Source organism: Palleronia pelagia (genome assembly GCF_900110115.1).
In the GTDB taxonomy this organism is placed as follows: domain Bacteria; phylum Pseudomonadota; class Alphaproteobacteria; order Rhodobacterales; family Rhodobacteraceae; genus Palleronia; species Palleronia pelagia.
Window position 1 is genome coordinate 222,374 of the sequence record NZ_FOCM01000004.1, and the last position, 111,289, is coordinate 333,662.

Consider the following 111,289-nt stretch of genomic DNA (forward strand, 5'->3'; position numbering starts at 1 on the left):
ATATAAGACTTGCCCTCCACCCGCATCTTGCCGGCGTCCTTCGCGCCCGCCTCGCCGCCAAGCGATACGTAATCGTCGTAGGCCGTCGTCTCGGCCCGGATGAAGCCGCGCTCGAAATCGCCGTGGATGACGCCGGCGGCCTTGGGGGCGGTGGTGCCGTTGGGGATGGTCCAGGCACGGGCCTCCTTGGGACCGACGGTGAAATAGGTTTGAAGCCCCAGCAGCTGGTAGCCCGCCTGGATCAGCCGGTCGAGCCCGGCCTGCTCGAGCCCCAGTTCTTCCAGGAATTCGCGCGCCTCGTCGGCGTCAAGCTGGGCGATCTCTTCCTCGATCTGGGCCGAGATCACCACGGTGCCCGCGCCCTGCTTCGCCGCCATGTCGGCCACGGCCTGGGAATGGGCGTTGCCGGTGGCGGCCTCGGCCTCGGACACGTTGCAGACGAACAGGATCGGCTTGGCGGTCAGCAGTTGCAGCATGCGCCACGCCTTGGCGTCGTCCTCGGCCACCTCGACGGTGCGGGCCGGGCGGCCATCCTCCAACGCGGCCTGCGCCTGCTTCAGCAGGCGTTCCTGCTGCACGGCCTCCTTGTCGCCGCCGCGCACCTTGCGCGACAGGCCCGCGATGCGCTTTTCAACCGATTCCAGGTCGGCGAGCATCAGCTCGGTCTCGATCGTGTCGGCATCGGCGACCGGGTCCACGCGGCCATCCACGTGGGTCACGTCGTCATCCTCGAAGCAGCGCAGCACGTGGGCGATGGCGTCGCATTCGCGGATATTGGCCAGGAACTGGTTGCCCAGCCCCTCGCCCCGGCTGGCGCCCTTCACCAATCCCGCGATGTCCACGAAGGTCATGCGCGCCGGGATGATCTGTTTGGACTTGGCGATGCCCGCCAGCGTGTCGAGCCGCGCGTCGGGGACGGCGACCTCGCCCACGTTGGGCTCGATGGTGCAGAACGGAAAGTTCGCCGCCTGCGCCGCGGCGGTCTTGGTCAGCGCGTTGAACAGGGTCGATTTGCCCACGTTCGGCAGACCGACGATCCCCATCTTGAAGCCCATGACGCATCCCTTCGCTTGGCTGAAACCGCGCCCCATCTAGGGCGCGCGGCGCAGGCGTGCAAGGTCAGGCGCGGTCGCGGCGGTCGGCGTGGGACTGGTAGATCAAAATCCAGGCCAGAAGGATGAACATCGGGTGGGTCAGACCGCCCGAGATCAGGATGGCCGGCACCCAGATCAGGAAGGTGACGATGGCCGTGAAGATCCGGCCCAGAAGCAGGATCGACAGCGGCGGCAGGAAAAGGGCAAGCACGTAGTTCATGAGGGATAGATAGGAGCGCATCTGCCATTGAACAACGGCGCGCCGCGCGGATATGCAGGGGCGGATCGGAAAAGGGGACGACATGGGCCGCATCGCAGAGTGTTTCGCCAGATTGCGCACGGAAAACCGCAAGGCCTTCGTCAGCTACATCATGGGCGGCGATCCGGACGTGGAGACCTCGCTCGAAATCATGCGCGGCCTACCCGGCGCCGGCGTCGACATCATCGAACTGGGCCTGCCCTTTACCGATCCCATGGCCGACGGCGAGACGATCCAGTTGGCCGGGCAGCGGGCGCTGGAAGGCGGGATGACGCTCAACCGGCTGCTCGAGATGGTGCGCGTCTTTCGCAAGGACGACGACACCACGCCCATCGTGGTCATGGGCTACTACAACCCGATCTACTCCCACGGTGTCGATCGGTTCCTGGACGATGCCAAGGCCGCCGGGATCGACGGGCTGATCGTGGTGGACCTCCCGCCCGAGGAGGACGACGAGCTCTGCCTGCCGGCGCTGGCCAAAGGCATCGACTTCATTCGCCTCGCCACGCCCACCACCGACGACGCGCGACTGCCCAAGGTGCTGCAGAACACCAGCGGTTTCGTCTACTACGTTTCGATCACCGGCATCACCGGCGCGGCCGCGGCCCAGTCGACCGAGGTTGGCCCCGAGGTCGCGCGAATCAAGGCCAAAACCGACCTTCCCGTCATCGTGGGCTTCGGCATCCGCACGCCCGACGCGGCCGCCGAAATCGCGTCGGTGGCCGATGGCTGCGTGGTGGGCTCGGCCATCGTGGGCGAGCTGGGGAAGGGCCGCCCGGTGGACGAGGTGCTCGAATTCGTGTCGGGGCTCGCCGGCGGCGCCCACCGCGCCTGAGCCCGGCAGGAAAGGCGCGCGCCCGCCCCATCACTGGTCCCAAAATACTCACGGCCCGCGGCCTGCCGCCGGCGCACCCTTTCGTGGCAAGCTCCGGTGGCCCGCCCCCCCCCTTGCATCACTGGTCCTCGAATACCCGCACTGCGCGGCACGCGCGGCCACGCCCAACGGGAGAAGGCCCGGCACGGGCCGACGACGGGCGGGAGCGACGGGGCATTTGGATTACCCGCGCCATCGGCTAGGTCTGTAGGGGACAACTCCAACGGCAGGCGGGGGGCGGCATGTCCGAACGCAAGACACAGATCGTCGTGGTGGGCGGCGGCGCGGCGGGGCTGGGCCTCGTGCGCAAGCTCGGCAAGCGCTACGGGCGCGACCGGCACGACATCATCCTGATCGACCGCAACCGCACCCATGTCTGGAAGCCGCTCCTGCACGAGGTCGCGGCGGGATCGCTCGATCCGAATCTCGACGAGGTCGGCTATGGCGGCCACGCGGCGCGCTGGGGCTACCGATTTTTCAACGCGGGCCTCGAACGGATCGACCGCGAGAAGCGGATGGTCACCACCGCGCCGCTTCTGGACGAGGAAGGCAGCGTCATCATCGACCGCCACGAGATCCGCTATGACTACCTCGTGCTGGCCATGGGCGGGGTCAGCAACGATTTCGGGATCGAGGGCGTGCGCGAGAACGCGATGTTCCTCGAGGATCGCAAGCAAGCCGACCGGTTCCGGCAGGTCCTTCTGAACGCCTGCCTGCGCGTGAATCAGGCCCGTGCGCGGGGCGAGACGGCGAAGCTGCCGATCTGCATCGTTGGCGGTGGCGCCACGGGGGTCGAGCTGTCGGCCGAACTGGTTAACTCGGCCAAGGCGCTGCGCAGCTACGGGCTGGAAGTCTTCGACGACAGCGCGATCGAGTTGACCCTGCTCGAGGCCGGGCCGCGCCTGCTGCCCGCGCTGGACGAGAAGATCTCGGACAATGTGCGGTCCGAGCTGACATCGCTGGGGGTCGACGTGCGCACCGAGGCCATGGTCAGCCGGATCGAGCCGGGCCGCGTGCATATCAAGGGCGCTGACGCGCCGCTGGACGCCAAGATGATCCTGTGGGCCGCCGGCGTGCGCGGCGACGAGGCGGTGAAGGGGATGAGCGACCTGGAACTCAACAAGCTGGACCAGATCGTCGTGAAACCCACGCTGCAGACCACCGTGGACGACCGCATCTTCGCCATCGGCGACTGCGCCTTTTGCCACCTGCCCGGCGACGCGCGGCCGATCCCACCGCGCGCGCAAAGCGCCCAGCAGATGGCCGATTGCGTCTACGACAACCTCGAACGCGCCCAGCGCGGGCAGAGCCTGAAGGATTTCGTCTACAACGACCGGGGATCGCTGGTGTCGCTGTCCCGCTTCGCCACCATCGGCAGCCTGATGGGCAACCTCGTGGGCGGCAAGATGGCGATCGAGGGGCGCATCGCCCGCGCCGCCTACATGTCGCTCTACCGGATGCATATCCTGAACGTGCACGGCTGGTTCCGCGGCACGGCGCAGATCGTCGTGTCGAAGGTCAACCAGGTGGTCCGCCCGGCGCTGAAGCTGCACTAGCGCGCGGGCCTACCCCATGCCGCTGCGGGTGCCGCGCACGCGGACGCGGGCCCGGTCGGTGAGCAGGCTGACAAGGGCCGCACAGCCCCACAGCAGGCAATAGGCGACGCCCATCGCCAGCACGGCCTGCCCCGGCAGCGGCCCGATCGCCGCCCGCTCGACGAGCTGGGCGGCATCCGTCATCGGCTCGGGATGCACCACCAGCTTGCCCACGTAGGCCGCGCTCTGGATCAGCAGGATCCAGAAGTAATTGCGCCGGATGCGCCGGCCCAGCGCCACCCAGAGCGACACGTGGTAGCGTGGATGCATGTAGTCCTGCGCCAGCGTCTGCTGCCAGCCATGGTCCATGTGGTGGTCGCCGTCGTGCAGCATCGGTGCGTAGAAATGCGTTTCGATCCAGCGGCAGCGCGCGCGCCAGACGTTGAAATAGCGATAGCGCCGCGCCTCGAGCCACAGGAAGAAGAAGATCAGCACGCCCACGAGGATCAGCGGCAAGGGCGAGGCCTGCGGCGCCGCGAACGAGATCGACAGCGCGATCCCCAGCGTCACCACCGCCCAGTTCGTCGTGGTGTCGAGCCGCGTGCGCCAGATGGTCGAGCGATAGACCTCGCCACGATAGAGATGCGCGACGGCGCCGATCTCGGCCGCATCGAGCGGCTTCTGTGCGGCCCCGGTCTCGTCCATGGCCCCTCCCGCGCTCAGTGTCGCACGGAGAGCGGGGTATCGCGAAGGAAATTCGGCAGGGATTGGCGTGAGGGCTTCGCCAGTCAGCGGGACATCAGCCGTCGCGGGCCGAATCCATGACCTTGCGCAGGCGCGTCAGGAACGGCAGCGCGGCGGCGACCTCGTCGGTCGGGATCTCAGCCGCCAGCCCCTCGATATCGGCCTCGAGCGCGGCCACCGCGTCGTCCCGGAATGCGCGCCCCGCCTCGGTCAGCCAGACCTGCTTGGACCGCCCGTCCTTCGGATGGGGCCGCAGCGCGACGAGCCCCGCCTTCTCCAGACCCGCGAGCGTGTGGGTCATCGACGCCTTGGGCACCTGGAAGGCCCGCGACAGTTCCAGCGGCGTGCGCCCATCCGACACCCGGATCAGGTGGTTCAGCACCGAGAAATGCGAGCGCAGCATGCCTTTGGGCAGCTGCGCTTCGAGCAGGGTCGAGCTGAGCTGGTTCACGATGCCGATTTCGTTGAACAGCGTGAACCAGGTCGCGATGGGGTCTTCAGCCAATCAGTTTCGCCTCGAGCGGCCAGCGCGGGGTGCGCGGGGTCAACGGACCGTAGCCCAGCAGCCCCAGCATTTGAACCGTCCCGCCGCCCGGCGCCTCGCGCGCGTGGATGTCGGCGTGGATCTCGGCCATCTCGGGGTACTCCTGCAGGGCCTGGCTGACCGGCCGCAGCCCCAGACCGGCGCCGGTGCTGGCCAGGTTCAGCCGCATCCACCGACGGCCGGTTTCGATCTGGTCCCGCCGCGTGTTGGTCTGGGTCGTCATCACCACGAAGGCCGGCGCGCCGGCGATGGCCTGCGTCGTCTCGTCGATGGCCGCGCGCACGTTCGGGTCATTGCGGTCCCCCGCCCCTTCGCGGGTGAGCAGGCCCAGCGCGTGCAGGCTGTCCATCATCGGGCCGCCCAGGTCGATGCCGTCGGGGTTCGCGTTGATCTGCGCCTTGCCGATCCGCAGCAGGTCGACGCTTTCCTGCCAGGCGTCGTCGGTCGCAGCCTCGCGGTGCCAGGCATCGATGGCGATGCGGCGCAGCGCCTCGGCCCTCGGGCCGGGCAGCACGACGTCGGCGAAGGGCGCGAAATCGCGGGCGTAGCGGCCCGGCACCGGGCGCGCGTCGAAGCCGATCTTGTGGCTGCGGCGGTCCATGACATGCGCAAACAGCGGGTCCGGTGCCCCCGCGCCGGGCAAGAAGCGGCTGCGCGCGACCGGGCTGTCCGCGGTCTCACCCTCTGGGAACAGCGTCGTCTCGACCGCGAAGCCCCCCTCGGCGGCCGCCATCTCCATCAGCTCGATGAAGCAGCCCATGCCGATGGTCAGCTGCCGCCCGAACGGGTCCGTCACCGGCAGGTCACGCGCGGGGTCGCGCCAGAGCGTCACGGTATCGTCTCCGTCGAGCCGGGCCAGCCACGGCTGCCGGTTATGCGGGTTGGGCGCCAGCAGTGCGAAGCTGAGGGCGCGGGCGCGCGGGTCGGTGGGTGTGCCGGCCGCGTCCCAGGGCGCCAGCGCCCGGTCGGGGCGGCGCGTGACGGCGAAGGCCCCGGCCCCACCGGCCACAGCCGTGATTGCACCGCCGCCCACGAGGGCGATCATCTTGCGTCTGGTCAGGGTCATCTCGTGTCTCCTTCGGGCGACTCATTTAGTTCGATATGAAATTATTATCGTTCCATATCGAACTAAGTCAAGATGAATCGGTCGTAGCAGATTGCTCCGCGACGAGAGGGACGGTAGGAGTTCGGGCGAAGAAGGAGGCACGCATGGCCACACCGATTACCGAGATCGAAGACCTCAAGCGCATCTACAAAAGGCGCGTGCCGAAGATGTTCTACGATTACTGCGAAAGCGGGTCGTGGACCGAGCAGACCTTCCGCGAGAACACCACCGATTTCGACAAGATCCGCCTGCGCCAGCGCGTGGCCGTGGACATGGACGACCGCTCGACCGCGACCAAGATGATCGGCGAGGACGTGACCATGCCCGTGGGGCTGGCCCCCGTCGGCATGACCGGGATGCAGCACGCCGATGGCGAGATCCTGGCCGCCCAGGCCGCCGAGGAATTCTGCGTGCCCTTCACCCTGTCGACCATGTCGATCTGCTCGATCGAGGACGTGGCCAAGCACACCAAGAAGCCGTTCTGGTTCCAGCTCTACGTGATGCGCGACGAGGACTTCCTGGAAAACGTCATCCGCCGCGCGACCGAGGCCGGGTGTAGCGCCATGGTGCTGACGTTGGACCTGCAGATCCTCGGGCAGCGCCACAAGGACATCAAGAACGGCCTGTCGGCCCCGCCCAAGCCCACGCTGAAGAACATGCTGAACCTCAGCACCAAGTGGGGCTGGGGCATGGACATGCTGAAAACCCAGCGGCGAAGCTTCGGCAACATCGTGGGCCACGCCAAGGGCGTCGGCGACATGTCGTCCCTGTCGTCCTGGACGGCCGAGCAGTTCGACCCGCGGCTGGACTGGGAAAAGGTCAAAAAGATCCGCGACATGTGGGGCGGCAAGCTGATCCTGAAAGGGATCCTCGACGCGGACGATGCGCGCGCCGCGCTGGACGTGGGCGCCGATGCCATCATCGTCAGCAACCACGGCGGGCGGCAGCTGGACGGCGCGCTGAGCGCCATCCGCGTCCTGCCCGAGATCGTGGACGCCGTGGGCGGCCAGACCGAGATCCACATGGACAGCGGCATCCGGTCGGGACAGGATGTGCTGAAGGCGATGGCCCTGGGCGCAGACGGGACCTATATCGGGCGCGCGTTCATCTACGGCCTCGGGGCGAAGGGCAAGCAGGGCGTCACCGACGCGCTGAACGTCATCCACAAGGAGCTCGACACCACCATGGCGCTTTGCGGGCATCGCAAGCTGACCGAGGTGGGCCGCGACATCCTGCTGCTGGATGACGAGTTCAACCGCTACCGCCGGAACATCTGAGCCGATCCCGCCCGGGAGGGGTGACCATGCCGAAGTTCAAGTCGCGGGCGACGCCCGCGGGCACGGCCAAGCACACGAAGGCCAAGATCCCCACGGTCAAGGCCAGCGTCACCGACGACGCGCTGTTCGACATGCGCTGGCAACGGGCCGAGCGCGAGATCCGCACGCCGCTGAACCGGCTTTACGGTCGCGCGATGCCCATCGACCAGCTGATGGCACGGCTGCGAGAGGTTCTGGCCAGACGCTGGGCCGCCCGGCCCGCCGACCTGCGCCTGCTGGACCTGAAGCGTGACCTGGACCCGCACTGGTTCCAGAGCAGCGACATGGCGGCCTACGTCTTTTACGTGGACCGCTTCGCCGGCGACATGAAGGGCGTCGGGCGCAAGATCCCCTACCTGCGCGACCTGGGCATCACCTACGCCCATTTCATGCCCTGCCTCATGCCGCGCCCCGGCGACAGCGACGGCGGCTACGCGGTGATGGATTACACCCGGATCGACCCGCGACTGGGCAGCATGGCCGATTTCAAGCGCGTGACGCAGAAGATGCGCGCGGCCGGGATCAGCCCGTGCATCGACATGGTCCTGAACCACACCGCAAAGGAACACGCCTGGGCCGACAGGGCCCGCGCGGGCGACCCGTTCTACCAGAAGTTCTATCGCCTCTACGACGACCCGGCCGAGCCGCTGGAGTTCGAGAAGACCCTGCAGGAGGTCTTTCCCAACCAGGCGCCCGGCAATTTCACCTTCGACGAGACGATGGGGAAATGGGTCTGGACGACCTTCAACACCTTCCAGTGGGACCTGAACTGGGAAAACCCCGAGGTCTTCCTGGCGATCCTGGACATCATCCTGAACCTGGCCAACGCGGGGGCCGAGGTGCTGCGCCTGGACGCGGTCGCCTTCATGTGGAAGCGAATGGGCACCGATTGCCAGAACCTGCCCGAGGTGCACGACATCCTGCAGGCCATCAACCAGGCCGCGTCGGTGGCCGCGCCCGCCACGATCTTCAAGGCCGAGGCCATCGTCGGGCCGCACCAGCTGGTCCCTTATCTCGGCGCCGGTCGGCACGCGGGCAAGGTCTGCAACCTGGCCTATCACAACAGCCTGATGGTGCAGTTCTGGTCCGCGCTGGCCAGCCGCGAGACGTCGCTGATGACGGACGTGCTGGCGCGTCACTTCCCCGACCGGTTCACCAATGCCGAGTGGGGCACCTATATCCGCTGCCACGACGATATCGGCTGGGCCATCACCGAGGACGACGCCGAGCGGGCGGGCGTCACCGGACCGGGGCACCGCCGCTTCCTGGCCGATTTCTACGCCGGTCGCTTCGACGGCAGCTTTGCCCGCGGCGCCGACTTCCAGGTCAACGAGGTGACGGGCGACAAGCGCACCAATGGCAGCTTCGCCTCGCTCGCCGGGCTCGAGTCGGCGCTGGAGTCCGGCGACGCGCGGCTGATCGACGACGCGGTGGCCCGCATCAACCTGGGCCACGCGCTGATCGCGGGGTTCGGCGGTGTGCCGTTGATTTACATGGGCGACGAGATCGGGCTGATGAACGACCACGCCTGGCGCGAGGATCCCGACCGGGCGGGCGACGGGCGCTGGATGCAACGGCCCGCCATGGACTGGAACCGCGCGGCCGACGCGCCGACCAGCGATGCGCCCCATGGCCGGATCTACCGCGCGTTGCGCCACATCCTGAAAGTGCGCGCCGCCTGCGCCGAGCTGGGCGGCGATACCCCGTCGCGCGTGCTGCGCACCGGGCATGACCGCCTCTTCAGCGTGCTCAGGCCCGGAACCGAGGCGACGACCTGGGTCATTGCCAACTTCTCGGAAGAGCCGCAGCGCATCCATCGCGACGCGCTTCAGATGGATCCGGGGCCCTGGCCGAAGGATACGTTGACCGACCAGCTGCCGGACGTTGACGGCGACACCATAGTGGTGCCGCCGCTGGCCTGCCTCTGGCTACGCCGCCAGATCTGGTAGCGCGCTCAGGCGGCCCGCACCGGCCCCACGCCGTTGCGCACGACGATCAGGCCGAACAGCGCCATGGTCGCCAGCGCCAGGATCGATCCGATCTGGCTGAGCACCGGGCTGCCGCCGGGGATGGCGATGGCGATACCGGGCACCAGAAACACGACCGTGGCGACCGCCAGCAGGAAGTGGAGCGTCGCCATCCGCCCCATCGCCGCGGGGGTCAGCGCGTAGTAGGTGCCGAAGACCGCCATGGCGACGAAGCCCAGCAGGTTCAGGTGGCCGTGGGCCGGTGACAGCGTGTGGTCGTGGCTGGCGGCCATCTGGATGCCCCAGACCATGCCGATCAGGGCGAAGAGCGCGGCACTGGCGAAAAACAGGGTGGGAAGGGATTTCATGATGCGTCCTCCTCGGCGCCGAGCGGCGGGCCGGTAAAGCTGAGTTGATGTCGTTTGGCGCTTTCCTCGATCTGCGCCATGTCCTCGGGGATGCGGAAGGCGCCCCGCGCCATGTCGGCGAAGAACCCTTCGAACCCGCCCGGGGTCAGGATGATGAGATGGCGCGAGGGCTTTTCGCCCACGATCCGGAAGGTGTGCTCCCTGCCACGCGGGATGAAGGCCGTCTGGCCCGGTCCGCGGAGGAAGCTTTCGCCCTCGAGCCAGAATTCCACGTCGCCGGTCAGGACCACGAAGGCCTCGTCCGCGTCGTGGTGGATGTGCCGGGGCGGCCCCGAGGCCGGTGGCGAGACGCTGTCGGTGATCGACATGGCGCCATCGGTTTCGGCGGTGGTGAGAATCGGCAGATACTGGGTCCCGAGCCATTCGACGGCATCGGGTCCGAGGGTCAGGTCCTTCATCGTTTCCTCCCTACAAGGTGTTGGAAACGAAAGCGCTTTCTATGGACTAGGCGTATCACGCGGCCCGTGATACGAAAAATCGATTGTTCTTATGATCGGTATTCGTTTGGCGAATTTATCCAGTTTCGACCTGAACCTGCTCCGGGTGCTGGACGCGCTGTTGCGCGAGACGTCGACGGTCCGCGCCGGGGAACGGCTGGGCCTGTCGCAACCGGCGGTCTCGGCCGCGCTCGGGCGGCTGCGCGCGGCGCTGGGGGACGAGCTGTTCTTTCGGCGCGGACAGGGGCTGGAGCCCACGGCCTATGCCCTGTCGCTGGAGGCGCCCCTGCGCGAGGTCCTGGACCTGACCGAGACCCTGCTGCGCGGCGCCGACCGGTTCGACCCGCTGACCAGCACCGACCGGTTCAAGATCTCGGGCAGCGACTTCTTCGCCGAGATGCTGATGCCGTCGCTGGCCGACCGGCTGACCCGCGCGGCGCCGGGCATGAAGGTCCACCTGGTCGACCTCGTGCCCGACAGCTACGTGGACACGCTCGAACGCTATGACGTGGACATGGCGCTGCTGCCCGCGATGGACCTGCCCGACTGGGTGCAAAGCCGCCCCGTCTTCCGGTCGTCCTTTGTGGTCGTGGCCCGGCGCGATCACCCGCGTCTGGCGCGGGCCGGCATCGCGCCGGGCGGCGTGATCCCGGTCGACCTGTTCTGCGACCTCGGGCACGTGCTGTTCTCGCCCGAGGGCAAGCTGCAGGCCATGGGCGATGCAGCGCTGGCCCGGCTGGGACGCGAACGGCAAGTGGTGATGACCATGCCGGTCTTCTCGGGCGTCTACCGCGCGGTGGCGGGGTCGGACCTGATCGCGCTCTTGCCCGTGCAACTGGCCCGGCACGTGGCGCCCGCGGCCGGGCTGGACGTCTATGCCGCGCCGATGTCGGTGCCGGTGGCGCAGATCGTCATGGTCTGGCACCGACGCTTCGCCGCCAGCGCCGCCCATGGCTGGCTGCGCGACCAGATCGCCGACCTTCTGGCCCCGCTGGATTGCACCGCCTAGGCAAGCCGGGCCGTTTTCGCCGCGATCGGGCAGACGGGGCCTTCCCATCCGGGGCAAGCTGCCCTATACGCCCGCATCGCATCCCGCGTGCACACCCTTGGAGGCGGCGGGAGGCGCGATGAATTGAAACTCTAGGAGACTTCTCATGGCAGGCGAAACACCTGACATCATCGCCATGGAGCGGACGGGGACAGGCAAGGGGGCCGCCCGTCAGGCCCGGCGCGAAAACCTCGTGCCCGGTGTCGTCTATGGCGGCGGATCCGATCCGCTTCCCATCAACATCCCCTACAACGCGCTGATCAAGCGGCTGAAGGCCGGCCGCTTCCTGTCGACGCTGTTCAACCTGAAGGTCGAAGGCCACGACGACGTGCGCGTCATCTGCCGCGGCGTCCAGCGCGACATCGTCAAGGATTTCCCGACCCACGTGGATTTCATGCGCCTGCGCCGCACCAGCCGCGTGTCGCTGTTCATCCCGGTGGAAATCGTGGACGAGGATCAGGCCCCCGGCCTGAAGACCGGCGTGCTGACCATGGTCCGCTCGGAAGTCGAGCTGCGCTGCACCGCCGGCGAGATCCCCGAGAAGATCGTCGCGTCGGTCGCGGGGATGGAGATCGGCGACACGCTGACCATCTCGCAGGTCGACCTGCCCGAGGGCACGCGCCCGACCATCGACCGCGATTTCGTCATCGCCAACATCCAGCCGCCCTCCGGCCTGGCCAGCCAGTCCGAGGATGACGAGGACGAGGATGTCGCCGCCGACGAGGTGCCCACCACCGAGATGGGCCCGCCCGATGGCGAGGAAGGCACCGAGGACGACGAAAGCTGATCGTCCGATCCGATGAAAGTCACCAGAACGGGCGCGGCGCAAAAGGCCGCGCCCGTTTTTCGTTCGCGGCCCCGCCCGGCTGGCCAATCGGCCCGGCACGCGGCATAAGGACCGCGAGCTGACACAGGGGCGCTGCGCCATGCGACTGTTCGTGGGCCTGGGCAATCCGGGCGACAAATATGCCAACAACCGGCACAATATCGGCTTCATGGCCGTGGACCGCATCGCCGGGGATCACGACTTCACGCCGTTTCGCGCCAAGTTCCAGGGCCTCGTCTCGGAAGGCCGGCTGGGCCACGAAAAGGTCCTGCTGCTGAAGCCCACGACCTACATGAACAATTCGGGCCAGTCGGTGGGCGAGGCCATGCGCTTTCACAAGATCGACGTGGGCGACGTGGTGATCTTCCACGACGAGATCGACCTCGCCCCCGGCAAGCTGAAGGCCAAGACCGGCGGCGGCCATGCGGGCCACAACGGGCTGCGGTCGCTGCACGCCCATATCGGCCCCGACTACCAGCGCGTGCGCATGGGCGTGGGCCATCCGGGCCACAAGGACGCGGTGCCCGGCCACGTCCTGCGCGATTTTCCCAAGGCGGATGCCGAGTGGCTGGACGACATGCTGCGCGGCGTGTCGGACGGCGCCGCGCACCTGGCCGAGGGCGACACGCCGAAGTTCCTGAACGCGGTGGCGCAACGGCTGAGCCCGCAGCGCGCCAGCACCGGCACCAAGCGGCCGGGCGGCGACACGGGCGAGGACAAGGGCAGCAAGGCCGCGCCCCCTGCCCCGCCAAAGGCAGTGGAGACCGGGACGGCCCAGCCCGACGACCGCTCGCCCCTGCAGAAACTGGTGGACCGGTTCAAGTAGCCGCACGTCGCCCGCTTTACCCCGCGCGCCGACGGCCCTAGCTTCGGGGACATGGAAAAAGAGACATCTCTCAACGTGCTCGGCACCGATCTGGCGCCCTGCTCCGTCGACCCCGTCACCGGGTTCTTCCGGGACGGCCATTGCAACACCTGCGCCGCCGACGAAGGCGCCCACACCGTCTGCGCGGTGATGACGGCCGAATTCCTAGCCTTCTCGAAATACCTGGGCAACGACCTCAGCACGCCGCGGCCCGAGTTCAACTTTCCCGGCCTGAAGCCCGGCGACCGGTGGTGCCTGTGCGCCAGCCGTTTCCTGCAGGCGGTCGAGGAGAATTGCGGCCCGAAGGTGCATCTGAACGCCACCCATGTGCGCACGCTGGATATCGTGTCGCTGCAAGTGCTGACCGAGCATGCTGCGCGCTAGCCTTCTGGCGCTGTCGCTGCTGGCCGTCGCGCCCGCCTGGGCCGCACCGCAGATCCGGGCGGCCGATGCCGACCGGCTGGCGCGATTCGAAGAGGCGGCGGGCCGGGCGCTGCTGGTGGCGCTGTCCGAAGGCGACGCGGCCGATATCGATGTGCTGACCCGCGCGCTGTCGGGCCGCCCGCTGGCCCCCGCCCCGAACGGCGACTGGAACTGCCGCACGATCAAGCTGGGCGGGCTGTCCGGGCTGGTGGCCTATACCGATTTCCGCTGCCGCATCACGCAGGTCGGCCCCACCGAATGGCGATTCGAGAAACTCACCGGATCGCAGCGGACCGTGGGCACGATCAGCATGATCGAAGGGCGGCTCATCTACCTGGGCGCGGGCCACACCGGCGAAGCGCCCGCAACCGATTACGCGGGCCTGCCCGATACCCAGACGGCGGTCGAGCCGAACCAGACGATCCCGCAGGTCGCCGTGTTCGAGCAGACATCCGGGACATCGGCGCGGCTGATGTTCCCCTACCCGCTGCTCGAGTCGGAGTTCGACCTGCTGTATCTCACCCGTTAGGCGCGGACCTCAGCCCGGGGCCTTCATCTCGAAGCCCAGAGCCTTGGCGACGGTGAAGATATCCTTGTCGCCCCGGCCGCACATGTTCATGCAGATGATGTGATCCTTGGGCAGGTCGGGCGCGATCTTCATAACGTGGGCCAGGGCGTGGCTGGGCTCGAGCGCGGGGATGATCCCCTCGGATTCGCAGCAGAGCTGGAACGCCTCCAGCGCCTCGGCATCGGTGATCGCGACGTATTGCGCGCGGCCGATATCGTGCAGCCACGAATGCTCGGGGCCGATGCCGGGATAGTCGAGCCCGGCCGAGATGCTGAACCCTTCCAGGATCTGGCCGTCGTCGTCCTGAAGCAGGTAGGTGCGGTTGCCGTGCAGCACGCCCGGCCGTCCGCCGGTCAGGGACGCGCAATGCTCCATCTTCTCATTCACGCCCTTGCCGCCGGCCTCGACCCCGATGATCGAAACCTCCTTGTCGTCAAGGAAGGGGTAGAACAGGCCCATGGCGTTCGAGCCGCCACCGATCGCGGCGATGATCGTGTCGGGCAGACGCCCCTCGGCCGCCTGCATCTGTTCCTTGGCTTCCTTGCCGATGATCGCCTGGAAATCACGGACCATGGCCGGATAGGGGTGCGGCCCAGCCACCGTCCCGATGCAGTAGAATGTGTCGCGCACGTTGGTCACCCAGTCGCGCAGCGCGTCGTTCATGGCGTCCTTCAGCGTGCCACGACCGCTGGTCACCGGGATCACCTCGGCGCCCAGGAGCTTCATCCGGAACACGTTGGGGGCCTGACGCTCGACATCGTGGGCGCCCATGTAGACCACGCATTTCAGACCGAACTTGGCGCAGACGGTGGCGGTGGCGACGCCGTGCTGGCCCGCACCGGTCTCGGCGATGATGCGGGTCTTGCCCATGCGGCGGGCCAGGATGATCTGGCCCAGCACGTTGTTGATCTTGTGCGCGCCGGTGTGGTTCAGCTCGTCGCGCTTCATGTAGATCTTGGCGCCGCCCAGACGCTCGGTCAGGCGCTCGCAGTAATACAGCGGGCTGGGGCGGCCGACATAGTGGGTCCAGAGATCGTGCATCTCGGCCCAGAAGCTGTCGTCGGTCTTGGCGCGTTCGTATTCCTGTTCCAGCTGCAGGATCAGCGGCATCAGCGTTTCCGACACGAAGCGGCCGCCGAACTTGCCGAACCGGCCCTTTTCGTCGGGCCCGGTCATGAAGGAATTGAACAGATCGTTGGCCATCGCGCACCCTTTCGATTGAGGCGCGATCATATCAGCGGGCGCGGCAGGGTAAAGCGGCGCAGGGCCCTCAGGCGGCCCGGAATCGCGCGGCGAGCCGGCGCAGGCGCCGCCGCCCGCAGACCATCGCGGCCGCCACCACCGGGCGCAGCGGGGGCACGTCCAGCGACAGCAGCAGCAGGCCCAGCGGCAGCATCCACAGCCCCAGCATCGGCAGGATCGACGCGACCCCGCCCAGGATCAGCAGAAGCGCCACGGGCACCCGCAGCCAGCGGTGGCGCGGGCGGGTCAACGGGGCGATCACGCGGCCGGCGGGGGGCGCCGTCCGTTCGATGGCCGCGATCTGGCGGCGGATCCTGGCGAGGGCACGATTGGACATGGGAACTTGGAAACCGGAAGGCGGACGGCATCCTGCCGCGCCTGTCTGCATATGGGGATCAAGGCGGCGGATTGGAATGGCCGCGCTGGGTGGATCAGGCGGTGACGTCGCCCCGCGCGGCGGCGACGAAATCGCGCATGCGCTCGCCGTCCTTCATCCCCGGCGCCGACTCGACGCCCGAGCTCACGTCAACCTGCGTGGCGCCCGTCAGGCGGATCGCCTCGGCCACGTTGCCCGCGTGCAGGCCGCCCGCCAGCATCCAGGGCTGCGACCAGTCACGCTCGGCGATCAGCCGCCAGTCGAAGGCCAGGCCGTTGCCGCCGGGCAGCTCGGCCCCCTTGGGCGGCTTGGCATCGACGAGGATCTGGTCGGCGACATCGGCGTAGCGGTCGAGCGCGGGAAGGTCGCCCGCATCGGCCACGCCCACCGCCTTCATCACCGGCAGGCCGTGGCGCGCGCGGATGGCCGCCACCCGCTCGGGCGTTTCGGATCCGTGAAGCTGCAACATGTCCAGCGGCACCTCGCCCACGATCCGGTCGAGCGTGGCGTCATCGGCATCCACGGTCAGCGCCACGCGGGTAATGCCCTCGGGCACCGAGCCGGCCATGAAGGCCGCGGCATCCAGTTCCAGGTGGCGGGGGGACTTGGGAAAGAACACGAAACCGACATAGGACGCGCCCGCCAGCAGGGCGGCGGCCACGTCGGCGGTTTCGGTCAGCCCGCAGATCTTCACACGCGTGTCGGTCATGGGGGGCGCGTCTAGCGCGGAACACTGCCGTCTTCCAGCAGCGCCAGCACGTCGTCCCCGCCGCGCCCGGTGGTGCGGCCGCGGCTGCGCAGGTTCTCGTTCTCCCGCTGCAGCTCGTCCTTCTCGCGCCGCGCTTCGCGGGCGGCGGCGCGGTGCTTGTGCTCGCGCAGGTATTCCCAGAAGAACCCGATCGCCAGGCCGACGACGATCGCGCCCAGGATCACGATGAACATGGGCAGCGTGATTTCCCACGACAGGCCCAGGAAGCCGGCCATCGCCTCGGGCAGGACGCGCAAGGTCACCAGCGCGGAGTTGGCCAGGGCTACGATGATCAGGATCACGGCCAGGACAGCCAGAAAGATGTATTTCACCAGACGCATGGGGGGTCTTATCCTTCGTTCAAACGGTCACGGAGAAGCTTGCCGGTCTTGAAGAACGGAACATGCTTGGCCTCGACTTGAACGGCCTCTCCGGTGCGGGGGTTCCGTCCCATACGAGCATCGCGCTTCTTGACCGAGAATGCGCCGAAACCGCGCAGCTCGACCCGGTCGCCGCGGGCCAGGGCATCGATGATCTGATCGAAGACGGTTCCGACGATACGCTCGACGTCGCGCTGGGTCAGGTGCGGGTTCTCGTCGGCGATCTTCTGAATCAATTCGGATCGAATCATCGTCAGTCTCCCCCGCTGAATGGGCGCGTTTGTCGCGCCTCGATAGAACCACGACTATAGCCGGATTTTCCCGTTACGAAAGCGATCTTAGCCCGAACAGGCCCTCCGACAGCGGGACCGCCCCGAAATTCTCCAAAGATTTCAATCTTGCGCCGCGTCGGACGCCGTGACCGGGGCAACGGCGCCCCGTCGCCCGGGCGACGATTCGGGTGCCGTGAAACGCGAACGGCCCCGCGCCACTGGGACGCGGGGCCGTATTGTCGCGCGCGGACGGGGCCGCACGCGCCTTTTCTCAGATCACTCGTCGCCCTTCAGCGCGGCGCCAAGGATATCGCCCAGCGAGGCGCCCGAGTCCGAGCTGCCATACTGTTCGACGGCCTCTTTCTCTTCGGCGATCTCGCGCGCCTTGATCGACAGGCCAAGGCGGCGGGTCTTCTGGTCGACATTGGTGACGCGGACGTCGACCTTGTCACCGACCTGGAAGCGCTCGGGGCGCTGCTCGGAACGGTCGCGCGACAGGTCCGAGCGGCGGATGAAGGACTTGGCGCCTTCGTATTCCACCTCGATCCCGCCATCCTCGATCGCCGTCACCTCGACGGTGATGATCGAGCCGCGCTTCACGCCCTCGGTCGCACCCGAGAAGCTGTCGTCCAGGGCCTTGATCGACAGGCTGATACGCTCTTTCTCGACATCCACCTCGGTGACGACGGCCTGAACGGTGTCGCCCTTCTGGTAGTTCTGGATGGCTTCCTCGCCGCGCTGGTCCCAGCTGATGTCGCTGAGGTGGACCATGCCGTCGATGTCGCCGTCCAGGCCCACGAAGAGACCGAACTCGGTGATGTTCTTGACGTCGCCTTCCACGTGCGTGCCCTCGGGGTGGGTCTCGGCGAAGACCTCCCACGGGTTGCGCATGGTCTGCTTGAGGCCAAGGCTCACGCGGCGCTTCTGGGTGTCGATCTCCAGCACCATGACTTCCACTTCCTGCGAGGTGGAGACGATCTTGCCGGGGTGCACGTTCTTCTTGGTCCAGGACATTTCCGACACGTGGACCAGGCCCTCGACGCCCGGCTCGAGCTCGACGAACGCACCGTAGTCGGTGATGTTGGTCACGCGGCCGGTATGGGTGCTGTCCAGCGGGAACTTGGCTTCGACGGTATCCCACGGATCGTCCTGCAGCTGCTTCATGCCCAGGCTGATACGATGGGTTTCCTTGTTGATCTTGATGACCTGCACCTTGATCGTCTCGCCGATGGTGACGATCTCGGACGGGTGGTTGACCCGGCGCCACGCCATGTCGGTGACGTGCAGCAGGCCGTCGACGCCGCCCAGGTCCACGAAGGCACCGTATTCGGTGATGTTCTTCACCACACCGTCCACGGCCTGACCTTCCGCCAGGTTGCCGATAACCTCGGCGCGCTGCTCGGCACGGCTTTCTTCCAGGATGGCGCGGCGCGACACCACGATGTTGCCGCGGCGGCGGTCCATCTTGAGGATCTGGAACGGCTGCTTGAGACCCATCAGCGGGCCGGCATCGCGCACGGGGCGCACGTCGACCTGCGAGCCGGGCAGGAACGCCACGGCGCCGCCGAGGTCGACGGTGAAGCCACCCTTGACGCGGCCGAAGATCGCGCCTTCGACGCGGTTCTCGTCGGCATAGGCTTTTTCCAGGCGGTCCCAGGCGGCTTCGCGACGGGCCATCTCGTGGCTGATCACGGCTTCGCCACGGGCGTTCTCGACCTGGCGCAGGTAAACCTCGACTTCGTCGCCCACGTGGATCTCGGGGGCTTCGCCGGGCTGTGCGAATTCTTTCAGATCGACGCGGCCTTCCATCTTGTAGCCGACGTCGATGATGGCCTGGCCCGCCTCGATGGCGAGGACCTTGCCCTTGACGACAGACCCTTCGTCGGGCGTGTCGATTTCGAAGCTTTCGTTCAGGAGGGCTTCGAATTCCTCCATGGATGCGTTCTGAGCCATGTGGCCTATGAGTTCCTTTTTTACGGTCTATACGGGCCGCGCGGTTGTCTCCGCCGGTCTTTCGATTGGCCTTGCTGACGGGTCCCGGGATGACAAAAAGGGCCGGCGTTGACCGACCCTGCTCACGCCCGGGGCTGTCCCGCCCCTTCGACGCCCGCCTGATAGGCCAAAGCTTTCCGTCGCGCAAGCCCCGGCAGCGGCCCTAGACCGCGCCGTACCGGGCGGAAACGGCCTCGACCGCGCGGGCCACCGCCGCGTCGATGTCGAGCTCGGTGGTGTCGATGACCACTGCGTCCTCGGCCGCGCGCATGGGGGCGTCGGCCCGGCCCGCGTCGCGGTCATCGCGGGCGCGCACATCGGCCAGCACCGTTTCAAAGTCGGTGTCGTCGCCATCGGCGCGCAGCTCGTCGAACCGGCGCCGCGCGCGAATCTCGGGGCTGGCGGTGACGAACAGCTTCACCTCCGCCTCGGGGCAGACGACGGTGCCGATGTCGCGCCCGTCCAGCACCGCGCCCGCGCCCAGCCGCGCGAACTGCCGCTGGAACGCCAGAAGCGCCGCGCGCACCTCGGGGATGGCCGCGACCTTGCTGGCCGCGTCGGCCACGGCGGCGGTGCGCAGGCCCTGGCGGTCCAGGTCCTCGGGGACCAGCGCCTGCGCCGCGGCCAGCGGTTCTTCGCCCGCGATCACCCGCGCCCCGGTGGCGCGGTAGAGCAACCCTGTATCCAGGTGGCGAAAGCCGAAATGCGCGGCCACGGCGCGCGAGATCGTTCCCTTGCCGGCCGCCGCCGGCCCGTCGATGGCCACGGTGAACGGCATCGGGCTTCACCTTTCTTCAAGTTCTCGGTCGCGACGGTCGGGCCGCCGCGGGGATCATTCGGGCTTGGGCGGGCCGTCATCGGCGCCGGGATACTGCTTCAGCCCATCGGCGATCTCGTAATAGTCGCCCTTGTCGGCGCAATGGATGTGCCACGCGGTCGTCAGGCCGGTGGGCTTGTCCAGCGAGCCCGCGAAGATCGACAGCATGTCGCCGCCCCCGTCCCAGAACAGGGTGCTGCCGCATTCGGGGCAGAAGCCGCGGCGCGCGCCTTCCGAGCTCTGGTACCAGCGCACTTCGCCTTCGATCTCGACCCCGTCCTTGGACGCGGCGGTGGCGGCGGTGAAATGGCCGGACATGCGGCGGCATTGCTGGCAGTGGCAGGCGACCACGGGCCGCAGGGGACCGCGCACGCGGAACGAGACCTCGTTGCACAGACAGCCGCCCATGACCGGCAGGCCGTCACTATCGTCGCTGAACATCAGCCGTTCCCCCTTACGATCTCGGCGCCGAGGGCCTTCATCAGGTCCTCGAAGATGGGAAACGACGTAGCGATGGGCTGGGCGTCGTCCACCGTCACCGGCGCTTTCGCTGCCATTCCGAGGCACAGGAACGACATGGCGATGCGATGGTCGAGCCGCGCGGCCACTGTCGCACCGCCGGGGACGCCCCCCGGGCCACGTCCGGTGACCTGCCACCAGTCCGGCCCGTCCTCGACCTCGACCCCGTTGGCGCGCAGGCCTTGCGCCATGGCATCGATGCGGTCCGATTCCTTCACGCGCAGCTCGGCCACGCCGGGCATCTCGGTCACGCCGGCCGCATTGGCGGCCACCACCGACAACACCGGGTATTCGTCGATCATCGAGGCCGCGCGTTCCGACGGGACGCGGATGCCCTTCATGTCGGGCGAGAACCGGGCGCGCATGTCGGCCACCGGCTCGCCCCCCTCCTCGCGGCGGTTCTCGAAGGCCAGGTCGGCGCCCATCTCGACCAGCGTGTCGAACAGGCCCGCCCGCGTGGGGTTCAGGCCGATATTGGGCACCAGCACGTCGGACCCCTCGGTGATCAGCGCGGCGCAGACCGGGAAGGCGGCGCTGGACGGGTCCCGCGGCACGGCGATGGTTTGCGGGCGCAGCTCGGGGCGGCCGGTCAGCGTGATCTCGAAGCCCTCGTCGGTGCGCCTGGTCTCGATCTCGGCGCCGAAGCCCGCCAGCATCCGCTCGGAATGGTCGCGGGTCGCCTCGCGCTCGACCACCACGGTCCGGCCCGGCGCGTTCAACCCCGCCAGCAGCACTGCCGACTTCACCTGTGCCGAGGCCACCGGCGTGGCATAGCGGACCGGCACCGGCTCGGCCGCACCCACGAGGGTCAGCGGCAGCCGCCCCCCCGCACGCCCCACGGCCCGCGCCCCGAACAGCGACAGCGGGTCGGTCACGCGGCCCATGGGACGCCCGTTCAGCGACGCGTCACCGGTGAAGGTCACGGCCATGTCATGGGTGGCCACCGCGCCCATGATGAGCCGCACGCCAGTGCCCGAGTTGCCGCAGTCGATCACCTGCTCGGGCTCGGCGAAGCCGCCGACACCCACGCCATGCACCGACCAGTCGCCGGGGCCGTGGCGGATCACCTCGGCGCCCAGCGCGGCCATGGCGCGGCCGGTATCCAGCACGTCCTGCCCTTCGAGAAGGCCGCTCACGCGGGTTTCGCCCACCGCCATGGCGCCGAGGATCAGCGACCGGTGTGAGATGGACTTGTCGCCGGGCACATCGGCCGTGCCGGTCAGGGCATGGCCGCCGCGGGCGGTCATCGGGATCGGGTCACCGTGGGCGGACATGAAGGGCCTTTCCTGCGCGGCATGAAAATCCGCGCGACCCTACAACCTGCGCCCCGGCGCGCAAGGCCTCGAAAGATCAGAAAAGGGCGGCCAGCGGGATCACCAGGAACAGGAAGATCGGGAAGGCCAGGAGCTTGGGAGAGAATTTCATCGGTCTGTCCAAAATCGCATAATCAATACGTTGAATATGCCACCGATATGAATTTTCACCTAGCGCCGCATTTCGCGCTCGGCCAAACCCCGCCTATCCCCGCCGCCGGAACGTAAGGTAGTGCGGCACGCGCTCCTCGCGCAGCGCCTTCTGCTCGTAGCGGGTTGAGATCCAGTCGTCCCAGGGCGTACCGCCCTCGTCCAGCAGGTCGAACCCCGCGCCCGGCACTTCCTCGTGGGTCTGGCGCACATAGTCGGGAATGTCGGTCGCTACCCGGAAGATCGCACCCGGCGCCGTGACACGGGCCAGCGGCTCCAGGTGTTCGGGCGTGACGAAGCGGCGGCGGTGATGCCGCGCCTTTGGCCACGGATCGGGATAGAGCAGGAAGGCCCGCTCGATGCTGCCATCGGGCAGCACGTCGAACAGGTCGCGCACGTCGCCGGGATGGACCGCCAGGTTGCCCACGCCCGCCGCGCGGATCTTGCCCAGCAGCATGGCGACGCCGTTGATATAGGGTTCGGCCCCGATGATGCCCACATCGGGGTTGCGGCTCGCCTGATGCACCAGGTGCTCGCCCCCGCCGAAGCCGATCTCGAGCCAGACGGGCTTGCCGCCGAACAGCGCTTTGAGGTCCAGCGGCGTGCGCTCGGGGTTCGCGTCCCAGTCCACGGGCCCCGGCGACAGCTTGTCCAGGTCCTCGGCCAGGTAGGCCTCCTGGCTGTCGCGCAGGTTGTGGCCCTTGCGGCGGCCGTAGAAGTTGCGCCAGGGCGCGTTGGGGGGCTTGTCGCTCATGCGCGGCGGCTTAGGCCAACGGGCCGCACGGGTCCAGCCCCGGCAGGCCTAGTCGCCGGTCAGACGATGCAGCGTCTCGCGCCCGCGGGCCAGGAACAGCCACGACAGCGGCACCAGCCACAGAAGCGTCCCCGCCACCGCGATCTTCTCGAGCAGGCCGTCGAAGCTGTTCGACGCCAGCTTGAACGCGACGGCGAAGACCAGCCAGACCGCCGCGGCGGACAGGAACAGGGGCTTGTAGCTCCGGTGCACGCCTTTCGCGCCCTCGGCCATGGCGAGCGGGCCGGCCAGGTAGAGCGGCCCGAGGAAAAAGGTCAGCTGCGTGTGCACCGACATGTCCGGGGTCTGCTGGCCGAACTCGTCCCAGACGCCCAGCAGGACCTCGACCAGCGCAAGGAACGACAGGCAGAACAGCCCGAGCGTCCATCCCGCGCGGCCCAGATGCGCGTGCGCCGCCGCGATGGCCAGCGCCAGCAAACCGCCCGCGTTGAAATAGAACCCCACGTCCATGATCCACTTGCGCTCGCCCCGGGCGAGGTCGCTGATCGTGTCGGCGACGAAATCGTGCTGGGTCAGCAGGGTGCCGGCGGTAATGGCCACCAGCGGCATCACGTTGCCGACGATCCCCGCGATGCCGCAGAAGACCAGAAGCTCGGGCCGTTCGCGGGCCACGATCTCGTGTTTCTCGTGGCGGGCCTTGGTTCCGGTCGACATGGGTGCGTCCCTCCTGCGCGGTCCAACGTCGCCGCGCCGCGCGGCGTTCCGCGCCGAATGCAACGCGGTGCCCCTTGCCCCGGGCGGCCGGATCGGGTTTTACCCCGGCCCATGACCACCTGGATCACCATCTGCGACACCTGCAAGCGCGACGACTGGGACGCCGCGCGCGAGACCGAGACCCATGGCGCGGCGCTGGCCCGGCTGGTCGAGGCCGCGGCCGACGGCGGCGCGGTGCGGACCCGCCGCGTGTCGTGCCTGATGGGCTGCGCGCAAGGCTGCAACGTGGCGATCCAGGCGGCGGGCAAGCTGAGTTACACGCTGGGCCGCTTCGCTCCCGAGGCCGAGGATGCCGAAGCGATCGTCGCCTATGCCCGGCTCCATGCCGAAAGCGCCAGCGGCCAGGTGCCCTATCGCCAGTGGCCGCAGGGGGTGAAGGGGCACTTCGTCACGCGCCACCCGCCGTTGCCCGGCGACGATGGCTGAGACGCGCGACCACGGCGGCGGGATCGACGCCGCCATCGCCCGCTGGGGCGGCACGCGCGCGGACTGGCTGGACCTGTCCACCGGCATCAACCCGGTCCCCTACCCCATTCCCGATTTCGCGGCGTCGGACTGGACCGCCCTGCCCGACCGTGCGGCCGAGGCCGCCCTGGTCTCCGCCGCGCGCCGCTTCTGGGAGGTGCCCGAGGGCACCATGGTGCTGCCCGCGCCCGGGGCCTCGGCGCTGATCGCCGCGCTGCCGATGCTGGCGCCCGGCGGGTCGGTCCACATCCCCGGGCCGACCTATAACGAGCACGCCGCCGCTTTCCAGGCGCACGGCATCGCCATCGGGGACGCGACGGCGGACACCCACGTCACGGTGCACCCGAACAATCCCGACGGATGCCTCTTCGCGCCCGAGGGCGACCCGGCCTTGCGGATCATCGACGAAAGCTTCTGCGACGTGATGCCCGAGGCGTCCGAGGTGGCGCGCTGCGCCCGGCCGGGCACGGTGGTGCTGAAGAGCTTCGGCAAGTTCTGGGGGCTGGCCGGGCTGCGACTGGGCTTCGCCATCGGCCACCCCGGTACGCTGGCACCGCTGGCCGCCCGGATGGGGCCCTGGGCGGTGTCGGGGCCTGCGCTGCGGGTGGGGGCGATGGCGATATCGGACCACGATTGGGCCGGGCGAACGCGCGCGCGGCTGGTCCGGGACGCGGCGCGGCTGGACGGCCTGATGGCGCAGGTCGGGGCCGAGGTGGTGGGCGGCACGACCCTGTTCCGCCTCTACGATGTGGATGCCGCCGCGTGGCATGACCGGCTGGGCCGCGCGCGGATCCTGTCGCGGGTCTTTCCCTACTCGGACCGGTGGCTGCGGCTGGGCCTGCCGCAGCCGGACGCGTTCGACCGGCTGGCCGTCGCATTGACGGACGGCGCCGCGTGACGCTGTTCGCGGCCTTGCTGCTGGATGCCCTGCTGGGCGAGCCGCGCTGGCTGTGGGACCGGGCGCCGCACCCGGCGGTCCTGATGGGCCGCGCGGTGGGCTGGTCCGACCGGCGGTTCAACCGCCCGCCCGCCCGGGCCATGGGTGTGCTGTGCGTGGCAGGGCTGGTCATCGGCGCGGGCCTGCTGGGCCTGTTCATCGCGGCGCTGCCGGGCGGCGCACTGTGGTCCACGCTGATCGCCGCCATCCTGCTGGCCCAGCGCAGCCTGGCCGACCACGTGGGCCGGGTCGCCTCGGCGCTGGGACGCTCGCTGCCCGAGGGGCGGCACGCCGTGGCGCAGATCGTGGGTCGTGACACCGCTGCCATGGACGGGGCCGCCGTCGCCCGCGCCGCAATCGAATCCGCCGCCGAGAACCTGGGCGACGGGGTTGTGGCACCCGCCTTCTGGTTCGCGGTGGCCGGCCTGCCGGGCATCCTGATCTACAAGATCGTCAACACTGCCGACAGCATGGTGGGCTATCGCACGCCCCGGCACGAGGCGTTCGGCTGGGCGGCGGCGCGGCTGGACGACGTGCTGAACTGGATTCCCGCGCGGCTGACGGCGGGCCTGATCGCGCTGGCGCATCTGCGGGCCGACGCCTGGCGGGTGATCCTTCGCGATGCGGGGCTGCACCGCTCGCCCAACGCGGGCTGGCCCGAGGCGGCCATGGCGGTGTGCCTGGACGTCAGCCTCAGCGGCCCGCGCGCCTATGACGGGCGGATGCAGGATTTTCCCTGGGTGTTCCCCGAGGGCCGCCGTGACCCGGGCGCCGCCGAGATCCGGGCCGCCGTCACCGCGCTGTGGCGGACCTGGGCGCTGATGGCGGCTCTCGTCGCGCTCACGATGGCGTGGTGAGCTTTTGCGCCCGGCGCACGGGGCTGCTAGATCGCGTCGAACGCCAACATGCCCGCACCGGAGACCCCATGCGCCAGACCCTCGCCGCCCTTGCCCTGATCCCCCTCGCCACCGCGGCCGCCGCGCAGGACTGCGGCGGCAGCTTTGCCGATTTCAAGCAGCGGATGGAGTCCGAGGCCGTGGCGCGCGGCGCCGATCCGGCCACCGCGCGCGCCTTCTTCGACGGGGTGCGGCAGGACCAGGAAACGCTGGCGGCCGACCGGCGGCAGGGCGTGTTCACCCTGCCCTTCACCGATTTCGCCCGTCGCCTGATCAGCGCCGACCGGATCAACCGCGGACAGGCCAACGCCCGCCAATACGCCGACACCTTCGACCGGATCGAGGCCGAGTACGGGGTCAGCCGGGGCGTGCTGCTGGCCTTCTGGGCGTTCGAGACCGATTACGGCGCGTTCCAGGGCGACTTCAACACGGTCAACTCGCTGGTCACGCTGGCCCATGACTGCCGCCGCCCCGACCTGTTCCGCCCGCAGGTCTTCGCGGCGCTGGAGCTGTTCGCGCAGGGCGGCCTGGACCCCGACACCACCACCGGCGCCTGGGCGGGCGAGATCGGGATGGTGCAGATGCTGCCCGAGGACATCCTGGAGAACGGCGTGGACGCCGACGGGAATGGCACCGTGGACCTCAAAACCTCGCCGCGCGACGCGCTGATGTCGGGGGCGAAGATGCTGCAATCGCTGGGCTGGCGCGCGAACGAGCCGTGGCTGGAAGAGGTCGACGTGCCCGCGTCGATGGACTGGTCGCAGGCGGCGCTCGAGATCAGGAAATCGCCCGCCGAATGGGAGGCGCTTGGCGTCGCCCCGCGCGACGGCGACTGGGATGCCGACCTGCCCGCGTCGCTGCTGCTGCCGCAGGGGCACGAGGGGCCGGCCTTCGTCGCCTACCCGAATTTCGACGTCTATTTCGAGTGGAACCAGTCCTTCACCTACGTCCTCACCGCCGCCTATTTCGCCACGCGGCTCGAAGGGGCGCCGGTCTTCGACGCGGGCAACCCCGCGCCGGGCCTGTCGGACGCGCAGATGAAGTCGCTGCAGCAGAAGCTGGCCGCGCGCGGCCATGACGTGGGCGATATCGACGGCATCCTCGGCGCCGGCACGCGCGCGGCCGTGCGGGCCGAGCAGCAACGGCTGGGCCTGCCCGCCGACGCCTGGCCCACGACCCAGCTTCTGAACGCGCTGTAAGAAGCCCGGCGGCGCGGCGTCAGTGCCGCGTCGCGCCCTGCGGCACCGGCTCGGCCCGCCCGGCGCGGGCAAGTGCCAGGAAGGCCGGCGCCAGGTCCTCGGCCTGGAGGACCGCCTCGTGCGCTGCCGGTCCCACGACCAGCGTGGCGGCGAACAAGAGCGCCTCGTCCCGGTCGCGGCCGGCGGTGGCGGCGATCATCTGGGCGAAGGCCGATTCGTGCCCGCCGTAGCAGGCGCAATCCAGGTGATGGTGCATGATCGGGCTGCGGGCCTGCGCCAGCACCAGGCGTATGAGCGTCGCGAAACGCTGCTCGGCCAGCAGCGCATCGCGCGGGTTCAGGACGCTGTGCAGGTCGCGGCGGATCATCTGCCGTTCGCCCGCGTCCCCGCACCACGCCCGCAGGAAGACGATGGCCGCCAGCTCCATCTCGGGCAACTCGTGCATGCGGCCCACGGGCGCGCCGCCGCGCTGGGGCTGGGGCGCCGGTTGGGCTTCGGCGAAAATCTCACGTCTCATGCTGGCATCCCTTGTGACTGCCAGCCCATTTCCGACTCTTTCACTCGGAAAGTCAATCCCGATTGTTTTGGTCGGGTTGAAAATAGTCGCTCCACGAGAAAGGCCGCCCGGAAACCGGGCGGCCCTGTCGGTCGAACCGGTGCTGTCGGCTCAGTGCTTCACGTCGAACCGGTCGAGCATCATGACCTTGTTCCAGGCGGCCACGAAGTCGCGGACGAACTTCTCGTTCGCGTCCGACCCGGCATAGAACTCGGTCACCTGGCGCAGTTGCGCGTTGTGGCCGAAGATCAGGTCGGCGCGGGTGCCGGTCCAGACCACGGCCGAGTCGCCACCGCGTTTGCGCGCCTCGAAGAGCTGTTCGTCCGCGTCCACCGGCAACCACTCGAGGCTGAAATCGGTGAGATTGACGAAGAAGTCGTTGCTCAGCGTGCCGGGCCGGTCGGTCAGCATACCGTCGCTACCACCGTCCCAGTTGGCGCCCAGCACGCGCAGGCCACCGACCAGGGCGGTCAGCTCGGGCGCGCTGAGCGTCAGAAGCTCGGCCCGGTCCAGCAGCATCTGCTCGGGCGTGACGCGGCTGAACTTGTTCAGCTGGTAGTTGCGGAAGCCGTCGGCGACCGGACGCAGCCACTCGAAGCTTTCGGCGTCCGTGTCCTCGTCGCTGGCGTCCATCCGGCCCGGCGTGAACGGCACGGCGATGTCGATGCCGCCTTCCTTGGCCGCCTTTTCCACCGCGGCGCAGCCTGCCAGCACGATCAGGTCGGCCAGCGACACGCGCTTGCCGCCCGATGCGCCGTCGTTGAATTCGGACTGGATGCCTTCCAGCGCCGACAGCACCCTGGACAGGCTCTCGGGGTTGTTGACTTCCCAGTCCTTCTGCGGTGCCAGCCGCACCCGCGCGCCATTGGCCCCGCCGCGGTTGTCGGAGTGCCGGAAGGTCGAGGCCGAGGCCCAGGCCGCCCCGACCAGCGCGTCGACGCCGAGGCCGGTGGCCAGGATCTTCGACTTCAGCGACGCGATGTCGCCGTCGTCGATCACCGGGTGGTCGCAATCCGGGATCGGATCCTGGAACATGCGCGGCTCGGACGGGACTTCCTTGCCGATCAGACGGTTGATCGGGCCCATGTCGCGGTGGGTCAGCTTGTACCACGCCTCGGCGAAGGCCTTGTTGAAGGTCTCGGGCTGGTCGATGAACTTCTCGACGATCTTGCGATAGGCCGGGTCCTGCTTCAGCGCGATGTCCGAGGTCATCATCATCAGCGGGTGCTCGACACCCTCGCGGTGGGCGTCTGGCGTCTTGATCGCGTCGGGATCCTTCGGCTTCCACTGCTGGGCGCCGGTCGTGTCGTTCACGATCAGCTCCCAGTCGTATTTCATCAGGCTGTGCAGGTACTCGTGATCCCACTTGATGGGGTTGGACACCCACGACCCCTCGATGCCGTTGGTCATCGTGTGCTCGGCGAAGCCCTTGCCCGAGCTGTTCATCCAGCCAAGGCTTTGCGCGTGGATCGGCGCGGCCTCGGGCGCGGGGCCGACGCCGTCGGGGTCCGACCCGCCATGGGATTTACCGAAGGCGTGGCCGCCCGCGATCAGCGCGACGGTTTCCTCGTCGTTCATGGCCATGCGGGCGAAGGTCTCGCGGATCTCGCGCGCGGACTCCATCGGGTCGGCGCTGCCGCCGGGGCCCTCGGGGTTCACGTAGATCAGCATCATCTCGGACGCGCCGACCGGGTTTTCCAGGTCGTAATGCTCGCCCGACGGATCACCTTCCCAGCGGTCGCGGCCCTGGATCTCGGTCTCGGGACCCCAGTACGTCGCGTCGTCGGCCACCCAGGCATCCTCGCGTCCGCCGCCGAAGCCCACGGTCTCGAAGCCCATGCTTTCCAGCGCGACATTGCCCGTCAGGATCATCAGGTCGGCCCAGCTGAGCGCGGCGCCGTATTTCTGCTTGATCGGCCACAGCAGGCGGCGCGACTTGTCGGTGTTGCCGTTATCGGCCCACGAGCTGACGGGCGCGAAGCGCTGCATGGCCGTCGCCGCGCCGCCACGGCCGTCGGCGATACGGTAAGTGCCCGCGGCGTGCCAGGCCATGCGGATCATCTGCGGGCCGTAATGGCCGTAGTCGGCCGGCCAAAAGTTGTCCTGGCTGTCGGTCATCAGCGCGCGGATGTCGGCCTTGATGGCGTCCAGGTCCAGCTTGGCGAAGGCCTCGGCATAGTTGAAGTCGGGATCCTGCGGGTTCGCCTCGGCGGAGTGCAGGTGCAGAAGCTCGGTCCGCAGGCGGGCCGGATACCAATCCTGAAGGGTCGGCTTGCTGCCCTGCGCCCCGCCGATACGGGTGCCGCGGAAGGGGCAGGTGCCCGGCGTCTCGACGCTGTCTTTCATCACGGATGTCCTTTCAATGGGTCTGGCGAGCGGTCCCGCCGGGACAGTCGCGCACAAGGACCAGCGGCCCGGCACGATCAGTTGGCCGACGAGGTGGCGCGAAGCCGGCGGAAGGCAAGGCGCCTGGTGGCACATCCCCCACCCGGCCTTTCGCGATGTCGTGAAGGTGCCTGCAAAGGCCCGCGCGGCGTCACCTCAGCCGGCGCAGCCCCGCGATCAGCCGCGTCACGATCTCGTCCGGAGCCTGGTCGATATCGGCCGAGACGTGCGGCTCGTCTTCGGATGGCGGCTCGAGCGTGGCAAGCTGGCTGTCCAGCAGCGTGCCGGGCATGAAATGGCCCTCGCGCTCGTCCATGCGGGCCATCAGCGTTTCGCGCCGCCCGTGCAGGAACAGAAACACCACGGATCCGCCCGACCGCTCACGGATGCGATCGCGATAGGCGCGCTTCAGCGCCGAGCAGGCGATCACCGTGCCGGGCCGCAGGGCGTCGCCCACGAGGTCGAGCCACGGCAGCCGGTCCTCGTCCTCCAACGGCGCCCCGCGGGCCATCTTCTCGATATTCGCCTGGGGGTGCAGGCTGTCGCCGTCCACGAAACCCAGCCCTTCCGCCTCGGCCAGGGCCCTGCCGATGGTGCTTTTGCCGCAGCCCGACACGCCCATGACGACCAGCCGCGGCGCCGCTTCGGTCACAGCGAGGCCGTGATGCCGCCATCGACGAAGACGGTCGTGCCGTTGACGAAGCTGGACGCCTCGGAGGTCAGGAAGATGCAGGTGCCCACCAGCTCTTCCACTTTTCCCCAGCGTCCGGCCGGCGTGCGCTTGCACAGCCAGGCGGTGAAGTCGGGATCGTCGACCAGCGCCTGGTTCAACGGCGTCTCGAAATAGCCGGGGGCCAGCGCGTTGCATTGCAGCCCGTGCTTGGCCCAGTCGGTGGCCATGCCCTTGGTCAGGTTCGCGACCGCCCCCTTGGTCGCGGTGTAGGGCGCGATGCCGGGCCGGGCCAGCGCCGTCTGCACCGACGCGATGTTGACGATCTTGCCGCGCCCGCGTGCGATCATGTGCCGCGCGGCGGCCTGCGCCGCGTTGAAGACGCCGGTGACGTTGATGCGCAGCAGGCGTTCGAAATCCTCGGGCGGGAAATCCTCCAGCGGCGCGCGATGCTGCACGCCGGCGTTGTTCACAAGGATGTCGATGGGGCCGGTCGCCTCTTCGAAGCCGTCGATGGCGGCGCGCACGGCCCCCGCATCGGTCACGTCGAAGGCCAGCGTATGGACGGTGGCGCCCCGGTCGCGCAGATCGGCGGCCGCCTTATCCAGCTTGGCCGCGTCGCGCCCGTTCAGCACGATCTCGGCCCCGGCATCGGCCAGCCCCCGTGCCAGCGCATGGCCGATCCCCTGGCTCGACCCGGTGATCAGCGCGCGTTTCCCCGTCAGATCGAACAGTGACAGGCTCATCCATGCCCTCCCTTCAAGCGGTCTGCTTTTTCATTTGGCGGTTCCGCGCAATGGTATACCAAAGGGCAGTCATTGCCACCGTCCCGCGCCGAGGTTCCCATGAAAAGCATCGTCATCCACGCCGCCCGGGACCTGAGGATCGAGGATCAGCCGGTGCCCGCGCCCGGCCCCGGCGAGGTGCTGGTCGACATGGCGGTGGGCGGCATCTGCGGCTCGGACCTGCATTATTTCAACCACGGCGGCTTCGGCGACGTGCGCCTGCGCGAACCCATGGTGCTGGGCCACGAGGTGTCGGGGCATATCGCCGCGCTGGGTCCCGGGGTGACGGGCCTCGCGGTGGGACAGCTGGTGGCCGTGTCGCCGTCGCGCCCGTGCGGCGATTGCCGGTTCTGCAACGAGGCCATGTTCAACCAGTGTCTGAACATGCGGTTCTACGGCTCGGCCATGCCCTTCCCGCACATACAGGGCGCGTTCCGCCAGCAACTGGTCGCCCTGGCGGCGCAATGCGCACCCGCCGACGGGCTGAGCCCCGGCGCCGCCGCCATGGCCGAGCCCCTGGCCGTGGCGCTGCACGCGACGAACCGCCTGGGCCCGCTGCTGGGCAAGTCGGTCCTGGTGACGGGCTGCGGGCCCATCGGCATCCTTTCGATCCTCGCCGCCCGGCGCGCGGGGGCCGACCTGGTGGTCGCCACGGACCTTGGGCCCTTCCCGCTGCACATGGCGCGGCGCGCGGGCGCGGACGTGACGCTGGACATGGCGGCCGACCCCGACGGGCTCAGGCCCTACCGCGGCGAGAAGGGGATGTTCGATGCGCTCTACGAATGCTCCGGCGCCGCAGTGGCCCTGTCCGCCGCCGTGCCGGCGCTGCGCCCCGGCGCGACCATCGTGCAGCTGGGCCTTGGCGGCGACATGACGCTGCCGCTCCAGGCCATGACCGCGAAAGAGCTGCGCTGGGCCGGCTCGTTCCGCTTCCACGAGGAGTTTTTCACCGGCGTCAGCCTGATGCAGAAGGGCCTGATCGACGTGGAGCCCTTCATCACGCAAAGCTTCGCGCTGGACGACGCGGTCGCGGCCTTCGAGACCGCGGGCGACCGCAGCCAGGCGATCAAGGCGCAGATCCGGCTGGGCGACGCGGGCTGAGCGCGCGGCCGTGGGGGGCCAGCCCCCCACGCCCCCCGAGGTATTTCGGGAAAGATGAAGCACGTGCACGCGCGGGCTGTTCCAGCCCGGCCGACCACGCGTTGGGCGCAGGGTTCAGGGGGTCGATGCCTGCAGGCGGCCGCCGTCGCGGATCATGGCCACCCGGGTGGCGAGGCCGGTCTTGTCGTCGGTTTCCACGAGCACGCCCGACAGGGTCGCGTCGCCCTTGGCGGGCTCGAACCGGCCCTTGGGCATCCCGGTGATGAAACGGTTGAGCGGCTCGGACTTCTCCATGCCGATGACGCTGTCGTAATCGCCGCACATGCCCGCGTCGGTCAGGTAGGCCGTGCCGCGGTTCAGGATCTGCGCATCGGCGGTGGGCACGTGGGTGTGGGTGCCCACGACGAGGCTGGCGCGGCCGTCGCAGAAATGGCCCATGGCCATCTTCTCGGACGTCGCCTCGCAATGCATGTCGACCAGCGCGGCCTGCACCGCGCCGCCGAGCCGCGCGTTCTTCAGCACCGGCTCGATCGCCGAGAACGGGTCGTCGAAGGGGCGCTTCATGAAGACCTGGCCCAGCACCTGCGCCACCAGAACCCGGCGGCCGCCCGGCGCCTCGAACACCCGCGCGCCCTTGCCCGGTGCGGCCTTGGAGTAGTTCAGCGGCCGCACGATCCGCGGCTCGGTCTCGCAGAACTGCATCATGTCGCGCTGGTCGAAAGCGTGATCGCCCAGCGTGATCGCGTCGGCCCCGGCGTCGAGGATGAGCTGGGCGTGCGCCGCGCTCAGCCCCGCGCCATTGGTCGCGTTCTCGCCGTTGACCACGGCGAAATCCACGCGCCATTCGCTGCGCAGGCGCGGCAGGCGCTCGGAAATGGCACTGCGGCCGGCGCGGCCCATGACGTCGCCAAGGAACAGAAGTCTCATGGCGACTGGCTTACTGCGGCGCGCGCCGCGGCGAAAGGCCAAAGCGGGGTGGCTTGGCGCGGTTCGGTCGGGACTGTATTGCCGAGGGATGTTCCCCGATCGCCCCCTCACCGCGCTTTTGCTGGCCCTGCTTCTGGCGCTGCCCCTCGCGGGCGGCGGCGTCGCGCGGATGTTCGGGGCCGAGACGGTCACGCTGTGCCTGGCGGGCAAGCTGACGACCGTCAGCATCGACGTCAGCGGCACGCCGCGGCCGGTCGATGGTGCCCAGCCGGACTGCCCGCTGGTCGGCGTCGACCTGCCCGCGCCACCTGCCGGGCCGGTCCTTGTGCGGAACGTCGGGTTCACGGCGCAGCAGGATGTGCCGTCACGCCTGATCGTGGTGGCGCCGGCGCGGCGAGATCACCACGTCCGCGCGCCGCCAGACCGTCCAGCGCAGACCCGTACGTGACCTTTTTCCTGACCAGCCGGACGACATACCCATGTTCAAATTCATGCCTAACGCGGCCCTCATGGGCGCGCTTTTTTGCCTGCCCGCTTGGGCGCAGGCCCAGGACCTGAGCTTCGACACCCCGTTCATCATCCAGGCCTCGCCCATGTCGGGCACCGCGGGCGGCTTCATCGCGATCACCAACACCGGCGAAACGTCCGACCGGCTGGTCGCTGTCGCGCGCGACGGGGCGACCGTCGAACTGCACGAGAGCCTGCAGGACGCAGATGGCGTCGCGCGGATGGAGCCACGGCCCTACGGCTTCCCCATCGCCCCGGGCGAGACCTTGCGCCTGGCGCGCGGCGGCAAGCACATCATGTTCTTGGATCTCGACGCGCCGTTCCGACCCGGGGACGAGGTCGACGTGACGCTGGTCTTCGAGACGGCCGGCGAGATTCCCGTCGCCTTCGCGGTGTCGACTCCGTCCGGCATGGGCGGAACCACGGATCACGCCAGCATGGGCGGCGACGCCCACGGCGACCACAGAATGTCGGATAAGTGATATTCTAGCCCGCTTCGAGGCGCCAGATGGCCCCCTGATTATCGGGAATCGTAAAGAACGCGCCGTTCGGTCACGACCAGGTCGAGCGGCGCGTCGGTGGGCTCGAGCGGCAGGTCGTCCGCCTCCTGCGCGCCGAAGGCGAAGCCGATGGCGACGGCTTCGCCGCCTTGGCGCAACTGCGCCAGCGTCCGGTCGTAGAACCCGCCGCCGTAGCCCAGCCGCCCCCCCTGCCGGTCGAAGGCGAGCAGCGGCACGATCAGGACCTCGGGCACCAACCACTGCCCATCGGCGGGCACCGCAGCGCCGAAGGGACCGGTGACCATCGTGCAGCCGGGATGCCAGGCACGGAAGCGTAGGGGCTGCCCCTCGCCCGTGACCACCGGCAGCGCCACGGGGCCCTGGTGGGCGGCCATGGCGGGGGTCGGGTCGATCTCGGTCCGGATGGGGGCGTAGCCCGACAGAGTGCGCCCGGCATAGGCCCGCAGGACAGTGCGAAGCGGGCCTGTCTGGTCGCCCGAAGCGTTCGCGAAGGCCGCCTTGCGCCGGTTCATCGCGGCACGACGTGCCGTCTGCTTGGTGTCGGCCAGGCTCACAGCAGAAGGATTCCGGCCAGGCCCAGGAACGCAAAGAAGCCCACCACGTCCGTGACGGTGGTGACGAATGTGCCGGAGGCCAGCGCCGGGTCCACGCCGATCTTTTCCAGCACCAGCGGCACCAATACACCGGCCAGCCCGGCGACGACGAGGTTGATGACCATGGCGAGGCCCAGCACCACGCCCAGCATCAGCGTGCCGAACCAGACCCAGCCGATGACGCCCATGATGACGGCGAAGAGAAGCCCGTTCAGCAGGCCCGCCCCGACCTCGCGCCGGATGACGCGGAACGCGTTCGACCCGGTCAGGTCGCGCGTGGCCAGCGCGCGCACGGCCACGGTCATCGACTGCGTGCCGGCATTGCCGCCCATGGACGCCACGATGGGCATGAGCACGGCCAGGGCCACGATGGCCTGCAGCGTCGATTCGAACTGGGCGATGACCAGCGAGGCCAGGATCGCGGTGGCGAGGTTGGCCAGCAGCCACGGGAACCGCTGCCGCACGATCTGCAGCGTGCGGTCGGCGATGGATTCGTCGCCCACGCCGGCGAGCAGCAGAAGGTCTTCCTCGTTCTCTTCCGACAGCACGATCATGGCGTCGTCGATGGTGATGACGCCCACGAGCCGCCCGTCCTCGTCCACCACCGGGGCCGAGATCAGGTGATACTGGTTGAAGGCGTAGGCGACGTCTTCCTCGTCCTGCTCGGCGGGGATGGTGCGGAAGCTGGGCTCCTGCAGGTCGATCAGCGGCGTCACCCGGTCCGACGACATCACCTTGCCCAGGGTCACGTGGCCCACGGGGCGGTGACGCGGATCGACCAGCACGATGTGGTAGAACTGCTCGGGCAGGTCCAGCCGCGCGCGCATGAAGTCGATGGCGTCGCCCACCGTCCAGTGCTGCGGCGCGGTCACGACCTCGCGCTGCATGAGACGCCCGGCCGATCCCTCGGGGAAGCTCAGGGCGCGCTGCACCGCTACCCGTTCGGGCCGGTCCAGCGCCTCGAGGATGGCGTCCTGCTGCTCGGGTTCGAGGTCTTCCAGCAGGTCGACCACGTCGTCCGACTCGAGCATCCGGACCGCTTCGGACAGGACCTCGGGCGGCAGCGAGGCGATCACGTCCTCGCGGATGGACTCGTCCAGTTCCGACAGGATCTCGCCGTCGAACTCGGTCCCGTAGAGCGCGATCAGCCGCTGGCGCGGCCCCGGCTCCATCTGTTCCAGAAGGTCGGCGATGTCGGCGGGGTGGAGCGGCTCAAGCGCCGCGACCAGCGCCTCGCGATCCTCGGACTCGACCGCGTCGCGGATGGTGCGGATCACGTCGTCGCGCAGGGCGTAGGCGTCATCCTCGTCGTCGCGCTCGGGCAGGACGGGCGTCTGGTCAGGCTCGGCCATGGGGTGTCCCTCGCGCTTGTGGGTCGATCGGTCGCGCGGAACCTAGGTCAATTCCGTGGGGCCTGCCAGTGGGCGCCCGGATGTGGTTAGAAGGCGGCACGGACAAAGGAGAGCGCGCATGGCAGAGCTGATTTGCGGACAGGTGCTGGACATCGCGAGCGACCCGTTCGCCGGCCCGCCCGAGGAGGCCGCGACGGTGCACGGTGCGATCCTGGTCGAGGACGGCCGCATCGCGGCGCTGGGCACCGCGGCGGACCTGCGCGCGGCCCACCCGCAGGCGCGCGTCACCGACATGGGGCGCGCGGTGATCCTGCCGGGCTTCGTCGATGCGCACATGCACTATCCGCAGACCGGCATGATCGCCAGCTGGGGCAAGCGGCTGATCGACTGGCTGAACACCTATACCTTCCCCGAGGAGATGAAATTCGGCGATCCGGCCTATGCCTGCGCGCAGGCCGACCTGACGCTGGACCTGGCGCTGGCCAACGGCACGACGACGCTGGCATCCTTCTGCACCATCCATCCCGAAAGCGTCGACGCGGTCTTCGCGGCGGCCGCGGCGCGGGGCATGGCCATGGTCGCGGGCAAGACCTGCATGGACCGCAACGCGCCCGCGGGCCTGCGCGACACGGCGCAATCCGCCCATGACGACAGCAAACGCCTGCTGGAGGCGTGGCACGGCCGAGGCCGCGCGCGCTATGCGATCACGCCGCGCTTCTCGCCCACCTCGACGCCCGAACAGCTGGAGGCGCTGGGGGCGCTCTGGGCCGCGCATCCCGACTGCCCCATGCAGACCCACCTGAGCGAGCAGCGGGACGAGGTGGCCTGGGTGGCCGAGCTTTTCCCAGACGCGCGCGATTACCTGGACACCTACGAAACCCACGGCCTGCTTGGCGCGGGCGGGCTCTACGGGCACGCCATCCACCTGACCGCGCGCGAGCGGGACCGCCTGCGCGAGGTCGGCGGCGCGTTGATCCACTGCCCGACCTCGAACACCTTCATAGGGTCGGGCCTGTTCGACATGGGCGCGCGAGTGGCCGAGGGACAGTTGGTCGGCCTGGCCACCGATACCGGCGGGGGGTCGTCCTTTTCCATGCTGCGGGTGATGGCCGCGACCTACGAGATCGGGCAGCTGACCGGCACGCCGCTACATCCCGCGCAACTGCTGTGGCTGGCCACGACCGGCTCGGCGCGGTCGCTGCGGATGGCGGACGAGATCGGCACGCTGGCCGTGGGGTCGGTCGCGGACCTGGTGGCGCTGGACCCGGCCTCGACCACCGCCATCGCGCAGCGGTCGGAGCGCGCGGACGATCTATGGGAGGCGCTGTTCCCCACGATCATGATGGGCGATGAACGGGCCGTCGCCGGCGTCTGGGTGGCTGGCGACCGGGTGACGGGCAGCTAGGCGTCTTCGGCCAGCCCGATGGCAAGGCGGCGCTGATCCTCCAGCACGCGCGGCAGGTCGATGGTGGTCAGCTGGCCGTCACGCACGACTTGCCGGCCTTCGACGAACAGGTGGCGCACCTGGCTGGGGCCCGCCAGCAAAAGCGCGGCGTCGTCCCAGCTGCCGGCCGAGGCGGCACCGCGCAGGTCCCACACCGCGATATCGGCTCGCATTCCAACGGAGATCGCGCCGCAATCATCGCGCCCCAGAACCTCTGCGCCGCCGCGTGTCGCGATCCGCAGGGCGTCGCGCGCCGACATGGCGTCGCCGCCCTGCGCGACCCGTTGCAGCAGCATCGCCTGCCGCGCCTCGGCCACCAGGTTGCCGCTGTCGTTGCTGGCCGAGCCGTCGACACCCAGGCCCACCGGCACGCCCGCCGCGAGCATCGCCGCCACCGGCGCGATGCCCGAGCCCAGGCGGCAGTTCGAGCAGGGACAATGCGCCACCCCCGTCCCGCTGGCCGCGAAAAGCGGCAGATCCCGCGGCTCGAGCTTCACGCAATGGGCGTGCCAGACGTCGGGGCCGGTCCAGTCCAGGTCCTCGGCGTACTGGGCGGGGCGGCAGCCGAAGCGGTCCAACGAATAACGGACGTCCTCGTCGTTCTCGGCCAGGTGGGTGTGCAGGCGCACGCCCTTGTCGCGGGCCAGCCGGGCCGCATCCCGCATCAATTCGCGGCTGACCGAGAAGGGTGAACAGGGCGCGACACCGATCCGCAGCATCGCGCCCGGTGCCGGGTCGTGGAACGCGTCGATGACCCGGATCGTGTCTTTCAGGATATCGTCGGGATCCTCGACCAGGCTGTCAGGCGGCAGGCCGCCCGCGCTGCGCCCGATGGACATGGCGCCGCGCGTGGGATGAAACCGCAGCCCCACGGCGCTGGCGGCGTCGATGGTATCGTCCAGCCGCGCGCCGTTCGGAAACAGGTACTGGTGATCCGAGGTCATGGTGCAGCCCGACAGCGCCAGCTCGGCCAGGCCAGTCATGGCGGCCACGCGCATGTGATCGGGCCCCATCCGCGCCCAGATCGGGTAGAGCGTCGTCAACCAGCCGAACAGCGGGGCGTCCTGCGCGCCGGGCACGGCGCGGGTCATGGATTGGTAAAGGTGGTGATGCGTGTTGATCAGGCCGGGCGTCACCAAGCAACCGGACAGGTCGTGGATCTCGGCACCCTCGGGCGCCAGCCCCTGCCCCATCTCCGCGATGACCCCGTCCCGCAGGCGGATGTCGGTGTCGGACCACTCGGTATCGGTGTCGTCCATGGACAGGACCCGCCGGGCGCCGCGCAGCAGGTGGTGGCTCACGCGCCGTCCCCGAGCAGGTCCAGGGCGGCGGCGTGCAGCTCCGGCGTGGCGGCGGCGATGACCTGCCCGCCCTCGTGAGCCGGGCCGCCGCGCCAGTCGGTGACGATGCCCCCTGCCCCGCGCACCACGGCCAGTGGTCCCTGGATGTCGTAGGACTGCAACCCGGCCTCGATCACCAGGTCGATCTGGCCCATGGCCAGCAACGCGTAGGCGTAACAGTCAAGCCCGTAGCGCGTGAGCCGAACGCGGTCGCGTACCCGCTCGAAGGCCGCACGCTCGGACGCGGATCCGATCTCGGGGAAGGTGGTGAACAGGATGGCGTCCGACAGATCCGTGCGGGTGCCCGCGCGCAGCGGACGATGCCCCGACCGGTCGGTCAGCGTGGTCCCGTCCGGACCGCCCAGGAACCGCTCACCCGTGAACGGCTGGTCGATCAGGCCTAGGATCGGACCATCGGCATCGGAGACGGCCACGAGAACGCCCCAGCTGGGCGTGCCCGACAAATAGGCGCGCGTCCCATCGATGGGATCCAGCACCCAGGTCAGGCCGGTGGTGCCATGGCTCTGGCCGAATTCCTCGCCCAGAATGCCGTCATCGGGCCTTGACCGGGCCAGAACGTCGCGCATGGCACGCTCGGCCGCCCGGTCGCCTTCGGTGACCGGGTCGAACCCGGTGGCATCCTTGTTCGCCGCACCGAGGCTCGCGCTGCGGAAATGACGCAGGGTCTCGGGGCGTGCCGCATCGGCCAATGCGTTCGCCACGGCCAGCAATTCAGCAATAAGATCAGGGGAGCGAGAGGGCATGGTGGGTCATTCTGACCCATCCTCGGCCGGTGTGCCAGTGCCCGTGGCGTCGGCCGGGTGCTTTCAAGCCGCTTCGCTGAGGACCCGCGCCAGTTCGAAAAGGCGGCGGCGCTGGTTTTCCGGGATCGCGTAGTAGGACCGCACCAGTTCCAGTGCTTCCTTGTCGGTGAGCAGGTCCATCATCGGCGCGTCCTGGTTCGCAGGGCGGTCCGCCGCGCCTTCTTCCATCCCCTCGAAGAAGAAGCCGACCGAGACTTCAAGGGCCTCCGCGATGTCCCATAGACGGGATGCGCTGACCCGGTTCATGCCGGTTTCGTATTTCTGAATCTGCTGAAACTTGATACCGACCTTCTCGGCCAGCTGCTGCTGCGTCATGCCCAAGGTCCACCGGCGATGACGAACGCGCTTGCCGACATGGATGTCAACTGGATGCTTCATAACAACCCTTCCTTCACACTCTGGTTGAATGCAATGCGCGACAAACAGCCAATCCGACAACCTGTCTTTATAGTCAGGGTCACTCCGAAGCGGATTTTTCGTAATTAAATACAGTAACTTAAATGCGCGGTTGCGCCATGACAGAAAGGGATCGCCGGATGCGTGCGCTTCAAATCTCGGACCATACCGATCAACCGAAAGTGGTTGACGTACCGCGTCCGGACCCGGGCGAAAATCAGATCAGGGTGAGAATTCACGCCTGCGGTTTGAACTTTGCCGACCTGCTTATCGCCAACGGAACCTACCAGGATATCCCGCCCCTGCCCGCCACGCTGGGCATGGAGATCGCGGGCGTGGTGGACGCCGTGGGGCCCGGCTGCGAATCACTTTCCGAGGGGGACCGCGTGGCCGTCTTTGCCGGTCACGGCGGCCTTGCCGACTACGGCGTGTTCGATGCCGACCGTGCCAAGCGGCTGCCGGATGCCATGCCCTTCGACCATGCCGCGGCCTTCATGGTGGCCTATGGCACATCGCACCTCGCGCTGGAGCACCGGGCGAGACTGCGGAAGGGCGAACGGCTGGTCGTTCTCGGCGCGTCCGGCGGCGTGGGGCTGACGGCGGTCGAGCTCGGGCGGCTCATGGGGGCCGAGGTGGTCGCCGTCGCGCGCGGAGCCGACAAGCTGGAGGTCGCCCGGCAGGCGGGCGCGCATCACCTGATCGACAGCGAAACTGCGGACCTGCGCGGCGCGCTGAAGGAACTGGGCGGCGCCGACGTGATCTACGACCCGGTGGGGGGACAACTGCTGCAGGACGCCATGCGCGCGGTGAACCCCGAGGCGCGCGTGCTGGTCATCGGGTTTGCCAGCGGCGAGGTGCCGCAGTTCAAGGCCAATCACCTTTTGGTCAAGAATGTCAGCGTGTTGGGATACTATTGGGGCGGCTACATGACGTTCCGGCCCGATCTTCTGACCGGATCCCTGGAAACCCTTCTGGGATGGTATGGCGAGGGCCGGATCAAGCCCCATATCAGCCATCACCTGCCGCTGGAGCGCGCCACCGAGGGGCTGGCCCTGCTGCGGGACCGGAAGTCGACCGGCAAGGTCGTGGTAACGATGGATTGAGTGATGGATATGATCTTGCTGGATGGCGGCATGGGCCAGGAACTGGTGGCCCGGGCCGGTCGCGCCACGTCGCTTTGGGCGGTGCAGGCGCTGCTGGACGACCCCGGGCTAGTGCGCGCGGTGCACGACGATTTCTTCGCCGCGGGCGCCGACGTGGCCACCACCAACACCTATTCGATCCTGCCCGACCGGCTCGAGGCGCACGGGATGGAGGATCAGCTGGGCGCGCTGACCGCGTCGGCCCTCAGCATCGCCGCCAATGCGCGCGACGCATGGGGCAGCGGTCTCGTCGCCGGCGCGCTGGGGCCCATCGGGTTCTCGTACCAGCCGCGCAACGCGCCGCCGTCGGACGTGGCGGCCGAGATCTATGCCCCGATCGTGCGCCAACACGCCGAAGTCGTGGATGTGCACCTGCTGGAAACCATGTCCTCGGTCGATCAGGCCCGCGGCGCTGTCATGGCGGCCGAGCTGACCGGCAAGCCGATCTGGCTGGCGCTGTCCGTCGATGACGATGACGGCACGATGCTGCGCTCGGGCGAACCGCTGGCCGAGATCCGGACACTTCTGGCGGCCCATCGCATCGACCGGCTGGTCCTGAACTGCTCGGTCCCCGAGGCGATCGAGCAGGGCCTGGCGGTGCTGCGCGAGTTGGGCCTGCCCTTCGGCGCCTATGCCAACGGCTTCACCGAGATCTCGCAGGATTTCAACAAGATAGGAGCAACAACTGATCTTCTGAAAGCCCGCCAGGACCTGGGCCCCGATGCCTATGCCGATCACACCGACCGGTGGCGCGAGATGGGCGCCACGCTGATCGGCGGCTGTTGCGAGATCTCGCCCGCCCACATCGCCGAGATCGCCCGGCGCTGGGGCCGCCGGCTCTGATCTACTCGGCCGCCAACCGCACGGTGTTGGCCAGGCGCGCGTAGTTGTCGCGCAGCAGGCGTGCCAGGTCCTCGGATACCGAGGCGGGCAGCGTGTTCGAGCGATACAGGTTGATGTTCTGCATGGGCAGGTCCGGCAACCCGGCATTGGCGGGTAGCTTCGACACGCCGACCGGCAGGGTCTGGTCCAGGATCACGTAGACCGCGAGGTCGGCCATCACGGCGACCTCGGCCGCGCGGTCCGACGGCGAATCCACGACCGAGTGCCATTCGATCCCCGCCCGGTCCAGCGCCGCGCGGGCCAAGGGGCTGAAGATGCAGTTGCGGCAGAAGGCGAAGTTCAGCGGCCGGTCGCGATGGGCCGTGCCGCCCGTGGCGCCCGCCCAGACCAGCGGCAGAGACAGCAGAGTCTCGCCCCCCTCGCCCGTGGTCTCCTCGGTGGTCAGGATCGCGTCGCATTCGCCGCGCGCGTACATGTCCTTCAGGGTCCGCGTCGGCAGCGACAGCAGCCGCACCTTCAGCCGCGGGTAGGTATGCGCGAACGCCGCCAGGAAGGTGGGGATCGCCGGATACAGGATGTCGTGGGGCACACCCAGCACGATCTCGCCTTCGAACCCGTCATCTGTCATCCGCGCGATCGCCTCGTCGTTGAGGGTCAGCATCCGCCTTGCATAGGACAGCAGCTGTTCACCCGTGGGCGTCAGCGTGACCGTGCGCGCCGACCGGTCGATCAGCGACAGGCCCAGGGAATCCTCAAGCCTTTTCAACTGCATGGACACGGCGGACTGGGTCAGGTGCAGGTGGCCCGCGGCGCGGGTCACGCCGCCCACTTCGGCCACGGTCACGAAGGAGCGCAGGGCGGTCAGGTCCAGGTTCCGGGGCATATCATCATCCTTGATGGAGGCCGTCAAAATCATTCGTTTCCATTATGCGATATGCAGGTCCATATGATCAAGCACGTTGATGGAAAACTCCCCAATCATCACGAAAGGAACTTCAGATGTCCAGTCTTTCCCATCCCGCAACGGGTCTGAGCCACCGGGCCCCGCACCTCTCGCGCCAACGATCGTCCGGCCCCTTCTCTCGTCTGGTGGCCTGGGCCGCACTTATGCGGCAGCGCACCGACCTCGCGCAGCTCGACGAGCACCTGCGCGACGATCTCGGCCTCACCCGCCAGGACGTGGCCGACGAGTTGTCCCGCCCCTCGTGGGATGCGCCGAGCCATTGGCGCGGCTGACAAGTCACGATCCACGACAGGCGAAGTGATAACGCTGTCGTGGGTCGTGCCGAATGTCGCATGCCACCGTCTTGAAAACGTGCCATAGTCTGCAAATATACCAAGAGCGATCCGCGCGAGCGGTCTCGATATTCACGTTTGGAGGCAATAAATGGCTCAACAGCAGACGATCCGTTCCGGCGCCGGCGTTCGGTCAGCCGAAATCGATCAGGGACTTCGCGCCCACATGAACAGCGTCTACGGCATCATGTCCGTGGGCATGGTGATCACCGGCGCCGCCGCCTGGGCCATCTCGGGCCTGGCGGTCAACGACCAGGGTCAGCTGACGCAGCTTGGCACCGCGATCTACGCGTCGCCGCTGAAATGGCTGATCATGTTCGCACCTCTCATCATGGTCTTCGCCTTCGGCGCGCTGATCAACCGCATCTCGGCCGCCGGCGCGCAGGTGTTCTTCTATACCTTCGCCGCGCTGATGGGTCTGTCGATCAGCTCGATCTTCCTGGTCTTCACTGGCTTCTCGATCGTCCAGACCTTCTTGGTCACCGCCGTGGCCTTCGCGGGCCTGTCGCTTTGGGGCTACACCACAAAGAAGGACATTTCCGGCTGGGGCAGCTTCCTGATCATGGGCGTGATCGGCCTGATCGTGGCGTCGATCGTCAACATCTTCCTGGGCTCGCCCGCGATCATGTTCGCGATCTCGATCCTCGGCGTGCTGATCTTCGCGGGCCTGACCGCGTATGACACGCAGAAGATCAAGACCGACTACATCCAGCACGCGCAGGCGATGGATCGGGAATGGCTTCAGAAGTCCGCCATCATGGGCGCGCTGAACCTGTATCTCGACTTCATCAACATGTTCATGTTCCTGCTGAGCCTGATGGGCAACCGCGAGTAACACGCTCGCCCAGCTCACGCTTCGGGACCGCTGAAACGCAACCGCCCGGCCAAATGGCCGGGCGGTTTTCTTTTGCCTGATGTCGATGGGCGCGGCAGATCAGCCCGGGTCGCGCCAACGGTTCACGATGGGATAGCGGCGGTCCAGCCAGAAGGCCCGCGGGGTCAGACGCGCGCCCGGCGCCGACTGGAAACGCTTGTATTCGCTGATGTAGATCAGATGCTCGACCTTCTTCACGATCTCGGGGTCGTGGCCCCGCCCCACCACCTCGGGTACGCTGGCCTCGAAATCGATGAGTTGCTCGAGGATGTCGTCCAGCACCTCGTAGGGCGGGAGCGAATCCTCGTCCTTCTGGTCGGCGCGCAGCTCGGCCGTGGGGGGCTTGTCGATCACCCGCGGCGGGATCACCGTGCCCTTCGGCCCCATCATCCAGTCGCGGTGGTTGTCGTTGCGCCAGCGGCAGGTCTGGAACACCCGCGTCTTATACATGTCCTTGATCGGGTTGTAGCCGCCCGACATGTCGCCGTAGATCGTGGCGTATCCCACCGCGACCTCGGACTTGTTGCCGGTCGTCAGAAGCATCTCGCCGAACTTGTTCGACAGCGCCATGAGCGACAGGCCCCGCAGGCGCGACTGGATGTTCTCTTCGGTCAGGTCAGGGTCGCGCCCCTCGAAGAGATGCGCCAGCGCCTCGGTCACCGCCGCGCGCGGCCCCTCGATATCGATCCGGTCCAGCTTGACGCCCAGCAACCGCGCCACCTCGGCGGCGTCGTCCAGCGAGGCCTGGCTGGTGTATTCCGACGGCAGCATGACGCAGCGCACGTTCTCGGGACCCAGCGCATCGACGGCAATGGAGGCGACGATGGCGCTGTCGATACCGCCGGACAGCCCCAGCAGCACCTTGCCGAACCCGGTCTTGCGGCAATAGTCGCGCAGCGCCGTGACCATGACGCGGTAGTCCTGCTCCCACTCGTCCGGATGCACGGCGCGCGGGCCCTCGACGGCGTGCCAGCCGTCTTCGCCCCGCTCGAAATCCTGGTGATGGATGACCTCGTCGAAGGCGGGCAGCGACGCGGCGAGCGTGCCGTGCGGGTTCAGCACGAAGCTGGCGCCGTCGAAGGTCTGGTCGTCCTGCGCGCCCACCATGTTCAGGTAGACCAGCGGCAGGCCCGTCTCGACGGTGCGGGCCACCATGTGGGCCACGCGACGGTCGAACTTGCCGCGGTAATAGGGCGAGCCGTTGGGAACCAGCAGGATCTCGGCGCCCGACTCCTGCAGGGCCTCGGCCACGTCAGGATGCCACGCGTCCTCGCAGATCGGCGTGCCCACCCGCAGCGGTCCCACGGTGTAAGGTCCCGAGATCGGGCCTTCGTCGTACAGCCGCTTTTCGTCGAACACCGTCTCGTTCGGCAGCTTGTGCTTGAGGATGCGCGCCTTCACCGCGCCGCCCTCGAGCACCCAGTAGGCGTTATAGAGCCGGTCGCCATAGGCGTAGGGCCCGCCGATGCCCAGCGCCGGGCCGTCGGCGCAGTCCCGCGCCAGGGTCTCGATCAGGTCCGTGGCGTGGTTCACGAAAGCGGGCTTCAGTACCAGGTCCTGCACCTGGTAGCCGGTGATGAACATCTCGGGCAGCGCGACCATCTGCGCGCCCGCCGCGCGGCCCTGCTCCCACGCGTCGCGCGCGAGGGCCGCGTTGCCCGACAAATCCCCCACGGTGGGGTTCAACTGCGCCAGCGTCAGGCGAAATCTGTCGGCCATGGGTCGTCACCTCCGACCGCCCATCTAGCAGAACGCCGCCGAATGGGAAGCGGCCCGGGGGCGAAAAGCGTTGCGGCAGCAAGGGCCTGTCGATAGTTTCGGCACAAATCCAAGGGGCTGGGCCGCCGACGCGGCAAACCGCCCCGCAGACCGGCCGGCGCAGGCCGCGGACCGATCCGGCCCGCCGCGCGACCAAGGGGGAAACCGTCGATGCCCACCAGACCGCTGATCCTGACCAGCCTTGCCGCGATTCTGGCCGCGGGTCCCGCGCTCGCGCAGTCCGACGACGGCACGGTGATGACCAAGCAGTACGAGGATGGCGGCGTCTACGAGGGCACGTTCTCGGGCGGCCGCCAGGACGGCACGGGGACCTATCGCCTGCCCAACGGCTATGAATACAGCGGCGACTGGGTCGACGGCGAGATCCGCGGCCAGGGCATCGCGCGTTTCCCCAACGGCAGCGTCTACGAGGGCGAGTTCGCCGCCGGCAAGCCCGAGGGACAGGGCAAGATCTTCTTCGCCGATGGCGGCACCTACGAGGGCGAGTGGCAGGACGGCACCATCAACGGCCAGGGCGTCGCCGTCTACGCCAACGGCGTGCGCTACGAGGGCGGGTTCCGCAACGCCCGCCACCACGGCATCGGCCGCATGGAAAGCCCCTCGGGCTATGTCTACGAGGGCGACTGGGTCGACGGCGAGAAATCGGGCGATGGCACCATCACCTATGCCGACGGCGCGGTCTATTCCGGGCAGATGGAGGCTGACCAGCGCCACGGCACCGGCAGCCTGACCATGCCCTCGGGCCTGACCTACGAAGGCGACTGGCAGGAAGGCCAGATCACCGGCACCGGCACCCTGACCCAGCCGAACGGCGACGTCTACACGGGCGAGCTGGTGAACGGCGAGCGCCAGGGCGAGGGCCGCGTGGAATACGCCAATGGCGACACCTACGAGGGCGGCTTCGTCGCCGACCGGCGCGAGGGCACGGGCACCTTCACCCGTCCCGACGGCTACAGCTACACCGGGGAATGGGTCGCCGGCCGGATCGAGGGAGAGGGCAGCGTCGTCTATCCCGATGGCGCGGTCTACGAGGGGCAATTCCGCGACGACCTGCCCGACGGCACCGGCAAGATCACCTATCCCGACGGAAACACCTACGAGGGCCAGTGGGCGAACGGCGTGATCGAGGGCGAGGGCGTGGCGACCTACGTGAACGGCTCAGTCTACGAGGGCGAGTTCCGCGATGCCCGCAACCACGGCCAGGGCACGATGACCTTCCCCGACGGCTATGTCTACGAAGGGCAATGGGTTGATGGCCAAAGGGCGGGGCAAGGCACCGCCACCTATCCCGACGGCACGGTCTACGTGGGCGGCTTCGTCGACGGTCTGCGCGAGGGCGAAGGCAAGATCACCTATCCCGATGGCGCCACCTACGAGGGCGACTGGGTCGCGGGCCGCATCGATGGGCAAGGCACGGCCACCTACCCCAATGGCGACGTCTATTCCGGCAGCTTCGAGGACGGCGAGCGCCAGGGCCAGGGCACGATCAGCTACGCCAGCGGCGAAGAGGCCAGCGGCGAGTGGCTGAACGGCGCCCTGACGGTCCCCGCCTCGGAGGACGGCGCGGCGACCGAGTGACCCCTTTTCAGGGCGGCCCCGCGTGCCCACCTGCAAGGGTGACCAAGGAGCCGATGTCATGAAGTATTCCGTTCTCGACCTGTCGCCCGTCCCCGAGGGCAGCACCGCCTCCGCGGCCATCGCCAACAGCGTGGAGCTGGCGCAGAAGGCCGAGTCCTGGGGCTATCACCGCTTCTGGATGGCCGAGCATCACAACATGCCCGGCATCGCCAGCGCCGCGACCGCCGTCCTGATCGGGCACGTGGCCGACGCCACGTCGAGCATCCGCGTGGGTGCGGGCGGCATCATGCTGCCCAACCACGCCCCGCTGACGGTGGCCGAGCAGTTCGGCACGCTCGCCACCATGCATCCGGGCCGGATCGACCTCGGCCTCGGGCGCGCGCCCGGCGGCGACATGGCGGTGATGCGCGCGCTGCGGCGCCCGGGCAGCGACGACTTCCCCGCCGACGTGGTCGAGCTGCAGCGCCTTCTGGGCGACCCCGACCCCGGGGCCGCGGTCCGCGCCCACCCGGGCGAAGGCACCCACGTGCCGCTCTGGATCCTCGGCTCCTCGCTTTTCGGCGCGCAGCTGGCGGCGCATCTGGGCCTGCCCTACGCCTTCGCCTCGCATTTCGCGCCCGACGCGCTGGAACAGGCGCGCGACACATACCGTGCGCGATTCCGCCCCTCGGCGCAGCTCGACCAGCCGCACTTCATGCTGGCGGTGAACGTCTTCGCCGCCGATGATGCCGCCGAGGCCCGGCGCCTGCGCACGTCGATGCAGCAGGCCTTCGCCCGGCTGCGGCAGGGCACGCCGGGCAAGCTGCCGCGCCCGGTGGACGATATCGATGCCGAGATCGGCGAGGGCACGCGCCGGGCAGTGGATCAGGCCCTGCGCATCAGCGCCACCGGCGCCCCCGACGCCGTGGCCGGGCAACTCGACGGGCTCATCCGCGAACACCGCCCGGACGAACTGATCCTGACCGGCCAGATCCACGATCACGCCGCCCGGCTTCGTTCCTTCGAGATCGCGGCAGATATCCTGGGCAACAGGGACGCGACGCTGGCCGCCTGAGCGCCGCGCCTCGTCCATCACTGGTCCGGAAATACTTCGGGGGCCGCGCCAGCGGCGGGGCAGAGCCCCTCTGACCTCTCAAACCAGCGCGCCCTGGGCCATCCGGTTCAGGAACGTCTCGGCCTCGGACAGGATCTGTTCGCGCCGCTCGGGCTTCATCCGGTCCCACGTGGCGTACATCTGCGCCATGCGCGGGTTCGACGCGAACCGCTCGCGGTGGCGATCCATGAAGGCCCAGTAGAGCAGGTTGAAGGGGCACGCCCCCTCGCCCAGCTTGGTCTTCACGCTGTAGTGGCACCCGTCGCAGTAATCCGACATCTTGGCGATGTAATTGCCGGACGACACGTAGGGCTTCGACCCGACGATGCCGCCATCGGCGAACTGGCTCATACCGATGACATTGGGCGCCTCGACCCATTCGTAGGCATCGGCATAGACGCTCAGGTACCACTCGTGCACCTCGTGCGGGTTGATGCCCGCGAGCAGGGCGAAGTTGCCGGTGACCATCAGCCGCTGGATGTGGTGGGCATAGGCCTCGGCCTGCGTCTGCTCCACGGCCTTCGACACGCAGCGCATGTTGGTCGCGTCGCCCCAGTAGAAGCCGGGCAGGGACCGGCCATGGCCCAGTTCGTTGCGCGACGTGTAATCCGGCCCCTCGCGGAAGTAGATGCCGCGCATGTATTCGCGCCAGCCGATGATCTGCCGGATGAAGCCCTCGACGGCGTTCAGGGGCGCGTCGCCCGCCTTCCAGGCCGCCTCCGCCGCGTCGCAGATCTCGCGCCAGTGCAGCAGCCCCGCGTTCAGGTACATGGAGATGACGGCGTGGTAGAGGAACCGGTCGTCGGCAAGCATCGCGTCCTGGTAGTCGCCGAATTTCGGCAGCGCGTGCTTGATGAAATGGGTCAGCGCCCGGCGCGCCTGGCCCTGGTCGGTGGCGAACCAGAACGGGTGCAGGTCGCCGAAATTGTTGCCGAAGTGGCGGCCGACCAGCTCCAGCACCTCGGCCACGGTCTCGTCCGGCGTGAACTGCATCGGTCCGCCGAAATCGACCGCGTCGGGGGCGGGCTTTCGGTTCTCGTGGTCGTAGTTCCACTTACCGCCCGCCGGCTCGCCATTCTCCATCAGCAGGCCGGTCTTTCGGCGCATGTCGCGATAGAACCACTCCATCCGCAGTTCCTTGCGACCCTCGGCCCAGCGGTCAAACTCGGCGTGAGAGGCGAGGAAGCGATCATCCGGCCGGATCTCGACGTCCAGCGGGCAGTCCTGCAGCGCGTGGATCAGCCGCCACTCGCCCGGTTCGGTCGCCACCACGTGCGAGGTGCCGAATTCGTCCGCGCGGCGCAGCAATTCGCCAGTGATCGAGCCCGAGTTCGCGGGATCGTCCAGCGTGGTGTAGGCCACCCGCCAGCCATCGTCGCGCAGCCGCGCGGCGAATTTCCGCATGGCGGCGAAGAGGAACGCGATCTTCTTGGGGTGGTGCGGGACGTAGCCGGCCTCGTCCGCGACCTCGGCCATCACGACCACGTCGTCGTCCCGGTCGGCACCGCGCAGCGCCGACAGGTCCTCGGACACCTGGTCCCCCAGGACGAGGATCAGCCGCCCTACCATTGGATGGGCTTCGCGGCGTAGTCGAAGAATTGCCCGGTCTGCGCGGGGTCGAGCCCGTCGATCACGTCGACCAGGTTCTTCGCGGCCTGCTCGGGCGTCACCTTGTCGTGGTCGGGATAATCCTCGGTAAAGCGCGTGGCGACGGTGCCGGGATGCAGGCAGGTGACGATGGCGTGCTTGTGCGTGCGCCCAAGCTCCACCGCCGCGCCGTGCATCAGCGCGTTCAGCGCGGCCTTGGACGTGCGGTAGGAATACCAGCCGCCCAGCGCGTTATCGCCGATCGACCCCACCCGCGCCGACAGGGCGGCGAAGACGAAACGCTTTTTGCGGGGAATGCGGGATTTCCAGTGCTTCAGCACCAGGGCGGGACCCAGCGCGTTCAGCGAGACCTGCGCCAGCAGTTCGTCCGCGCCCAGGTCACCCAGCTGCTTTTCGGGCGTATCGCGGGTGCAGGTCAGCGCGCCGGTGGCCACGAAAACCAGGTCCATGTCATCGTCCACGCCGTCCAGGGCGGAGGTGACGCTGCGCTCATCGGTGATGTCCAGGCCGTCTTCCGAGCGGGACAGGGTCGTCACCTCGACCCCGCGGCCGCGCAGTTCCGCGACCACCGCCTGTCCCAGGCCGCCCGATGCCCCGATGACCAGCGCCTTCTTCATCCCGCGTCCCCCGTGCTGTCGCGATGCGCAGGCACCTAGACGGGGGGCCATGGCGGTCAAATCCGGGGGTTTTCATTTAACGATTCACGGCTAAAGTGTCGCACATGAAAACGCGCTTCGACATCACGGCCCAGCGCGGCCTGCTTCTGCTTCTTACGCGCCTCTGAGCGTGCCTTCCGGCGCGACCGCTCAGGGGTGGACCAGCGCCGGGACGGACAGAAGCAAGCGAAAGACCCCAGGAAAATGACCCACCAGGATTTGAAGAAGGCCGATGACGGCCGCGTGTTGATCTTCGACACAACCTTGCGCGACGGCGAACAGTCGCCCGGCGCCACCATGAGCCACCGCGAAAAGCTGGAAATCGCGTCGATGCTGGACGAGATGGGCGTCGACATCATCGAGGCCGGCTTTCCCATCGCATCGGAAGGCGATTTCGCCGCCGTGTCCGAGATCGCGCGGAACACGAAGAACGCCACGATCTGCGGACTGGCGCGCGCGAACCTCAAGGATATCGACCGCTGCTGGGAGGCGGTGAAGCACGCCAACAGCCCCCGCATCCACACCTTCATCGGAACCTCGCCGCTGCACCGCGCCATCCCGAACCTGACGCAGGACGAGATGGCCGAGCGCATCCACGAAACGGTGACCCACGCCCGCAACCTGTGCGAAAACGTGCAATGGTCGCCCATGGACGCCACCCGGACCGAGTGGGATTTCCTCAAGCGCACGGTCGAGATCGCGATCAGGGCCGGTGCCACCACGATCAACATCCCCGACACGGTGGGCTATACCGCGCCGGCGGAATCGGCCGAGCTGATCCGCCGCCTGATCGCCGAGATCGAGGGCGCCGAGGACGTGATCTTCGCCACCCACTGCCACAACGACCTGGGCATGGCGACGGCGAACTCGCTGGCCGCCGTCGATGGCGGCGCACGCCAGATCGAGTGCACGATCAACGGTCTGGGCGAGCGCGCGGGCAATACCGCGCTGGAAGAAGTCGTGATGGCCCTGCGCGTGCGCAACGACATCATGCCCTATTCGACCGGCGTTGACACCACGAAGATCATGGCGATCTCGCGCCGGGTGGCGACGGTGTCGGGCTTCCCGGTCCAGTTCAACAAGGCGATCGTCGGCAAGAACGCCTTCGCCCATGAATCCGGCATCCACCAGGACGGGATGCTGAAGAACGCCGAGACGTTCGAGATCATGCGCCCCGCCGATGTCGGGTTGGCCGGCACGTCGCTGCCGCTGGGCAAGCACTCGGGCCGCGCCGCCTTGCGGGACAAGCTGCGCACGCTGGGCTTCGACGTGGCCGACAACCAACTGAACGATATCTTCGTGCGGTTCAAGGAACTGGCCGACCGCAAGAAAGAGGTCTTCGACGAGGATATCGAGGCTCTGGTCCAGGCCCAGGGCGCGGGCGAGGAAACCATCCAGCTGCAGCACCTGCGCGTGGTCTGCGGCACCGAAGGCCCGCAGACCGCCGACATGACGCTGCTGATCGACGGCAAGCAGGCGCACACGGAAACCACCGGCGACGGCCCCGTCGACGCGGCCTTCAATGCGCTGAAGGCGCTGGTCTCGCACGACGCGAAGCTGCAGCTCTACCAGGTCAGCGCTGTGACCGAGGGCACGGATGCGCAGGCGACCGTCACGGTCAGGCTGGAAGAGGACGGGCGCATCGTCACCGGCCAATCCGCCGATACCGATACGGTCGTAGCGTCGGTCCGCGCCTATGTCAGCGCGCTGAACCGGTTGCTGGTCAAGCGCGGCCGGACCGGCCCAGGCAACGACACCAAGGTCATCAGCTACCGCGACGTGAGCTGATCCAGTCGACTCGCGCCCGGTTCCCGCGGATCGGGCGCGAAAAAATAACTTTCAATATTGCGACAAGCGCGCGTCGGAACGTTTGACTTTTCCGCATAAAGTTTCACTTATCCAACATTAGGGGTGTGTCCGTCACCGCGCTTTCCCGCAGGTGTGGCAAAAATATGCCTGTGGTGCCGGGCACGCCCCTTTCGCCCGTTCCGGCCATCCCCTAAAAGGCGCGGACGGCCCTGACGCCACCCGCGGCGCCGGCCGGTCTTGCGATTTTGGGGATGACGGACATGAGCAGTTTGACGGGGATCTTTTCCTCGGACATGGCCATAGACTTGGGAACGGCGAACACGCTGGTTTACGTGAAGGGCCGCGGCATCGTGCTGAACGAGCCTTCGGTCGTTGCCTTCCACGTTCGCGACGGTCGCAAGCAGGTTCTCGCCGTGGGCGAGGATGCCAAGCTCATGCTGGGCCGCACCCCCGGTTCGATCCAGGCCATCCGGCCCATGCGCGAAGGCGTCATCGCCGATTTCGACGTGGCCGAAGAGATGATCAAGCACTTCATCCGCAAGGTCCACAAGCGCACGACCTTCTCGAAGCCGAAGATAATCGTCTGCGTCCCCCACGGCGCGACGCCGGTCGAGAAGCGCGCGATCCGCCAGTCAGTGATCAGCGCCGGCGCCCGCAAGGCCGGGCTAATCGCCGAACCGATTGCCGCGGCCATCGGGTCGGGCATGCCCATCACCGATCCGACCGGGAGTATGGTCGTCGATATAGGGGGTGGCACCACCGAGGTGGCCGTGTTGAGCCTCGGCGATATCGTATACGCCCGCAGCGTGCGCGTGGGCGGCGACCGCATGGACGAAGCCATCGTCAGCTATCTGCGACGCCAGCAGAACCTTCTGATCGGCGAGTCGACGGCCGAAAGGATCAAGACCACCATCGGCACCAGCCGCATGCCCGACGACGGGCGCGGGACCGCCATGCAGATCCGGGGCCGCGACCTGCTGAACGGCGTGCCGAAGGAAACCGAGATCAACCAGGCCCAGGTGGCCGAGGCCCTGTCCGAGCCAGTGCAGGCGATCTGCGAAGCGGTGATGATAGCGCTGGAAGCGACACCGCCCGACCTGGCGGCGGACATCGTCGACAGGGGCGTCATGCTGACCGGTGGCGGCGCGCTGCTGGGCGAGCTGGATCTCGCGCTGCGCGAGCAGACCGGCCTGGCCGTGTCCATTGCCGACGAGTCACTGAATTGTGTGGCGCTCGGCACCGGCAAGGCGCTGGAATATGAAAAACAGCTTCGGCATGTGATAGACTACGACAGTTGATCCGCGAAGGACGGCCCCGGCCGCTTGGGTGCCATGGCGACTGACAGAAACAACAGCGAAGACTTCACCCGCCCGGTTCGCCGCATCGTGACCGGGGTGGTCGTGGTGTTGCTGCTGGCCGTCTTCCTGTTCTGGCGCATCGACAGCCCCCGGGCCGAGCGGTTCCGCGCCCAGATCGTCGACCAGGTGGTGCCCAGCTTCGACTGGGCGCTGGTCCCGGTCACCAAGCTTGCGGGCATGGTCGAGAACTTCCAGAGCTACACCCGCATCTACGAGCAGAACCAGGAGCTGCGGCGCGAGCTGCAGCAGATGAAGGCGTGGAAAGAGGCGGCCCTGCAGCTCGAACAGGAGAACGCCAAGCTGCTGGACCTGAACAAGGTGCGGCTGGACCCCAAGCTGACCTTCATCACCGGCGTCGTGCTGGCCGACAGCGGGTCGCCCTTCCGGCAGTCAGTGCTGCTGAACCTTGGCGCGCGCGACGGGATCCGCGACGGCTGGGCCGCGACCGACGGGCTGGGCCTCGTGGGTCGCGTTTCGGGCGTTGGCGACAGCTCGGCCCGGGTCATCCTCCTGACCGACAGCAACAGCCGCGTGCCGGTGGCCGTGCAACCTTCGGGGCAGCGGGCGCTTCTGGCGGGCGACAACTCGTCCCTGCCCCCGCTCGATTTCCTGGAAGAGGCCGAGTCGGTGCGCCCCGGTGACCGCGTGGTCAGTTCGGGCGATGGCGGCGTGCTGCCCGCCGGGTTGCTGGTGGGCCAGGTCGTCCAGGGGGCCGATCGGCGCCTGCGCGTCAGACTGGCCGCCGATTACGAACGGCTGGAGTTCCTGCGCGTGCTGCGCGCACAGCCCGGCGCCGCCATCGAAGATCCCGGCGGGCTGGTCGCGCCCTTGCGCGCGCCCGACACCGTTGCCGCCGCGCCCGCGTCCGAGGCCGCCGATGGTTGATCCGCTCACCCTCCGCATCTGGGGCTTTCGCCTTTATTTCACGGCCCTCTCGACGGCGATCCTGTTCGTCCACATCCTGCCCTTCCACATCTCGGCCTCGGCCTTCGTCGGGCCGGACCTGCTGGTGTGCCTGGCCTTCGCCTGGGTCCTGCGGCGGCCGGATTACGTCCCGGTCCTTCTTGTCGCGGCGGTGATCGCCGTGTCGGATATCCTGTTCCTGCGTCCCCTGGGCCTCTGGACCGCGCTGGTCCTGCTGGGCATGGAGTTCCTGCGCCCGCGCGGGCACCTGAGCGCCGAGATGCCGTTCCCGGTGGAATGGGCCATGGTGACCGGCACGATCTTCGCGATCTCGCTGCTGAACGCCCTGATCCTGGCCATCGTCATGGTGCCGCAGCCGCCGCTGACCGGCGTGATCGTCCACGCCTTCGTGACGGCCGCCGTCTATCCGGTGGTGGTCGCCATCAGTGCCTTCGTCATCGGGGTGCGCCCGCCCAGCCCGGCCGAGCGTGACAGCAGGGGGATCCGCGCATGAAACGCAGCCCGCGCGACACCGAAAGCTCGATGAAGAAGGTCACCCGCCGCGGTGCGGTGCTGGGGGGCCTGCAACTGGGCGTGGCGGGTCTTCTGGGCTGGCGGATGCGGCAGATGCAGGTCGAGCAGGCCGATGCCTTCCGCCTGCTGGCCGAGGAAAACCGCATCAACATGCGGCTCATCGCGCCGGCGCGCGGCCTGATCTTCGATCGCAACGGCATCCCGCTGGCCGAGAACGCCCAGAACTATCGCGTGGTCATCGTGCGCGAGGACGCGGGCGACGTCGACGCGGTGATCGCCAAGCTGCAACAGCTGATCTATCTCGACCCGGTCGAGATCGAGCGGGCGCGGAAAGAGATCATGCGCCGCTCGCCCTTCGTGCCGGTGACACTGACCGACCAGCGCAGCTGGCAAGACATCGCCACGGTGGCGGTGAATGCCCCCGCCCTGCCCGGCATCACGCCGGACGTGGGCCTGACCCGCAACTATCCCTTGCAAGAGGACTATGCTCACGTGGTGGGGTATGTCGGACCGGTCAGCGACTACGATCTCAGCCGCATCGACGACGACGACCCGCTGTTGCAGATCCCCAAGTTTCAGATCGGCAAGACCGGGGTCGAACAGAAATACGAGCGTGACCTGCGCGGCAAGGCCGGCGCGCGCCGGATCGAGGTGAACGCCGCCGGCCGCGTCATGCGCGAGCTTGGCCGCGACGAGGGCATTTCGGGCGCCGATATCCAGCTGACTGTGGAAAGCCGGCTTCAGAATTTCGTCGAGGCGCGGCTGGCGCTGGGCCTGTCGGCCAGCGCGGTGGTCATGGACACGCGCAACGGCGACCTGCTGGCGGTGGGCAACGCGCCCAGCTTCGACCCCAACAAGTTCGTGCGCGGGATCTCGGTCAGCGACTACGGCGATTTGACCAACAACAAGTATCGCCCGCTCAGCAACAAGGCCGTGCAGGGCGCCTACCCGCCCGGCTCGACCTTCAAGATGATGGTGACCATGGCGGCGCTGGACGCCGGCATGCTGTCGGCGGGCGAGACGTTCTATTGCCGCGGCTACCACGAGCTCGGCAACCGCCGGTTCCATTGCTGGAAGCGGGGCGGCCACGGCTGGGTGGATCTCGAGAAGTCGCTGCAACAGTCCTGCGACGTCTACTATTACGAGCTGGCCCAGCGCGTGGGCATCGACAAGATCGCCGAGACGGCGCGCCGCTTCGGCCTGGGCGAACGGTTCGACCTGCCCATGTCGGCGGTCAGCCCCGGCGTCATGCCCGACAAGCAGTGGCTGCGCGAACGCTATGACCAGAGCTGGCGCGTGGGCGACAGCCTGAACGCCTCGATCGGGCAGGGCTACGTGCTGAGCACGCCGTTGCAACTGGCGGTAATGACCGCCCGGCTGGCTTCGGGCACCAAGATCGAGCCGCGTCTGGTCAAATCCATCGACGGGGTCGAGCAGGAGGTGCGGGGCGCCGAGCCGCTGGGCTTCGCCACCGAACACCTGCGCCTGGTCCGCAACGGGATGAACTCCGTCACCAATTCGCGTCGCGGCACCGCCTACGGATCGCGGATCGAGCCCGACAACATGCGCATGGCCGGCAAGACCGGCACCAGCCAGGTGCGCAGTGTCGTCGTGCGCAACCAGGACGTGCCGTGGGAGGAACGCGACCACGCGCTGTTCGTGGGCTACGCGCCGGTCGACAATCCGGGCCTTGCGGTGTCGGTGGTGGTCGAGCATGGCGGCGGCGGATCCTCGGCGGCCGCACCGATCGCGCGCGATATCATGCTCTTCGCACTCTACGGCGAGATGCCGCCGCTGGAAGGCTATCCCTCGTCTCAGCGCGGGCGGATGGAAACGCTGCTGTCCGAGCTGCCGCTGCGCGACGACTTTCGGCCGTCCGACCGCAGGGGCCGCGCGTGAGCTACCTGGAATACAATGTAAAGACGGTGCCCACCGGCCCGTCCAAGATCCTCTACCTGAACTGGCCGCTGCTGCTGTTGCTGGTCACGGTGGCTTCGGTCGGGTTCCTGATGCTCTACTCGGTGGCGGGCGGGTCGTTGCAGCCCTGGGCCGAGCCGCAGATGAAACGCTTCGCCCTGGGCGTCTTCGCCATGTTCGTGATCGCCATGGTGCCGATCTGGTTCTGGCGCAACATGGCGGGACTGGCCTACGGCGTTTCGCTGGCGCTGCTGCTGGCGGTGGAGTTCTTCGGCGAAACCGGCATGGGCGCGCAACGCTGGATCAACCTGGGTTTCATGCGGCTGCAACCGTCCGAGCTGACGAAGATCACGCTGATCATGATCCTGGCCGCGTATTACGACTGGCTGGACATCCGGAAGACGTCGCGCCCGCTCTGGGTGATCATTCCGCTGATCCTGATCGCGCTGCCCACTTACCTGGTGCTGCGCCAGCCTGACCTCGGCACCTCGATCCTGTTGGTGACCGGCGGCGGCATCGTGATGTTCCTGGCGGGCGTGTCTTGGTGGTACTTCATCGCCGTCATCGGCGCGGGCGTCGGCACGGTCGCCGCGGTCTTCTCGTCCCGCGGGACCGACTGGCAGCTTCTGAAGGACTACCAGTATCGCCGGATCGACACGTTCCTCGACCCCAGCACCGACCCGCTGGGGGCGGGGTACCACATCACCCAGTCGAAGATCGCGCTCGGCTCGGGCGGGTGGACCGGGCGCGGCTTCATGCAAGGTACGCAGTCGCGGCTGAACTTCCTGCCCGAGAAGCACACGGATTTCATCTTCACCACGCTGGCCGAGGAATTCGGCTTCGTGGGCGCGTTCTCGCTGCTGTCGCTTTACGTGCTGGTGGTGTTCTTCTGCGTCGTGTCGGCCATCCGCAACCGCGACCGGTTCGGATCGCTCCTGACGCTGGGGATCGGCGCGACCTTCTTCCTGTTCTTCGCCGTGAACATGGCCATGGTCATGGGCCTGGCCCCGGTGGTCGGCGTGCCCCTGCCGCTGGTCAGCTACGGCGGGTCCGCGATGCTGGTGCTGATGGTGGGCTTCGGGCTGGCGCAATCGGCCCATGTCCACCGCCCCCGCGGTCGCTGAGGGCTTTGCGGGCGGTCGTCCCGCGTGCGATACTCGACGCGCGGTCAACGAGGTGACGCCATGTCCTATCTGCGCTTTTTCACCAGCCCCATGTCGCGGGGCCGCATCGTGCGATGGATGCTCGAAGAGGTCGGCTGTGCGTACGACACGACGCTGGTGGCCTTCGACGCCCCCCGCCCCGACGTTCTACTGGCCGCGAACCCCATGGGGAAGGTGCCCACGATCATCCACGGCGACCGCGTGGTGACCGAGGGCGCGGCGATCTGCGCCTACCTGGCCGATGCCTTCCCCGAGGCCGGGCTGGCCCCCGCCCCGCAGGACCGGGCCGATTATTACCGCTGGCTGTTCTTCGCCGCCTCGCCGCTGGAATACGCGGTGACCCACAAGGCGATGGGGCTGGAAATGCCCTCGGACCGAGAGATTCAGGTGGGCTATGGCAACTACGCCCGGGCGATGGATACGCTCGAGATGGCCGTCAGCGGGCGCACCTTCGTCGCAGGCGACAGCTTCAGCGCGGCCGATGTCTATCTCGGCTCGCAGGTGGGCTGGGGGCTGGCCTTCGGCACGATCGAGCCGCGCCCGGCCATCACGGCCTACTGGGCGGGCCTGAAGGACCGGCCGGCCAAGCTGCGGGCCGACCGCATCGATGACGCGCTGATGCCGCAAGACAACCCGGCATGAACGGACCGAATGTCCTGTTCGCCGCCCGGCCCGACCGCTGGGACGAGACGCGCGGCCCGCTCGAAGCCGCGTTGGCCGAGGCGGGCGTGGCGGCCGACCTCGCCACCGACCACGCGCCCGACACGGTGGATTACATCGTCTATGCGCCCAACGGCCCGTTGCAGGATTTCTCGCCCTTCACCCGCTGCAAGGCGGTGCTGAACCTCTGGGCCGGGGTCGAGGACGTGGTGGACAACCCGACCCTGACCATGCCGCTGGCGCGCATGGTCGACCCGGGCCTGACCGAGGGGATGGTCGAATACGTCACCGCCCACGTCCTGCGACACCATCTGAACATCGACGCCGATATCACGCGGAAGCCCGGCGACTGGACCCCCGTGACACCCCCGCTGGCCCGCGACCGCAAGGTGACGGTGCTGGGGCTGGGCGCGCTGGGATCGGCCTGCGCCCGCGCGCTGGCCGGGCTGAACTTCGACGTGGCGGGCTGGAGCCGGTCGCCCAAGACCCTGCCAGGGATCACCTGTTTCCACGGGGACGAGGGATTGGCCGACGCGCTGGCCCGCGCCGAGATCTGCGTCGCGCTGCTGCCCCTGACCCCGGCGACCGAGGACCTGCTGGACGCCGACCGGCTGGCCCGGCTGCCCGAGGGCGCCGTCGTCATCAACCCGGGCCGCGGCGCGCTGATCGTCGAGGACGCCTTGCTGGCCGCGCTGGACGAGGGCCGCGTGTCCCACGCGACGATGGACGTGTTCCGGACCGAGCCGCTTCCGCAGAAGCACCCGTTCTGGCACCACCCGAGCGTGACGGTGACGCCGCACATCGCCTCGGTCTCGCGTCCCGAAAGCTGTGCCAAGGTCATCGCCGAGAACATCCGCCGCGGCGAGGCGGGCGAGCCGTTCCTGCACCTTGTCGATCGGCAGGCGGGATACTGAGCCCGACCCCGGCCTTTGCGAGAAACTTCCGAAACTAGCGCAGCTTGGGCGGCCGATCCGGGTCGGTTCCGGGGGCCGACGGCGCGGCGCGCGGTTCGAACTTCGGCAGGTCGAACCGCAACCCGTGGCGCGACAGTCGTGCCGCCATGGGGTCGGAGGCGTCGAAGAAGGCCACGTCCAGCGTCCCGGCTTCGAGCCCCGAGAAGACCAGCGCCTCGCGCACCGCGCGGGCCAGCGCGCCGTTCGCTCCGCGGGCCGGGTCGATGAAGGCCAGCATGTGCCCCCGTCCGCCGCCTTCGTAGGTGGTCGCCACCAGGTAGGCCATCCGCGCCAGGCCCGTGGCGGTCGCCAGCTTGGCGTCGAGAGCGCCCAGCAGTTTCTCGGGCAACCCCGTGGGCGCGGCGATCTCGGTGGGGCGGGCGTCGATCTCGTCGGGGCCGTCGCGCAGGGTGCCGGCCAGCCAGTCGACCGCGTCGGGCGGCATCAGGAAGGACGACGGCGCGACGCCGGGGTTCAGGGCCAGCCCGACCCCCTGCCCTGTCAGCATCGCCGTCAGTGTCCGACCCGACAACGCCGCGTAGGGCGCGCCGTCATGGGCGAAATCGCCCAGCCGCTCGACCCGGTCGAAGACAAGCACGAAGGTCCCCTGCGACGTCTCGAACAGGCGGGGATCCAGCGCGTCGCCCTCGGGCTCGGCCGTCAGAAGCAGGTAGAGCTCGGCCGCCGCCACCCGGTCGTAGAAGGTCAGCCGCGCATCGTCATCGTCGGGCGCGGCCTCCATCGCGGCATGGGCGGTGTCGAGCGGGGTCATCCAAGGGCCTCCTTCACGCGGGCGCGCAACGCCGGCAGCAGATCGGTCTCGAACCACGGGTTGCGCTTCAGCCACGCGGTATTGCGCCACGAGGGGTGCGGCAAGGGAAAGATCCGGGGCGCGTGGTCGCGCCAGGCCTTCACCGTGTCGGTGACCCCGGCGCGTGTCCCCAGGTGCCAGCGCTGCGCGTAGCCGCCGATCAGCACCGTCAGGTCCACCTGCCCCACGTGGTCCAGCGCCGCGTCGCGCCAGGTCCGCGCGCAGATGGCCGGCGGCGGCAGGTCCGAGCCCTTGGCGTCATAACCCGGAAAACAGAAGGCCATGGGCACGATCGCCACCCGTTCGCGGTCGTAGAACGTGTCCTCGTCCATACCCAGCCAGTCGCGCAGCCGCTTGCCCGACTGGTCCCAGAACGGCGTATTGGCCTGGTGGACGCGCATGCCCGGCGCCTGGCTGGCGATCAGTACGCGCGCGCCCCGCCGGAACCACACGACCGGGTTCGGTTCGTGCCCGGTCGCGGTGGAGGCGAAACGGTCGGCGCATATCGTGCAGGCGGCAAGGCGGTCGGGCAGCGGCGTCATGCTGCCCGACCTAAGCCCTCCGCCCGTCTTGCCAAGATCAGGCGGATTGCAGCGACAGCGCGGTGCCGTTGATGCAGTGCAGCGGCGTGGCGCCGTCGAAGACGATCACATGGCCGAAATGGCTGCCGCAGCGGCGGCAATGGATCTCGATCAGCTCAAGCGGCTCGGGCAGCGCGCCGTTGTAATCGGTGGTGTCGATGCCCGTCAGCACCGCGTTCGGGATCGCGTGGGTGAAGAAGACGAAGCCGATGGGCAGTTCCTGCCAGTGCTCGGAGCGGTAGACCGGCAGATCGCAGCCCACGCAGTGATATGTGCCGGGATTGTTTTCCTTGGCGTAGGACGAGGTCCAGTTCGGCTCGGTCCGGCCATCGCGCAGGATGCTGTACTCGTCTTCGCTGAGTTGCGCGCGCCATTCCTCGGGGCTGCGCCGGATTTCGTAGGTGAAGCCGCCGTCGGCATTGGCGGCGGGCGTGTCCTGGGCGCGTGCGGTTCCCGCGACCAGGGCAGCTCCGCTGGCGCCGCCGGCCAGGAACGCGCGGCGTTTGAGAGCACTGAAGGGGGTCATCTGAAATCTCCATAATATCGAAATGAATGCTCGGCATACTACCGCAGATTGATGTTACTGTCATTTGACAGGCACGGCATCGCGCGTGACTTCGGCCGCGCCTTGCCAGCGAACATCGCGGCGACTAGCACCGGGCCACTTCCTGAAGCCGAGGGGCCGTTGCCATGTATCGCGTCTGGAACCACGTCCCGACCTATCTGGGCCTGTTGCTGCTGGGCACGGCCGTCGCGCTGGTCTGGGCGCAGGTGGGCACGGCCAGCTATGACCGGGTGATCGCCTATCCGCTGCTCTTCAACGGGCTTGTCGGACAGGACGCGACCGTGTGGCTTCAGACCAGCGGCGCGGCGTTCGGCGTGATCGAGCTGGGCGACGTGACCCGCGTCCTGACGCCGCGCAGCCTGGTGAACGACGCGCTGATGGCGCTGTTCTTCTTCATCGCCGGCAAGGAGGTCTGGGAGGCCTCGGTGCTGGACCATGGCGCCTTGCGCGGCGGCGGGGCGCACTTGCCATTGGTGATGACACTCGGCGGCATGGCCGTGCCGGCGCTGGTCTTCCTCGGGCTGTCTTGGCTCCTGCTGGGCCCGATCGGCGCGGCGGCCGTGGCGCCGGGCTGGGTCGTGCCGATCTCGACCGACCTGGCGCTGAGCTTCGTGGTGGCGCGGGCGATTTTCGGGGCGGGACACCCGGCGCTGCGGCTGCTGCTGCTCATCGCGCTGCTGGACGACGCCGTGGCCATGGCGGTACTGGCAGCGGTCAGCGACGCCCCCGAGGCAAGACCGGAGTGGCTATTGGTTTCTGTCGCCGCGGCGGGGATCGTCTGGCTGACCTGCAACCGGCTGCCGCGGTGGCTGGACCGCGGCAACGACCTGCAACCGGCGGCCAGCGCCCTGCGCCGGAGGCTGGGGCTGTGGCCCTATGCGCTCGCGGGCGCCGTGAGCTGGTTCGCCTTCGCGCGGGCGGGCGTGGCCCCGGCCCTTGGCCTGCTGCCGATCATCCCGGCGCTGCCCCATGCCGACCGGGCCTTCGGGATCTATGCCTCGGCCGAGAAATACCTGCACGACCCGCTTAACGAGGCCGCGCACCGCCTGATGCGCCCGGCGCAGGCGGCGTTGCTGGCCTTCGGCCTGGTGAACATGGGCGTGGTCCTGTCGGACGCCACGGCGCTGAGCGGGCTGGTCCTGGCCGGGTTCGTCCTGGGCAAGCCGCTGGGCCTGGGGCTGGCCTGCCTTCTGGCGCTCGGGGTCCTGAGGATGCGGCTGCCCGGGGGGATCGACCGCCGCACGCTGGCGGTGCTGTGCGTCGTGGCCGGTTGCGGCATCACCCTGCCCGTCGCGCTGTCGGACGCAGTCTTCGCGGCGCCGACGCTGCGCGACGCGGCGGTGCTGGGTGCGCTGGGCTCGCTGGTGACCGCGCCCCTGGCCTGGGTCCTGGCCCGGGCGCTGGGACTGGCTCCCCAGCGGTAACGCCGTGATGTCACAGAGACCGGCGCTTGCCGGGGTGCCCGAACCCTCCCATAATATGGCCGCATTCGGCGCCTAGAGTGGTGCGAACCACGCCGCAATAAGGCTGGACCGGATGCATTGAGGCCAACGACGCGACGATGATCGAATTTAACGACGTCTCGAAGTCCTTCTGGACGGGCAGTCACCGCAAGGTGATCCTCGACCACGCGTCGTTCCGGGTGGAGCTTGGCCATTCGCTGGGGATCCTGGCCCCCAACGGGACCGGCAAGACCACGCTAATCAACATGATGGCCGGGCTGGAGAAACCGGACGATGGGTCGATCCGGCGCACCAGCCGCATCTCGTTCCCACTGGGCTTCATGGGTGGGGTCGTGAACCGGCTGTCGGGCCGCGAGAATGCACGCTTCATCGCCAAGCTCTACGGGCTCGACCCCGACTACCTCGAGGCGTTCTGCCGCTGGCTGTGCGGGTTGGGCGAATATTTCGACATGCCGGTGGGCACCTACTCGGCGGGCATGCGGTCGCGGCTGAGCTTCGCCTTGCTGCTGGCACTGGATTTCGACATCTACCTGATCGACGAGGGGATGCCATCGACCATGGATGCCGAGTTCAACCGCAAGGCAGGCGACATCCTGCGCGAACGGCTGGACGCCGCGACCATCGTCGTGGTCAGCCACCAGCCCGAGATTCTCGAGAAATTCTGCCGTTCGGCGGCGGTGCTGATGAACGGGACACTGCACCAGTTCGACACCCTGGAAGAGGCGAAGCGTCTTTATGACTACGAAACCCAAAGCTAAGAAGTTTCGCATCCGCAAGTCGAGCCCGTTGGCCAGCGCCGCGTCCGCGACGGAGGGACAGCCCGCAGCAAACGCCCAAGGCACCCCGAAGCCGGCCGCATCGGACGGCGCACCGGCGGCACCGAACCCACGCCAGCGGCCCGCCGCCAGCGTGCGCCCCGCCGGAACCGCGTCCGGCAAGACCGGCACCTTCGTGGACGGCAACGATGCAGCCCCACGCCCCATGCGCGAGGCCTTCCCCGCCGCGACCGGCCGCAAGCAGGCCCGCGCCGACAGCCCGCCCGCCGAGATGGACCCGCCCTCGCAGGTCGCCGCCGAAACCGACCTGGCCGCCATCCGCAAGGAAGGGCTGACCGGGCGACAGCTGCGCATGGCGCGGCGGCTGGCGCAGAAGCACGACATCGCGGCCACGTCGGATTTCGACGCGGTGCGCCAGCTGCGCAAGCGCGGCATCGACCCGTTCGAACGCGCCACGATGCTGGAACTGGTGGTGCCCGACGCCCGCCCCACCCCCGACGCTGCGCCGGACAAGGTCCAGCTGCCCCAGACCGTGGCACGCGACAAGCTTCCCGCGACCGAGACCGACCGGTTCCGCCAAGAGCGCGGCAATCGCCGCACCGCCGAGATCCAGGAGATCCAGCGCGACATCGCCAAGCGCCGCCGCCGCAAGCTGGCGCTGTTGACCGCGCGACTGGCCTTCTTCGTGGCGCTGCCCACGCTGATCGCCGGCTACTACTACTTCAAGGTGGCGACGCCCATGTACGCCACCCAGACCGAGTTCGTGATCCAGCAGGCCGAGGCTTCGGGCGGCGGCGGGCTGGGCGGCCTTTTCTCGGGGACCGGGTTCGCCACCTCGCAGGACAGCATCGCGGTGCAAAGCTACCTGATGTCCCGCGACGCCATGATGCGACTGAACGAGGACGCCGATTTCCGCGCGCATTTCAGCCAGGACTTCATCGATCCGATCCAGCGGCTTCCCGACGACGCCAGCATGGAACAGACCTACGCCATGTACGAGGACGTGGTCGAAATCGGCTATGACCCCACCGAAGGCATCGTGAAGATGGAGGTCATCGCCGCCGATCCGCAGACCAGCGCGGAATACTCCCGCCGGCTGATCGACTACGCCGAGGAACGCGTCGACAACCTGACCCAACGGCTGCGCGGCGACCAGATGGCCGACGCCCGCGCCAGCTTCGACGAGGCCGAGGCCAAGATGCTGGCCGCCCAGAACCGCGTGCTGGAGCTGCAGGAACGGCTGGGCGTACTGGATCCGGCAGCCGAGTCCGGCTCGGTCATGGGCCAGATCACCACCTTCGAGACGCAGCTGCGCGAGAAGCAGATCGAGCGGCAGTCGATCCTGGCCAACCGGCGCCCCAACCAGGCACGGCTGTCTGGCGTCGAAGGCGAGATCGAACGCCTGCAGGCCGTGGTCGACGACCTGCGGTCGCAGATGACCGACGGTTCGGGCAGCGCCGAGTCGCTGGCGCGCGTATCGGCCGAGCTGCGCATCGCCGAAACCGATTTGGCCACGCGCACCACCCTGATGCAGCAGGCCCTGCAACAGCTGGAAACCGCCCGGCTCGAGGCGAACCGCCAGACCCGCTACCTGTCACTGGGCGTGACGCCCGTCGCACCGGACGAGCCCAGCTACCCGCGCGCCTTCGAGAACACGTTGTTGGCCTTCCTGGTCTTTGCCGGGCTCTACCTGCTGCTGGCGCTCACGGCGTCGATCCTGCGCGAACAGGTCTCGGCCTAGCCGCCGAACCGCCCGGACCTGGGCGGCGTGACACCGTGCACGCCGCCGCCCCACGGCCGCCGCGCCCGACGCTGTTCCGCGTGGCGCCGCACGGTCGGCCCGGGGTCCACTCGGGGCGTCCCTCTCGGCGCCACGAAACCGGCCTGCGATTTCGCCAGTTTCGCCGACAGACCCCCTTGCGTCCCCCGCGCGCCCTGCCTAAAAGCACTCTCGCGTTGGGGTGTAGCCAAGCGGTAAGGCAGCGGTTTTTGGTACCGTGTACCGTAGGTTCGAATCCTACCACCCCAGCCATTTTCCCTTTTCAGGTGACGACTTCGAGACGGCGGTTTGACTTCCAGATTTGTCGTGTCACGATCCGAAAAGGGCGCGGCGCGGTGCCGAGGGTGACCCCTGCCCGGCGCGCATGCCGGATCGTTCGCCCGAACTTGGCCGACAGAAGCGCGCGACGTAGACTCGCGGTCATGGGATACGTGACGTCGCTTTTCGCTCGCAAGATGGTGGCCGCGGCCGGCGACCGGATCGATGCAGACGCGTTGCTTCTGTTGATCGGGATCGACCCCGCAGGCCCCTGGGACCCGAAGGCGATGATCACCGCCGAGAGCTATTACGCCATGCTCGAACGGATGGCGGAGCAGATCGACGTGACGGATCTTCCAGTGCGCACCGGAGCCTCCATGCGGCTAGACGAATACGGAGCGCTGGGGCTGGCGTTCAAGGCGGCGACAACCCTTGGCGCATCCTACGCACGGGTCGAACGATACGCCCGGCTCTGGACCAGCGTGGTCGAGTACGAGCTGCGCCCAAGCGCGGGCGGGACCCTCTTCATCCTGCACCGGGCCGGCGCGCGGCGCCTGGGCTTGCGGCTTTCCAACGAGGCGACCCTCGCCAGCGCCGTGTCGATCGCCCGGCAGGTCAGCCCGGTGCCCGTCGCACCCATGACCGTCCTGGTCCGTCATGCCGCGCCGCGCCGCGTGACCGCGCACGAGGCGTGGTTCGGGTGCCCGGTCCATTTTAACGCGGAACTCGACGCGATCCTCTTTTCCAACGAAACGCTCGCCCGGCCTAACATCCTGGGGGACGAGGGCATCTCCCGCTACCTCGTCTCGCATCTCGACGCCGAGCTGTCGCGGATTCCGGATGCGCCCGAAGTCGTGCGCCGGGCCAAGGATGCGATCGCGCAAGCGCTCAGCGAGGGCACTCCGAAGATGGCCGAGATCGCGCGCAGCCTGGGATTCAGCGCGCGATCGTTTCACCGGCGCCTGTCGGAACACGGGATGAGCTACCACGCCCTGGCAGAGGAGACGCGTCGCGATCTGGCCGAGGGGCTGTTGCGCGACGACAGGCATACCCTGGCCGAAATCGCTTTCCTCACCGGCTTCTCGGAGCAGAGCGCGTTCACCCGTGCCTTCAAGCGCTGGATGGGGACGACGCCGGCAAGCTACCGCAAGCAACGCGCGGGTTCCTGACAGCCCGTTGGCGGCGCGGGTCAAAACCATGGCACGCGCGGTCAAGATCGCACCGGCCTTGTCCGTCTATCCCCTTGGCTACCGAAACCGACAGCCAGGGAGATGACCCATGCAAGACCGACCGATCCTCGTCATTGGCGCCACCGGCAAGACCGGTCGCCGCGTCGCAAGCCGCCTCGAGACGCGCGGCGTCGCCGTGCGCCGCGGTGCGCGCAACGCGGCAACCCCGTTCGACTGGGAGGCCCCCGAGACCTGGGCGCCCGCCCTGACCGGCGCGCGCGCCGCCTACGTCACCTACTTTCCCGATCTCGCCTTTCCCGGCGCGGTCGAGAAGCTCGAGTCGCTTTGCGAGACGGCCCGCGACGTCGGGGTCGAGCATCTCGTGCTTCTGTCGGGCCGGGGCGAGCACCACGCGCGGCTCGGCGAGAACGTGATCCGCGCCTCGGGCGTCGATTTCACCATCGTTCGCGCGGCCTGGTTCGCGCAGAACTTCTCCGAAGGCTACCTGCGCGACCCGATCCTGGCGGGCGTCCTGCCGATGCCGGGCGGTGACATTGCCGAGCCGATCATCGACATCGACGATATCGCCGATGTCGCGGTCGCCGCGCTGACCGAGGATGGCCACAGGGGCCAACTCTACGAGGTCACCGGCCCGCGCCTGATGACCTTCGCCGAGATGGCCGCGGCGCTTTCGCAGGCGACGGGCCGCGAGATCTGGCATTTGCCGATCACCTTCGAGGAATTCCACGCCAACGTCGCGCAGGCCGGGGGCGATTTCGTGGCCGACGTCTTCACCGGCATCGCGCGGGAAACCCTCGACGGGCGGAACGCCCATACGACGGACGGCGTGATGCAGGCGCTGGGACGCCCGCCCCGCGACTTCACCGACTTCGCGCACGCCGCGGCCCGTGTCGGCGCTTGGACGAGTGCAGCCTGACGCCACCTTGGAGAGAAATTGCCATGGAACTCACCCGTTTCGAGAAGATCGCGCTTGGCCTGTCCGGTCTCACCGCTCTCGCCATCGGCGCCTCCATCCTGTTTGCGCCGCACGGCTTCTACGCAAGCTACGGCATCGCGCTTGGCGATAACCCCAACCTGCTGAGCGAGTTGCGCGCACCCGGCGCGGGGCTGGCAACCTTCGGCATTCTCATGCTGCTGGGGATCAGGCGCGGCAGGCTCCTGTCCGTCTCGCTGGCCGTCGCACTGACGGTGTTCGTCGCCTTCCCGGCGGGGCGACTGGTCGGCCTGGTTTTCGACGGCCTGCCCTCGGGCAGCGTGATCGCGGCCCTCGCAGTCGAGATCGCCATCGCCGCGCTTCTGATCGCCGCGTTTCGCCGGCGGCTGTGGGCGCCCGCGCCCGGCGCCGCGCAATGACCATGCACCCGGCGCGGCCAACTCGGTCGCGCCGCCCCTCACATCACAAGAGACCACCCCATGTCGCCTCTCATCCTTGCTCTCGCCCATGTCGCCGTCCTCGCCTACGCGCTGGTCGCCGGTGTCTTCCTCGCGTTCTCGGACTTCATCATGCGGGCCCTATCGCGCACCAGCGGACAGGGCGGCGCAGAGGCCATGCAGGCGATCAACCGCGAGGTTTTCCGCTGGGTTTTCATGGCCCTGTTCCTTGGGCTGGCTGCGGTGTCGCTTTTGCTGGTTGTCCATGCCGCCCTTTGGCTCGACGGAGCACCGGCCGCGCTGGTCGCGGCGGCGGGCATCGTCTACCTGCTGGGCTGCTTTGCGGTCACGGTGGTCTTCAACGTGCCGATGAACGAGACACTGGCGGGCATGGACCTGTCGCAGGCATCGACCCGGCACTACTGGACCGGCACCTACCTGCCGCGCTGGACGTTCTGGAACACGGCCCGGACCATCGCATGCGGGCTGGCGGCCGCGTTGCTGCTCGCCGGCCTGGCGGCGCTGTCCCCGCCGCCGGCCGTGTGACCCGAACCGCGAAGGACGTGGCCCCTTGCGGGGCCGCTCAGCTGCCGCCCATGTCCTCAATCGTGTCGCAAAGCGCTTGCGCGGCACTGACGGACCGCCCGGTCACCAGCGCCATCTGGGGCAGCAGCGCCCATTCCAGCATCCACGCGGCACCCGAGCGCTCCTGCTCGTGGATCAGCGCGTTCTGCATGCCCGAAACGTATCCCGCGTTGAGCCGCGCGAGCGTCACCAGCAGCTCGGCCAGCACCGGGTTCGACTTGTGCGGCATCGCCGAGGACCCGCCGCCGCCGGCGATGCGGATTTCGTCCAGACCCTGCTGGGCCATCAGGGCGATGTCCTGGCCCATCTTGCCCAGCGTGCCCGAGATGCCCGACAGGCAGGCCGCGTAATGGGCGACGCCGCCCCGGTCGCTGTGCCAGGCGTGGTCGGGGCTGGCGAGACCCAGTTGCTCCGCCATCGCATCGGCAATGACCTGCCCGTCGGCGCCGAACCCGTGGCGCGTGCCCACGGCGCCGCCCAGTTGCAAACGCTCCACATCGGCGCGCGCGGCCTCGAGACGCCTTGCCTGCGCGGCAAGCGGCGCGCGCCAGTCGCGCAGCCGGTCGGACACCGTGATCGGCAGTGCCGCCTGCATCCGCGTCCGCCCCATGAGCGGGCGATCCCCGAACCGGTCGCTCAGATCACCCAGCGCCGTGTCCAGCGCGCCGAGCCGCCGCAGGAGCAGGTCCGACACCGCCCGCAGCGTCAGTGCCAGCGCGGTGTCCATCACGTCCTGCGACGTGGCCCCGGTGTGGATCGCGTCGGCGTGTTCGGGATCGGCCGCGCGCCAGCGGCGCACCAGCGCCGGGATCGGCAGGCCGTCGCGCGCCACGTCCCCAGCCAATGAAACGGGGTCGATCGCGTGGTCGGCCAGCGACGCGGCCGCACCGGCGCCATGGCCCGGCGGAACCCGGCCCGCCGCCTCGAGCGCATGGGCCAGCGCCACCTCGAACACGGTGTAATGCGCGAGCTGCGCCTCGGCGGACCAGAGTTCCGCCATCTCGGGATCGCCGAAAAGCCCGCCGAGCCAGGGGTGAGAGAACACGTCGCTCAAGACAGCCGCCCGTGCATCCCGGCCACCAGTTCGGCCACGCGGGCGGGCAATTCGAGACAGGGCAGATGCCCGACCCCCTCAAGCTCGACCATCGCCGCGCCCGGGATCCGTTCGGCCAGGTCGGCGACGACACCGGGCGGGGTGGTGACATCTTCGGACCCGGCGATGCACAGCACGGGGCACGACAGGCGCGGCAGAACGGCCGACAGGTCCGCGTCGCGGATCGCCGCGCAGGCGGCGCGATAGCCGGGCTGCGGTGTCCGCGCCAGCATCATGCGCCAGCCCTCGGTCGCCACCGGGTGGGCGGCCCGGAACCCGGGCGACAGCGACCGTTCGATCACGCCGGCGGACATGGCGGGCAGACCAAGGGCGTCGAGGTCATCCATGCGGGCCTGCCACATCTCGTCGGTGCCGATCCTGTAGGACGTGTTGCTCAGGACGAGGCCGCCGACCAGGTCGGGCCGGTCCTGCGCCAGTTGCAGCGCGATCAGCCCGCCGATGGACAGGGCGACGACCAGCGCGCCCGCCATGGCGACCTGGTCCATGGCGTCGGCCAGGTCCTGCGCGAAACCGGCGATGCTGTCGGTTCCGCCAGACGACAGGCCGTGCCCGCACTTGTCGTGGCGCAGCACCGGCGCGTCGGCGGGCAGGCCCGGCAGCACCGCATCCCAGATCCGCAGGTCGCTGCCCAGCGAGTTGATGAAGACGATGGGCCGCCCGCCGTCGCCCGGGCGCAGCTCCGCGTGCAGGGTCTTGCCGCCCACGTTCAGGAACCGGCGCATGGAACCCCCGATGGCTCGGTGTGGCGGTCCATCACGCCGGGACGGCCCGAAGGCCCAGCAAACCGCGCGCCTCGGCGGGCGTGGCCACGGGCCGGTCGTTCGCGGCGCAGATCTCGGCCGTGCGCCGGACCAGTGCTGCGTTCGACGGCGCCAGCCGGTCCTTGTCGATCCGCACGTTGTCCTCGAGCCCGGTGCGCGCGTGACCGCCCGCCGCGATGGCCCATTCGTTCAACGTCACCTGGTGCCGCCCGATCCCGGCCGCGCACCACGGCGCATCGTCGCCGAACAGCCGCTTGACCGTCTGGACGTAGAAATCGAACACCGCGCCGTCGACGGGCATGGCATTCTGCACGCCCATGACGAACTGCACGTAGGGTGTCGCGGCGATCTTGCCCTCGGCACGCAGCTTGGCCGCCTGGAAGATATGCGACAGGTCGAAGGCCTCGATCTCGGGCTTGATGTCGTATTCCACCATTTCCGAGGCCAGCCAGTCCACCAGGTCGGGCGGGTTCTCGTAGACGCGCGTGGGGAAGTTGTTCGACCCCACCGACAGCGACGCCATGTCGGGCCGCAGCGGCAGCATCCCGCCCCGCGCCTGCCCCGCGCCGGAGCGCCCGCCGGTCGAGAACTGAATGATCATGCCGGGACAGTGCTTTTCCACGCCTTCCTTCAGCCGCGCAAACTTCTCGGGGTCCGAGGACGGCGTCTCGTCGTCGTTGCGCACATGGGCGTGCATGATGCTGGCCCCGGCCTCGAACGCCTCGTGGGTGCTTTCCACCTGTTCGCTGACGGTGATGGGCACCGCGGGGTTGTTGGCCTTCCTGGGCAGCGATCCGGTGATGGCGACGCAGATGATGCAGGGTTGGGTCATGGCAGTCTCAGATGTCGAAGAACACGGTTTCGCCATCGCCCTGGAGGCGGATGTCGAAGCGATAGACGGGCATCGCGCCGCTGTCGTCGCGGGTGGCGATCAGGGCGGCGCGGCGATGGGGCGGGTCGACGCGGCCGAGGACCGGGTCGGCCGCGTTGGCCGTCCCCTCGTCGTCGAAGTAAAGCCGCGTGTTCAGGCCGATATTGATGCCACGCGCCACGATCCAGAGATTGATATGTGGCGCCTGCCGGCTGCCGGACCGGCCCGGCACACCGCCGGGCTTCACCGTCTCGAAAGACCATTCACCGCTGTCGAAATCGGCGATCACGCGGCCCCAGCCGCGAAAGCCGTCCTCGACCGTGCCCGAGTTTTCGGGGTGGGCATAGACGCCCTCGGCATTGGCCTGCCAGACCTCGATCAGCACATCCTTCAGCGCGGCGCCGTTGCCGTCCAGCACGCGCCCCTCGACGCGGATCCGCTCGCCCGTGGCATTGGGGCCCGTGATGTCGCGGCCCAGCTCGTGGTCGTAGATCTCGATGCCCGTGTCGCTGGGTACGAGGCCGATATGAACGTATGGCCCGGCGGTCTGCGACGCGGTTTCCTTGAGGTAGTCCAGTGGGTTCGCCATGGTTCAGTTCCCCTCCAGCCGGTTTTCGAACAGGGTCGAGCGACGGCCGCGCAGCACGATGTCGAAGCGGTAGGCGATGGCGTCGAAGGGGATCGTCGCGTTCATGTCCAGCCGTGCGGTCAGCCGGTCGATCGCGGCCGGGTCGGGTATCGTCTGCACGATGGGGCAGATCGGGATCAGCGGGTCGCCCTCGAAATAGCACTGGGTGATAAGGCGCTGCGCGAAGGCCGTCCCAAACACCGAGAAATGCACATGCGCGGGGCGCCAGTTGTTCACCTGGTTCGGCCAGGGATAGGCGCCGGGCTTCACCGTGCGGAAGAAATAGTACCCTTCGTCGTCGGTCAGGGTGCGCCCACAGCCGCCGAAATTGGGATCCATCGGCGCGAGATACGTGTCCTTCTTGTGGCGATACCGCCCGCCCGCGTTGGCCTGCCAGACCTCGACCAGCGTGTTGCGCACGGGCTTGGCGTTCTCGTCCAGAACGCGGCCGTGCAGGATGATGCGCTCGCCGATGGCGCTCTTGCCGGCCGCGGCATAATTCGTCAGCAGGTCGTTGTCGCCCTCGGCGATGTCCCCGTGGCCAAAGCGCGGGCCGGTGATTTCCGACACCGTGTTCTCCAGCGAGATCAGAGCCTGGTTCGGGCTGCGCGCGACGGATGTCTTGTAGGCGGGCGCGTATGCCGGAGGGTGGATGGACCGGTCGCGCATGTAGAATTCGGCGGGGGTCTTCATGGGGTTTCGCCCTCCATCTCGGCAAAGGTTGCCTTGGCCAGCTTGATCGCATGGTTGGCCTTGGGCACACCCGCATAGACCGCCACGTGCAGGAACGCCTGCATCACGTCATCCTTGCTGGCGCCGGTGTTGACCGTGGCGCGGATGTGCATCGGGATCTCGTCGAAATTTCCGCAAGCCGCCAGCAGCGCCAACGTCAGCATCGACCGCTCGCGGTGGGGGATGGTCGGGTCGGACCACACGGTGCCCCACGCGCCCTCGGTGATCATGGTCTGGAACGGCTGGTCGAAGGGTGTCTTGCCCGCCTCGGCCCGGTCCACGTGGGCATCGCCCAGCACGGCGCGCCGGGTCGCCATCCCGTCTTCGTATCGTGTGGTCACGTCAGCCCCCTCCTCCGGTTTGACGAGCCGACGATAATATAAATTACTGGGGATAAATATTGAAAAATTGGGCGACACCTATAACCATTTGAGAATGAATTGGCACAGTCGCCTGCATCTTCGCCACATCAGGTCCTTCCTTGAGATCGCGCGCGCCGAAAGCATCTCGAAAGCCGCAGACACGCTCGGCATCACGCAGCCCGCCGTGTCGAAAAGCCTCAAGGAGCTCGAGGACATCCTGGGCACCCGTCTGTTCGACAGGGTGGGCCGCGGCCTGCGGCTGAACGATGATGGCCGCATCTTCCAGTCCCATGCCGCCGCGTCGATGTCCGAACTCATGCGCGGCAAGGACCGTCTGGCGCGGGACGGCGGGACCGCCACGCGGCTGTCGGTGGGCACGCTCCCGACCGCGGCGGCAGATCTCGTGCCCCGGGCGGCGCTGGCCTTCCGCGATGCCATGCCAAGGGCCACGCTGCACGTGCTGACCGGGCCCAATTGGCTTCTGTTCAACCACCTGCGCGACGGCACGGTCGATCTGGTCGTCGGGCGGATGCCTGAACAACCTGTGGCGGCCGGTGTCACGTTCGAGCAATTCTACCTGGAAGACGTCGTTCTGGTCTGTCGTGCCGGCCACCCGATCCTTGACGCCCCCTCTCCCGAAGCGTGCCTTTCGGATTTCCCGCTCATCCTGCCGCCACGCGGCGCCGTGATCGCGGCCACGGTCGAGCGGTACCTGGCCAGTATCGGCCTGCCAGCCCTACGCGCCGATATCGAAACGGTGGCCCTGCCGGTGGGCGGGAAAGTGGTGCGCCTGTCGGATGCGGTCTGGTTCATCTCGCGCGCGGTGGTGGCCGACGACCTTGCCGCCGGCGCACTGGTCACGGTGGCCCTGCAATCGCCGCTGCTATCGGGGCCTGTCGGGATCAGCGTGTCACAGACAGCTCCGATCAATGTTGCCCGGGACGTGTTCGCGGAATGCCTGCGCAAGGTCAGCCGCGAGGCCAGCCCCTCCGCCCGCGCCTGAATTCCGCCCGCTCCTACTCTGAAGGCTCTGGATTTCGGCCAGGGTTGGAGCGGCTCACGAGAAGAGAGCCGCTCCAACAATCTGTGCTGCCCAGCGTAGCGCTGATCGCTACGCCGCTTGTCTGCTCACCCGCATTTCGAGTGGCCGCAGGCGGCGCAGGTCATGCAGCCTTCGACCATGCGCATCTCGAAGCTGCCGCAGCTGGGGCAGGCCTTGGCGGGCGTGCTGCCCAGCGCGACCACCTGGGCCTGCGGATCGGATTTCAGGCCCAGACCTTCACCGGCGAGAAAGCCGGTGGCGATCATGTGCCGCTCGATCACGCCGCCGATGCCCGCGATGATCGAGGGAATGTACTTGCCCTCCATCCACGCGCCGCCGCGGGGGTCGAAGACGGCCTTGAGTTCTTCCACCACGAAGCTCACGTCGCCGCCGCGGCGGAACACGGCCGAGATCATGCGGGTCAGCGCCACGGTCCAGGCGAAATGCTCCATGTTCTTCGAATTCACGAAGATCTCGAAGGGGCGCCGGTGGCCGTTCTGGATCAGGTCGTTCACCGTGATGTAGAGCGCGTGCTCCGAACCGGGCCATTTCAGCTTGTAGGTCGACCCTTCCAGCGCCTGCGGACGGCTCAGCGGCTCGGACATGTAGATGACCTCGCCCTCCTCGCTTTTCTGCGCCGCTGCGGGGCTGGCGTCGGCGGTCTCGCTCACGCTCAGCACGCTGCCGGTCACCGCGTTGGGGCGGTAGGTCGTGCAGCCTTTGCAGCCCGTCTCGTAGGCCTCCATGTAGACGTCCTTGAAGGCTTCGAAGCTGATGTCCTCGGGGCAGTTGATGGTCTTCGAGATCGACGAATCCACCCATTTCTGCGCCGCCGCCTGCATCCGCACGTGCTCCATGGGATCGAGTGTCTGCGCGCTCACGAAATGGTCGGGCAGGTCGGCATCTCCGTTCCGGTCGCGCCACATCTGCACGGCGTAGTCCACGACCTCTTCCTCGGTCCGCGACCCGTCCTTCTGCAGGACCTTGCGGGTATATGCATGGGCGAAGACCGGCTCGATCCCCGAGCTCACGTTGCCGGCGAACAGGCTGATGGTGCCGGTGGGCGCGACGCTGGTCAGCAGGGCGTTGCGGATGCCGTGCTTGCGGATCGCGTCCTTCACGTCGTCGTCCATGTGCTCCAGCGCGCCAGAGGCCAGGTACTTGTCTGCATCGAACAGCGGGAATGCGCCCTTCTCGGCCGCCAGTTGCGCCGAGGTCAGATACGCGGCGCGGGCGATCCGGTGCATCCAGTCCTCGGTCAGACGCGCCGCCTCCTCCGAGCCGTAGCGCACGCCGACCATGGCCAGCGCGTCGGCCAGCCCGGTGACGCCCAGGCCGATCCGGCGCTTGGCCGCGGCCTCCTGCGCCTGCTCTTCCAGCGGGAAGCGCGAGGCATCGACCACGTTGTCCATCATGCGCACAGCGCTGGCCACCAGCCGCTCCAGCGCGGCGTCGTCCAGCGCGGCGTCGGGGCCGAACGGGTCGCCGACCAGCCGCGCGAGGTTGACAGACCCCAGAAGGCACGCGCCGTAGGGCGGCAGCGGCTGTTCGCCGCAGGGGTTCGTCGCCGCGATGGTCTCGCAATAGGCGAGGTTGTTGGCCTTGTTGATGCGGTCGATGAAGATCACGCCCGGCTCGGCGTAGTCGTAGGTCGCGCGCATGATCTTGTTCCACAGGTCGCGCGCCTGAAGCGTCTTCATCACCTTGCCGTCGAAGACCAGCTCCCACGCCTCATCGGCCTTCACGGCTTCCATGAAGGCGTCGGTGACCAGCACGCTGACGTTGAAGTTGCGCAGGCGGGCCGGGTCGGACTTGGCCTCGATGAAGGCCTCGATATCGGGGTGGTCGCAGCGCAAGGTCGCCATCATCGCGCCGCGCCGCGCGCCCGCCGACATGATGGTGCGGCACATGGCGTCCCACACGTCCATGAAGGACAGCGGCCCGGACGCATCGGCGGCCACGCCATGCACGTTCGCGCCCTTGGGCCGGATGGTCGAGAAGTCGTAGCCGATTCCTCCGCCCTGCTGCATGGTCAGCGCGGCCTCGCGCAGATGCTCGAAGATGCCCGACATCGAATCGGGGATCGTGCCCATGACGAAGCAGTTGAACAGGGTCACGCTGCGGTCGGTGCCCGCGCCCGCCACGATGCGTCCGGCGGGGAGGAACTTGAAGTCCTCCAGCGCGGAGTAGAACTCGGCCTCGAAGGCTTCCGCGTCATCCTCGACCGTCGCCAGGGACCGGGCGATACGGCGCCAGGTATCCTCGACGCTGCGGTCCACGGGCGTGCCGTCCGCCTGTTTCAGCCGGTATTTCATGTCCCAGATCTGTTCCGAGATGGGGGCGGCAAAGCGGGTCATGGCGGGCCTTCTTTCGCAGCATGGGATGGCTTCGCCGCATGGTCCTGCGGCGACGGAGTCTCTATATAGGGTATTGGACGGGGTGTCCGCCACAGGATTGTGGATAAGTCAGGGGGTAAATGCGCGATGTCGGCAAAACTGCACATGCTGAAGCTGAGCGTGGGGTCCGAATCCTTCGACCAGCTGATCGACTGGCAGCAGCACCGCTCGAAACAGCGGCGCGACGGGCAGTATTACCACGTCACGCGCATGTTTCCGAAGCGGGTCGACGAATTGCTGGATGGCGGGTCGATGTACTGGGTGATCCAGGGCGTGATCCTGGCGCGCCAGCGGATCCTGGGCTTCGACGAGCTCAGGGGAGATGACGGCATCCGCCGTTGCGCGATCCTGCTGTCGGACGAGGTGATCCGCACCGAGGCGACCCCCAAGCGCCCCTTCCAGGGCTGGCGTTACCTGCAACCGCAGGACGCCCCCGCCGACCTGGGCCGGGCGACGCAGGGCGATTCGGACCTGCCGCCCAAGCTGATGGCCGCGCTGGCCGAGATAGGCGTGCGCTAGGCCAGGATCAGACCCCGAGCCGGCCGCGCAGATCGGCGAGCGTGGCTTGCGCCGCGTCGTCCCACGGCGCGTCGACCGCGCGGAACAGCGTCGCCTGGCTGGCGTGCACGGGTCCGTCGGACAGGGTTTTCAGGTGATTGGCGCGCAGGGTCTCACCGGTCGAGGTGATGTCGGCGATCGCCTCGGCCGTCTCGTTGCGCACCGTGCCCTCGGTCGCGCCCTGGCTGTCCACAAGCTGGTAGTCGGCAACCCCGTGCCCGCGCAGGTACTCGCGCATGAGCCGGTGGTATTTCGTGGCGATGCGCAGCCGGTGGCCATGGCGGCGGCGAAACGCGGCGGCGGCGGCATCCAGGTCGTCCAGCGTGTCAACGTCGACCCAGAAATTCGGCACCGCGATCACCAGGTCGGCGTGTCCGAACCCCATGCGCGCCAGCTCTTCCACGCGGCTGTCCCAACCGGCGAGCTTCTCGCGCACCAGGTCGGATCCCGTGACGCCCAGGTGGATGCGGCCGGCAGCCAGTTCCCGGGGAATCTCGCCCGCCGACAGCAGGACCATCTCGACCCCGTCGATCCCGCTGACGCGACCGGCGTATTCGCGGTCCTCGACCTTTTCCATGGTGATGCCGCGCTCGGCGAACCACTGGAATGTCTTCTCCATCAGCCGCCCCTTGGACGGCACGCCGAGCTTGATCATGCCGTGCCCTCCAGGATCACTCCGGGGCGGATCACGCCGCCCACGGCGCGCATGCCGTCGCCGCCGCCCAGCGCGCGGGTCAGCGCATCGTAGCGGCCGCCGGTGGCCACGGGCGGCAGGTCGGGACGGTCCGGCAGGCTGAGCGTGAAGACGAACCCGTCGTAATATTCCATGGTGCTGCGGCCATGGCTGCCCTCGAACCGGAGCCGCGCGGGCGCGATCCCGCGCGCGTCCAGCGCGTCCAGCCGGCGGGCCAGCCCGTCGGTCGCGGGCGTGATCGCGGGCAGGTCCACGGCGATGTCGCGCAGCCGTTCCAGCGCCGCGTCACTGGGCGCGCTGAGGCTGAGGATATCGTCGATCAGCCCCACGTCGCGGGCGGCCAGCGGCGGTGCGGCGGCATCTGCGCGCAGGGCGGCCAGGCGGGTTTCGACCTCGGCCCGGCTCCGCAGCCCGATCTCGGGGCCGGACTCCGCGAATGGTTCCGCCGCTGCCAGCAGGTCCGCGCGCGCCGCGGCAACGGGTGTCTTTCCCGAGAACCGGTCCAGCAGCGCGCGGAACCGCAGCGGCCGCCAGATATGGCGCAGCAAAGCGTTGCGCCGGTCGGCGGTGGTCTCGAGCCCCATGACCGCGGCGGTCAGGATCCCGGTGTCCCCGGTCACGATGCGCGGACGCAGATGGGCCACCTGCGCGTGGATCAGGTCGAAGACCTCGGCATCGGCCTCGGCCGCGTCGTGGCCGAACAGCTCGAACCCCGCCTGCAGGTATTCGTGCGGACGCGACGGGTCGGGCTGGCGGCGGAAGATCGACCCGGCATAGGCATAGCGCGCGGGGTCCCCCCGGCGGGCCATGTGCCATTGCACCACCGGCACAGTGAAGTCCGGGCGCAGCATCGCCTCGCCCCCGTCGGGGCCGGGGGTGACGAAGGCGCGCGCGCGGATATCCTCGCCGTAGAGATCCAGCAGCGTGTCGGCGGGCAGAAGGAGGTCCGGCTCGACCCGCTCGGCGCCGTGGTCGAGGAACAGCGCCAGCAGCCGCTCGGCCTCGGCCCGCTCGGTGGCCTTGGGGGGCAATGTCATCCCAGCCGCGCCTTGATCTCGGACACCATGTCCTCGAGCCGGCATTCGAACTGCGCGGGCTGGTCGCGCCATTCCTCGTGGCTGAGCTCGGAGGCCAGGCGCGCGCCCAGCTTCAGGTCCTTGATCTGCACCACGCCGCGCGCCGCCTCGTCCTCGCCCTGGATGATGGCGAAGGGGGCGCCGCGCTTGTCGCAATACTTCAGCTGGTTGCCGAAATTCTTGGGGTTCCCGAGGTAGAGCTCGGCCCGGATGTCGGCCTTCCGCAGATCCGACACCATCGCCTGGTAGGCCGCGAGGCGCGACTTATCCATCACGGTCACAACGACGGGGCCATCCTCGGCGTCGTCGAAGCGGCCCTTCATGGTCAGCGCGGCCAGCAGGCGATCGACGCCGATGCTGACGCCGGTGGCCGGCACCTCCTGCCCCGTGAAGCGCTTGACCAGGTCGTCGTAGCGCCCGCCGCCCGCCACGCTGCCGAACTGGCGCGGGCGGCCCTTCTCATCCGTCACTTCGAAGGTCAGCTCGGCCTCGTAGACCGGGCCGGTATAGTAGCCGAGGCCGCGCACCACCGACGGGTCGATGACAATGCGGTCGGGGCCGTAGCCCTGGGCCGCCAGCAGATCGGCGATCTGGCGGAGTTCATCCACGCCCTCGCGGCCGACCTCGGAGTCCGCGACCAGGCGGTCGAGGTTCGCAAGCGTCGCGGCCCCGTCAGCGCCGAGCGCGCCCATGAACCCCATCACCACGCCGGCCTGTTCATCGTCCAGCCCCGCGCCCTTGGTGAAGTCGCCGCTGTCGTCCTTTCGGCCCTCGCCCAGAAGCGCGCGCACGCCGTCCTCGCCCAGCCGGTCGAGCTTGTCGATGGCGCGCAGTACAATGCCGCGCTCGGCCTCGTGCTCGGGGCCGCCTATGCCCGCGACCTCCATCACGCCGTTCAAGACCTTCCGGTTGTTCACCCGGATGATGTAGTCCCCGCCAAGGCCCAGCTCCTCGAACACGTCCGACAACATGGCGCAGATCTCGGCGTCGGCGGCCATGGAGGCGCTGCCCACCGTGTCTGCATCGCATTGATAGAACTGGCGGAATCGCCCCGGCCCGGGCTTTTCGTTGCGCCAGACCGGCCCCATGGCATAGCGGCGATAGGGCGACGGCAGGTCGTTGCGATACTGCGCGGCGACGCGGGCCAGCGGGGCTGTCATGTCATAGCGCAGGGCCAGCCAGTCGCCGTCTTCCTCCCAGGCAAAGACGCCCTCGTTCGGGCGGTCCACGTCGGGCAGGAACTTGCCCAGCGCCTCGACCGTCTCGACGCCCGACGTCTCGAGCGCGTCGAAGCCATAGCGATGATAGATCCGCGCGATCCGGGCCAGCATATCGGCCCGGCGCGTCACCTCCGCGCCGAAATAATCGCGAAAGCCCTTCGGCGTCACGGCCTTGGGGCGCGGCTGTTTTTTATGCTTCGCCATGGGTCCCTTCCGGGCGGTCAATCGGACGCGGCTCGTCTAGCCCAGCGCCACCGGGCGTGCAAGGAAGCTGGCCCGTGGCAAGCCCGCATGGTAAGGGCCGCGCATGGACATGACGGCGATCGAAGAACGGCTGGCGCACCTGGAGCGGGTGAACGACGACCTGTCGGATACCGTGGCGCGGCAGGACGACCGCATCGCGCTGCTGGAGCGGCGCGTGGCGATGCTGATGGAGCGCGAGGCCGGGCGCGAATACGACCAGGGCGGCAGCATCCCCCTGGGGGACCAGCGCCCGCCGCACTGGTAGGCCGCGCGCCCGCCCGTCAGATGTCGTCCACCGTGACGACCCCCTGCAGCGACTTCAGCGCGCCCTTGATCTGCGGCGTCACCGGGAAGGCATCGCCCAGCGTGACCTCGACCTCGCCCGGCAGGTCCGGATCCATCAGGCACAGGTTCACCGGCCCGCGCGCACGGATGCGCGATTCGGCCTTGGCGCGGTCCAGCACGGCCGCAACCGGGCCGATGGCCTCGTCCGACGAGATGAACACCAGAAGGCCCCCGCCTGCCGCGTCCTCAACGGCCTGATCGATGGGCTGAACCGACCGGCAGAGCAGTTTCAGCTGCTCGGCCTCGACCGTGGCCTCGACCTGCATCAGCACGTTCGATCCCGGCTCCAGCAGGTCGCGCGACGCCTCCAGCGTGTCCGAGAACACCATCGTCTCGAAAAGGCCTGTCGGGTCGCTCGCCTGTACGAAGGCGAAGCGGTTGCCCTTGGCCGATTTGCGCTCCTGCCGGCCCGAGACGGTGGCGGCGATCTTGGCGGCCTTGGGACCGGCCTGCGCCTCCTGCCCCAGCGCCTCGAAGGTCATCACCCCCTTGCGCTTCAGCGCCGGCATGTAGTCGTCCAGCGGGTGGCCCGACAGGTAGAAGCCGATGGCCTTGTGCTCCTCGGCCAGCCGTTCTGCGGGCAGCCAGTCATCCACGGGCGACAACCGCGGCTCGGGCAGGTCCTCGCCCGCCTCGCCGAACAGCGACACCTGCGCGCTGGCCTTCTGTTCGTGTATCGCGGCCGAGTACGCCACCAGCGCATCCAGGCTCTCGAACACTCGCCGGCGGTTCGGGTCCAGCTGGTCGAAGGCACCGGCGCGGGCCAGCATCTCCATCGGCCGCTTGCCGACGCGCTTCAGGTCCACCCGCCGCGCCAGGTCGTAGAGCGTGGCGAAGGGCCGGTCGGTGCCGCTGTCCTGCGCGGCCAGCTTCGTCGCCATGACCTCGCCATCCGCGCCCGCCGCGCCACGCACCTGGTCCGCCGCCGACCCGTCCTGGTCGCGCCGACCGGCCACGATCAGCTGCATGGCGTCGAGGCCGACGTTCTTCAGCGCGCCGAGACCGTAGACCACCGCGCCGTCCTTGACCGAGAATGCCGCGGCCGAGCGGTTCACGCAGGGCGGCACGATCTCGATATCAAGCCCGCGGCGCACCTCTTCGGCGTAGACGGCCAGCTTGTCGGTCAGGTGGATATCGCAGTTCATGACGCCGGCCATGAACTCGACCGGGTGGTTCGCCTTCAGCCACGCGGTCTGGTAGCTGACGACCGCGTAGGCCGCCGCGTGGGACTTGTTGAAGCCGTAGTTGGCGAACTTGTCGAGAAGCGCCCAGGTCTCTTGCGCCGTCTTCTCGTCGACCCCGTTCTTCTTGGCCCCCGCCAGGAACTTGGGCTTCTCGGCGTCCATGGCGGCCTGGATTTTCTTGCCCATGGCGCGGCGCAGCAGGTCGGCGCCGCCCAGCGAATAGCCCGCCATTTCCTGCGCGATCTGCATCACCTGCTCCTGGTAGACGATGATGCCCTGCGTCTCGTCGAGGATGTGATCGACCGATGGGTGCAGCGTGTCCCGCTCCGAAAGGCCGTTCTTGACCTCGCAATATTTCGGAATGTTCTCCATCGGACCGGGCCGGTAGAGCGCGACCAGCGCGACGATATCCTCGATGCAGGTGGGCTTCATGCGCCGCAGCGCGTCCATCATGCCCGTGGATTCCACCTGGAACACCGCCACGGTCTTGGCCTTGGCGTAAAGCGCGTATGACCTTTCGTCGTCCAGCGGGATCAGGTTCATCTGGTTCTCGGCGCCGGGGGCCGGGGCATAGAGCTCGGTTCCGTCGGCGGCGATGTGGATGGGCCGGGTCTGGTTGATCAGGTCCACGGCGTTCTGGATGACCGTCAGCGTCTTAAGGCCCAGGAAGTCGAACTTCACCAGCCCCGCCTGTTCGACCCACTTCATGTTGAACTGGGTGGCCGGCATGTCCGATTTGGGGTCACGGTAAAGCGGCACCAGCGCGTCCAGCGGCCTGTCGCCGATCACGACACCGGCGGCGTGGGTCGAGGCGTTGCGCAGCAGCCCCTCGACCTGCTGGCCGTAGTCCAGAAGGCGGGCAACGACCTCTTCGTTCTTGGCCTCCTCGCGCAAACGCGGCTCGTCGGCCAGCGCCTTCTCGATGCTCACGGGCTTCACGCCCTCGACCGGGATCATCTTCGACAGCCGGTCCACCTGCCCGTAGGGCATCTGCAGCACGCGGCCCACGTCGCGCACGGCGGCCTTTGACAGAAGCGCGCCGAAGGTGATGATCTGGCCCACCTTGTCGCGGCCGTATTTCTCTTGGACGTAGCGGATCACCTCTTCCCGGCGGTCCATGCAAAAGTCGATGTCGAAGTCGGGCATGCTGACCCGCTCGGGGTTCAGGAACCGCTCGAACAGCAGCGAATAGCGCAGCGGGTCGAGATCGGTGATGGTGAGCGCGTAGGCCACGAGGCTGCCCGCGCCCGAGCCGCGGCCGGGACCGACGGGAATATCGTGGTCCTTGGCCCACTTGATGAAGTCCGCCACGATCAGGAAATAGCCGGGAAAGCCCATCCCCTCGATGATGCCCAGCTCGAACTCCAGCCGCTTCTCGTATTCCTCGACGGAAGCGGCGTGCGGGATGACCGCAAGACGGGCCTTCAGACCCTCGACCGCCTGGCGGCGCAGTTCCTCGACCTCGTCATCTGCGAATCTCGGCAGGATCGGGTCGCGCCTGTAGGCGGCGAAGGCGCAGCGGCGCGCGATCTCGACCGTGTTCTCGATGGCCTCGGGCAGATCGGCGAACAGCGTCGCCATCTCGGCCGGCGATTTCAGGTAATGCTGCGGCGTCAGGCGGCGGCGCGGTTCGTTCTGGTCCACGTAGGCGCCGTCGGCGATGCAGATCAGCGCGTCATGCGCCTCGTACATCTCGGATTTCGGGAAATAAACGTCGTTGGTCGCGACCAGCGGCAGGTCCATGGCATAAGCCATTTCCACCAGCCCGCGCTCGGTTCTGGCCTCGGCCTCGGGCAGCGCGCCGCCCTCGCCCGGGTGGCGCTGAAGCTCGACATACAGGCGGTCGGGATAGATCGCGGCCAGCTCGGCCATCAGCGCTTCGGCCTTGTCGCGGGCACCCTGCTGCAACAGGCGCCCCACCGGGCCGTCCGCCCCCCCCGTCAGGCAGATGAGCCCCTCGCCATGGCCCGCCAACTCGCCCGGGGTCACGTGCGGCAGGTCGCCGCCCTCGCGCAGGTAGAGCGCCGAGTTCAGCTTCATCAGGTTCTCATATCCCGTCTCGGACTGCGCCAGCAGGACCAGCGGCGCGGGGCGCGGGATCTGGCGGCCCTGTACCGCCTCGCCGAAGTCGAGCACCGAGACCTGGCAGCCGACGATGGGCTGCACGCCCGCCTCCATGGCCGCCACGGAAAATTCCAGCGCGGCGAACATGTTGTCGGTGTCCGTCACAGCCACCGCCGGCATGCCGTGGCCGGCGACGAGGCCGGGCAGTTTCTTCAGCCGCACCGCCCCCTCGAGCAGGGAGTATTCGGTGTGGACGCGCAGGTGAATGAAGGTGGGATCAGCCATGGGCCGCACGATAAATGGGCGCCGCCACCGGGGGAAGGCCCCGCGGCACACTTCCCTCGCGGAACCGTCCCGGGCCGGTCTTGCCAAGGCCCGCCCGATCCGCCTAGCCTCGGTCGCGACAGGGCCGCCCGCTTTCTACGCCGCATCGAAAGGGGGCTTTCGCGCCAGGTAGGACGGTAACGCGGCGGACACATCACATGAATATCTCCTTCCGCCTGAACGGAGACGCGGTCACGGTCGACACGGCCCCGACCACCACCCTGCTGGACTGGCTGCGCGAGACGCGCGGGCTGACCGGCACGAAAGAGGGCTGCAACGAAGGCGACTGCGGGGCGTGCACGGTCATCGTCACGGACACCGACGGGCCGCGCACGTTGAATGCCTGCATCCTCTTCATGGGTCAGCTGGATGGCGCGGCGGTCCGCACGGTCGAGGGTCTGAGCGCGCCGGACGGCACGCTGCACCCGGTGCAGCAGGCGATGATCGACCATCACGGATCGCAATGCGGCTTCTGCACGCCCGGCTTCGTGACCGCCATGGCCTGCGCCCACCTGACCGGCGCCACCGACCACGACGACCAGCTGGCGGGCAATCTCTGCCGCTGCACCGGCTACGCCCCGATACTCCGCGCCGCCCGCGCGGCCGAGACCGCGCCGATCCCCGACCACATGCGCGACACCCCCCTTCATCTTTCCCCAAATACCTCGGGGGACTCCGCCCCCGGCGGCGGGGGGCAGAGCCCCCGCTCCCACGCCGCCGTCGGCGCGGCCTGGGGCCATACCGCGGCCCTGGCCGCCACCGGCGCCTCGGGCGCGGGCGACGCGGGATGGGCGCAGGAGGGCGTACGCCCCTCGACACTGGACGAGCTCGCCGAATGGTACGCCGAAAACCCCGAAGCGACGCTCGTCGCCGGGGCGACCGACGTGGGGCTGTGGGTGACCAAGGGCCTGCGCGATCTCGGTCCGGTGGCGCTTCTGAACGGCATCGACGAGATGCAGCGGATCGAGATCACCGACGACTCCGTGCGGCTGGGCGCCGGCGTGACGATCGCCGCGATGCGCGAGGCGCTGGCGCCGATCTGGCCCGGCCTGGGCGAGCTTCTGCGCCGCTACGGCTCGCAGCAGGTGCGCAATGCCGCGACCATCGGCGGCAATATCGCCAACGGATCGCCCATCGGCGACGGCTCGCCCGCGCTGATCGCGCTGGGCGCGCGGCTTCATCTGCGCAAGGGGGACGTGCGCCGCGACATCGCGCTTCAGGATTTCTTCATCGACTACGGCAAGCAGGACCGCGCGCCCGGCGAATTCGTCGAGGCCGTCACCGTCCCGCGTGGGCCCGGCGCGGCGCAGTTCCACAAGATCTCCAAGCGGTTCGACCAGGACATCTCGGCGGTCTGCGGATGCTTCTACATCGAACGCGACGGCGAGCGGATGACGACCGCGCGGCTGGCCTTCGGCGGGATGGCCGGCACGCCCAAGCGGGCGGCGCGGGCCGAGGCGGCGCTGATATCCGACGGGATCGCCGCCGCGCAGGACGCGCTGGGACAGGATTTCACGCCCATGTCTGACATGCGCGCCTCCGCGGCCTACAGGCTAGAGGCCGCGCGCGGCCTTCTCGCGAGACTTGACGAGTCCGACGCGCGGCAAGGCTCGGTGCTGGAGGTGCGGGCATGAGCGTCGCGAAGCCCCTGCCCCACGACAGCGCGCGGCAGCACGTCACCGGCGCCGCGCGATACATCGACGACATGCCGACGCCCGCGAACTGCCTGCACCTGGCGTTCGGGCTGTCGGACACCGCACATGGCGAGATCACCGCCATGGACCTCGACGCCGTGCGCGCGGCCCCCGGCGTGGTGGCGGTGCTGACCGCCGCCGACTTGCCCTTCGCCAACGACGTGGCGCCCGCCGCCCATGACGAGCCACTGCTGGCCGACGGCACCGTGCATTACGTGGGTCAGCCGATCTTCGCCGTTGCCGCCACCAGCCACCTGGCCGCCCGCAAGGCCGCGCGGCTAGGCCGGGTCGAGATCGCGGCGCGGCCCGCGCTGCTTTCGGTCGAGGACGCGCTGGCCGCCGACAGCCGGTTCGAGGACGGGCCCCGCATCTACGCCAAGGGCGACAGTGGGGCGGCCCTGTCCCGGGCGGCCCACCGCCTGACGGGCCGGATCGAAATGGGCGGGCAGGAGCATTTCTACCTCGAAGGCCAGGCGGCTCTCGCGATCCCCGGCGAGGGCGGCGACATGGTGGTTCAGTCGTCGTCGCAGCACCCGACCGAGATCCAGCACAAGGTGGCCGAGGCGCTGGGTCTGCCCATGGCCGCCGTGCGCTGCGAGGTGCGGCGCATGGGCGGCGGTTTCGGTGGCAAGGAAAGCCAGGGCAACGCGCTCGCCGTGGCCGCGGCCGTGGTCGCCGCCGTCACCGGGCGGCCCTGCAAGATGCGTTACGACCGCGACGACGATATGATCATCACCGGCAAGCGCCACGACTTCCGCATCGATTACGACGTGGGCTTCGACGATGATGGCGCGATCGACGGGCTGGACTTCACGCAATACGCGCGCTGCGGCTGGGCACAGGACCTGTCGCTGCCGGTGGCCGACCGGGCCATGCTGCACGCCGACAACGCCTATCACCTGCGCGACGTGACCATCACGTCGCACCGGCTGAAGACCAACACCCAGAGCGCAACTGCCTTCCGGGGCTTCGGCGGGCCGCAGGGCATGCTCGGGATCGAGCGGGTGATGGATCACATCGCCCATCACCTGGGGATCGACGCGCTGCGGGTCCGTCGGGCGAACTACTACGCCGACGTGCCGGTCGAGGGCGCAGGACCGGGGGGCCAGCCCCCCGGACCCCCCGGAGGTATTTCGGGAAAGATGAAGCCGGGGGACAGCGCGTTGGCGGGCGAGATGCCGATCCGCGGCGATGGCGATGCGGCCAGCCGGGGTGCGGACGTGGAAATGACGGCGCCGGTGGCGGGCCGCGCGGCGCCGGGCGACCAGACGACGCCCTATCACATGCCGGTCACCGACTTCATCCTGGGCCGCATGACCGAGCGGCTGGTGGACGAGGCCGATTACCACGCGCGCCGCGCGGCGGTGGCCGAATGGAACGCGGCCAACGACGTCCGGAAGAAGGGGATCGCGTTCACCCCCGTGAAATTCGGGATCTCGTTCACGTTGACGCACCTGAACCAGGCCGGCGCGCTCGTGCATGTCTACCAGGACGGCTCGGTCCACCTGAACCATGGCGGCACCGAGATGGGACAGGGGCTTTACCAGAAAGTGGCTCAGGTCGCGGCCGACCGGTTCGGGATCGCGCTATACCAGGTGAAGATCACCGCGACGGATACCGGGAAGGTGCCCAATACATCGGCCACCGCCGCCTCGTCGGGCGCCGACCTGAACGGGATGGCGGTGAAGGTGGCCTGCGACACGATCCGCGACCGGATTGCGGGATTTCTGGCGGAATTGCACCAGTGTTCGGCCGCGTCCGTCGTCTTCGAGGATGGATTTGTGCAAGTCGGCGCCGAACGGCTGCCCTTTGCCAAGGCGGTCCAGCTGGCCTACCAGGGCCGCGTCAGCCTGTCGGCCACGGGGTTCTACAAGACGCCCGATATCGAATGGGACCGCATCCGCGGGCGCGGGCGGCCCTTCTACTATTTCGCCCATGGCGCGGCGGTGGCCGAGGTGGTCATCGACACCCGCACGGGCGAGAACCGCATCCTGCGCGTCGACATCCTGCATGACGCGGGGCGGTCCCTGAACCCGGCCATCGACTTGGGCCAGATCGAGGGCGGCTTCGTGCAGGGGGCCGGGTGGCTGACCACCGAGGAACTGGTCTGGGACGATCACGGCCGGCTGCGCACCCACGCGCCCGCCACCTACAAGATCCCCGCCGCCTCGGACCGGCCCGAGATCTTCAACGTCGCACTGTGGGACGGCGCCAATGCCGCGCCGACGATCTATCGCTCGAAAGCCGTGGGCGAGCCGCCCTTCATGCTGGGCATCGCGCCGTTCCTCGCGCTGTCGGACGCCGTGGCGGCGTGCGGGCCGCACTACCCCGCGCTGGACGCGCCGGCGACGGCCGAGCGCGTGCTGGCCGCCGTTCGGAGGGCCCGCGGATGAGCGCCGTCTGGGTCGAGGTCCTGCGCGCCCGGGGCTCGGCGCCGCGCGACGCGGGCACCGCCATGCGCGTGACCGAGACCGGGGCCGACGGCACGATCGGCGGCGGCACGCTGGAGCACCGCGCCATCGCCATCGCGCGCGACATGCTGCGCGACGGCACCGACACCGCGACGCGCAGCTTCCCGCTGGGCCCAGGGTTGGGGCAATGCTGCGGCGGGGCCGTCACGCTGGGATTCGGCCGCGCGCCGCGGCCCGTGGACCCGGTGCCGGTCTTCGCCGAGCGCGCCGCGCCCGCCGCCGGGGCGCCCGCGCTGTGGATCTGGGGCGCGGGACACGTGGGCCGCGCGGTGGTGGCCGCCCTGCCCCCGGCGGCCTTCGACGTCACGTGGATCGACGCGGACCGGTCCCGCTTCCCCGATCCGGCACCGCGCCATGTCGACGTGGTTCCGGCGGCGGACATGCCGCGGCTGGCGGTTCGCGCCCCGCGATCGGCGCGGCACCTTGTCTTCACCTACAGCCACGACATCGACCTCGCGCTCTGCGCCGCGCTGCTGCGGCATGGGGCAGCGGGGATCGGGCTGATCGGGTCGGACACCAAGTGGGCCCGCTTCTCGAAACGACTGCGCGCCATGGGGCTTGACCCCGGCGCGATCACCTGCCCGATTGGGGACAAATCTCTGGGAAAGGCGCCCATGGACATCGCCCGAGGCACCGTCGAGGCATTGCTGGCACACTCCGACATCCGGGCCGCGTCGTGACCGCGCCGCTGTTGTCGATACAGGGGCTGACCAAGGCCTATCCCGGCGTGGTCGCCAACGACGACGTGTCCTTCGAGATCGGCAAGGGGCAGATCCACGCCCTGCTGGGCGAGAACGGCGCGGGCAAGTCGACGCTGGTGAAGATGATCTACGGTCTCGTCACGCCCGACTCGGGCCGGATGGAGATCGCGGGACAGCCGCACGCGCCGGCCACCCCGCTGCAGGCCCGAGATGCGGGCGTCGCCATGGTGTTCCAGCATTTCAGCCTGTTCGACGCGCTGGACGTGGCCGAGAACATCGCGCTGGGCATGACCGACCCGCCGCCCATGCGCGACCTGGCCGCCCGCATCCGCGAGGTGAGCCATGCCTACGGCCTGCCGCTGGACCCCGACCGGATCGTGGGCGACCTGAGCGCGGGCGAGCGGCAGCGGGTCGAGATCGTGCGCTGCCTGCTGCAGGATCCGCGCCTTCTGATCATGGACGAGCCCACGTCCGTCCTGACCCCGCAGGAGGTCGAGATCCTGTTCGCCACCCTGCGCAAGCTGGCGGCCGAGGGCACCGCGATCCTTTATATCAGCCACAAGCTGGAAGAGATCCGCAGCCTGTGCGACGCCGCCACGATCCTTCGCCTGGGCAAGGTGGTGGGCCGCTGCGACCCGCGCGAGACCTCGGCGCGCGAGCTGGCCGAGCAGATGGTGGGCAGCACACTGTCCAGCCCCGCGCGCCCCGAACACACCCCGGGCGACACGCTGCTGACGGTCGAGAACCTGAGCCTGCCGCCCGCCCATGCCTTCGGCACACCGTTGCGCGACATCCAGATCACGCTGGCGCGCGGCGAGGTTCTGGGCATCGGCGGGGTCGCGGGAAACGGGCAGGATGAACTGCTGGCCGCGCTGTCGGGCGAACGACTGAGCCCGCGCGGCACCGTGACGCTGGACGGCAGCGACCTGTCGCGCGCGGGTCCCGAGGCGCGGCGCAAGGCCGGCCTTTTGTCGGCGCCCGAGGAGCGGCTGGGCCACGCGGCGGCGCCCGACATGAGCCTGACGGAAAACGCGCTGCTGACCGGGCACGGCCGCAAGGGCCTGACCGGGCGCGGCTTCATCGACTGGCGCGGGGCGGCGGGCTTCGCGCGCGACATCATCGCCGCCTTCGACGTGCGCACCCCCGGCGAAGGCACCGCGGCGCGGGCACTGTCGGGCGGCAACCTGCAGAAATTCGTCATCGGGCGCGAGGTGCTGCAAGGCCCCACCGTGCTGGTCGTGAACCAGCCCACCTGGGGGGTCGACGCCGCCGCCGCCGCCGCGATCCGGCAGGCGCTGCTGGACCTGGCCGAGGCGGGCGCGGGCGTCATCGTCATCAGCCAGGACCTGGACGAGCTGATGGAAATCTCGGACCGGTTCGCGGCCCTGAACGAGGGACGGCTGAGCGCGCCTGTCCCCGCCGCGACGCTGGACGTGAAGCGGATCGGCCTGATGCTGGGCGGGGCCCACGACATGGAGGCCGCGGAATGATCAGCCTGGAAAAACGCCCCACCCCGTCGCGGGCCTGGACCTATGCCACGCCGTTCCTGGCGGTGGCGCTGACCGTGATCGCGGGCGGGCTGATGTTCGCCGCGCTGGGCAAGGACCCGGTCGCGGCCATCCGCACGATTTTCTACGACGCGCTGTTCGATCCGCAATTCGCGGCCTATTCGCGCCCGCAACTTCTGGTGAAGGCCGGGCCGCTGATCCTGATCGCCACCGGCCTCGCGCTGGGGTTCCGCGCTGGGGTCTGGAATATCGGGGCCGAGGGGCAATACATCATCGGCGCGCTGACGGGTGCGGCGGTGGGGCTGGCGCTCTATCCCGCCGACACGCGGATGATCTTCCCGCTGATGGTCATCGTGGGCGCGCTGGGCGGCTGGGCCTGGGCGATGATCCCGGCGATCCTGAAGACGCGGTTCAACACCAACGAGATCCTCGTGTCGCTTCTGCTGGTCTACGTGGCCGAGAACCTGCTGGCCTCGATGGCGGTGGGGCGGCTCAGGAATCCCGAGGGCGGCGGCTTTCCGGGCTCGCGCAACCTGAGCCAGTGGGACTCGGCCGCGAACCCCGAGCTGATCGCCGATACCGGCATGCACTGGGGCGTGGTCGCGGCCTTCATCGCGGTGATCTTCGCCTACATCCTGCTGAACCGGCACCTGACCGGGTTCCACATCCGGCTGGCGGGACAGGCGCCGCGCGCGGCGCGCTTCGCCGGGGTCGAGCCGACACGGCTGGTGGTGCTGTGCCTTGGCATCTCGGGCGCGCTGGCGGGGCTTGCCGGGATCTTCGAGGTGACGGGACCGGCGGGACAGATCAGCATCGATTTCAACGTGGGCTACGGGTTCACCGCGATCATCGTGGCCTTCCTGGGCCGGCTGCACCCCATCGGGATCGCGCTGGCGGGGCTTCTGATGGCGCTGACCTATATCGGCGGCGAGCTCGCGTCCTTCATGCTGGGCATTCCGGCGGCGGCGATCCAGGCCTTCCAGGGGATGCTGCTGTTCTTCCTGCTGGCCGTCGACGTGCTGACCAACTACCGCGTGCGGCTGGGCCGTCGCGAGGCGTCGGCATGAGCGCGAACGCCCGCACCGCCGTGGCGATCCTGGCCGCCGTCGCCTTCGTCGTGTCCATGTTCCTGGGCGCGCTGACCACGCCCATGGTGCCGGCGGCGCTGACCGGCCTCGCGTCCAGCATCCGGGCCGGCGACGCGCAATCCATCGCGATCCTGGGAGTGATGCTGGCGGCCATCGCGGTGGCGCTTTTGCAGGTCCGCCGGGGCTGGGCGCAGGTCGTTCTGGCCGTGATCGCCGGGCTGGCGCTCGGCTCGCTGGCGCCGCCGGTGATGGCAGGCAGCGCCCCATGACCGCCCATACCCAACGGAGCACGCCATGGACCTGAGTGCCATTTCCCCCACCCTGCTGGTCGCGTCGCTGATGGTGGCAGCCACCCCGATCCTGCTGGCCGCCCTGGGGGAGCTGGTGGTCGAGAAATCCGGCGTGCTGAACCTGGGCGTCGAGGGCATGATGATCACCGGCGCCATCTGCGGCTTCGCCGTGGCGGTGGAGACCGGGAACCCCGTGGTGGGCTTCTTCGCCGCCGCGCTGGGCGGGGCGCTGTTGTCGATGATCTTCGGCGTGCTGACGCAGTTCTTCCTGTCGAACCAGGTGGCGACCGGCCTGGCGCTGACGCTGTTCGGGCTGGGGCTTTCATCGCTTCTGGGACAGGGCTACGTGGGCATCAAGCCGCCGTCGACGCCGCGGCTGAACCTGGGACCGCTCAGCGACCTGCCCTTCGTCGGGCGCGTCGTCTTCGGCCACGACTGGGTCGTGTATCTCAGCCTGATCCTGTGCGTGGCGATCTGGTACTTCCTGCGGCGCACCCGCGCGGGACTGAAGCTGCGCGCCGTGGGCGAAAGCCACGACGCCGCCCACGCCATGGGGCTGAAGGTGCGCGCGATCCGGCTGGCCGCCATCGCCTTCGGCGGCGCCATGGCGGGGCTGGGCGGTGCCTATCTGAGCCTCGTGCGCGTGCCGCAGTGGACCGAGGGCATGACGGCGGGCGCGGGCTGGATCGCGCTGGCCATCGTGGTCTTCGCCAGCTGGCGCGCGGGCCGCGTGCTGGTCGGCGCCTACCTGTTCGGCGGCGTCACCGTGTTGCAGCTGAACCTGCAGGCTGCCGGTGTCGCGCTCCCGGTCGAGTACCTGTCGATGTCGCCCTACCTCATCACCATCGCGGTGCTGGTGGTCATGTCGGCGCGGGGAACGCGGCGCAGCCTGGGCGCGCCTGCGGACCTGGGCAAACAGTTCCACGCCGTCCACTGATCCCGCCGCTTCGCGCGGCGCGTAATTTCGCGCCATCTGCGCAGCAATCGGGCGCGAACGCCCCGGTTTCCCCGGCGGATGACTTGCCTCGGCCCCCGGTCTTTATCAAAGTGCCCTGAAAAAGCATCAGGGAGAACGACATGCTTCGCAGAACACTTCTGGGCGCCGCCGCCACCGCGCTGGTGATGACGACGGGCGCCTTCGCGCAGGACGACAAGACGAAGGTCGGCTTTGTCTACGTGGGCCCCGTCGGCGATGGCGGCTGGACATACGAGCACGAGCAGGGCCGCCTGGCCGTGGTCGAGGAATACGGCGACCAGGTCGAAACCGTGTTCCAGGAAAGCGTGCCGGAAGGCGCCGACGCCGAGCGCGTGATGACCCAGATGGCCCTGTCGGGCGCGGACCTGATCTTCACCACCTCCTTCGGCTACATGGACCCGACCATGAACGTGGCCGAGAAGTTCCCGGACGTTAAGTTCGAGCACGCGACCGGCTACAAGACGGCCGAGAACGTCGCCAACTACTCGGCCCGCTTCTACGAGGGCCGCGCGGTGCAAGGCTATATCGCCGGCAACATGACCGAGACCAACAAGATCGGCTACATCGCGTCCTTCCCGATCCCCGAGGTCATCCGCGGGATCAACGCGGCCTACCTGGCGGCGAAGAAGGTGAACCCAGAGGTCGAGTTCAACATCGTCTGGGCCTTCACCTGGTTCGACCCCGCCAAGGAAGCCGATGCCGCCAAGGCGCTGATCGAACAGGGCGCCGACGTGATCCTGCAGCACACCGACTCGACCGCGCCGCAGGCCGCCGCCGCCGAGGCCAGCACCGATGGCACCCAGATCATCACCTTCGGCCAGGCCTCGGACATGAGCGAATACGCCCCGCTCCCGCGCGTGAGCTCGATCATCGACAACTGGGCGCCCTACTACATCGAGCGCGTGGGCGCGGTCATGGACGGCACCTGGGAAAGCCAGTCGGTCTGGCACGGCATCGCCGAGGGCATGGTCGGGATCGGCGAGATCTCGGACGCGGTGCCGGAAGACGTGAAGGCCGGCGCGCTTGAGATCCGCGACGCCATCGCCGCGGGCGAGATGCATCCCTTCACCGGCCCGATCAACCGGCAGGACGGCTCGGTCTGGCTGGAAGAGGGCGAGACGGCCGATGACGGCACCCTGCTGGGCATGGATTTCTACGTCGAGGGCCTGACCGGCGAGATCCCGAACTGATCCACCGCCCCCGCGCGACGGATCCGACCCCGCCCCTTACCCGGGCGGGGTTTTTCTTTGCCCCGCGCCAGAGACGCCGTAGACCGGGCAGCCCAGCGTCAGCGACAGGGCGGAAACCAGGTCGTCCACGGTTTCGGCCGGCACGTACTGCCCGCCGGTGGTCTCGGCCAGGCACGACGCGGCGGTCTCGGCCCCCACGTTCACGCCCCGTCCCCAGTCGAAATGCTCGGCCCGGACCTTGAAGCCGATTACGTGCACGGTCAGGTCCACGCCCTCGTGGGCCAGGTGTGCCGCCAACTGGCAGGTGGCGCCGCCGCAAGTCTCCTTGCCGTCGGTCACCAGCACGACCGTGGCCGGGCGCCGCGTGTAGTCCAGCGCCTCGGCCGCCTCGGCCACGGCCCGGGTCAGGGGCGTCGGGCCGGCCGGGGCCAATTCGTCGATCACCGACAGGATTCGCGCGCCCGCGCCGGCGACGGGTGGGAAGTGGTGAGTGACGTTCTCGCAAGCGTCGCGCGCAGCGCCGGGGCCATAGACGGTCAGGCCCAGCCGGCGCAGACGCTCGATCCGCGGAATGATGCGGTGCAGGGCCTCGCGCGCCTCGAAGATCCGCGGCGTGTCGAGCCGGTTGAACCCCATCTCGGACATGGAGCCCGAGCCATCGAAGACGATGATCGCGTCTTCGGTGCAATCCTGCGAGGCTATGGCGGGTTGCACCGCCAGGACCATCGCCGCGAGGGCCACCCATTTCATGTCCCGAGCGTGTCACCCCGCCATTGCCCTGTCCAGTTCGCAAAAAACGGCTGATGGGCGCGATCTCGGCTTTCCGTGGGCACGGGGCTTTGGCACTCTGCGGCCATGACCGATATTACCGCGCCCGACGGCACCCCGCTCTCATCCTTCTGCTTCGGCGCCATGCAGTTCGGCGGCAAGGCAGACCACGACGCCAGCCACGCGATGTACCTGGCCTGCCGCGAGGCTGGCATCAACTTCTTCGACACCGCCCATGTCTATACCGACGGCACGTCCGAGACCTGGCTGGGGGAATTTGCCGCCTCCGAACGGGACAAGCTGGTCATCGCGTCCAAGGCCAACTACCCGGGCGGCGCGGGGCGCGACAACATCCTCAAAAGCGTGGACGACTCCCTGTCGCGGCTGAAGATGGAGATGATCGACGTCTACTACCTGCACCGCTGGGACGGCGACACGCCGCTGGAGGAAAGCTTCACCGCGCTCGCCGAGATCCAGGAAGCGGGCAAGATCCGGCACGTGGCCGTGTCCAACTTCGCCGCGTGGCAGGTGATGAAGGCGCAGGCCGTGGCGAAGGACTGCGGCACGCGCATCGACATGATCCAGCCCATGTACAACCTGGTGAAGCGGCAGGCCGAGGTCGAGCTTCTGCCCATGTGCCAGTCCGAGGGTATCGCCGCCGCGCCCTATTCGCCCCTGGGCGGCGGGCTGCTGACCGGCAAGTACCGCGCGGGCGGCGAAGGCCGGATCACCGAGTCCGAGATGTATTCCAAGCGGTATTCTCAGGACTGGATGCACAACACCGCCGCCGACCTGAACACGCTCGCGCTGCAGATGCGGATGGATCCCGCGACACTGGCCGTGGCATGGGCCGCCCGGCATCCCGGCGTCACCGCGCCGATCATCAGCGCGCGCGATGTTGACCAGTTGCAGCCATCGCTGGCCGCCATGTCCTTCGAGATGGACGATGCGCTTTACGCGCGGATCAGTTCGCTGTCGCCCACCCCGCCCCCGGCCACCGACCGGCTGGAGGAGGCGTGAGTTACGACATCATCGTCATCGGGGGCGGCATCGCTGGCGTCTCGGTCGCGGCCGAACTGTCCGGAGAGGCGAGCGTCCTGCTGCTCGAGGCCGAACGGTCGCTGGCCTACCACGCCTCGGGCCGGTCGGCGGCGATGTTCCTGCCCTTTTACGGCAACCGGGTCGTGCGGACGCTGAACGAGGCCAGCGCCGATCACCATATGAACGCCGATGGTGGTGTCCTGCGCCCGCGCCCGTTCCTGTCGGTCGCGCCCGAGGCCAAGACCGATCACCTTGACCGCGCCACGGCCGAGCTGGGCCTGACACCCATGGCGCCCGAGGACGCGCTGAAGCTGCTGCCGATCCTCGATGCCGACTGGCTGGTGGCGGCGGCCACCACCGACCAGGCGTGGGAGCTGGATACCGATCTTCTGATCCAGAACTACCGGCGGCGGCTGCTGGCCAATGGCGGGCAGATCGAGACCGCCGCACGCGTGGATGGGATGACCCGCACCGACGGCAGCTGGCACGTGAGCTGGCAGGGCGGGGACGCGCGCGCGCCCGAGATGGTGAACGCCGCCGGGGCCTGGGCCGACCCGGTGGCCGCCATGGCCGGCCTCGCGCCGCTGGGCCTGCAGCCGCACCGCCGCTCCATGGCGCAGCTGGCCGCACCGGGCGAGCGGGACGTGACGGACTGGCCCTTCGTCGAGGAAGTGGACGAGACCTGGTACGCCCGCCCCGACGCGGGCCGCTGGATCGTGTCGCCCGCCGACGAAGATCCGGTCGATCCAGGCGACGCGTGGGCCGATGACATGGTGCTGGCCGAAGGGTTGGCACGCTACCAGGAGGCGGTGACGGTCGAGGTGACGAAGCCGCTGACCACGTGGGCGGGCCTGCGCACCATCGCGCCCGACCGCACGCTGGTCGTGGGCCCCGACCCGCGCATGGCGGGCGTCTGGTGGTCGGCGGGACAGGCCGGCTACGGCTTCCAGACGGCACCGGCCGTGTCGCGCCTGCTGGCCGCGCAGATACAGGGCCGGACCCCGGATCTGGACAGCGAGACGGTGACCGCGCTAGGCGTAGAGCGCCTGATTTGATCACAGAAAGGTATTTTCCATGCGCCTCATTCCTCTTGCCGCCCTGTCCCTGACCCTCGCGACACCGGCCCTGGCCGAGACCCAGCTCGAGCGGATGGAGCGCCTGTCCGAAGCGATGCAGGTCAAGATGTTCTCGACAATGCTGCAAGGCACCGATTTCGACGTGGCCTCGGCCGTGGCTTGGGACGACGAGATGCGCGCCAGCGCGGAATGCGTGCTGGATGCCTACGCGGCCGAAAGCTCGGAAGAGAACCTGGAGTCGGTCTTCGACCAGATGGAAGAGATCATCGCCCAGCCGGCGGCCGACATGGCCGCCATGGAAGAGCAGATGAGCAATTTCGCCGCCCCCGTCCCCGAAGAGCGCGCGATCGAGATCAACCGCAGCTGCGGCATGGTCGACCTGCAAATGCAGAAAATGCAGGAGTCGGGCCTGATGGACGCGATGATGCAGGCGCAGATGCAATCCCAGGGCAACTGACGGAAAGCAGGCAGCGCGGGCGTGTCCTTAATGGGCGCGCGGCATGTAGGAGTCTTCGCCCGCCTCGTCATAGCCGCAGCACGGGAAAGGATCGCGCTTTTCCCGCAGTTGCGGATACCGCCGCACCAGGCGGTCGCGCATGTCGGCGTCGAACACCGCCAGCCGGTCGGCCACAGGGCGGAAGCTGGCCACCGGCAGGCCCGACACGCAGATCACCTCGTGCCGGTCAAAGCCGAAATCGTAGAAGGTCGCGCTGTCCATGGTGCGGTCCACCCAGACATCGTCGCTGTGCCCGGCCAGCGCGCGGGCCTTCAGCAAACCACCCACGCCGTCGATCCCCGACAGAAGGTAGGACGGCACCACCACCGGCTGGTCCGGCGCCAGCACCAGCGGGCCGCTGGGCATCATCGGGCCGACCGCGCGCTTGGCGATCCGTATGGGCGCGGCGGCAGGGTCTTTGCCCACGGCCTCGGCCAGCGTGCGTTTCCAGATGAACCTGACGGGTTGCAACCCGTGGTGCCGTGTCACGATCAGATCGCCGATCTGGACGTTCTCGGCCCGCCGTTCGCCCGTGGGCGTGCGCAGCATGGCGGTGCCGGCAACGCCCGTCAGCGGTGCGGTTTCAGTGATGGCAAGCGGCTCGATACGCGACATTTTGCGCCCCCGGATACAACCCATGGTCGTATTGAGAGCAAAGGACATGGGCGAGGGCGAGGGGAAATTGTGGTGAAAGGCGATCAATTCTCGAGCAATGGCGCGCCCGTCACACGCCACCGCGCGCCGCCCGCCGCGCCACCAGGAACATCGCCCCCAGCAGGGTGGCCGGCAGGACGAAGATCTTGAAGGCGAAGACGGCCAGGATCATCACGTAGCTGCCCAGAAGCTGGTCGGCGTTGTCGTAGATGCGGGCAGCGAAGTCGCGGTAATCGGCGATCGAGGTCATGGGCGCCGTGAGGCTTTCGAGGAAGCCGGGGTCGGTGGCGGCCTCGGCATCGGCAAGGTCGGCGACCCCGCCGGTGATCTCCGCGATGATTCGCTGGTGATCCTCCCAGACGCCGGCCGTCATAGCGTCGGCCATCAGATCGGCGCCCACGAAGGTCAGCGGCAGCGCCAGCGACAGGAACAGCCCGTAGGTCAGCAAGCCCCGCGCCGGCAACGGTACCGCGCCGCCGCGCCGGGTGGCGGCCTGCACCGCTGCCACCGCGCAGGCCAGCGCCACCATGCCAAGGCCGACACCGCCCACCGGGCCCAGCGCGACGGCCAGCACACCGGTCGCGAGCATCACCGCGAAAACCACGCCAGCGATATGTTCGACCGTGTCGTCGATGGGCTCGAGCACCTTCAGCGGCTGGACGGTCCCCTGCACGAACAGCGATCCGCCGACCTCGACCTCCTGCGCGGTCGACAGGAACGCGTTGAGCCCCCGCAAGGTGACGTATGTCGCCGCCAACCCGGTGGCGACGGATTGGGCATAGTCCTGCGCCCGTGCCGTCACCGGGCTGTCGCGCCAACCCCAGCTCAGCCCCGCCGAGACCAGGGCCAGCGCCAGGAAAAGCGCGGCCAGTCCCGTCCGTCTAGCCGTCCTGCCGGATGCGGGCGTTGCTGGGGTCATAGGGGCTGTCCTCGGTCACTTCGGCGTCCCACAGCTCGCGGAACATCCGGACCTTCAGACGGGTGCCGGGCGTCGCGAGCGCCTCGGGCACGTATCCCATGCCGATGGATTTTCCGAAAGCCACCGAATAGCCGCCCGAGGTCAGGCGCCCCACCTTGGTGCCCTCATGCAGCAGCGCCTCGCGTCCCCACGGGTCGGCATCGCCGGGCCCGTCGATCAGCAGCGTGACGCACTTGGTGCGGATGCCCGTCTCGACCATGGCGCCCTTGCCGTGAAACTCCTTCGACAGGTCGACGAAACGGTCCAGCCCGGCCTCGAGCGGGGTGGCGTCGCGGCCGAGTTCGTTGCCGAAGGCACGGTAGGACTTCTCCTGCCGCAGCCAGTTCTGCGCCCGCGCGCCCACCAGCTTCAGGCCGTGATCGGCGCCCGCGTCCATGAGCCGGTCGAACAGGTGGTTCTGCATCTCGATCGGGTGGTGCAGCTCCCATCCCAGCTCGCCCGTGTAGGCCACGCGCACGGCGGTGAGCGGAACCATCCCAAGTTCGATCCGACGATGGGACAGCCACGGGAAACGCTTGTTCGACAGGGCCGTGTCCGGATCGGCATCGGCGATCAGCGCCCGCATGATGTCGCGGGACCTGGGACCGGCCAGCGCGAAGACACCGGTGCGCGTCGTCCAGTCCTCGACCGTTATGCGGCCGAACCGCGCCTCGTTATCCTCGACCGCCTTCATCAGGTAGTCGCCGTCATAGGCGGCCCAGGCCCCGGCCGAGATCAGGGTGAAGCGGTCGGGCGCCTCGCGCAGGATGGTGTACTCGGTCCGCGTGGTGCCGTGCGCGGTCAGCGCGTAGGTCAGGTTGATCCGGCCCACCTTGGGCAGCGCGTTGATGGTGAACCAGTCGAGGAAGGCCGCCGCGCCGGGCCCGTGCACGACGTGCTTGGCGAAGGCGCTGGCATCGATCAGACCCGCCGCGTCGCGCAGGCCCTGCGCCTCGGCGCGGGCGTAATCCCACCAGCGCCCGCGGCGGAAGCTGCGCGCATCGTGGTCCGAGAAGTCGACGACCGACCGCGCGTCGCGCGCGACCTCGCCGCTCTCGGGGTCGACGGCAAAGTAGTTGGGACGCTCCCAACCGCCGACCTGCCCGAACTGGGCGCCGCGCGCCGCCATCCGGTCATAGCTTGGGGCGGTGCGCAGCGGCCGCGCGACCTCGCGCTCCTCGTCGGGGTGGTGGAGGATGTAGACGTGGGCATAGGCCTCTTCGTTCTTGGCCGCCGCGTATTCCGTCGTCATCCAGTCGCCGTAGCGCTTGGGGTCCAGCGACGCCATGTCGATCTCGGCCTCGCCCTCGACCATCATCTGGGCGAGGTAATTGCCCGCGCCACCCGCGGCGGTGATCCCGAAGCTGAAGCCCTCGGCCAGCCACATGTTTCGCAGGCCCGGCGCCGGACCGATCAGCGGGTTGCCGTCGGGGGTATAGCAGATGGGGCCGTTGAAATCGTCCTTCAGACCGACCTCTTCGCTGGAGGGGATGCGGTGGATGAAGGACATGTATTCCTCCTCGATCCGCTCCAGGTCCAGCGGGAACAGGTCGGCGCGGAAGCTGTCGGGCACCCCGTATTTGAACCGCGCGGGGGCGCCATGCTCGTAGGGGCCGAGGATCCAGCCGCCACGCTCCTCGCGGACGTACCACTTGGCGTCGGCGTCGCGCAGCACCGGATGCTCGCCGTTTTCCTTTCGCCAGGCGACCAGCGCCGGGTCGGGCTCGGTCACGATGAACTGGTGCTCGACCGGGATGGCCGGGGTCTTGATGCCCAGCAGTTTCGCCGTGTGCTGGGCGTGGTTGCCGGTGGCGGTGACCACGTGCTCGGCGGTGATGACCTGCTGTTCGTCGGACGGGATCAGGTTGCCGCCCTTTTCGACCATCTTCGTCAGGGTGACGCGCCATTCGCTGCCGGTCCATTCGTAGGCATCGGCCTGCCAGCGCCGCTCGATCGTGACGCCGCGCTGGCGCGCGCCCTTGGCCATCGCCATGGTGACGTCGGCGGGGTTAATGTAGCCGTCGGTCGGGTGATAGATCGCGCCCACCAGGTCGTCGGTATGGACCAGGGGGAAGCGGTCCTTGATGTCGCCGGGCGTCATCCACTCGAACGGGACGCCCACGGTCTCGGCCGTCGAGGCGTAGAGCATGTACTCGTCCATGCGCGCCTGGCTTTGCGCCATGCGCAGGTTGCCCACGACGTAGAAGCCCGCGTTCAGCCCCGTCTCTTCCTCGAGCGTCTTGTAGAACTTGATCGAGTAGTCGTGGATCCACGTGGTGGCGTAGGACATGTTGAAATAGGGCAGCAGGCCCGCCGCGTGCCAGGTCGAGCCGCTGGTCAGCTCGTCGCGCTCCAGCAGGACGACGTCGCTCCAGCCGTATTTCGCGAGGTGATAGGCGATCGAGGCGCCGACGGCGCCGCCCCCGACAACAAGTGCTTTCACGTGGGTTTTCATGGCAGCGCCCCTTCAACGATACTTGGCCCTCCGTATCGTCGTCGGGACCGGCACCAAGGCGCGGTTTCGACGGGTCGCGTCGGGAAAACGACAGAGCGACGCGATAGCGCGGGCTCAGGCCGGGGCCGCGACCCGAAACCCCGCGTTGCCCGTCGGGCTGCCGGGGTCGTTCGCCGTGCGGGAGTGGACGAAGTAGCGGTCGCAATAGCTCGCGTGGCAAAGGTACGAGCCCCCGCGCTGCACCCGGCCGGGGCCGGTGTCGGGTCCGGTCGGATCGCTCAGCGGACCCTTGGGCAATGGTGCATCGGCAAAACGGTCGGCCACCCATTCCCAGACATTGCCGCAGGTGTTGTAGAGCCCGTAGCCGTTCGGCGCGAAAGCGGTCACCGGGACCGAGCCGGTATCCGCGGGGCCGGGCACGGGGAATGCCCCCTCGAATACGTTCATCGCGATATGGCCGCCGGGGCGCATCTCCGATCCCCAGGGGAACTTGCGGCGGTCGAGTCCGCCGCGCGCCGCGCGTTCCCACTGTGCCTCGGTCGGCAGGCAAAGACCGGCCCACCGGCAATAGGCCTGCGCGTCGTGCCACGTGACATGCACCACCGGGTGATCGTCCAGCGCGACGCTTCCCGGCCCCCGCGGTGCGCGCCAGCAAGCCCCCTCCACGCGCCGCCACCACGGCAGGCCGGGTGGCGATTGCGGCCAGTCGTCGGGCCGGTCCAGAAGCCCGACGAAGACCGACGACCAGCCTTCGGCCTCGGCCAGCGTGACATGGCCGGTGGCGGCGACGAACCGGGCGAACTGTGCATTGGTGCAGGCCACGGGCGAGATGCGGAACGGCGCGAGCTTCACCCGGCGGCGGGGGGCGTCGTGGTCACCGGGGAAACGGGACTGTCTCGCCCCCATGTCGAAAAAGCCGCCGGGGATCGCGACCAGATCGTTGGCCAGCGCGGCGCGCGTTGCGGCGTCCGCGGGCTGGACCGGGGTCGTCGCCGCCCCGTCGGCGCGGGGCTTTGTCACCGCCGCCATGCCGCAGCAGGATCCTGTCATTCAACGTGTTCCGCGCATCGTGGGATCGTTGCAGAATAGCAGCGCGCGGGACCCGCGCAAGCCAACGGCGCCGGGGCGGATTTACTCCGACCATCCTATTGTCGACCTTTCTGAGTCCGGAAGAAAGACAGCGCAGGTGACGGACATGAAGAAGAACATTCTCCTCGTCTCGTTCGACGATCTCCTGGCCTACTGGCGCTATCGGGATGTCTTCGGCGAACCGTTGCAGGTCCCGAACCTCGACCGGCTGTGCGCGCGCGCGACCGTGTTCCGCAACGCGTACGCCCAGGCGCCGATCTGCGGGCCGTCGCGGGCCAGTTTCATGTCGGGACTGTCGCCCGCGACAACCGGGATCTTCGACAACCGCACCAGTATCTTCGACCGCGTTCCGGACCGCGCGCTCTGGCCCTTCCGCCTGAAGGAAGCGGGCTACTTCAACTCGTCCGGCGGCAAGGTGCACCACGGGTACGGCGCCCTGCGAAGGCGCCACCACAAAACGCTGTACCACGACAACCAGAAACGGTTCGACCCGGACATGCATTTCCCGCAGGGCGTCGAGAAACAGAAGTTCGGCGGTCATCGCGGCGGCTGGGCGGCCACCGATCCGGCCGACGACCACCGTTTCTACGACCACGAGGTGTCGACCTCGGCGGCGACGTTCCTGGCGGAGTTCGACGCCGCGCAGCCGTTCTACCGCGAGGTCGGGTTCTACAGCCCCCACGGCCCCTTCTACACGCCCGTGCGGTTCCGCGAACTCTACGACCCCGACAGGTTCCAGCGCCCCGAGACCTGGGACCGCGACGGATTTCCGGATGAGCCCCTCATCCGGGAACGCGTGCCGCCCAACCCGCAGCTGGAAGCCGGCAACACCGGCTGGTGGCAGCAGAGCCTTCGCAATTACTTCTCGGCCGTCAGTCACGGGGACTACCACCTGGGCCGCGTGCTCGACGCGCTGGAAGCCTCGCCGCATGCCGGCTCGACATTGGTGGTCGTGCTATCGGATCACGGGTATCACCTGGGCGACCGCAACCGGTTCTCGAAATTCACGCTATTCGAGCAATCGCTCGCGGTGCCGCTGATCGTGTTCGATCCCGCCAATCCCGCCCCGCGCACGGTGGACGATCCGGTGGCGTTGCTGGACGTGGGGCCAACGATCATGGATTACGCGGGCCTCTCCCCGATCGAGGGCTGCGATGGCCGGTCGCTCCTGCCCTATCTGCGCGGCGCGGGCGATCAGGATCAGGCGATCACGAGCTTCTCGAATGACGGGGCGACCGTCCGGCAGGGCCGCCACCGGCTGATCCGCTACCACGATGGCAGCGTTCAGCTTTTCGATGTCGAAAGCGACCTGTGGCAGCAACACGACCTGGGAGGCGATGATCCCGCTTTTGCGCCGCTCGACGCGGAATTGCGCCGGGTCTGTCGGGCGCAGGGGTTCGAGATCGGCGCCATGGACGGGACGGGCTGAGCCACGACGCTCAGCCGCGGCCCTTCCACGGGACGAGGAATCGCTCGGCCGCGCGCATCAGCATGTCGATACCGAAGCCGATGATGCCGATCAGGATGATCCCCATGATGACGATGTCGGTGGACTGGAACTTGGAGGCCACCATGATCATCATGCCCGCGCCCTTTTCGGCTGCGACCAGCTCGGCCGCGACCACGGTGCCCCAGCACACGCCCATGGCGACGCGGGCCGCGGTGAAGATTTCGGGCAGCGAGTTGGGGATGATGACGTGGCGCAGAACCTGCCACTTGCTCGCCCCCAGCGAATAGGCCGCGTGGACCTTGCTGATCTTCACGCCCGATACGCCGGATCTCGCACCGATGGCCATGATCCACAGCGCGGCCAGGAACAGCAGGATGATCTTGCCCACCTCGCCGATGCCCGCCCAGATGATGACCAGCGGGATCAGGGCCAGCGGGGGAACCGGGCGCATGAACTCGACGATCGGGTCGAACCAGCCGCGGAACCAGTCCGACAGGCCCATGGCATAGCCCAGGGGGATGCCGACCATGGCCCCCAGCGTGAAGCCCACGATCACCCGGAAGAGCGAGTAGCCCAGGTGCTCGACCAGGGTCGAGTTGCGATAGCCGGTCGTCGCGATCTCGGTCAGGCGGGACCAGACCGCCTCGGGCGAGGGCAGCCAGATCGGCTCCATCTGAAGGCCCGCCGAAGGACGGATATTGGGTGTGCCCCGCCCCGACAGCGCCACGGTGCCGAAATCCACGCGCACCGTTTCGCCCGGCGCGATTTCCTTGCCGTCGATATGGGTGACGACGGCCTCTTCGTCGCGGCCGATCTCGTCGTTCTGGTCCACGCGCAAAAGGTCGCTGCGATACTCGGCGATGGCGATCGAGTCGTTCTTGGCGAACCCGTCTCCGGGCGGCACCTCGGGGGCCGGCGCCTCGTCGTCGCGGGGATAGACGAGGACCGTCACCTCGGCGTCGTCGCTGCGGCCGTCCGGCGTGGTGACCGTATAGGTGAAGGTTCCGGTACCCACGAACGGGCCCGGCGCATGCAGGAAGCCCGGCAGCAGGGACGAGCCGGTGAAGGACGCCCAGAGCACGAAGATCAGCACGACCGACACCACCGATGCGACCGAGTTCGACACGACGGTCGACTCGTCCCCGAAGGTCACGGTCTTGAGCGACCTGTAGTCCGAGGCCGGGCGCAGCACCTTCTTGATCCCGGTCCAGATCAAGAGCGTCAGCAGGATGATCCCGATATAACCCGCGATGTAGGGCAGCGCGAAGAACAGGGTGGACAGGACCGCCACCAGTTCGCCCCAGAGGTCGGCGATGATGAGGGCGGTCATTGCGCGGCCCCTCCCATGATCTCTTCTTCCATTTCCCAGATCATCGACAGGATCTCTTCCCGGCGCTGGCCGAACTCGGGCATCTTCTTCACCTCGCGCAGGTCCTGGCCGACGCCCGCATCGGCGAAGGGCAGACGGTATTCACGGTGGATCCGCCCCGGGCGCGGCGCCATGACCAGCAGCCGTTCGCCCAGAAGCAGCGCCTCCTCGACCGAGTGGGTGATGAGGATCACGGTCTTGCCGGTCTCCTTCCACAGCTTCAGGACGAGGCCCTGCATCTTCTCGCGGGTCAGCGCGTCGAGCGCGCCCAGCGGTTCGTCCATGAGGATGACCTCGGGCTCGTTCGCCAGGCAGCGGGCCAGGGCCACGCGCTGCTGCATGCCGCCCGACAGCTCGTAGACGGCCTTTTCCTTGAACTGCGCCAGGCCCACGACGCCAAGCAGGTGATCGACGATCTCGCGTTTCTCGCCCTTGGGCATGCCCTTCATGGCCGGGCCGAAGCCCACGTTCTCGCGCACACTCATCCATTCGAACAGCGCGCCCTGCTGGAAGACCATGCCGCGCTCGGCCCCCGGCCCCTTCACGCGCTTGTCGCCCAGGACGACCTTGCCCTCGGTGGGGGCGAGAAAGCCCGCGAGGATGTTCAGAAGCGTGGTCTTGCCGCAGCCCGACGGGCCGAGAACGGACATGATCTCACCCTGCTTCAGGGTCAGGGACACGTTCTTGAGCGCTTGCACCGATCCACCGTCGGGCAGATCGAAGCGCATCGAGACATCGTCGATCACAAGGTCGGACATGGCGGCTCCGGGCTTGGGTGTCGGGCCGGAAAATGGCCCGGACGGGTGCGTGCGGCTGATCGTGACCCGTCACTGGATATTTGGAGCGACGGGCCGGGCACGATCTCGCCCCCGGCCCGCGGCAGGCTCACATGCCCTGCGCGGCTTCCAGCGGCCCGGTGGCCACGGCGTTGGCATAGCTGTCGCGCTTCTCGTCGATGGCGCCGGCTTCCAGGAAGACCTCGGCCACGCCGTTCATGAACTCCTGCGCGCCGCCGCCCAGCCATTTCTGGCTCAGCTGCTCGTCGACCGGCGGGAAGACGAAGGTGGAAATCGTCTCGTCCGTCGCGGTCACGTCCATGCCCGAGTCGCGGGCGATGACTTCCAGCATCTCCTCGCGGTTCTCGCCGGCGTTCCACATGGCGTTGGCATCGGCCGTCACCTTGAGGAAGGACGCCACCATGTCCGGGTTCTCGGCCACGAAATCGGCGGGCGCGCTGGTCACGTCGAAAACGAGGATGCCCAGCTCTTCCTTCTCGGCGCCGGTCAGCAGCACGTTGCCCGACTCCTTCATGCGGCGCAGCGCACCGCCCCAGCCGCAGGCCATGTCGAGGCTGCCCTGCGCGAGCGCGGCCGCGCCCTCGGCGGGGGCCATGTCGACGATCTCCATCGAGGCGGGATCGACGCCGAAATGGTCCATCTGCTTGAGGAAGCCGTAATGCGCGGCGGTGCCCAGCGGCACGGCCACCTTCTTGCCCTCCAGGTCGCCGGCGGTGTCCTTGTCGATTTCCAGTGCCGTGGCGACCACGCAGTTGTCGTTGTCGGAATAGCTGACGGCCACGTCGACGATCTGGATGTCCTGGCCCGCGCTCGCCGCGACGACGAAGGGGGGCACGCCCTGGCTGACCGAGATCTGCACGTCGCCCGACGCCATGGCGGCGGACATCGCCGTGCCGGTGTCGAAGCTGACCCAGTTGATCGGCACGCCCATTTCTTCCTCGTAGGTGCCCATTTCCTTCGCGTACTGGAAAGGCATCGGCCACTCGAGGAAGTAGGCCACGGTGATGCCGTCGGAATGCTCGGCCGCGTGGGCCGCGAATGTCGTCATGGAGACGGCACCCGCTGCGGCGCCCATCAGAATTGCCTTCAGTTTCATCGCTTTCTCCCGGTTGATATCGTTGTTTTTTAATTGTTTGCGCCCGGCCGCGCTGAGGACACCCGGTCCCTTTCAGCCTCCGGGCCGAACTGTGTCATGGACCCACCCAGCAAAGCGGGCCGGTTTCGCAGCGTCAATGATAAACTCGGCCCCGGTCCGCCCACCGCGCCGCTGGACAGATGGGGTGGCGTGATCTGGCCCTATCACTCTTGCCGCGACAGGCGTTCTGGTCAGAATGAAACGATCGATCCTTGTTCGGAGCCGACCCATGACCCTTCCGCTGCAGATGAACGACCCGCGCGCGGTGATCGAGGCCGACCGCAACCACGTCTGGCATCACCTGAGCCAGCACGCGGCCTACCTGCGGTCAGAGATCGACCCGCGCATCATCGTCGAGGGCAAGGGCCTGAAGCTGTGGGACATCACCGGCAAGGAACATATCGACGCCGTGTCGGGCGGTGTGTGGACCGTGAATGTGGGCTATGGCCGTGAACGCATCGCCGACGCGGTGCGCGACCAGCTGGTGAAGATGAACTTCTTCGGCGGGTCGCTGGGATCCATTCCGGGCGCCCGCTTCGCCGAGCGGCTGATCGAGAAGATGCCGGGTCTCAGCCGCGTCTATTACGCCAACTCGGGCTCCGAGGCGAACGAGAAGGCGTTCAAGATCGTCCGGCAGATCGCCCACAAACGGTACGGCGGCAAGAAACACAAGATCCTGTTCCGCGACCGCGATTACCACGGCACCACCATCGGCTGCCTCTCGGCCGGCGGCCAGCAGGAGCGCAACGCCCAATACGGCCCCTTCGCCCCCGGCTTCGTCGAAGTGCCCCACTGCCTGGAATACCGCAAGCACGAGCAGGGTCTTGGACACCTCTCGGGCGCCGATTACGGCATCGCCGTCGCCAACGAGATCGAGAAGGTGATCCTGCGCGAGGGTCCCGACACCGTGGGCGCGCTCTGTCTCGAGCCGGTGACGGCCGGCGGCGGCGTGATCCCCCCGCCCGAAGCCTACTGGGACCGCGTGCAGGAGATCTGCCGGAAGTACGACGTGCTGCTGCATATCGACGAGGTCGTCTGCGGTCTGGGCCGCACCGGCACGTGGTTCGGCTACCAGCAATACGGGGTCGAGCCGGACCTGGTGACCATGGCGAAGGGCGTCGCCTCGGGCTATGCCGCGATTTCCTGCTGCGTCACCTCCGAGCGCGTGTTCGAGATGTTCAGCGACGACGAGGCCGACCCGTTGAATTATTTCCGCGATATCAGCACCTTCGGCGGCTGCACCGCCGGTCCGGCCGCGGCGCTGGAGAACATGGCGATCATCGAGGACGAGGATCTCCTGTCGAATGTCGACCGGATGTCCGAGCGGATGATCGGCAACCTGCACCGCCTGGCCGAGAAGCACGCCGTCATCGGCGACGTGCGTGGCAAGGGCCTGTTCCTGGGCGCCGAGCTGGTCACCGACCGCGAGACCAAGGAGGTCATGCCCGAGACGCACGTGCAGGCGGTGGTCAAGGACTGCATGGCCCAGGGTGTCATCATCGGCGCGACCAACCGCTCGGTCCCGGGCTACAACAACACCCTGTGTTTCAGCCCCGCCCTGATCGCCACGGCCGACGAGATCGACCACATCACCGACGCCGTCGACGGTGCCCTGACCCGCGTCTTCGGCTGACCGCCGGAAGGGGGCTCTGCCCCCGTCCGCTGTCGCGGACTCCCCCGAGGTATTTGGGGAAAGATGAAGGGCGGGACGGCAGGAAACCGTTGCATCCCGGGCCGAGACGGCTTTCCTGGGGCGCATGGGAAAGCTGGTTCTCCTGCACAAGGCGGATTCGATCTACGAGGACGAGCCGGACGTCGTTTACGACTTCCCGCGCTCCTACCTGAAAGCGGTCGATGAGGCCGTCGACGACTGGATCGTCTACTACGAGCCGGTGAAGGCCGGACCGCGTGGCTATTTCGCGGTGGCAAAGATCGACCGGGTGATCCCGAAGCCCGGGGTCGAGGGGCGCTTTCTCGCCAATATCGCGCCGGGCAGCTTCCTGCCGTTCGACCGCGAGGTGCCGCGGTTGATTTCCGGCCGCCCGCTGGAAAGCGCGCTGACCGGACCGGACGGGACGCCGAAGAAGGGTGGCGCGATCCAGCTTGCCGTCCGCCGTCTGCCCGAGGCGGACTTCGCCCGCATCGTCGACCTGGGCCTGCCGCAGGATCTGGAGCGAATGGAGGCCGTGCGCTACGACGCGCAAATGTCGGAGCTTGCCGAAGAGCCCGCCCCGTTCGAGCGCCCGGTTCTGGAAAGGCTGACGCGACGGCCCTATCGCGATGTCGCCTTTCGCCGGAAGGTACGTGCGGCCTATGGCTATCGCTGCGCCATGTCCGGCCTGATGCTGCGCAACGGTGGTGGGCGGCCCGAGGTGCAGGCGGCGCATATCAAGCCTGTCGCGGACAAGGGCACCGACTCGGTCCGCAACGGGCTGGCGTTGTCGGGAACGCTGCACTGGATGTTCGATCGCGGGCTGATCTCGGTCGCCGAGGATTGCGAGACGATCCTCGTGTCGCACAACAAGGTGCCGCGGGACGTGGTCGGGCGGCTTCTTGCGCCTGACGGCAAGCTGGTCCGGCCGACAGATCCGCGCGATGCGCCGCACAGAGACAATTTGCGCTGGCATCGCGAGAACGTCTTCGGACGTGTCCTTT

At 68.5% G+C, this 111,289-nt stretch carries 109 protein-coding genes and 1 tRNA gene (2 of these 110 cut by a window edge); 56 read left to right on the plus strand and 54 right to left on the minus strand.

The features are described from left to right. Nucleotides 1–1,055, minus strand: partial view of a redox-regulated ATPase YchF gene (gene ychF / locus BMX96_RS10485; RefSeq protein WP_091845445.1) — the 5' portion only. The gene continues 43 nt to the left of window position 1, outside the view; only the first 1,055 of its 1,098 coding nucleotides appear in the window; its start codon is at nt 1,053–1,055; its stop codon lies beyond the left edge, outside the window. Between the two features lie 64 nt (nt 1,056–1,119). After that, entirely contained in the window at nt 1,120–1,314 is a 195-nt protein-coding gene (locus BMX96_RS10490; RefSeq protein WP_091845446.1) for a hypothetical protein, read from the minus strand. An 82-nt stretch (nt 1,315–1,396) separates the two neighbouring features. On the opposite strand from BMX96_RS10490, the gene trpA reads away from it, so the two are divergent. Then, entirely contained in the window at nt 1,397–2,188 is a 792-nt protein-coding gene (gene trpA, locus BMX96_RS10495) for a tryptophan synthase subunit alpha (RefSeq protein WP_091845447.1), read from the plus strand. Nucleotides 2,189–2,469: 281 nt separating this feature from the next. After that, nucleotides 2,470–3,783 (plus strand): NAD(P)/FAD-dependent oxidoreductase, encoded by a 1,314-nt coding sequence (locus tag BMX96_RS10500; RefSeq protein WP_073128301.1) that lies wholly within the window; start codon nt 2,470–2,472, stop codon nt 3,781–3,783. A gap of 9 nt (nt 3,784–3,792) precedes the next feature. Here BMX96_RS10500 and BMX96_RS10505 read toward each other — a convergent pair whose 3' ends face one another. The 3 genes from BMX96_RS10505 to BMX96_RS10515 all read right to left on the minus strand — a co-directional run bounded on the left by BMX96_RS10505 (nt 3,793) and on the right by BMX96_RS10515 (nt 6,116). Next, nucleotides 3,793–4,467, minus strand: a complete 675-nt coding sequence (locus BMX96_RS10505; protein WP_091845448.1) for a DUF2270 domain-containing protein — start codon at nt 4,465–4,467, stop codon at nt 3,793–3,795. Nucleotides 4,468–4,561: 94 nt separating this feature from the next. After that, nucleotides 4,562–5,011 carry a MarR family winged helix-turn-helix transcriptional regulator gene (locus tag BMX96_RS10510; RefSeq protein WP_236737031.1) on the minus strand — a complete coding sequence of 150 codons (450 nt, stop codon included), beginning with the start codon at nt 5,009–5,011 and terminating at the stop codon, nt 4,562–4,564. Next, the gene (locus BMX96_RS10515) at nt 5,004–6,116 is read right to left on the minus strand and encodes an Acg family FMN-binding oxidoreductase (RefSeq protein ID WP_175481713.1); all 1,113 of its coding nucleotides are present in this window, start codon (nt 6,114–6,116) and stop codon (nt 5,004–5,006) included. Before BMX96_RS10515 ends, BMX96_RS10510 begins: the two co-directional genes overlap by 8 nt. A gap of 143 nt (nt 6,117–6,259) precedes the next feature. Here BMX96_RS10515 and BMX96_RS10520 point away from each other — a divergent pair, with 143 nt between their 5' ends. Together BMX96_RS10520 and BMX96_RS10525 are read left to right on the plus strand one after the other, a co-directional pair. Then, entirely contained in the window at nt 6,260–7,432 is a 1,173-nt protein-coding gene (locus BMX96_RS10520) for an alpha-hydroxy acid oxidase (RefSeq protein WP_091845449.1), read from the plus strand. A 26-nt stretch (nt 7,433–7,458) separates the two neighbouring features. Continuing rightward, the gene (locus BMX96_RS10525; protein ID WP_236737032.1) at nt 7,459–9,420 is read left to right on the plus strand and encodes an alpha-amylase family protein; all 1,962 of its coding nucleotides are present in this window, start codon (nt 7,459–7,461) and stop codon (nt 9,418–9,420) included. A gap of 5 nt (nt 9,421–9,425) precedes the next feature. Here BMX96_RS10525 and BMX96_RS10530 read toward each other — a convergent pair whose 3' ends face one another. Next, complete coding sequence (locus BMX96_RS10530) at nt 9,426–9,806, minus strand: hypothetical protein (protein ID WP_073128305.1); 381 nt, start codon at nt 9,804–9,806, stop codon at nt 9,426–9,428. Beyond that, nucleotides 9,803–10,264 carry a cupin domain-containing protein gene (locus BMX96_RS10535; RefSeq protein ID WP_073128306.1) on the minus strand — a complete coding sequence of 154 codons (462 nt, stop codon included), beginning with the start codon at nt 10,262–10,264 and terminating at the stop codon, nt 9,803–9,805. The genes BMX96_RS10530 and BMX96_RS10535 overlap by 4 nt, the downstream gene beginning before the upstream one ends. A gap of 106 nt (nt 10,265–10,370) precedes the next feature. On the opposite strand from BMX96_RS10535, the gene BMX96_RS10540 reads away from it, so the two are divergent. The 5 genes from BMX96_RS10540 (at nt 10,371) to BMX96_RS10560 (ending at nt 13,994) form a co-directional block, all read left to right on the plus strand. Beyond that, complete coding sequence (locus tag BMX96_RS10540) at nt 10,371–11,312, plus strand: LysR family transcriptional regulator (protein WP_236737033.1); 942 nt, start codon at nt 10,371–10,373, stop codon at nt 11,310–11,312. Nucleotides 11,313–11,457: 145 nt separating this feature from the next. Then, on the plus strand, nt 11,458–12,138 hold the full coding sequence (locus BMX96_RS10545; RefSeq protein ID WP_073128308.1) for a 50S ribosomal protein L25/general stress protein Ctc: 681 nt from the start codon (nt 11,458–11,460) through the stop codon (nt 12,136–12,138). Nucleotides 12,139–12,277: 139 nt separating this feature from the next. Then, nucleotides 12,278–13,003: an aminoacyl-tRNA hydrolase gene (gene pth / locus BMX96_RS10550; protein ID WP_091845451.1), complete on the plus strand. Its 726-nt coding sequence runs from the start codon at nt 12,278–12,280 to the stop codon at nt 13,001–13,003. Between the two features lie 51 nt (nt 13,004–13,054). Continuing rightward, a complete protein-coding gene (locus tag BMX96_RS10555) occupies nt 13,055–13,426 on the plus strand; it encodes a DUF2237 family protein (protein ID WP_091845452.1) in 372 nt (123 codons plus the stop codon). Then, on the plus strand, nt 13,413–13,994 hold the full coding sequence (locus tag BMX96_RS10560) for a DUF4893 domain-containing protein (protein ID WP_091845453.1): 582 nt from the start codon (nt 13,413–13,415) through the stop codon (nt 13,992–13,994). The genes BMX96_RS10555 and BMX96_RS10560 overlap by 14 nt, the downstream gene beginning before the upstream one ends. A gap of 9 nt (nt 13,995–14,003) precedes the next feature. On the opposite strand, the gene trpB is transcribed toward BMX96_RS10560, so the two are convergent. From trpB to BMX96_RS10615, 11 genes are all read right to left on the minus strand, one after another. Beyond that, a complete protein-coding gene (trpB, locus tag BMX96_RS10565; RefSeq protein ID WP_091845454.1) occupies nt 14,004–15,236 on the minus strand; it encodes a tryptophan synthase subunit beta in 1,233 nt (410 codons plus the stop codon). 67 nt (nt 15,237–15,303) lie between these two features. Beyond that, the gene (locus tag BMX96_RS10570) at nt 15,304–15,612 is read right to left on the minus strand and encodes a hypothetical protein (RefSeq protein WP_073128313.1); all 309 of its coding nucleotides are present in this window, start codon (nt 15,610–15,612) and stop codon (nt 15,304–15,306) included. 94 nt (nt 15,613–15,706) lie between these two features. Beyond that, on the minus strand, nt 15,707–16,360 hold the full coding sequence (locus BMX96_RS10575; protein WP_091845455.1) for a phosphoribosylanthranilate isomerase: 654 nt from the start codon (nt 16,358–16,360) through the stop codon (nt 15,707–15,709). 11 nt (nt 16,361–16,371) lie between these two features. Further along, entirely contained in the window at nt 16,372–16,740 is a 369-nt protein-coding gene (locus BMX96_RS10580) for a lipopolysaccharide assembly protein LapA domain-containing protein (RefSeq protein ID WP_073128315.1), read from the minus strand. An 8-nt stretch (nt 16,741–16,748) separates the two neighbouring features. Beyond that, nucleotides 16,749–17,030, minus strand: a complete 282-nt coding sequence (gene ihfB, locus BMX96_RS10585) for an integration host factor subunit beta (protein ID WP_073128316.1) — start codon at nt 17,028–17,030, stop codon at nt 16,749–16,751. A 297-nt stretch (nt 17,031–17,327) separates the two neighbouring features. Beyond that, nucleotides 17,328–19,004: a 30S ribosomal protein S1 gene (gene rpsA / locus BMX96_RS10590; RefSeq protein ID WP_073128317.1), complete on the minus strand. Its 1,677-nt coding sequence runs from the start codon at nt 19,002–19,004 to the stop codon at nt 17,328–17,330. Between the two features lie 202 nt (nt 19,005–19,206). Beyond that, nucleotides 19,207–19,821, minus strand: a complete 615-nt coding sequence (locus BMX96_RS10595) for a (d)CMP kinase (protein WP_091845456.1) — start codon at nt 19,819–19,821, stop codon at nt 19,207–19,209. Nucleotides 19,822–19,875: 54 nt separating this feature from the next. Next, a complete protein-coding gene (locus BMX96_RS10600; RefSeq protein WP_236737034.1) occupies nt 19,876–20,301 on the minus strand; it encodes a GFA family protein in 426 nt (141 codons plus the stop codon). Next, nucleotides 20,301–21,653, minus strand: a complete 1,353-nt coding sequence (gene aroA, locus BMX96_RS10605; RefSeq protein ID WP_091845457.1) for a 3-phosphoshikimate 1-carboxyvinyltransferase — start codon at nt 21,651–21,653, stop codon at nt 20,301–20,303. Before aroA ends, BMX96_RS10600 begins: the two co-directional genes overlap by 1 nt. A 244-nt stretch (nt 21,654–21,897) precedes the next feature. After that, a complete protein-coding gene (trmB, locus tag BMX96_RS10610; RefSeq protein ID WP_091845458.1) occupies nt 21,898–22,596 on the minus strand; it encodes a tRNA (guanine(46)-N(7))-methyltransferase TrmB in 699 nt (232 codons plus the stop codon). 48 nt (nt 22,597–22,644) lie between these two features. After that, nucleotides 22,645–23,310, minus strand: a complete 666-nt coding sequence (locus tag BMX96_RS10615) for a DUF998 domain-containing protein (RefSeq protein WP_091845459.1) — start codon at nt 23,308–23,310, stop codon at nt 22,645–22,647. 111 nt (nt 23,311–23,421) lie between these two features. On the opposite strand from BMX96_RS10615, the gene BMX96_RS10620 reads away from it, so the two are divergent. From BMX96_RS10620 to BMX96_RS10635, 4 genes are all read left to right on the plus strand, one after another. Beyond that, nucleotides 23,422–23,796, plus strand: a complete 375-nt coding sequence (locus BMX96_RS10620; protein WP_091845460.1) for a DUF1636 family protein — start codon at nt 23,422–23,424, stop codon at nt 23,794–23,796. Further along, nucleotides 23,789–24,733, plus strand: a complete 945-nt coding sequence (locus tag BMX96_RS10625; protein WP_091845461.1) for a threonine-phosphate decarboxylase — start codon at nt 23,789–23,791, stop codon at nt 24,731–24,733. The genes BMX96_RS10620 and BMX96_RS10625 overlap by 8 nt, the downstream gene beginning before the upstream one ends. Continuing rightward, a complete protein-coding gene (gene cbiB / locus BMX96_RS10630) occupies nt 24,730–25,629 on the plus strand; it encodes an adenosylcobinamide-phosphate synthase CbiB (protein WP_091845462.1) in 900 nt (299 codons plus the stop codon). Before BMX96_RS10625 ends, cbiB begins: the two co-directional genes overlap by 4 nt. Before the next feature lie 68 nt (nt 25,630–25,697). Continuing rightward, entirely contained in the window at nt 25,698–26,867 is a 1,170-nt protein-coding gene (locus BMX96_RS10635) for a lytic murein transglycosylase (protein ID WP_091845463.1), read from the plus strand. 19 nt (nt 26,868–26,886) lie between these two features. Here the strand turns inward: BMX96_RS10635 and BMX96_RS10640 are convergent, their stop codons facing one another. The 4 genes from BMX96_RS10640 to BMX96_RS10655 all read right to left on the minus strand — a co-directional run bounded on the left by BMX96_RS10640 (nt 26,887) and on the right by BMX96_RS10655 (nt 31,224). Beyond that, the gene (locus BMX96_RS10640; RefSeq protein WP_091845464.1) at nt 26,887–27,384 is read right to left on the minus strand and encodes a hypothetical protein; all 498 of its coding nucleotides are present in this window, start codon (nt 27,382–27,384) and stop codon (nt 26,887–26,889) included. 150 nt (nt 27,385–27,534) lie between these two features. After that, on the minus strand, nt 27,535–29,769 hold the full coding sequence (katG, locus tag BMX96_RS10645; protein WP_091845465.1) for a catalase/peroxidase HPI: 2,235 nt from the start codon (nt 29,767–29,769) through the stop codon (nt 27,535–27,537). A 190-nt stretch (nt 29,770–29,959) separates the two neighbouring features. Further along, complete coding sequence (locus BMX96_RS10650; RefSeq protein WP_236737035.1) at nt 29,960–30,460, minus strand: gluconokinase; 501 nt, start codon at nt 30,458–30,460, stop codon at nt 29,960–29,962. Beyond that, entirely contained in the window at nt 30,457–31,224 is a 768-nt protein-coding gene (locus tag BMX96_RS10655; protein ID WP_091845466.1) for an SDR family oxidoreductase, read from the minus strand. The genes BMX96_RS10650 and BMX96_RS10655 overlap by 4 nt, the downstream gene beginning before the upstream one ends. Before the next feature lie 99 nt (nt 31,225–31,323). On the opposite strand from BMX96_RS10655, the gene BMX96_RS10660 reads away from it, so the two are divergent. After that, nucleotides 31,324–32,364: an L-idonate 5-dehydrogenase gene (locus tag BMX96_RS10660; RefSeq protein ID WP_091845467.1), complete on the plus strand. Its 1,041-nt coding sequence runs from the start codon at nt 31,324–31,326 to the stop codon at nt 32,362–32,364. 114 nt (nt 32,365–32,478) lie between these two features. Here the strand turns inward: BMX96_RS10660 and BMX96_RS10665 are convergent, their stop codons facing one another. Then, nucleotides 32,479–33,291 (minus strand): TIGR00282 family metallophosphoesterase, encoded by an 813-nt coding sequence (locus BMX96_RS10665; protein ID WP_091845468.1) that lies wholly within the window; start codon nt 33,289–33,291, stop codon nt 32,479–32,481. Nucleotides 33,292–33,379: 88 nt separating this feature from the next. On the opposite strand from BMX96_RS10665, the gene BMX96_RS10670 reads away from it, so the two are divergent. Then, nucleotides 33,380–33,739: a hypothetical protein gene (locus BMX96_RS10670; protein WP_091845469.1), complete on the plus strand. Its 360-nt coding sequence runs from the start codon at nt 33,380–33,382 to the stop codon at nt 33,737–33,739. Between the two features lie 43 nt (nt 33,740–33,782). Further along, nucleotides 33,783–34,280 (plus strand): copper chaperone PCu(A)C, encoded by a 498-nt coding sequence (locus BMX96_RS10675; protein ID WP_175481714.1) that lies wholly within the window; start codon nt 33,783–33,785, stop codon nt 34,278–34,280. A 38-nt stretch (nt 34,281–34,318) separates the two neighbouring features. Here BMX96_RS10675 and BMX96_RS10680 read toward each other — a convergent pair whose 3' ends face one another. Then, on the minus strand, nt 34,319–34,873 hold the full coding sequence (locus BMX96_RS10680; protein ID WP_091845471.1) for a 5-formyltetrahydrofolate cyclo-ligase: 555 nt from the start codon (nt 34,871–34,873) through the stop codon (nt 34,319–34,321). Then, entirely contained in the window at nt 34,870–36,264 is a 1,395-nt protein-coding gene (gene mgtE / locus BMX96_RS10685) for a magnesium transporter (protein ID WP_091845472.1), read from the minus strand. Before mgtE ends, BMX96_RS10680 begins: the two co-directional genes overlap by 4 nt. A gap of 118 nt (nt 36,265–36,382) precedes the next feature. Here mgtE and guaD point away from each other — a divergent pair, with 118 nt between their 5' ends. Beyond that, nucleotides 36,383–37,669, plus strand: a complete 1,287-nt coding sequence (gene guaD, locus BMX96_RS10690; protein WP_091845473.1) for a guanine deaminase — start codon at nt 36,383–36,385, stop codon at nt 37,667–37,669. On the opposite strand, the gene BMX96_RS10695 is transcribed toward guaD, so the two are convergent. The 3 genes from BMX96_RS10695 to BMX96_RS10705 all read right to left on the minus strand — a co-directional run bounded on the left by BMX96_RS10695 (nt 37,666) and on the right by BMX96_RS10705 (nt 40,250). Further along, nucleotides 37,666–39,009: an 8-oxoguanine deaminase gene (locus tag BMX96_RS10695; RefSeq protein WP_091845474.1), complete on the minus strand. Its 1,344-nt coding sequence runs from the start codon at nt 39,007–39,009 to the stop codon at nt 37,666–37,668. The genes guaD and BMX96_RS10695 overlap by 4 nt on opposite strands. Beyond that, complete coding sequence (gene hisN / locus BMX96_RS10700) at nt 39,006–39,812, minus strand: histidinol-phosphatase (protein ID WP_091845475.1); 807 nt, start codon at nt 39,810–39,812, stop codon at nt 39,006–39,008. Before hisN ends, BMX96_RS10695 begins: the two co-directional genes overlap by 4 nt. Nucleotides 39,813–39,875: 63 nt before the next feature. Then, a complete protein-coding gene (locus BMX96_RS10705) occupies nt 39,876–40,250 on the minus strand; it encodes a helix-turn-helix domain-containing protein (protein ID WP_091845476.1) in 375 nt (124 codons plus the stop codon). Nucleotides 40,251–40,408: 158 nt separating this feature from the next. On the opposite strand from BMX96_RS10705, the gene BMX96_RS10710 reads away from it, so the two are divergent. Both BMX96_RS10710 and BMX96_RS10715 read left to right on the plus strand, forming a co-directional pair. Further along, nucleotides 40,409–41,371, plus strand: coding sequence for an NADPH:quinone oxidoreductase family protein (locus tag BMX96_RS10710; RefSeq protein WP_091845477.1), 963 nt, complete (start codon nt 40,409–40,411; stop codon nt 41,369–41,371). Between the two features lie 3 nt (nt 41,372–41,374). Beyond that, a complete protein-coding gene (locus tag BMX96_RS10715; RefSeq protein WP_091845478.1) occupies nt 41,375–42,253 on the plus strand; it encodes a homocysteine S-methyltransferase family protein in 879 nt (292 codons plus the stop codon). A gap of 1 nt (nt 42,254) precedes the next feature. Here the strand turns inward: BMX96_RS10715 and BMX96_RS10720 are convergent, their stop codons facing one another. Next, the gene (locus BMX96_RS10720) at nt 42,255–43,136 is read right to left on the minus strand and encodes a LysR family transcriptional regulator (protein WP_091845619.1); all 882 of its coding nucleotides are present in this window, start codon (nt 43,134–43,136) and stop codon (nt 42,255–42,257) included. Nucleotides 43,137–43,252: 116 nt separating this feature from the next. Here BMX96_RS10720 and BMX96_RS10725 point away from each other — a divergent pair, with 116 nt between their 5' ends. Both BMX96_RS10725 and BMX96_RS10730 read left to right on the plus strand, forming a co-directional pair. Further along, nucleotides 43,253–43,489 carry a DUF1127 domain-containing protein gene (locus BMX96_RS10725; RefSeq protein ID WP_091845479.1) on the plus strand — a complete coding sequence of 79 codons (237 nt, stop codon included), beginning with the start codon at nt 43,253–43,255 and terminating at the stop codon, nt 43,487–43,489. A 151-nt stretch (nt 43,490–43,640) separates the two neighbouring features. After that, nucleotides 43,641–44,384 (plus strand): Bax inhibitor-1/YccA family protein, encoded by a 744-nt coding sequence (locus BMX96_RS10730; protein WP_073128340.1) that lies wholly within the window; start codon nt 43,641–43,643, stop codon nt 44,382–44,384. A gap of 99 nt (nt 44,385–44,483) precedes the next feature. Here the strand turns inward: BMX96_RS10730 and BMX96_RS10735 are convergent, their stop codons facing one another. Next, a complete protein-coding gene (locus tag BMX96_RS10735; protein ID WP_091845480.1) occupies nt 44,484–46,142 on the minus strand; it encodes an NAD+ synthase in 1,659 nt (552 codons plus the stop codon). A gap of 210 nt (nt 46,143–46,352) precedes the next feature. Here BMX96_RS10735 and BMX96_RS10740 point away from each other — a divergent pair, with 210 nt between their 5' ends. Together BMX96_RS10740 and BMX96_RS10745 are read left to right on the plus strand one after the other, a co-directional pair. After that, nucleotides 46,353–47,780 (plus strand): MORN repeat-containing protein, encoded by a 1,428-nt coding sequence (locus BMX96_RS10740; RefSeq protein WP_091845481.1) that lies wholly within the window; start codon nt 46,353–46,355, stop codon nt 47,778–47,780. Between the two features lie 58 nt (nt 47,781–47,838). After that, on the plus strand, nt 47,839–48,834 hold the full coding sequence (locus BMX96_RS10745; RefSeq protein WP_091845482.1) for an LLM class flavin-dependent oxidoreductase: 996 nt from the start codon (nt 47,839–47,841) through the stop codon (nt 48,832–48,834). Between the two features lie 78 nt (nt 48,835–48,912). On the opposite strand, the gene BMX96_RS10750 is transcribed toward BMX96_RS10745, so the two are convergent. Together BMX96_RS10750 and BMX96_RS10755 are read right to left on the minus strand one after the other, a co-directional pair. Next, entirely contained in the window at nt 48,913–50,442 is a 1,530-nt protein-coding gene (locus BMX96_RS10750; protein WP_091845483.1) for a cryptochrome/photolyase family protein, read from the minus strand. Further along, nucleotides 50,436–51,098: an SDR family NAD(P)-dependent oxidoreductase gene (locus BMX96_RS10755; RefSeq protein ID WP_091845484.1), complete on the minus strand. Its 663-nt coding sequence runs from the start codon at nt 51,096–51,098 to the stop codon at nt 50,436–50,438. Before BMX96_RS10755 ends, BMX96_RS10750 begins: the two co-directional genes overlap by 7 nt. A gap of 243 nt (nt 51,099–51,341) precedes the next feature. Between BMX96_RS10755 and BMX96_RS10760 the strand changes: the two genes are divergently transcribed. The 8 genes from BMX96_RS10760 (at nt 51,342) to BMX96_RS10795 (ending at nt 60,395) form a co-directional block, all read left to right on the plus strand. Further along, on the plus strand, nt 51,342–52,925 hold the full coding sequence (locus BMX96_RS10760) for a 2-isopropylmalate synthase (protein WP_091845485.1): 1,584 nt from the start codon (nt 51,342–51,344) through the stop codon (nt 52,923–52,925). A gap of 281 nt (nt 52,926–53,206) precedes the next feature. Beyond that, nucleotides 53,207–54,244: a rod shape-determining protein gene (locus tag BMX96_RS10765; protein ID WP_091845486.1), complete on the plus strand. Its 1,038-nt coding sequence runs from the start codon at nt 53,207–53,209 to the stop codon at nt 54,242–54,244. Between the two features lie 33 nt (nt 54,245–54,277). Next, nucleotides 54,278–55,189, plus strand: coding sequence for a rod shape-determining protein MreC (mreC, locus tag BMX96_RS10770; RefSeq protein WP_091845487.1), 912 nt, complete (start codon nt 54,278–54,280; stop codon nt 55,187–55,189). After that, the gene (locus tag BMX96_RS10775; RefSeq protein WP_091845488.1) at nt 55,182–55,721 is read left to right on the plus strand and encodes a hypothetical protein; all 540 of its coding nucleotides are present in this window, start codon (nt 55,182–55,184) and stop codon (nt 55,719–55,721) included. The genes mreC and BMX96_RS10775 overlap by 8 nt, the downstream gene beginning before the upstream one ends. Beyond that, on the plus strand, nt 55,718–57,640 hold the full coding sequence (gene mrdA, locus BMX96_RS10780; protein WP_091845489.1) for a penicillin-binding protein 2: 1,923 nt from the start codon (nt 55,718–55,720) through the stop codon (nt 57,638–57,640). Before BMX96_RS10775 ends, mrdA begins: the two co-directional genes overlap by 4 nt. Continuing rightward, the gene (gene rodA / locus BMX96_RS10785; RefSeq protein WP_091845490.1) at nt 57,637–58,782 is read left to right on the plus strand and encodes a rod shape-determining protein RodA; all 1,146 of its coding nucleotides are present in this window, start codon (nt 57,637–57,639) and stop codon (nt 58,780–58,782) included. The genes mrdA and rodA overlap by 4 nt, the downstream gene beginning before the upstream one ends. Before the next feature lie 60 nt (nt 58,783–58,842). Continuing rightward, the gene (locus BMX96_RS10790; RefSeq protein ID WP_091845491.1) at nt 58,843–59,463 is read left to right on the plus strand and encodes a glutathione S-transferase family protein; all 621 of its coding nucleotides are present in this window, start codon (nt 58,843–58,845) and stop codon (nt 59,461–59,463) included. Beyond that, nucleotides 59,460–60,395: a 2-hydroxyacid dehydrogenase gene (locus BMX96_RS10795; RefSeq protein ID WP_091845492.1), complete on the plus strand. Its 936-nt coding sequence runs from the start codon at nt 59,460–59,462 to the stop codon at nt 60,393–60,395. Before BMX96_RS10790 ends, BMX96_RS10795 begins: the two co-directional genes overlap by 4 nt. A gap of 34 nt (nt 60,396–60,429) precedes the next feature. On the opposite strand, the gene BMX96_RS10800 is transcribed toward BMX96_RS10795, so the two are convergent. From BMX96_RS10800 to BMX96_RS10810, 3 genes are read right to left on the minus strand one after another with little or no spacing between them, the layout of a single operon-like run. After that, entirely contained in the window at nt 60,430–61,206 is a 777-nt protein-coding gene (locus BMX96_RS10800; protein WP_091845493.1) for an SseB family protein, read from the minus strand. Continuing rightward, a complete protein-coding gene (locus BMX96_RS10805; RefSeq protein WP_091845494.1) occupies nt 61,203–61,787 on the minus strand; it encodes a uracil-DNA glycosylase family protein in 585 nt (194 codons plus the stop codon). The genes BMX96_RS10800 and BMX96_RS10805 overlap by 4 nt, the downstream gene beginning before the upstream one ends. A gap of 37 nt (nt 61,788–61,824) precedes the next feature. Beyond that, the gene (locus BMX96_RS10810) at nt 61,825–62,352 is read right to left on the minus strand and encodes a peptide-methionine (R)-S-oxide reductase (RefSeq protein ID WP_091845495.1); all 528 of its coding nucleotides are present in this window, start codon (nt 62,350–62,352) and stop codon (nt 61,825–61,827) included. A 164-nt stretch (nt 62,353–62,516) separates the two neighbouring features. On the opposite strand from BMX96_RS10810, the gene BMX96_RS10815 reads away from it, so the two are divergent. The 8 genes from BMX96_RS10815 (at nt 62,517) to BMX96_RS10850 (ending at nt 69,775) form a co-directional block, all read left to right on the plus strand. Then, the gene (locus BMX96_RS10815) at nt 62,517–63,815 is read left to right on the plus strand and encodes a Na+/H+ antiporter NhaA (RefSeq protein ID WP_091845496.1); all 1,299 of its coding nucleotides are present in this window, start codon (nt 62,517–62,519) and stop codon (nt 63,813–63,815) included. 137 nt (nt 63,816–63,952) lie between these two features. Further along, on the plus strand, nt 63,953–64,612 hold the full coding sequence (locus BMX96_RS10820; protein ID WP_091845497.1) for an ABC transporter ATP-binding protein: 660 nt from the start codon (nt 63,953–63,955) through the stop codon (nt 64,610–64,612). A 151-nt stretch (nt 64,613–64,763) separates the two neighbouring features. After that, complete coding sequence (locus BMX96_RS10825) at nt 64,764–66,371, plus strand: KpsE/RkpR family capsule polysaccharide export protein (RefSeq protein ID WP_330220639.1); 1,608 nt, start codon at nt 64,764–64,766, stop codon at nt 66,369–66,371. Nucleotides 66,372–66,587: 216 nt separating this feature from the next. Then, nucleotides 66,588–66,662 (plus strand) — tRNA-Gln (locus BMX96_RS10830). A 203-nt stretch (nt 66,663–66,865) separates the two neighbouring features. Then, on the plus strand, nt 66,866–67,837 hold the full coding sequence (locus tag BMX96_RS10835; protein ID WP_236737036.1) for an AraC family transcriptional regulator: 972 nt from the start codon (nt 66,866–66,868) through the stop codon (nt 67,835–67,837). Nucleotides 67,838–67,946: 109 nt separating this feature from the next. Next, a complete protein-coding gene (locus BMX96_RS10840; protein ID WP_091845500.1) occupies nt 67,947–68,774 on the plus strand; it encodes an NAD(P)H-binding protein in 828 nt (275 codons plus the stop codon). 23 nt (nt 68,775–68,797) lie between these two features. After that, entirely contained in the window at nt 68,798–69,211 is a 414-nt protein-coding gene (locus BMX96_RS10845) for a DUF4345 domain-containing protein (RefSeq protein ID WP_091845501.1), read from the plus strand. A 60-nt stretch (nt 69,212–69,271) separates the two neighbouring features. Further along, complete coding sequence (locus BMX96_RS10850) at nt 69,272–69,775, plus strand: anthrone oxygenase family protein (protein ID WP_091845502.1); 504 nt, start codon at nt 69,272–69,274, stop codon at nt 69,773–69,775. Between the two features lie 37 nt (nt 69,776–69,812). Here the strand turns inward: BMX96_RS10850 and BMX96_RS10855 are convergent, their stop codons facing one another. Genes BMX96_RS10855 through pcaC form a run of 6 tightly spaced genes read right to left on the minus strand, consistent with a single transcriptional unit; the run spans nt 69,813 to nt 74,261 of the window. Then, nucleotides 69,813–70,859: a 3-carboxy-cis,cis-muconate cycloisomerase gene (locus BMX96_RS10855; protein ID WP_236737040.1), complete on the minus strand. Its 1,047-nt coding sequence runs from the start codon at nt 70,857–70,859 to the stop codon at nt 69,813–69,815. A 5-nt stretch (nt 70,860–70,864) separates the two neighbouring features. Continuing rightward, entirely contained in the window at nt 70,865–71,650 is a 786-nt protein-coding gene (locus tag BMX96_RS10860) for an alpha/beta fold hydrolase (RefSeq protein ID WP_091845504.1), read from the minus strand. 31 nt (nt 71,651–71,681) lie between these two features. Then, nucleotides 71,682–72,521 (minus strand): 3-oxoadipate:acetyl-CoA acetyltransferase, encoded by an 840-nt coding sequence (locus BMX96_RS10865; RefSeq protein WP_091845505.1) that lies wholly within the window; start codon nt 72,519–72,521, stop codon nt 71,682–71,684. 7 nt (nt 72,522–72,528) lie between these two features. After that, a complete protein-coding gene (gene pcaG, locus BMX96_RS10870; RefSeq protein ID WP_091845506.1) occupies nt 72,529–73,149 on the minus strand; it encodes a protocatechuate 3,4-dioxygenase subunit alpha in 621 nt (206 codons plus the stop codon). A 3-nt stretch (nt 73,150–73,152) separates the two neighbouring features. Next, a complete protein-coding gene (gene pcaH, locus BMX96_RS10875; RefSeq protein ID WP_091845507.1) occupies nt 73,153–73,881 on the minus strand; it encodes a protocatechuate 3,4-dioxygenase subunit beta in 729 nt (242 codons plus the stop codon). Then, complete coding sequence (pcaC, locus tag BMX96_RS10880; protein ID WP_091845508.1) at nt 73,878–74,261, minus strand: 4-carboxymuconolactone decarboxylase; 384 nt, start codon at nt 74,259–74,261, stop codon at nt 73,878–73,880. Before pcaC ends, pcaH begins: the two co-directional genes overlap by 4 nt. 94 nt (nt 74,262–74,355) lie before the next feature. On the opposite strand from pcaC, the gene pcaQ reads away from it, so the two are divergent. Further along, a complete protein-coding gene (pcaQ, locus tag BMX96_RS10885; protein WP_091845509.1) occupies nt 74,356–75,285 on the plus strand; it encodes a pca operon transcription factor PcaQ in 930 nt (309 codons plus the stop codon). A 125-nt stretch (nt 75,286–75,410) separates the two neighbouring features. Here pcaQ and BMX96_RS10890 read toward each other — a convergent pair whose 3' ends face one another. After that, on the minus strand, nt 75,411–77,681 hold the full coding sequence (locus tag BMX96_RS10890; protein ID WP_091845510.1) for an adenosylcobalamin-dependent ribonucleoside-diphosphate reductase: 2,271 nt from the start codon (nt 77,679–77,681) through the stop codon (nt 75,411–75,413). 126 nt (nt 77,682–77,807) lie between these two features. On the opposite strand from BMX96_RS10890, the gene BMX96_RS10895 reads away from it, so the two are divergent. Then, a complete protein-coding gene (locus BMX96_RS10895; protein ID WP_091845511.1) occupies nt 77,808–78,239 on the plus strand; it encodes a DUF1489 family protein in 432 nt (143 codons plus the stop codon). A 7-nt stretch (nt 78,240–78,246) separates the two neighbouring features. Here the strand turns inward: BMX96_RS10895 and hisG are convergent, their stop codons facing one another. From hisG to hisS, 3 genes are read right to left on the minus strand one after another with little or no spacing between them, the layout of a single operon-like run. Continuing rightward, entirely contained in the window at nt 78,247–78,933 is a 687-nt protein-coding gene (gene hisG, locus BMX96_RS10900) for an ATP phosphoribosyltransferase (protein WP_091845512.1), read from the minus strand. Next, on the minus strand, nt 78,930–80,009 hold the full coding sequence (locus tag BMX96_RS10905) for an ATP phosphoribosyltransferase regulatory subunit (RefSeq protein WP_091845513.1): 1,080 nt from the start codon (nt 80,007–80,009) through the stop codon (nt 78,930–78,932). The genes hisG and BMX96_RS10905 overlap by 4 nt, the downstream gene beginning before the upstream one ends. Beyond that, the gene (hisS, locus tag BMX96_RS10910; protein WP_091845514.1) at nt 80,006–81,472 is read right to left on the minus strand and encodes a histidine--tRNA ligase; all 1,467 of its coding nucleotides are present in this window, start codon (nt 81,470–81,472) and stop codon (nt 80,006–80,008) included. The genes BMX96_RS10905 and hisS overlap by 4 nt, the downstream gene beginning before the upstream one ends. A gap of 109 nt (nt 81,473–81,581) precedes the next feature. On the opposite strand from hisS, the gene BMX96_RS10915 reads away from it, so the two are divergent. Then, nucleotides 81,582–81,776 carry a SlyX family protein gene (locus BMX96_RS10915; protein WP_073129647.1) on the plus strand — a complete coding sequence of 65 codons (195 nt, stop codon included), beginning with the start codon at nt 81,582–81,584 and terminating at the stop codon, nt 81,774–81,776. A 16-nt stretch (nt 81,777–81,792) separates the two neighbouring features. Here BMX96_RS10915 and dnaE read toward each other — a convergent pair whose 3' ends face one another. Further along, nucleotides 81,793–85,389: a DNA polymerase III subunit alpha gene (gene dnaE, locus BMX96_RS10920; RefSeq protein WP_091845515.1), complete on the minus strand. Its 3,597-nt coding sequence runs from the start codon at nt 85,387–85,389 to the stop codon at nt 81,793–81,795. A 197-nt stretch (nt 85,390–85,586) separates the two neighbouring features. Here dnaE and xdhA point away from each other — a divergent pair, with 197 nt between their 5' ends. From xdhA to BMX96_RS10960, 8 genes are all read left to right on the plus strand, one after another. Then, nucleotides 85,587–87,062, plus strand: a complete 1,476-nt coding sequence (xdhA, locus tag BMX96_RS10925; RefSeq protein ID WP_091845516.1) for a xanthine dehydrogenase small subunit — start codon at nt 85,587–85,589, stop codon at nt 87,060–87,062. Then, nucleotides 87,059–89,515, plus strand: coding sequence for a xanthine dehydrogenase molybdopterin binding subunit (locus BMX96_RS10930; protein WP_091845517.1), 2,457 nt, complete (start codon nt 87,059–87,061; stop codon nt 89,513–89,515). Before xdhA ends, BMX96_RS10930 begins: the two co-directional genes overlap by 4 nt. After that, on the plus strand, nt 89,512–90,273 hold the full coding sequence (gene xdhC, locus BMX96_RS10935) for a xanthine dehydrogenase accessory protein XdhC (protein WP_091845518.1): 762 nt from the start codon (nt 89,512–89,514) through the stop codon (nt 90,271–90,273). Before BMX96_RS10930 ends, xdhC begins: the two co-directional genes overlap by 4 nt. After that, nucleotides 90,270–91,784, plus strand: coding sequence for an ABC transporter ATP-binding protein (locus tag BMX96_RS10940; protein ID WP_091845519.1), 1,515 nt, complete (start codon nt 90,270–90,272; stop codon nt 91,782–91,784). The genes xdhC and BMX96_RS10940 overlap by 4 nt, the downstream gene beginning before the upstream one ends. After that, a complete protein-coding gene (locus BMX96_RS10945) occupies nt 91,781–92,869 on the plus strand; it encodes an ABC transporter permease (RefSeq protein WP_091845520.1) in 1,089 nt (362 codons plus the stop codon). The genes BMX96_RS10940 and BMX96_RS10945 overlap by 4 nt, the downstream gene beginning before the upstream one ends. Then, nucleotides 92,866–93,159 (plus strand): hypothetical protein, encoded by a 294-nt coding sequence (locus BMX96_RS10950; protein ID WP_091845521.1) that lies wholly within the window; start codon nt 92,866–92,868, stop codon nt 93,157–93,159. The genes BMX96_RS10945 and BMX96_RS10950 overlap by 4 nt, the downstream gene beginning before the upstream one ends. Before the next feature lie 25 nt (nt 93,160–93,184). Continuing rightward, nucleotides 93,185–94,117 (plus strand): ABC transporter permease, encoded by a 933-nt coding sequence (locus BMX96_RS10955; protein ID WP_091845522.1) that lies wholly within the window; start codon nt 93,185–93,187, stop codon nt 94,115–94,117. A gap of 140 nt (nt 94,118–94,257) precedes the next feature. Next, nucleotides 94,258–95,346 (plus strand): BMP family ABC transporter substrate-binding protein, encoded by a 1,089-nt coding sequence (locus tag BMX96_RS10960; RefSeq protein WP_091845523.1) that lies wholly within the window; start codon nt 94,258–94,260, stop codon nt 95,344–95,346. 36 nt (nt 95,347–95,382) lie between these two features. On the opposite strand, the gene BMX96_RS10965 is transcribed toward BMX96_RS10960, so the two are convergent. After that, entirely contained in the window at nt 95,383–96,096 is a 714-nt protein-coding gene (locus tag BMX96_RS10965) for a vWA domain-containing protein (RefSeq protein WP_091845524.1), read from the minus strand. A 105-nt stretch (nt 96,097–96,201) separates the two neighbouring features. Between BMX96_RS10965 and BMX96_RS10970 the strand changes: the two genes are divergently transcribed. The 3 genes from BMX96_RS10970 to BMX96_RS10980 are packed head-to-tail and all read left to right on the plus strand — an operon-like array spanning nt 96,202 to nt 98,688. Continuing rightward, nucleotides 96,202–97,134 carry an aldo/keto reductase gene (locus BMX96_RS10970; RefSeq protein WP_091845525.1) on the plus strand — a complete coding sequence of 311 codons (933 nt, stop codon included), beginning with the start codon at nt 96,202–96,204 and terminating at the stop codon, nt 97,132–97,134. After that, nucleotides 97,131–98,210, plus strand: coding sequence for an NAD(P)/FAD-dependent oxidoreductase (locus tag BMX96_RS10975; RefSeq protein WP_091845526.1), 1,080 nt, complete (start codon nt 97,131–97,133; stop codon nt 98,208–98,210). Before BMX96_RS10970 ends, BMX96_RS10975 begins: the two co-directional genes overlap by 4 nt. Nucleotides 98,211–98,229: 19 nt before the next feature. Further along, nucleotides 98,230–98,688 carry a hypothetical protein gene (locus tag BMX96_RS10980; RefSeq protein WP_091845527.1) on the plus strand — a complete coding sequence of 153 codons (459 nt, stop codon included), beginning with the start codon at nt 98,230–98,232 and terminating at the stop codon, nt 98,686–98,688. 27 nt (nt 98,689–98,715) lie between these two features. On the opposite strand, the gene BMX96_RS10985 is transcribed toward BMX96_RS10980, so the two are convergent. The 4 genes from BMX96_RS10985 to BMX96_RS11000 form a co-directional block, all read right to left on the minus strand. Beyond that, entirely contained in the window at nt 98,716–99,342 is a 627-nt protein-coding gene (locus tag BMX96_RS10985) for a Hint domain-containing protein (protein WP_175481715.1), read from the minus strand. A 109-nt stretch (nt 99,343–99,451) separates the two neighbouring features. Further along, entirely contained in the window at nt 99,452–100,300 is an 849-nt protein-coding gene (locus BMX96_RS10990) for a hypothetical protein (protein WP_091845529.1), read from the minus strand. Then, nucleotides 100,263–102,794, minus strand: coding sequence for a GcvT family protein (locus BMX96_RS10995; protein WP_091845530.1), 2,532 nt, complete (start codon nt 102,792–102,794; stop codon nt 100,263–100,265). The genes BMX96_RS10990 and BMX96_RS10995 overlap by 38 nt, the downstream gene beginning before the upstream one ends. Before the next feature lie 114 nt (nt 102,795–102,908). After that, nucleotides 102,909–103,844, minus strand: coding sequence for a formylglycine-generating enzyme family protein (locus BMX96_RS11000; protein WP_214606841.1), 936 nt, complete (start codon nt 103,842–103,844; stop codon nt 102,909–102,911). A 145-nt stretch (nt 103,845–103,989) separates the two neighbouring features. Here BMX96_RS11000 and BMX96_RS11005 point away from each other — a divergent pair, with 145 nt between their 5' ends. Then, nucleotides 103,990–105,312, plus strand: coding sequence for a sulfatase-like hydrolase/transferase (locus tag BMX96_RS11005; RefSeq protein WP_175481716.1), 1,323 nt, complete (start codon nt 103,990–103,992; stop codon nt 105,310–105,312). Between the two features lie 10 nt (nt 105,313–105,322). On the opposite strand, the gene BMX96_RS11010 is transcribed toward BMX96_RS11005, so the two are convergent. From BMX96_RS11010 to BMX96_RS11020, 3 genes are all read right to left on the minus strand, one after another. Beyond that, nucleotides 105,323–106,663, minus strand: a complete 1,341-nt coding sequence (locus BMX96_RS11010) for an ABC transporter permease (RefSeq protein ID WP_091845533.1) — start codon at nt 106,661–106,663, stop codon at nt 105,323–105,325. Then, the gene (locus tag BMX96_RS11015) at nt 106,660–107,460 is read right to left on the minus strand and encodes a taurine ABC transporter ATP-binding protein (protein WP_073129618.1); all 801 of its coding nucleotides are present in this window, start codon (nt 107,458–107,460) and stop codon (nt 106,660–106,662) included. Before BMX96_RS11015 ends, BMX96_RS11010 begins: the two co-directional genes overlap by 4 nt. Nucleotides 107,461–107,587: 127 nt before the next feature. Next, on the minus strand, nt 107,588–108,595 hold the full coding sequence (locus BMX96_RS11020; protein ID WP_091845534.1) for a taurine ABC transporter substrate-binding protein: 1,008 nt from the start codon (nt 108,593–108,595) through the stop codon (nt 107,588–107,590). Between the two features lie 268 nt (nt 108,596–108,863). On the opposite strand from BMX96_RS11020, the gene BMX96_RS11025 reads away from it, so the two are divergent. Continuing rightward, on the plus strand, nt 108,864–110,267 hold the full coding sequence (locus BMX96_RS11025) for an aminotransferase family protein (RefSeq protein ID WP_091845535.1): 1,404 nt from the start codon (nt 108,864–108,866) through the stop codon (nt 110,265–110,267). Between the two features lie 124 nt (nt 110,268–110,391). Beyond that, nucleotides 110,392–111,289: the 5' portion of an HNH endonuclease gene (locus tag BMX96_RS11030; RefSeq protein WP_091845536.1), read on the plus strand. Its footprint extends 35 nt past the window's final position; 898 of the gene's 933 nt are visible here — the first part of the coding sequence; the start codon lies at nt 110,392–110,394; the stop codon falls past the right edge of the window.

What these genes read in the sequence shown, in the direction of transcription:
- BMX96_RS10490 (WP_091845446.1), bottom strand. Translation starts at nt 1,314, where the DNA reads ATGAACTACGTGCTTGCCCTTTTCCTGCCGCCGCTGTCGATCCTGCTT.
- trpA (WP_091845447.1), top strand. Translation starts at nt 1,397, where the DNA reads ATGGGCCGCATCGCAGAGTGTTTCGCCAGATTGCGCACGGAAAACCGC.
- BMX96_RS10500 (WP_073128301.1), top strand. Translation starts at nt 2,470, where the DNA reads ATGTCCGAACGCAAGACACAGATCGTCGTGGTGGGCGGCGGCGCGGCG.
- BMX96_RS10505 (WP_091845448.1), bottom strand. Translation starts at nt 4,467, where the DNA reads ATGGACGAGACCGGGGCCGCACAGAAGCCGCTCGATGCGGCCGAGATC.
- BMX96_RS10515 (WP_175481713.1), bottom strand. Translation starts at nt 6,116, where the DNA reads ATGACCCTGACCAGACGCAAGATGATCGCCCTCGTGGGCGGCGGTGCA.
- BMX96_RS10520 (WP_091845449.1), top strand. Translation starts at nt 6,260, where the DNA reads ATGGCCACACCGATTACCGAGATCGAAGACCTCAAGCGCATCTACAAA.
- BMX96_RS10525 (WP_236737032.1), top strand. Translation starts at nt 7,459, where the DNA reads ATGCCGAAGTTCAAGTCGCGGGCGACGCCCGCGGGCACGGCCAAGCAC.
- BMX96_RS10530 (WP_073128305.1), bottom strand. Translation starts at nt 9,806, where the DNA reads ATGAAATCCCTTCCCACCCTGTTTTTCGCCAGTGCCGCGCTCTTCGCC.
- BMX96_RS10535 (WP_073128306.1), bottom strand. Translation starts at nt 10,264, where the DNA reads ATGAAGGACCTGACCCTCGGACCCGATGCCGTCGAATGGCTCGGGACC.
- BMX96_RS10545 (WP_073128308.1), top strand. Translation starts at nt 11,458, where the DNA reads ATGGCAGGCGAAACACCTGACATCATCGCCATGGAGCGGACGGGGACA.
- pth (WP_091845451.1), top strand. Translation starts at nt 12,278, where the DNA reads ATGCGACTGTTCGTGGGCCTGGGCAATCCGGGCGACAAATATGCCAAC.
- BMX96_RS10555 (WP_091845452.1), top strand. Translation starts at nt 13,055, where the DNA reads ATGGAAAAAGAGACATCTCTCAACGTGCTCGGCACCGATCTGGCGCCC.
- BMX96_RS10560 (WP_091845453.1), top strand. Translation starts at nt 13,413, where the DNA reads ATGCTGCGCGCTAGCCTTCTGGCGCTGTCGCTGCTGGCCGTCGCGCCC.
- trpB (WP_091845454.1), bottom strand. Translation starts at nt 15,236, where the DNA reads ATGGCCAACGATCTGTTCAATTCCTTCATGACCGGGCCCGACGAAAAG.
- BMX96_RS10570 (WP_073128313.1), bottom strand. Translation starts at nt 15,612, where the DNA reads ATGTCCAATCGTGCCCTCGCCAGGATCCGCCGCCAGATCGCGGCCATC.
- BMX96_RS10575 (WP_091845455.1), bottom strand. Translation starts at nt 16,360, where the DNA reads ATGACCGACACGCGTGTGAAGATCTGCGGGCTGACCGAAACCGCCGAC.
- BMX96_RS10580 (WP_073128315.1), bottom strand. Translation starts at nt 16,740, where the DNA reads ATGCGTCTGGTGAAATACATCTTTCTGGCTGTCCTGGCCGTGATCCTG.
- ihfB (WP_073128316.1), bottom strand. Translation starts at nt 17,030, where the DNA reads ATGATTCGATCCGAATTGATTCAGAAGATCGCCGACGAGAACCCGCAC.
- rpsA (WP_073128317.1), bottom strand. Translation starts at nt 19,004, where the DNA reads ATGGCTCAGAACGCATCCATGGAGGAATTCGAAGCCCTCCTGAACGAA.
- BMX96_RS10595 (WP_091845456.1), bottom strand. Translation starts at nt 19,821, where the DNA reads ATGCCGTTCACCGTGGCCATCGACGGGCCGGCGGCGGCCGGCAAGGGA.
- BMX96_RS10600 (WP_236737034.1), bottom strand. Translation starts at nt 20,301, where the DNA reads ATGTTCAGCGACGATAGTGACGGCCTGCCGGTCATGGGCGGCTGTCTG.
- aroA (WP_091845457.1), bottom strand. Translation starts at nt 21,653, where the DNA reads ATGTCCGCCCACGGTGACCCGATCCCGATGACCGCCCGCGGCGGCCAT.
- trmB (WP_091845458.1), bottom strand. Translation starts at nt 22,596, where the DNA reads ATGAGCGACAAGCCCCCCAACGCGCCCTGGCGCAACTTCTACGGCCGC.
- BMX96_RS10615 (WP_091845459.1), bottom strand. Translation starts at nt 23,310, where the DNA reads ATGTCGACCGGAACCAAGGCCCGCCACGAGAAACACGAGATCGTGGCC.
- BMX96_RS10620 (WP_091845460.1), top strand. Translation starts at nt 23,422, where the DNA reads ATGACCACCTGGATCACCATCTGCGACACCTGCAAGCGCGACGACTGG.
- BMX96_RS10625 (WP_091845461.1), top strand. Translation starts at nt 23,789, where the DNA reads ATGGCTGAGACGCGCGACCACGGCGGCGGGATCGACGCCGCCATCGCC.
- BMX96_RS10635 (WP_091845463.1), top strand. Translation starts at nt 25,698, where the DNA reads ATGCGCCAGACCCTCGCCGCCCTTGCCCTGATCCCCCTCGCCACCGCG.
- BMX96_RS10640 (WP_091845464.1), bottom strand. Translation starts at nt 27,384, where the DNA reads ATGAGACGTGAGATTTTCGCCGAAGCCCAACCGGCGCCCCAGCCCCAG.
- katG (WP_091845465.1), bottom strand. Translation starts at nt 29,769, where the DNA reads ATGAAAGACAGCGTCGAGACGCCGGGCACCTGCCCCTTCCGCGGCACC.
- BMX96_RS10655 (WP_091845466.1), bottom strand. Translation starts at nt 31,224, where the DNA reads ATGAGCCTGTCACTGTTCGATCTGACGGGGAAACGCGCGCTGATCACC.
- BMX96_RS10660 (WP_091845467.1), top strand. Translation starts at nt 31,324, where the DNA reads ATGAAAAGCATCGTCATCCACGCCGCCCGGGACCTGAGGATCGAGGAT.
- BMX96_RS10665 (WP_091845468.1), bottom strand. Translation starts at nt 33,291, where the DNA reads ATGAGACTTCTGTTCCTTGGCGACGTCATGGGCCGCGCCGGCCGCAGT.
- BMX96_RS10670 (WP_091845469.1), top strand. Translation starts at nt 33,380, where the DNA reads ATGTTCCCCGATCGCCCCCTCACCGCGCTTTTGCTGGCCCTGCTTCTG.
- BMX96_RS10675 (WP_175481714.1), top strand. Translation starts at nt 33,783, where the DNA reads ATGCCTAACGCGGCCCTCATGGGCGCGCTTTTTTGCCTGCCCGCTTGG.
- mgtE (WP_091845472.1), bottom strand. Translation starts at nt 36,264, where the DNA reads ATGGCCGAGCCTGACCAGACGCCCGTCCTGCCCGAGCGCGACGACGAG.
- guaD (WP_091845473.1), top strand. Translation starts at nt 36,383, where the DNA reads ATGGCAGAGCTGATTTGCGGACAGGTGCTGGACATCGCGAGCGACCCG.
- hisN (WP_091845475.1), bottom strand. Translation starts at nt 39,812, where the DNA reads ATGCCCTCTCGCTCCCCTGATCTTATTGCTGAATTGCTGGCCGTGGCG.
- BMX96_RS10705 (WP_091845476.1), bottom strand. Translation starts at nt 40,250, where the DNA reads ATGAAGCATCCAGTTGACATCCATGTCGGCAAGCGCGTTCGTCATCGC.
- BMX96_RS10710 (WP_091845477.1), top strand. Translation starts at nt 40,409, where the DNA reads ATGCGTGCGCTTCAAATCTCGGACCATACCGATCAACCGAAAGTGGTT.
- BMX96_RS10715 (WP_091845478.1), top strand. Translation starts at nt 41,375, where the DNA reads ATGGATATGATCTTGCTGGATGGCGGCATGGGCCAGGAACTGGTGGCC.
- BMX96_RS10720 (WP_091845619.1), bottom strand. Translation starts at nt 43,136, where the DNA reads ATGCCCCGGAACCTGGACCTGACCGCCCTGCGCTCCTTCGTGACCGTG.
- BMX96_RS10725 (WP_091845479.1), top strand. Translation starts at nt 43,253, where the DNA reads ATGTCCAGTCTTTCCCATCCCGCAACGGGTCTGAGCCACCGGGCCCCG.
- BMX96_RS10730 (WP_073128340.1), top strand. Translation starts at nt 43,641, where the DNA reads ATGGCTCAACAGCAGACGATCCGTTCCGGCGCCGGCGTTCGGTCAGCC.
- BMX96_RS10735 (WP_091845480.1), bottom strand. Translation starts at nt 46,142, where the DNA reads ATGGCCGACAGATTTCGCCTGACGCTGGCGCAGTTGAACCCCACCGTG.
- BMX96_RS10740 (WP_091845481.1), top strand. Translation starts at nt 46,353, where the DNA reads ATGCCCACCAGACCGCTGATCCTGACCAGCCTTGCCGCGATTCTGGCC.
- BMX96_RS10745 (WP_091845482.1), top strand. Translation starts at nt 47,839, where the DNA reads ATGAAGTATTCCGTTCTCGACCTGTCGCCCGTCCCCGAGGGCAGCACC.
- BMX96_RS10750 (WP_091845483.1), bottom strand. Translation starts at nt 50,442, where the DNA reads ATGGTAGGGCGGCTGATCCTCGTCCTGGGGGACCAGGTGTCCGAGGAC.
- BMX96_RS10755 (WP_091845484.1), bottom strand. Translation starts at nt 51,098, where the DNA reads ATGAAGAAGGCGCTGGTCATCGGGGCATCGGGCGGCCTGGGACAGGCG.
- BMX96_RS10760 (WP_091845485.1), top strand. Translation starts at nt 51,342, where the DNA reads ATGACCCACCAGGATTTGAAGAAGGCCGATGACGGCCGCGTGTTGATC.
- BMX96_RS10765 (WP_091845486.1), top strand. Translation starts at nt 53,207, where the DNA reads ATGAGCAGTTTGACGGGGATCTTTTCCTCGGACATGGCCATAGACTTG.
- mreC (WP_091845487.1), top strand. Translation starts at nt 54,278, where the DNA reads ATGGCGACTGACAGAAACAACAGCGAAGACTTCACCCGCCCGGTTCGC.
- BMX96_RS10775 (WP_091845488.1), top strand. Translation starts at nt 55,182, where the DNA reads ATGGTTGATCCGCTCACCCTCCGCATCTGGGGCTTTCGCCTTTATTTC.
- mrdA (WP_091845489.1), top strand. Translation starts at nt 55,718, where the DNA reads ATGAAACGCAGCCCGCGCGACACCGAAAGCTCGATGAAGAAGGTCACC.
- BMX96_RS10790 (WP_091845491.1), top strand. Translation starts at nt 58,843, where the DNA reads ATGTCCTATCTGCGCTTTTTCACCAGCCCCATGTCGCGGGGCCGCATC.
- BMX96_RS10795 (WP_091845492.1), top strand. Translation starts at nt 59,460, where the DNA reads ATGAACGGACCGAATGTCCTGTTCGCCGCCCGGCCCGACCGCTGGGAC.
- BMX96_RS10800 (WP_091845493.1), bottom strand. Translation starts at nt 61,206, where the DNA reads ATGACCCCGCTCGACACCGCCCATGCCGCGATGGAGGCCGCGCCCGAC.
- BMX96_RS10805 (WP_091845494.1), bottom strand. Translation starts at nt 61,787, where the DNA reads ATGACGCCGCTGCCCGACCGCCTTGCCGCCTGCACGATATGCGCCGAC.
- BMX96_RS10810 (WP_091845495.1), bottom strand. Translation starts at nt 62,352, where the DNA reads ATGACCCCCTTCAGTGCTCTCAAACGCCGCGCGTTCCTGGCCGGCGGC.
- BMX96_RS10815 (WP_091845496.1), top strand. Translation starts at nt 62,517, where the DNA reads ATGTATCGCGTCTGGAACCACGTCCCGACCTATCTGGGCCTGTTGCTG.
- BMX96_RS10820 (WP_091845497.1), top strand. Translation starts at nt 63,953, where the DNA reads ATGATCGAATTTAACGACGTCTCGAAGTCCTTCTGGACGGGCAGTCAC.
- BMX96_RS10835 (WP_236737036.1), top strand. Translation starts at nt 66,866, where the DNA reads ATGGTGGCCGCGGCCGGCGACCGGATCGATGCAGACGCGTTGCTTCTG.
- BMX96_RS10840 (WP_091845500.1), top strand. Translation starts at nt 67,947, where the DNA reads ATGCAAGACCGACCGATCCTCGTCATTGGCGCCACCGGCAAGACCGGT.
- BMX96_RS10845 (WP_091845501.1), top strand. Translation starts at nt 68,798, where the DNA reads ATGGAACTCACCCGTTTCGAGAAGATCGCGCTTGGCCTGTCCGGTCTC.
- BMX96_RS10850 (WP_091845502.1), top strand. Translation starts at nt 69,272, where the DNA reads ATGTCGCCTCTCATCCTTGCTCTCGCCCATGTCGCCGTCCTCGCCTAC.
- BMX96_RS10860 (WP_091845504.1), bottom strand. Translation starts at nt 71,650, where the DNA reads ATGCGCCGGTTCCTGAACGTGGGCGGCAAGACCCTGCACGCGGAGCTG.
- BMX96_RS10865 (WP_091845505.1), bottom strand. Translation starts at nt 72,521, where the DNA reads ATGACCCAACCCTGCATCATCTGCGTCGCCATCACCGGATCGCTGCCC.
- pcaG (WP_091845506.1), bottom strand. Translation starts at nt 73,149, where the DNA reads ATGGCGAACCCACTGGACTACCTCAAGGAAACCGCGTCGCAGACCGCC.
- pcaH (WP_091845507.1), bottom strand. Translation starts at nt 73,881, where the DNA reads ATGAAGACCCCCGCCGAATTCTACATGCGCGACCGGTCCATCCACCCT.
- pcaQ (WP_091845509.1), top strand. Translation starts at nt 74,356, where the DNA reads ATGAATTGGCACAGTCGCCTGCATCTTCGCCACATCAGGTCCTTCCTT.
- BMX96_RS10890 (WP_091845510.1), bottom strand. Translation starts at nt 77,681, where the DNA reads ATGACCCGCTTTGCCGCCCCCATCTCGGAACAGATCTGGGACATGAAA.
- BMX96_RS10895 (WP_091845511.1), top strand. Translation starts at nt 77,808, where the DNA reads ATGTCGGCAAAACTGCACATGCTGAAGCTGAGCGTGGGGTCCGAATCC.
- hisG (WP_091845512.1), bottom strand. Translation starts at nt 78,933, where the DNA reads ATGATCAAGCTCGGCGTGCCGTCCAAGGGGCGGCTGATGGAGAAGACA.
- BMX96_RS10905 (WP_091845513.1), bottom strand. Translation starts at nt 80,009, where the DNA reads ATGACATTGCCCCCCAAGGCCACCGAGCGGGCCGAGGCCGAGCGGCTG.
- hisS (WP_091845514.1), bottom strand. Translation starts at nt 81,472, where the DNA reads ATGGCGAAGCATAAAAAACAGCCGCGCCCCAAGGCCGTGACGCCGAAG.
- BMX96_RS10915 (WP_073129647.1), top strand. Translation starts at nt 81,582, where the DNA reads ATGACGGCGATCGAAGAACGGCTGGCGCACCTGGAGCGGGTGAACGAC.
- dnaE (WP_091845515.1), bottom strand. Translation starts at nt 85,389, where the DNA reads ATGGCTGATCCCACCTTCATTCACCTGCGCGTCCACACCGAATACTCC.
- xdhA (WP_091845516.1), top strand. Translation starts at nt 85,587, where the DNA reads ATGAATATCTCCTTCCGCCTGAACGGAGACGCGGTCACGGTCGACACG.
- BMX96_RS10930 (WP_091845517.1), top strand. Translation starts at nt 87,059, where the DNA reads ATGAGCGTCGCGAAGCCCCTGCCCCACGACAGCGCGCGGCAGCACGTC.
- xdhC (WP_091845518.1), top strand. Translation starts at nt 89,512, where the DNA reads ATGAGCGCCGTCTGGGTCGAGGTCCTGCGCGCCCGGGGCTCGGCGCCG.
- BMX96_RS10945 (WP_091845520.1), top strand. Translation starts at nt 91,781, where the DNA reads ATGATCAGCCTGGAAAAACGCCCCACCCCGTCGCGGGCCTGGACCTAT.
- BMX96_RS10950 (WP_091845521.1), top strand. Translation starts at nt 92,866, where the DNA reads ATGAGCGCGAACGCCCGCACCGCCGTGGCGATCCTGGCCGCCGTCGCC.
- BMX96_RS10955 (WP_091845522.1), top strand. Translation starts at nt 93,185, where the DNA reads ATGGACCTGAGTGCCATTTCCCCCACCCTGCTGGTCGCGTCGCTGATG.
- BMX96_RS10960 (WP_091845523.1), top strand. Translation starts at nt 94,258, where the DNA reads ATGCTTCGCAGAACACTTCTGGGCGCCGCCGCCACCGCGCTGGTGATG.
- BMX96_RS10965 (WP_091845524.1), bottom strand. Translation starts at nt 96,096, where the DNA reads ATGAAATGGGTGGCCCTCGCGGCGATGGTCCTGGCGGTGCAACCCGCC.
- BMX96_RS10970 (WP_091845525.1), top strand. Translation starts at nt 96,202, where the DNA reads ATGACCGATATTACCGCGCCCGACGGCACCCCGCTCTCATCCTTCTGC.
- BMX96_RS10980 (WP_091845527.1), top strand. Translation starts at nt 98,230, where the DNA reads ATGCGCCTCATTCCTCTTGCCGCCCTGTCCCTGACCCTCGCGACACCG.
- BMX96_RS10985 (WP_175481715.1), bottom strand. Translation starts at nt 99,342, where the DNA reads ATGTCGCGTATCGAGCCGCTTGCCATCACTGAAACCGCACCGCTGACG.
- BMX96_RS10990 (WP_091845529.1), bottom strand. Translation starts at nt 100,300, where the DNA reads ATGACCCCAGCAACGCCCGCATCCGGCAGGACGGCTAGACGGACGGGA.
- BMX96_RS10995 (WP_091845530.1), bottom strand. Translation starts at nt 102,794, where the DNA reads ATGAAAACCCACGTGAAAGCACTTGTTGTCGGGGGCGGCGCCGTCGGC.
- BMX96_RS11000 (WP_214606841.1), bottom strand. Translation starts at nt 103,844, where the DNA reads ATGACAGGATCCTGCTGCGGCATGGCGGCGGTGACAAAGCCCCGCGCC.
- BMX96_RS11005 (WP_175481716.1), top strand. Translation starts at nt 103,990, where the DNA reads ATGAAGAAGAACATTCTCCTCGTCTCGTTCGACGATCTCCTGGCCTAC.
- BMX96_RS11010 (WP_091845533.1), bottom strand. Translation starts at nt 106,663, where the DNA reads ATGACCGCCCTCATCATCGCCGACCTCTGGGGCGAACTGGTGGCGGTC.
- BMX96_RS11015 (WP_073129618.1), bottom strand. Translation starts at nt 107,460, where the DNA reads ATGTCCGACCTTGTGATCGACGATGTCTCGATGCGCTTCGATCTGCCC.
- BMX96_RS11020 (WP_091845534.1), bottom strand. Translation starts at nt 108,595, where the DNA reads ATGAAACTGAAGGCAATTCTGATGGGCGCCGCAGCGGGTGCCGTCTCC.
- BMX96_RS11025 (WP_091845535.1), top strand. Translation starts at nt 108,864, where the DNA reads ATGACCCTTCCGCTGCAGATGAACGACCCGCGCGCGGTGATCGAGGCC.